Raw genomic sequence first — 115,343 nt, 5'->3', positions numbered from 1 at the left:
GAACGCCGAGCTTGCCGGCGAGTTCGGCCGGGGTCAGCACACCTGGCCCCCGTTGTCGTTGACCGGGCAGCTGGCCCTGGCCGCGCAGGTGCGGCAGCCGTCGTTGACCTTCGCCTGGAAGAACGGCCCCGACATGCCGATCGCCACCGTGTCGACCAGGTCTTTGGCCCAGCCCGGGTCCTTGTCGTCGGCCAGCGCCCCCTGTTTCTGCTCCAGGGCGTCGTTCTTACCCGCCGCCTTGCCGAGCTGGAGCAGCGCCGCCCCGCCGGGCTCGGTCATGCCGTGCCTGGCGAACGCGCCCAGCAGCGCGGCCAGCTGGTAGACGCCGAGCTGCGGGTGCCGGTCGAGGTCGCCCGCCTTGGGCTTGGCGCCGCCCGTCTTGAGGTCGATGATCACCGCCCGGTTCTCCGAGTCGCGCTCGACACGGTCGACGCGGCCCTTGATCTGCACGCCCTCCGACACCATCGCCGTGAACGCCTCCTCCAGGGCCACCAGCTCGCGCGGATTCTCCTTGTGCCAGCGCAGGAACTTGCCGATCATCTGCTCGGCCACCTGACGCTGCTTGCGGTTGTACCAGACGCCGCCGAAGTCGAGCTCGTTCCAGATCTGGTCGAGACGGTCGCCCAGCAGGTCTTCGCTGGGCAGGTCGGTGGCCGCCAGCACGGCCAGGGCGTGGATGATGTTGCCCAGGCCCTGCGCGGTGCTCGTGCCGGCCGCCCCCACCGCCGTCTCCAGGAGCCAGCGCAGGCCGCACTTGGTGAAGCTCTCGACCGCCGACGGTGAGATGTTCACGATGTCGCCGGGCCAGCTCAGCGGGCGGTCGTCGGAGATGGGGGTCAGGGCGTACCAGTCGTTGGGGTGGGCGCCCTGGACCCCGGCGGCGGCCAGGCGGGCCAGTTGCCGCGCCGCCCGCCGGCGCACCCTGGCCGGTTTGGTGGGGTCGGTCACCGCGCTGCGCAGGTCGGCCACCAGCGCGGACATGGTGAGCCAGCGGGCCCGGTCGTCGACCGTGGCCGACTCGACCGCGCCCGGCATCAGCTCCGACAGGAACCTGGACGGCCGCTCGTCGGTGTCTTCCCCGCCCACGGCGGTGACCACGAGCCTGCGCCTGGCCCTGGTGGCGGCCACGTAGAACAGCCTGCGCTCCTCGGCCAGCAGCTTGGAGGCCAGCGAGGCGGCGTTGGGCTTGGCGCCCTCGACCACCTCCACCAGGTCTTCGACGCCCAGCATCGAGCCGCGCAGGCGCAGGTCGGGCCAGACGCCCTCCTGCACGCCCGCCACCACCACGACGTCCCACTCCAGTCCCTTGGAGCGGTGGGCGGTCAGCACGCGCACGGCGTCGCCGTCGGGGGCGCGGTCGGCCAGCGTGTCGCCGGGGATCTCCTGGGCGGCCAGGTCGTCGATGAACACCTCGGGGCCGGCCATGGGCATGCGGTCGACGAACTTGGCCGCGTGGTCGAACAGCGCCACGACGGCGTCGAGGTCGCGATCGGCCTGGGCGCCTCTGGCGCCGCCCGACAGGCTCAGCTCGCCCCACCGCCCGGCCAGGCCGCTGCCGTCCCAGACGGCCCACAGGAGGTCTTCGGCGGTGCCCTGCTGCCTGGCGGCCTCGCGGGCGGTGGCCAGCAGCTTGGCCACCCGCTCGGCCGGCAGCGCCACGTGGGGCTCGATCCGGGTCAGCTCGCGCACGTCCTTGATGGCGGCCACGAGCAACTCACCCGAGGAACGCGCCCCAGCCCGCGACGGCACCTCAGCCTCGTCGTCACCGTTCGCCTCGTCGTCACCGTTCGCCTCGTCGTCACCGTTCGCCTCGCCGTCGGCGTCGGGCTCGGCGTCGCCCGTGTCGCCCGCCTGTACGGCCTCGTTCTCGGCGATCTTGAGGGCGCGGCGCAGGCGGCGTACGCCGATCATGTCGGTGCCGCCGAGCGGGCCCGTCAGCAGTTCCTCGGCCACCCCCTCGTCGAGCTCGGCCGGATCCAGCGCCACCCGGAGCATCGTGAGCAACGGCCGCACGCCGGGCTCCTGCGCGATCGGCACCTCGTCGCCGGCGATCATCGTCGGCACCCCGGCGTTGACCAGCGCCCGCCGCAGCAGCGGCACCTGCCGGCGAGCCGAGCGGACCAGCACCGCCATCCGGTGCCACGGCACCCCGTCGATCAGGTGGGCGCGGCGCAGCGTGTCGGCCACGATCGCGGCCTCCTGGCTGACGCTGTCGGCCAGCAGCACCCGCACGTCGCCCATGTCGGCGTCGGGCAGCGGCACCAGGTCGCGGTGGCCGTGGCGCTGGTCGTGCTCGGGCGCGGGCGCGACCGGCAGCCTGGCCGCCACCCGGCGCGACGCCTCCAGCAGGTCGGCCCCGCTCCTGCGGCACACCCGCAGCGCCAGCACCGGCGCCTCGCGCCCGTCGCGGGTCTTGAACCGCTCGGGGAACTTGAGTATGCCCTGCACGTCGGCGCCTCTGAACCCGTAGATCGACTGGTCGGGGTCGCCCACCGCGACCAGGTCGCGGCCGTCGCCGGCGAGGTGGGCCAGCAGCAGCTCCTGGGCGGGGTCGGTGTCCTGGTATTCGTCGACGAACACCACGTCGTGCGCGGCCCGTTCGCGCTCGCGCACCTCCGGGTCGGCCAGCAGCGCGGAGGCCGCCCCGACCAGCTCGGCGTAGTCGTAGGTCTCCTCGGGGGCCAGGTCGAAGCGGTCCTGGTAGCGCTCGGCGAAGCGCCCGGCCGCCGCCCAGTCGGCGCGCCCGTGCAGCCGGCCGAGCGCCACCAGCCGCTCGGCGTCCAGGCCGCGCTCGTTGGCCCTGGACAGGAAGTCGCGCAGCTCCTCGGCGAAGCCGCGCGTCTTGAGCGCCTCGCGCAGCGAGGCGGGCCAGTCGGGCGCGCCCCGCTCCAGCTCGCCGTGGAGCAGCCGGCGGATCTCCAGCAGCTGCTCGGGGCCGGTGAGCAGGCGCGGCGGCGCCTTGCCCGCCAGCACGCACTCACGGCGCAGCAGCGCGTAGGCGTAGGAGTGGAAGGTCAGGGCCAGCGGGGAGCGGGTGGTGCGGCGCAGGCGGCCGGTGACGCGCCGGCGCAGCTCCTCCGCGGCCTTGCGGCTGAAGGTGAGGATGAGCACGCGCTCGGGGTCGACGCCGCGCCGCTCGATCCGCTCGACCACGCTCTCGACGATCGTGGTGGTCTTGCCGGTGCCTGGACCTGCGAGAACGAGGAGCGGGCCGCCCTGGTGGGCCACCACGGCACGCTGGTGCTCATCCAGCACAGGAGGCGCAGCGGGCCCCCCGCCCCCTCGTCGCACCAACCGCCAGGTCTGAGCACTCACAGCACTAGATTCCACCAGACCACAGGGGTAGATCGTGCCGACTTGCCCGGTCTCCCTGGGAGATCCGCCTACGTTATCGAGGGAGATGCCGGATTTCTCGTGACACGCCGGTGGCTTTGTTCGCCCGCAGCGTCACGATGGGACGGCGGCACCGGCGATTTGCGCCCTCTCACGGAGAGTGAAGACCTGTAGCGTACAGTCAAAATTCGCCTTTGTGCGGGGGGTTGAGCGCATGCGCTGGCAGGTCCACTCGGAGAAGTCGCTCTATCGCGATCCATGGATGGACGTCCGCGTGGCGGATGTGGAGCTGCCCGACGGAAGCCGGCTCGACCACCGGCTGCTGCGCACGGCGCCGGCCGCCGGAGCCGTGGTGACCGACGACCGCGATCGGGTGCTGCTCATCTGGCGCCACCGCTTCATCACCGACAGCTGGGCGTGGGAGATCCCGCTCGGGCAGGTCGAGGAGGGCGAATCGCCGATGGCCGCGGCCGCGCGCGAGTTCGAGGAGGAGACCGGCTGGCGTCCTGGGCCGCTGCGTCCGCTGATGGGCGTCCAGCCGAGCAACGGCGTCTCCGACAGCCTGCACCACGTCTACCGGGGCGATTCGGCCACCCACATCGGGCCCCCGTCGGATCCGTGGGAGGCCGAGCGGGTGGAGTGGGTGCGGCTCGCGCGGATCCGCAAGCTGATCGACAGCGGTGAGATCGTCTGCGCCACCAGCATCTCGGCGCTGCTGTACGTACTCGTCGAGCACCTGCCGGCCGGCGGCGCGAAGCCCGGGGCCTACGGCATGGACCACGACCCTGGCCGGCGATACGTGCTGCCCGACGACCTGCCCGAGCTCTTCTGACCGCCACAGGCCCCGCCCTCGCCGGGCGGGGCCTGTTCAGGCGTCAGGAGAAGAGGTGGTCCACCACCCGGGCCGTGGCCTTGCCGTCGTCGCGGGGCGCGAACGTGGCGCGGAAGGCGTCGTAGCGGTCGGCGTGGGCCGCCGCCACCTCGTCGATCGAGCGCAGCGCGTCGACCACGTCGGCCGACGTCGAGAGCAGCGGCCCCGGCGCCTGCTCGGGCAGGTCGATGTAGAGGCCGCGCTTGGAGGAGTATTTCGCCAGGTCGTAGCCGTACAGCACGATCGGCTTGCCGGTGGCGGCGAAGTCGAACATGACCGAGGAGTAGTCGGTCACGAGCACGTCGGCCACCAGCAGCAGATCCGCGATATCCGGATATGTGGTGACGTCGCGGGCGATGTCGGGTACGGCGGGCGCGGCCTGCATCGGATGGGCGCGGACCAGGATCTCGTGGTCGGCGCCCAGGGCCTCGCGGGCCTTGGCCAGGTCGAGCTTGACCATCGCGTTCTTGCGGTCGTAGTCGCGCCACGTCGGCGCGTACAGCACCACGCGCTTGCCCTCGGCCAGGCCCAGCCGCTCGCGCACGGCCGCGGCCAGCGCGTCCCTGTCGGGCGAGTTGAGCACGTCGTTGCGGGGCAGGCCGCTCTCCAGGATCTCGCCCTTGTAGCCGAACGCCTTGCGCAGCACCGGCGTGGCCCACGGCGACTGCGACAGCAGCAGGTCCCAGCCGCGTACCTCGGCCACCTGGCGGTGCCAGATCGGCGGCCTCGGGTCGCGCTTCATGTGGGGCTGGTCGCCGCCGATGAGCTTGGCCGGGGTGCCGTTCCACGTCTGCACCACCACCTGGTCCTCGCGGGCGCGGAACCAGACGGGCAGGAACGAGTTGGTGATGATGTGGCGGGACCTGGCCAGCGCCTCGTGGTGCTCGCGGCTGCCGGCGCGGATGACGGTCGCGCCGCCGGGCGGCACGAACGCGCCGTCCTTGACCACCCACAGGTGCTCGCGGTCGTCGCCCCTGCGCAGCCGCTCCTCGTAGATGGCGCGGACGCTGTCGGCGTAGAGCCGGCCGTCGTTGACCACGTACACGGTGGCGTCGCGCAGCGGCTCGGTGCGCTGGGCCGGGTAGAAGACGCGGCGCAGGACGTGGGTGCCCGCGACGCCGCGCTCCTGCGCGGGACGGTCCTCCTCGACGGTGATCACCGGGACGTCGAAGCGGGTGGAGACCATCCGGTAGAGGTGGCCGCCGAGCGTGCGCGGCTCCTCGTCCAGGCCGCCCAGGGCCGCGTGGTCCATCCGCAGCGGGACGATCTCGCCCGACGGGTGGCGCAGCGACATGTTCCAGGTGCCCGAGGAGAGCGGGACGGCCTCGCCGAAGCGATCCATCGAGGCCGGCTCCACCCGTACGGTGAATTCCTGGCCGGAGCGCTCCATCGGCAGCCAGTACGACAGCCCCGACCGGTGCCGCAGCGTGAGCGTGCGGGGCCCGGGCGCGTCGGGATAGTCACCGCGCAGCACGAGCGCGGAGCCCTCCCAGGTCGCCGAGGTGATCACCGGGCGGATGCGGTGGGCGGAGACCACGACCCGGTCACGGCGGTCGCCGAGCACGGTGATCTCGCGGTCGCCCACCGGCGTGCGGGTCTCCACCAGGTCGGCCAGCATGACGGAGGCCGCCGGGTCGCCCTTGGGCTCGACCCAGAGCCGCCGCCCGTCCTTCTCCTGCAGCAGCGCGGGCACGGCCAGCCCGACCTTGACCTCGGTGCCGTCGCCCGACGGGGTGAAGTCGGCGGCGATGCGGTGGCCGCCCAGCCTGGCGTGGCCCTTGGTGACCTGACGGCCGGGCAGGGAGATCTTCAGTTCGAGGTGCTCGCCGTCGAGCGTCACGCCGGTCAGCTCGGCCCTGTTGGGCTGGAGCACGACCTGCAGCGCCCGGTCGGAGGTCCAGACCGGCCTGACCCACCAGCCGGGCTTCAGCTTGAGCCCGGCCGGCCGCTCGGGACGGCCGATCGAGGAGCCGCGCAGCAGGCCCGTGGCCCGCGCGCCCCGGCTCCAGAACACGATCTCGGCCCGCCACGTCGTGGCGTCCGGCACGGACGGACGGTGCCGCATGCGGCGGCGCACGCCCGAGACCACGCTGCGCACGGCGCCGCGCCAGCGCAGCGGCCACATGCTCACCTCGGCGTTGAAGCCGGACCAGTCGTAGTTGCAGCCCGGCTCGCGCGCTCCGTGGGTGGCCTCGGGGGCCAGCACCCGGCGGGTACGCATCCGGATGGGCGGCAGCCAGCGCGGCCCGCGCAACACCACGGTCGCCCGGTTGAACCTGCGGCTGCGGACCGAGAGCCCCGCCAGGTAGGCGAAGCCGGTCACGCGCAGCTTGCCGTCGACCCAGACGATGTCGTCGATGTGGGTGACGGGCACCAGGTCGGCGCGCCGCAGGCGGTAGAGGTCGGGCGGCAGTTCGTCGCGGAAGGGCAGGTCGGCGTACCAGCGCAGGCCCTTGCGGATGCGCTTGGACGGCTCTGCCGCCGCGGTCACCACCTTGGTGAGCGTCTCGCCGTCGACGAGTTCCTCGTCGGGGCGGGTCTCGATCAGGTGGCACAGGACGCGGCGCGCGACCGGCAGGTCGCGCTTGACGCCGACGTCCACGCCCGCGAGGTACGGGCGGATGAGGTCGAGCATCTCGCGCCGCCGCGCGGGGCCGCGTTTGACCGCCAGCTCGATGCGCGCGCCGAGGTGGTTGCTGAGCACCTCGGTGTCGAATGCCGCGTCGCGGCCGCCTGGGCCGACGGCTCGCATGACCGCTTCAAAAGGCTCGCCACGATCACAGAGATCCTGGACAGCCTTCAGGCGGTCGGCGAGCGAATCGCCGCCCTGGCTTTGGGCTGTGACGCCGGTGGCCATAGGGGTGGCACCGCCTTTCGGGCCGCCATCAGTGTTTTGCCCATGGTAATGGGAGTCACATGTCACAGAATCGCCGTATTGGAGAAAGTGCTGGTCAACTGGGTTACTGAAAATCGGCTGAACGCCCGTCCCAGCGCGCGAGGCGCATGTCCACCCGCTCGCCGCGCAGCGGAGTGCCCTCTTCGCGCCAGTGGTCCAAGCAGCGTCGCAGGTGGTCAGGGGCCGCGGCGGTGCCGTCCGCGTGGACGACGCGCCACCACGGCACGCCGCCGCCCCACGTGGACATGACCTTGCCCACCTGACGGGGGCCGCCCTCGCCGAGATATTCGGCGATGTCGCCGTACGCCATGACCTTGCCGGGCGGAATCCGCTCGACCACGTCGAGCACGCGCTCGGCGAAGGGGTTCACGGGCTCCATGCGGACGGGCCCGCGTCGATGATCTCCTCGAACTTGCCGATCTCCACCACGCTGCCGCCCGTCGAGACCTCGATGACGCCGTCGCGCAGCGCGTAGACCTCGCCGTCCTCGCCCATGAGCCGGGCTCCGAGCGCGGTCGCCAGCCTCAGGAGCTGGGCCACCTGCCAGTCGGAGCCGGGCTCGCCGACCAGCTGACCGTGCCAGCGGGCGACGGCGTGCGTGCCGCCCCCGTGCCCGGCCACGATCTCCTCAGATCCGCGCAGCTCGAAACCGGCCGGCGCGATGGCCTTCGCGAGCTCCGCGAAGGCGAGTGGCGACTCGCGCACCACCCGCAGCTCGTATCCCATGACGCGCGACCATAGCGGATCTTCCCACCAACGAGAAACCTGTTCACCTCATGCCGTTATGCCTGGTCGAGCATGTCGTTGCGGCTGGCCGATGCCTGTCATCGGGCCTGTCACTGCTCCTTGCGCTGGTTGAGCACGACGATCGCGCCGCAGAACGTGACCAGCGCCACGAGCAGGCCGCCCCCGTACAGCCACAGCCGCAAGGGGTCGGGGCCGGGCCTGGTGGGCGCCGGAGAGTCCTCGCCCTGACCGAAGTGCTCCATCCCGGGCGTGATGCTGCGCTGCGCGCCCGTGAGCCGCTCGGCGGCGTTCAGCGCGGCGGCGGCGTCCACCACGCCGAACCCGGTCTTGTCGTCGTAACCGGCCGCCGGCCGGCCCCTGGCGCTGGCCGCCAGCGCCTGCGCGACCTGCTCGGGCGGCAACGTCGGATGACGCGACTTGATCAGCGCCGCCACCCCGGCCACCAGCGCGGCGGCCGAACTGGTGCCCTCGGACAGCTCGTAACCCTTCTTGCGCTTGGCCACCGGCACCTGCACGCCGGGCGCGGAGACCAGCACGGACAGGTTGTCGCTGCTGAACGTGGCCCGACGGCCCTGCTTGTCGGTGGCGGCCACGCCGATGACGCCGGGGTAACCGGCCGGGAAGCTCCAGTAGGAGGTGCCCTTGTCCTTGGCGTATTGGGTCACTCCGTCGTTGCCCACGGCCGCGACCAGCACGACGCCCTTGCTGAGCGCGTACGAGACCGCCTCGCGCTCGGACCTGAGCGGGCCGTACGAGCCGATCGACATGCTGACCACCTGGGCGCCGTGGTTGGCGGCGTAGCGGAGGGCGCGGGCCAGCGGGCTCTCCGCCGACGCCTCGCTCTCCAGCGGCGGGATGAGCGCGGGCTCGTCGTCGATGACCATGGGCAGCGACAGGATGCGGGCGGCCGGCGCGGTGCCGATGAGCCCGTCGTCCTTGCCCGAGCCCGCGATCAGGGCGGCCATGGCGGTGCCGTGCCGTCCAGGCGGCAGCTCGCGGGTGACCGAGCCCGAGGTCATGTCGGGGCCGGCGGCGACGCGGCCCTTCAGCTCCTTGATCTCGCCGTCGACGGCGCTGTCGACGACGGCGACGGTGACGTTCTCCCCCTTGGTGACCTGCCACGCCTGCTCGATGTTGAGCGCGTCGAGCACCCACTGCTGCTGCTCCCTGACGGGATCGGCGGCGGGTGCGGAGAAGGCGAGCAGCGCGGCGGTGACGACGCGTACGGCGGTCAGCACACGTTCCCCTGGGTGCAGGGCGGCACCTTGGGCGGGTCCGCCAGGAAGTAGGCGATCTGGTTGCCGATCGACTTGGCGGCCGGCCACAGCTCGCTGTGCAGGATCTCCTCGGGCGGGATCGCGGCCCTGGTGCGCCCGTCGGCGTAGCCCGCCGTCGAGAACACGAGGTAGGGGCCGGCGCCCACCCATCCGGTGCGCTGGCGCTGGTCGGGCCCGAAGCGCTCGCTCACCGTGCCGGGGAAGGCGACGGGCAGCACGCCGACGCGGTCGTCCTGGGTGAGCTCCTCGGCGGCCGAGATCCTGGACGCCTCGTCCTTCAGCACGGCCACGCCGACCGTGATGACGAAGGAGGCCGTCTGGTCGATGTAGGTGGCCCGCAGCATGGTGAGGCAGCCGTGGCTCTGCAGCACGCCGGCCACGGAGGCGTCCACACCCTTGGCGCACTCGGTCTCGGGGGCGATGCCGACCCTTCTGGCGTACTGCTGGGCGCGGTCGAGCCCGAGGTATCTCACCTCTTCTGGGAAGACCCCGCTGGCGGGCCACGCCTGCCAGCGCCTGGCGATCTCCTCCTGCTTGTACTGGTTCTGCTCGGCGGGCGTCAGCGGACGCGAGCGTGTCTCGGCGACCATGCCGACCGTGCCGAGCAGCACGACGACCGCCGACACGGCGATGATGACGCCGAGCAGCGTCACGAAGACGCGGCGGTTGCGGATGCCCTGCTGGAGGAGGGCCAGCTCGGCCCGCTCCTTGGCCTCCGTACGCCGGCGCGAGCCCGCCGCCGGCCATGAACGCACGCGCGACCGCCGGCCGGTGGTGGCGCCGAGCGGGTTCCTGTGCTCCTGCGTGGCCTCTCCCTCGGCACGCGGGAGCCCTGTGACCGACCTACGTCCCTTCACCACCGCCTCGTTCCCGCATTCGCTTCGTGTCTATTTCGTCCCCCTTGGTGGGCGGATCATGCGTCCTGTGCCATGGTGGCCCGGCGTACCCGTCTGACCAGGATGAATATGACGGCCAGGGACGCGAGCGCGCCGGCGCCGGCCGCGGCGGCGACCGCCGCGTAGACCGTGACGCGCCGTTCGTCCCTGACGATGACCTTGACCGGGCCCGCCTGCCCGCCGGCCAGCGGCCGGGCCGGGTCCTGGGCCTGCGCGCCCGCGGCGGTCTCGGTGTGCCCGGCCAGCCGGGCCGCCTCGGCCAGGGCCTTGGCGGCGTTGACCACGCCGAAGCCGGTCGCGGTGTCGTAGCCGCCTGGAGGCCGGTCGGTGGCGCTGTCGGCCATGGCCCGCGCCACCAGCGGCGGCGACATGCGCGGATGACGCGCCTTGATCAGCGCGGCCACGCCCGACACCAGCGCGCTGGCCTGCGACGTGCCCCGGCCGACCCAGTATTCGTCGCCGGGGCCCGCGCCCATGATGTCCACGCCGGGCGCGGCCACCAGCACCGAGGAGTTCCAGTTGGAGAACGTGGCCCGCCGCAGCTCTCCGTCGGTCGCGCCGACGGAGACGACGCCGGGGAAGGCCGCCGGGTAGGAGTAGGGGGCGAAGTCGCCTTCGACCTTCCTGTCGCCCCGGTTGCCCGCGGCGGCGACGAGCACGACGCCCTTGGAGATGGCGTAGCGGATGGCCGCGCGCTCCTCCCTGGTCGCCAGCTCCTTGGAGATCGACATGTTGATGATGTCTGCCCCCTCGTCCACCGCGTAGCGGATGCCCTTGGCCACCACGTTCTCGAAGCGCTCGGCCGAGTTGAACTCCCGGAAGCCCGGCTCCTCGTCTTCGAGAATGACCCTTACCGACAGTACGTCCGCTTCGGGCGCGACGCCGATGATCCCCCGTTTTCCCTGGGGTCCGTGGCCGTGCCCGGCGATCAGGGAGGCCATGTACGTGCCGTGCAGCCTGCTGGGCTTGGTGCCGGGCGGGTTTGCGCCCTCGGTGAAATCTTTGCCCACGCGGACCGAGCCGGAAAGGTCGCGATGGCCCGGATCGACGCCGGAGTCGAGCACCGCCACAAGCACGCCCGCGCCCTTGCTGGTCCGCCACGCCTGCGGCAGTTTCAGCGTCTCGATGACGGCCTGCTGGCCTCCGCGCACGTCGTCGGCGTGGGCGGGGTGGAGCAGGGTCCCAGCGACGGCGGGGGCGGCGGCGGCGAGCAGCAACACCCCCACCACGGCGCCAACGCCGCGCCCTCTGCCCCCGGTCAGCACCGCCACTCCTTGGCGGCGCAGTCGGGCATCTTCGGGGTGCTCAGCTCGCTCAGCACGCGCTCGGCGATGTCGGTGGCGAAGGCGAAGATCGCGGGCCGGGGCTCGCCGGCCGCGTCGGCCGGCCGCCCGTCGACCTGGCCGGCCGTGGTCAGCACCAGGTACGGGCCCGCCTGGCGGACCGACCCCGACTGGCGCACGGCCGGCGTGAACCGGTCGGAGACCGTGCCGGTGAAGGCCAGCGGACGCAGCCCGGGTGCCGGCTTGCCGTTGTCGGCGAAGGCCGACCTGGCGTGTACGGCCCCCGGCTCGTCGCGCAGCGCCACCACGCCGATCGTGACGAGCACGCCGCGCAACGCGTCCACGTACGTGGCCCGCAGGACGCCCTTGCAGCCCGCCGCCCGCAGCGTCGCGACCGCCTTGGCGTCCACGGCGTCCTTCCCGCACGTCGCGTGCGGCGAGATGCCGACCCGGTGGGCCCGCTCGCGCCCGCCCTGTTCGGCGGAGTAGGGCAGCGTCGCGGGGAAGATGCGGCCCGTGGGCCAAGTACGCCAGCGCTCGGCCACCTCCAGCGCGGCCGCCGTGCGCAACTCGGCCGTGCTGGGCCCCCTGGTGAGCTCCGTGCCCGCCGCGCTGCCCGCCACTCCGGCGGTCACCGCGCAGAACAGGGTCAGCGCGGAGGCCACCACGAGTGTGGGCCAGGGGCGGGCGGAGTTCACACCTTCGACCTTAAAGCGGGTGTCGGGGGAACATCCCCAGAAACCCTCAGTAGCTGGGCAGGCTCGGGTCCACGGTCTTGACCCAGCTCAGCACGCCACCGCCCACGTGGACGGCGTCGGAGAAGCCGGCGTTCTTGACGACCGCGAGCGCCTCGGCCGAGCGCGCGCCCGACTTGCAGTGGAGCACGATCTTCTTGTCCTGGGGCAGCTTCTCCAGGGCCGAGCCGTTGAGGAACTCGCCCTTGGGGATCAGCGTGGCGCCGGGGATGGAGACGATCTCGTACTCGTTGGGCTCGCGGACGTCGACGACGTAGATGTTCTCGCCGCGGTCCATCATGCCCTTGAGCTCGACCGCCGTGATCGTGGAGCCGCTGGCGGCCTCGGCGGCCTCGTCGGAGACCGCGCCGCAGAACGCCTCGTAGTCGTCGAGCAGCTGGGTGACCGACGGGTCCTTGCCGCACAGCACGCACTCGGGGTCCTTGCGGACCTTGACATCGCGGTACTTCATCTCCAGGGCGTCATAGATCATCAGCCGGCCGACCAGCGGGTCGCCGATGCCGGTCAGCAGCTTGATGGCCTCGTTGACCTGGATGGAGCCGATGGAGGCGCACAGCACGCCGAGCACGCCGCCCTCGGCGCACGACGGCACCATGCCGGGAGGCGGGGGCTCCGGGTAGAGGCAGCGGTAGCAGGGCCCGTGCTCGGCCCAGAAGACGCTGGCCTGGCCGTCGAAGCGGTAGATCGAGCCCCAGACGTACGGCTTGCCGAGCAGCACGGCGGCGTCGTTCACCATGTAGCGGGTGGCGAAGTTGTCGGTGCCGTCGACGATGAGGTCGTAGCCGGCGAAGATCTCCATGACGTTCTCGGTCGTCAGCGCCGTGTTGTGGATCACGACGTCGACCAGCGGGTTGATCTCGCGGATCGAGGCGGCGGCGCTCTCGGCCTTCGGCCGGCCCACGTCGGACTGGCCGTGGATGACCTGGCGCTGCAGGTTGGACTCATCGACCACGTCGAAGTCGATGATGCCCAGGGTGCCGACACCCGCCGCCGCGAGATACAACAGCGCGGGGGAGCCCAGGCCACCGGCGCCCACACACAGCACCTTGGCGTTCTTCAGCCGCTTCTGCCCCGCCATGCCCACATCGGGAATGATCAGGTGGCGCGAGTAGCGGCGCACTTCGTCGACGGTCAGCTCTGCGGCCGGCTCGACCAGCGGTGGCAACGACACGTTCTACGCTCCCGTTTCAGGGGTCTTATCTCAACTGTGAAACCTAGCTGGGCAGTGGGGCATTCCCCAATCGAGTCTCACTGATCAGACGGCGTGCCTCGGCCGCCACCACCTTCGGCGTCTCCATCATCGCCACGTGCCCCGCCGTCGGCAGCAGCACCAGCCTGACCTGCCGGAACGCACGGTACGCCTTCCTCGCCATGGCCGGGCGGACCAGGCGGTCGTGGCGGCCGTGAATGATCAGGGTGCGGGCCATGACCTTCTCCGCCTGGCGCCACAGCGTGTCCTCGCCCCTGCGGAAGTACTCGGCGACGATGCCCCGCGCGGAGCGGATCATGGCCTCGCCCGCGTGCGGCAGGTCGTCGCGCCTGCGCTGCTCGTCGATGGCGTCGCGCAGGCGTACGGGGTGCACGGCGCCCGCGTCGGCCCACACCAAGGACATGGACGCGGTGATGCGCTGCTCGACCGGGATCATGCGCAGCCTGTCGGCCACCCACTCGCCCAGTCTGGGCACCGCCGCCGCGGCGATGCGGACGGGGCCGTACCTCGGGAGCAGGTCGGGCAGGGCCGGCGAGACGAGCGTGAGCGAGCGGACCAGGTCGGGGCGGGAGGCGGCCACCCTGACCGCGATCGCGCCGCCGAGCGAGTTGCCGAACAGGTGGGCCGGGCCCGTGTGCTCCAGCAGGCCGACCACGGCGCCCGCGTGGGCGGCGACCGAGTAGTCGCCGTCGGGCGGCACGGGCGAGAACCCCGCGCCCGGCAGGTCGATGGCGTGGCCGGTGACGGTGTCCTTGAGTTCGTCCATCAGATCGGTCCAGTTGGTCGCCGCCCCCGCCAGGCCGTGCACGAACACCGCCTGCTCGGCGGGGCCCTTCGGCGTGGATCGGACGTGCACCGAGCCGATCATGCGTCCCGGCCAGTGTGGGACCGGCTCCGCGGCCATGATCTCTCCTCCTCGTTTCCTTCGAACGCCTCATCCCGTCTTTCCACGATAACCATCGGCCCTTGGTGGGGTCCGGACTCCGTGCGGAGGGGTACGCGCATGATCGGTGGAGGGCTCGCCGTCCTGCGTGGTGCCCGCTCTCCCATGGCCGCCGGCCCGGGGCCCGACTCGGGCGTTTCTGGATTTTTCGCTGGATAGATGTCTAAGCGATCTCATGACGCACCAAGGCTGTGGCAAAAGCTGGCGTAAGCCGTTTATGGCCATCCCTGCCGGAAAGCATGACGATACCTAGCGTGACGACCGAGGCACGTACCGTGAACAGACGGAACGGGCCGGCGAGCGTCATGACCGGGATCCACGCACAGCGGCGGACATCTCCCGGGACGGCTCGATCGCCGCTTCCCGCTCGACGATGACCGCCGCTCGCGCCGGACGACGCACATCGGTTTTTGGTACGCATCCCCATTGCGGCGAAAACGGCCAAGCCTGTTCGTGCGTTTGTCATGGCCGGCGTCGCGCCATTGTTCGCTCGCGGACTTTTGTTTCCGTGAGCGGCCCGCGCATGCGCATCATCGGCGCCGAAAAGGGTCCGGCGTCATTCGACGTCCGGACGACGGCCGTTGCCGCCCATACTTGGCCGGGCCAAATGCGGAAGATTCGGACATATCCACTCTTTTCAGTGGATAAATCTTTAATCCGAGCAATAAGATTGTTAATGCAGAGCAAAATGGAGTCGTGACTGTTTGCCCGTCCACCGGCCCGGAAATGACATTCCGTGGATGAGCCTTCAGCAGCCGTCCAAGATCTGTTTCCCGGCAATCCGGAAAACGCCGAGAACGGGGCAACCGATCCTTTAGGGGGAAAACGCAATGCCCAAGCTCAAGAGTGTTATCGCAGGCCTCGCCTTCAGCACGGCGCTGACCGGCGGCATGGTCAGCGCGGGCGCGGCGACGACCGCGGCCAACGCCGCCACCCAGGTCACCAGCGGCACGTCCGTCCTCGCGTCGGACGGCTGGGGCTGGGGCCGTCACCACCGCCACCACGGTCGTCACCACCAGCGCTGCAACAGGGGCCACCATGGTGGCGGCGGCTGGGGCTGGGGCTGGGGCGGCCACCGGCGGCACCACCGTAGCGGCAACATCTGCATCGTCATCCGCAACGACAACCACAACATCAACGACCACGAGCACGAGCACCACCACCAGCGCCGTGACGGGCAGAACTGGTAACAAAGTCCGTGCGTTGATGGCGCAGGGATGAGTGCCCGCCATTAGTGCGGGTTCTCGGGAGCGGTCCGCTTTTCCTCGCGGTTCGGCCTGAGGCTTTCATTTCTCCTCGTCTCCACGGCAACTCGGTGAGGGCTCCCTCGGCAACAGCCGGGGAGCCCTCGCTGCGTCGTTTTCGGGCCATTGTCACTGCCGCCGGGAATCGCCGTTCCCGGCTTTTTCGCCGTGGTGCCGTGCTGTCGCATGCCCCATGGGCTGTCGCATGCCCCATGAAAATGCCTCGTGTCGGGCAAAACCCGGTAAGTCCGGTTTGTCGCGCTTTCTGCAGGAAATATGCCCCGTACGGATGAAATGCAAGTCGTCATCCGAGTCGCTGTACGAACCATTCGCTTTGACGCGGACAGCTCTGCAGCGGCTGAACGGGGCAATCGATCCTTTAGGGGGAAAGCGCAATGCCCAAGCTCAAGAGTGTCATCGCAGGACTCGCCATCAGCACCGCTCTGACCGGAGGCGTGGTGAGCGCGGGAGCGGCCACCACCGCGGCGAGCGCCGACGCGGCCACCCAGGTCAGCACCGGCACGTCAGTCCTGACCGGACACGGTTGCGGCTGGCGCCGCTGCGGCGGCTGGGGCTGGGGGTGGAACCGCGGCAAGCGCTGGGGTCGCCACCACCACGGCTCGGGCCGCATCAGGATCGTCATCATCAACAGGAACCACAACCACAACGACAACGGTTTCGATCGCCACAGGTGGTAGCACCTCCGGCACTGCCTGAACCCGCCGCACGCCTGACGCGCCGGCGAGGAGTCCGCCCAGGGCGATGAACCGCCCGGGCGATGAGCTCAGGCACACCACCGAGTGCCCGCATTCACCGGCGAACGGCACCGGCCCTCCTCACCGAGGACCCGGAAGCCCACCCGCCGAATGCGGGCACTCACCACGTCCGCCCCCTCCCACCGAGCACCCGCCCGGCCGGTCCGGGCACTCAACGCGTCCATCCGGATCGCGACCACCGCGACCGTCTTCCCCTGCGTGTCCATCCGTTCACGCCTGCCCGACCTGCGGCGGGCACTCGGCGCATCAATCCCTCAAGGCCGGGCACCCACTCGGTGTGTGCCGGCACTCGGCACACGCACCCCCTCATGCCGAACCTCCACCCATCCTGCGCGAACGCCCAGCACGTCCGCCCCCTCACGCCGAAGACCCGTGTGGCCGATGCGAGCGTTCGGCGCGTCCCCCTTCGTCGGATGTCCGCCCGGTGACTAAGGGCACCTGGCCGGTCCGCTGCTCATGCGGACCCGCCGCCCTCCACACAGGGGCGGGGTCTGCGTGCGACGGTGGCCGGCGGCGCGGGGATCGGCCGTCGTGAGGGCCGGGTCGCGAGCCGGTCAGGCCCGCCGCCCCCCTGCGACCTCGCCGGGCGACTCCCCGCCGCGCACGCGCGTCACCCCCTCACAGCGACGTCCTCACCGCCATGAGGTGCCGGACGCGTCTTCCGGGCGGACGCTCCCCCGCGTCCGTACGCGGGCACGTCCGAGCCGCCCTCACCCACAAAGGCGACCGCTCTTTTCACGGGCGCGCGAATAACAGGATGAGGACCCCCCGGCAAACGCCGGAGAGCCCTCACCTGAATACCGCTAGGAGAAAGGAATAACGTTCCGTATAAAGCTACGGACCCCACTCCCGAACGGCCACCGATTAACGAGTGGTGTCCTCGTGCCGCTCGTGCCTCGGGAAGACGTTGCGGTTGTAGTTGCGGTTGTGGATCTTAACCCGGACGCGGAGCTTGTGGTTGTGGTGACGGCGCCATCCCCAGCCGCCGCGGTTCCAGCCCCAGCCGCCGCAGCGGCGCCAGGCCCAGCCACCGCCGCAGCCGTTGGTGAGGACGGACGTGCCGGTGCTGACCTGAGTGGCGGCGTCGGCGGTGGCAGCGGTTGTCGCCGCTCCCGCGCTCACCACGCCGCCGGCCAGCGCGGTGCTGACGGCGAGGCCTGCGAGTACGCTCTTGAGCTTGGGCATTGCGTATTCCCCCTAAAGGATCGATTGCCCCGTTCTCGACGTTTCCGGATAACCAGAAACAAATCTTGGACGCCCGCTGAAGAGTCATCCACAAGCTGTCATTTCCGGCAGATTGCCTAGCAAACAGGCACGACTCCATTTTGCTCTGCATTAACAATCTTATTGCTTGTATTAAAGGGCTATACAATGAAGTAACACGAATTATCCTGATATGTCCCATTTGGTGATCGACACAGCAGCGCCGCCGGGGCGATGGCGGTCGGCTTGCCGTGGCCGATCCCAGGCCGATCCCAGGCCGATCCGCCGATCCCCTGGCCGGTCCGCCCACCGGGTCGCATCGACCTCCGGGCACAGCAGCTCAGCGACGCGTCACACGGCGACAAGGCGGCCTACACAGCCGTACAGACGCGGCCGTACAGACGAAGCGGCCTACGCGGCCGTACAGACGAAGCGGCCTACGCGGCCGTACAAGGATGGAAAGCAGGCCCGCGGCACAGCAGGGCTCAGTGAGACAGGCCGGCAGCACGACCGGCCCTTCGAGCAACTCCTACGCGGACTTGCGGGTCTTGCGCTTGGCGGGAGTCTTCTCCTCGCTCTTGGCCTTCCCGGCCGCCGCCTTCTTCGGCTTGGCCGGCGCCCCTTCGCGCTCGCGCTTGGCGGCCTCCACGCTCGCCCGCAGCGCCGCCATGAGGTCCACCGCGGGCCCGGCCTCCTCTTCCTCCTGGGCCGGGACGACCTCCTTGCCCGCCACCTTGGCCTCGATCACCTGCTGCAGCGCCTCGCGGTAGGTGTCGTGGTATTCGCTGGGGTCGAAGTCCGACTCCATGGTGGTGATGAGGGACTCGGCCATCTTGAGCTCCTGGGCGCGTACCTCGATGTCCTCTTCCAGGAAGCCGAAGTCGGGCGTGCGGATCTCGTCCGGCCAGAGCATGGTCTCCAGGACGAACACGCCGTCCCTGACCCGCAGCGTCGCCAGCGACTCGCGCTGGCGCAGCGCCACCTTGACCACCGCGACCTGGCCCGAGCTCTCCAGGGCGTTGCGCAGCAGCACGTACGGCTTCGCCCCCTGCGCGTCGGGCTCCAGGTAGTACGACTTGGCGAAGTAGATGGGGTCGATCTGCTCAGCGGGGGCGAACTGGAGCACGTCGATGCGGCGCGACGTGCTCAGGGGCAGGCCCTCGAAGTCCTCGTCGGTGAGCACGACCATCTCGCCGGAGGCCAGTTCGTACCCCTTCGCGATGTCGGCGTACGGGACCTCCTCGCCGTCCAGCGTGCACACGCGCTTGTAGCGGATCCTGCCGCCGTCCTCGCGGTGCACCTGGTGGAAGGAGACGTCCTTCTGTTCTGTCGCGGAGTAGAGCTTGACCGGGATCGTCACCAGTCCGAAGGAGATCGCACCTTTCCAGATGCTGCGCATGGACACTCCTCAGCTCTCATCAGCTCACCTTTGGGCACATACCCGTCATGGGGCAACCAATGCCATACCCAGTCGAACCGATGCTGGCCGTACCTGGGGAACTACCCTCCGACCGCGATCTGTACGGTCTGGAGGTCAAGTGGGACGGCATCCGGGCCCTGCTGCACCTCGACGGCGGTGTGCGGCTGACGGGCAGGCACGGGGTGGAGTACACCCGTCGTTATCCGGAAATATACGGCTTCGGGATCAAGAACGCGGTCATCGACGGGGAACTCGTGGCGCTGGACCCCCGGGGCCGGCCCAGTTTCGTCCGGCTCCAGCACCGCATGCACCTGACCGACCCGGAGCCGGCCGTGCTGCGGCTGTACCCGATCACGTACATGCCGTTCGACCTGCTCTATCTCGACGGGATGCCGCTCTTCGACCTCACCTACCGCGACCGCCGCGCACTGCTCGACGAGCTGGACATCGGCGCGGCCCCCTACTTCCCCGGCGACTCCGACCTGCTGAGCGCCACGTACGAGCAGGGGCTCGAAGGCGTGGTCGCCAAGCGGCTCGACTCGCCCTACCGGGCGGGCACCCGGTCACCCTGGTGGATCAAGGTGAAGAACCTGACCGTCCGCGAGGTCGTGATCGGCGGCTGGAAGCCGGGCAAGGGACGCCGCGCGGGAGGCATCGGGTCGCTGCTCATGGGCGTGTTCACGGACGAGGGGCTGACGTACGTCGGGCACGTCGGCACGGGGTTCACCGACGCCGTCCTCGACGATCTGTACCGGATGCTGCGGCCGCTGGAGATCCCGCGCAGCCCGTTCAGCAACGAGGTTCCGTGGAGAAATCGGTGGGTTAGGCCAGATCTGGTCGGGGAGGTGGCCTACACGATGTGGACCGACGAGCGGCGGCTGCGCCACCCCGTGTGGCGCGGTCTGCGCCCCGACAAGCTCCCCGCGGAGGTCACGCCATGAAGGTGCCGGTCAAGGTGGACGGCCGCGAGCTGACGCTGAGCAACCTGGACAAGGTCCTCTATCCCGAGTACGGCTTCACCAAGGCCGAGATCATCGACTACTACAGCCGCGTCGCGCCCGTCCTGCTGCCGCACCTCCAAGGCCGGCCGCTGACCGTCAAGCGTTACCCCAACGGCGTCACCGGCCAGTCCTTCTTCGAGAAGAACGCCCCCGACCACACCCCCGGCTGGGTCAGGCGGGCGAACCTGCCCGTGCCCGGCAGCACCAAGAACCGCGAGACCATCGACTTCGCGATCGTGGACGATCTGCCCACGCTCGTCTATTACGCCAACCTCGCCGCACTCGAACTGCACGTCCCCCAGTGGCGCGTGGACGATGACGGCCAGGCGCTGCCGCCCGACACGCTCGTCTTCGACCTCGACCCCGGCCCGCCCGCGACGATCGTCGAGTGCACGCGCGTGGCGCTCATGCTGCGCGAGGCGCTGAAGGAGGAGGGCCTCACGGCCGTGCCCAAGACCAGCGGCAACAAGGGCATGCAGCTGTACGCGGACTGGGACTGCCGCGAGGAGCCCTCCGCGTACGCCAAGAGGCTGGCCCAGCTCCTGGCCAAGGAGCATCCCGGCGAGATCGTCAGCGTGATGGCCAGGAAGCTGCGCCCGGGGAAGGTGTTCATCGACTGGAGCCAGAACAACCCGGCCAAGACCACCGTCGCGCCCTACTCCCTGCGGGCCAGGGAACGGCCCACGGTGTCGACGCCGCTCACGTGGAAAGAGGTGGAGAGCTGCGAAGACCCCCATGACTTGGATTTCACCGCACCCGACGTACTCGCCAGAGTGGAGAAGCGCGGCGACCTTTTCCGCCGGGCGTAGGCTGGGTGCGTCCACACCGAGAGGGGACCGAGATGTCGGAGATGGACATTCGCGGGGATGAGCGGGCCTACATCGAGGAGGAAGAGGCAGAGGTGCCGATCGACGAGGGGGAACTGTCCATCGAGACGCCGGAGGCGGACGCCGCCGAGCAGCAGCGAGAGCTGGGCGCACAGACCGGCAGGCTGCGCCGTGAGCTGCCGCTCGACGTCGATCCCGCCGACGCGGCCGACCAGGACCGCGAGGTGGATCTCGACGACGACGACTACCGCTGAGCTGGGCTGATGCCGGCGATGTGCGTGACGGGCCACCGGCGATGAGCGTTGTCACCGGGCCGCGGCCGGCGCGCACGTAGGATGTCCGCACAGTCCGCTGAGAGCAATGGAGACCCGCGTGACCGCAACCCCGGATGCCAAACCCCGGGGCACCCGGCTGCCCCGTCTGGCCCGCCGCCGGCAACTCCTGAGCGCTGCGCAGGAAGTGTTCGTGGAGAACGGCTATCACGCGGCCGCCATGGACGAGATCGCCGATCGGGCCGGGGTGAGCAAGCCGGTGCTCTACCAGCACTTCCCCGGCAAGCTGGAGCTCTATCTGGCGCTGCTCGACCTGCACGTCGAGGACATGGTCAACCGGTGCAGGGAGGCGCTGGCCTCCACACAGGAGAACAAACTGCGCGTGCAGGCCACGTTCAGCGCGTTCTTCGACTTCGTCTCCAGCCAGGGTGAGGCGTTCCGCCTGGTCTTCGAATCCGACCTGCGCAACGTCGCGCCCGTACGCCAGCGGGTCGAGCGCTCGCTCAGCCAGTGCGCGGAGATGGTCAGCGAGCTCATCCAGGAGGACACCGGCTGCACCAGCGACGAGGCGCACCTGCTCGGGGTCGGGCTGGTCGGCATGGCCGAGGTGAGCGCCCGCTACTGGGTCACCACCCAGGGCTCGATTCCGAAGGACGCGGCCGAGCAGCTCATGGCCCGGCTGGCCTGGCGCGGCATCAGCGGTTTTCCGCGTACGGCATAACCCGTTCGCTGGCCGCGATCATTCACCCTTTTCACCGGCCTGAGCGGTCACGATGGGATTGCCAGCCCGTCGACTAGGGAGCCATTAATGGAAGTCAAGATCGGCGTACGGTCCGTACACCGCGAACTCGTTGTCGAGACCGACCTCACCTCCGAGCAGGTCGAGGAGGAGATCAGAAACGCGCTGGCCGTCGATCGCGGCGGTATCTTCTCGATCACCGACGTGAAGGGCAGGCGAGTGCTGGTGCCAGTGGCCTCGCTGGGGTTCATCGAGATCGGCGAGGACGAATCCCGGCCGGTCGGCTTCGGCGGCACGCTTTAACGACTTGTCGGCAGGGGTGCGGCCCGACCGCCGTACCCCTGCGTCCGTGTCATGCCAGTTGCGACGCGTCCTTCGACGCACGCCGGCCCGAGTTCGGCCTCTGCCTTGAGACGGCCGGACGGCCGGACCCGCCACAGTGAGCGGACGACCGGGCCGCATCGGCTTCGCCGTTGGTGAGCCGGGCCGTGGGGTGAGCCGGGCCGCACGTGAGCGCAGCCGCACGTCAGCCGGGGGCCATAGGTAAGCCGCGCCGTAAAGGAGCCGGCCGCGCGGCGTTGCCGTGGGCGGGGTGGGTCAGTGGTGGGTGGTGGGTCGGGCGAGTTCGCAGGCGCGGGGCCATCGGCGCCGGGGGACGCACGCCCGTCCCGATTCGGTCGCCGGGCATCCCGCGCTCCCCCTCCGCAACACCGCGCGCGAGGTCCAGCGATTCGGCCCACATCTGGTCAAGGAACTGCCGTAGCGGCGCGAGGCCCTCATGTCTGCACGCTACAGCCGTTGCGTACCCTCGCGCCGCCCGATGACCAGACCCGCCGCAGAACAAACCACACAACAGCCGCACAACCCCCGCAGGACAACCCACGCAACAGCCACACGACCCTCACCCAACAGCCGCAGCCACAGCCTGACCCGGGCCGGGCCGGCCCGTGCGACCATCACCGCGACCGCACACAGCCACCCGTGCGAGCTTCACCGCGACCGCACACAGCCGCCCATGCGTCCATCACCGCGACCGCCACCGCGACCGCATGCAGCCACCCGTGCGACCCGCGAGCCGGTACGGCTAGCGGTACGACCTCCCCCGACCGGCGGGGAGCAATCAGAGGCCCATGGCGGTCATGCGTTTGTTGTGGGCCTCGGTCAGCCTTGCGAAAAGCCGGGAAAGGTCGGTCTGCCCCTCCCCCAGCGACTCCATCAGCAGCAGGGCCAGCTCCGGCCGCGCGGAGGCCACCTGCTGCCCCTGGCTGAGCGCCTCCCCGACGAGCCGCCGTGCCCACAGCGCCAGCCGCCCGGCCGCCGTCGGCTCGGCCTCGATGCCCGCCCTGACCCGCTCGACCGCGAACTGCGAGCGCTCCTCGTCCACCAGCACCTCGTCCACCAGCTTGGCGATCGAAGGATCGAGGTGCCTGGCCGCCTCCCGGTAGAAGTCGAGCGCGATGCCGTCTCCCACGTACGTCTTGACCAACGCCTGCAGCCAGTCGGCCGGCCTCGTCTGCGCGTGCCAGGCGTCCAGCGCGGCCACGAACGGCGCCATCGCCGCGTCGGGATCGGCGCCGAGCTCGCCCAGCCGGTCGCGCAGGAGGCGGAAGTGGGCGTACTCGGTCACGGCCAGCTCACTCAGCGCGGCCCGGTCGGCCAGCGAGGGCGCCAGGGTGGCGGCGTCCTCGGTCATCCGCTCGTAGGCGCTGAGCTCCGCATAGGCCAGCACGCCGAGCAAATCGACGACTCCAGGAGACTCCTTCATGGAAGGCAGCGTACTTCGGTGAATCTACGGGAACATACGCAAGCTCGGCCAGCGTTGTGGTATCGAGTACACTGCTCTGTGAAAGTGCGACCGCACTGTGTTAATTCGGGGGAATCCCCCGATAATAACCCCCCATTCCCCGGGTGCGCGGTCGCGATGACGCGAGAGGGCTGGCTCTACCGCGAGGACCCACGACACGGGGGCTGTTTTCCGCCCGTCGGTCCCGGCAGGCCCGCCTTCATTTGAGACTGAGGCAGGCCACGCTGACGACTTTCCGAGACCTCGGAGTCACACCAGAGATCGCCGATGCCCTCGAGACCGAGGGCATCGTCACACCGTTCCCCATCCAAGAGATGGCGCTCCCGCTCGCTCTGAGCGGCCAGGACCTGATCGGCCAGGCCCGTACAGGCACGGGAAAAACCCTCGCGTTCGGCATCGCGATGCTCCAGAGCATCGGCAAGCCACGCAAAAACCGCAAGAAGCCCCGCGGGCTGGTCATCGTGCCGACCCGCGAGCTGGCCGTGCAGGTCAGCGAGGACCTCGTGACCGCGGCCGGCAAGCTCGGCTCCCGGGTCCTGACCGTGTACGGCGGCCGTGCGTACGAGCCGCAGATCGAGGCGCTCAAGGCCGGGGTCGACGTCATCGTCGGCACCCCCGGCCGCCTGCTCGACCTGGTCAAGCAGAAGCACCTCGACCTGAGTCAGGTCACCGCCCTCGTGCTCGACGAGGCCGACCGCATGCTCGACCTGGGCTTCCTGCCTGACATCGAGCGGATCTTCAAGCTGATCCCGGCGCAGCGGCAGACGATGTTGTTCTCGGCGACCATGCCGGGCGAGATCGTCTCGCTGTCGCGCAAATACCTCAACCGTCCGACGCACGTACGCGCCGAGATGGAGAGCGGCGAGGGCGAGACCACGCCGCAGGTGCGCCAGATCGTGTGGCGCGCCCATCGGATGGACAAGATCGAGATCGTCGCGCGGCTGCTGCAGGCCGAGGGCCGCGGGCTCACCATGGTCTTCTGTGAGACCAAGCGGGCCTGCGACATGGTCGCCGAGCAGCTCGACACGCGCGGCTTCGCGGTCGCGGCCGTCCACGGCGACCTCGGCCAGGGCCAGCGCGAGCAGGCCCTGCGGGCGTTCCGCAACGGCAAGATCGACGTGCTCGTGGCCACCGACGTGGCGGCCCGCGGCATCGACATCGACGACGTCACCCACGTGGTCAACTACGACTGCCCCACCGACGACAAGACCTACGTGCACCGCATCGGCCGCACCGGCCGGGCCGGGCGCACGGGCATCTCGGTCACGTTCGTGGAGTGGGAGGAGCTGACCCGCTGGAAGATGATCAACCAGATGCTCGGCCTGGAGTTCGCCGAGCCCGAGGAGACCTACTCCACCTCGCCGCACGTCTATTCCGAGCTGAACATCCCCAAGGGCACCAAGGGCGTCCTGCCGCATGCCAGCCGGTCACGCGCCGGTCTGTCCGCGGAGCGCATCGAGGACCTCGGTGAGACCGGCCGGATCCGCACCCGTGGCGGACGCCGCCGGGAAGAGCGCGAGGAGCGCCCTGCCCGCACGCCGCGCCAGCGCCGCCGCACCCGCGGCGGACGGGAACTGGCGGAGAACGCACCCCTCGAGAGGCCGGAGGTCGAACCTGTGAATGCCAAGACGGACGAGACTCCGGCGATCTTCACGGCGGACGAGGTCCAGGCCGCGGCCGAGCCGAAGCGCACCCGCTCCCGCAGGGGCGCCGCTTCTTCGGCCATCGAGCAGGCTCTCGCCGAGGCCCCCGAGTCGCCGGTGGCGGACACCCGTTCGCAGCCGGCCGACGCCGAGGAGGTCACGGAGGCGCCCGCCAGGCGGACCCGTACCCGCAGGACGGCCGCGGACGTTCCCGCCGATGCGGTCACGGAGGCTCCGGCCAGGCGCACCCGCGCCCGTGCCGCCGCCCCCGAGCCGGAGGCGGCCGAGCCGGCCGAGCCGGTGACCGAGCGCCGGGCCGCCGCGCCGGTGATCGAGCGTGAGGCCGCACCCGCGGCTGAGCGCCGGTCCGAGCCGGTGGCGGCGCGTCAGGCCGAGCCGGTGGCGCGTCAGCCCGAGCCCGTGGCTGCGCGTCAGCCCGAGCCTGTCGCACAGCAGGTGCCCGAGACGAGCTTCTCGACGCCGCCCCCACCGGTACGCCAGGAGCCGGAGCGCATCATCCCGCCCAGCCCGTTCGCGGTGATCTTCCAGTCACCGGACCTGGCCACGGACGAGGACGACATCGCGCCGTCCGCCGCGACCGAGCGCAAGCAGCAGCGCCGCCAGGCCCGTGGCGGTGGCGGTGGCGGCAACCGCCGCCGCGCCGGCTGACCGAGGCGACACCGGTACGCGCCTGACACAGGCGCATACGCGACGAAAGGCGCGCACCCGACCCAGGGTGCGCGCCTTCCGCGCATCCAGAACCCCCTTGCGCGCGGGCAGGTCCTTTGCGTGGGACGGTCCTTTGCGCGGGCAGGTCCTTTGCGCGGACGGTCCCTCGCATGGGACGGGCCCTCGCGCGGAACGGGTCCTCTCGCGCGGGCCGCCCAGGCTCAGAGGCGCCGGGACGGGCGCCAGACGCTCGTGGACGGCCCTGAGCGCGCGTCTGGGTGGTCGGCCGCCAGGAAGCACCCCGATGGGGCGGCGATGCGCCCTGGCGTCGTCTGAGGAGCGCCTACGGCTCGTTCCACGCTCTCACGGCTCTCACGGCTCCGCGATGGGCCTCCGGTGCCCTGCGTGCCCGGCTGTCCGGACGGCCTCACCCGGCCGATCGCACGCCCGGGGCGGGCCGGAGCGGCAGGGGTCGTATACCTCGCAACTCCCCCGAACTCGCACCGGCGTCGCGGGCATGCCGGTGTCGAGGCGCTGACCTCTGGGTATTGTTGCCCCACGTGAGTACGCCGCGATTCCTCGACCTGCCTCCTGGCGTTGCACCACAGAAGATCGAGACGCCACAGGGCACGTTCGCGGCCCTGGAGGCGTTGCCGGTCAGTGGTGTGGTCGAGCGATGGCCCGCGCTCCTGGTCCCCGGCCTGACGGGCAGCAAGGAGGACTTCATCGCGGTCCTGATGACCCTCGCCCAGTCCGGGCGCCGGGTCGTCGCCATCGATCTGCGCGGCCAGTACGAGACCCCCGGCCCCGAGACCCCCGACGCCTACACCTGCCCCGCGCTCGGCGCGGACGTCGACCTGCTCGCCCAGGTGGTCGGCGGCGGCGATCCCGTCCATCTGGTCGGCCACTCGTTCGGCGGGCTAGTGGCCAGGGAGGCGGTCATCGACGGGCGGACGAAGTTCGCGTCGTTCACGCTGATGGGCTCAGGGCCCGGCGCGATCGAGGGCAGGCGGGCCCGCAACGGCAAGAAGATCATGGAAGAGATCCCCGCGCTGGGGCTCGAACACGTCTGGCACCACCGGCTGGAACCCGAAGCGCTGGCCGCCGACGTCTCCGACGAGATCCTCGTGTTCCTGCGCAAGCGCCTGCTCACCAATTCGCCGACCGGGCTGTCCCGGATGGCCGAGGAGGTGCTGACCATGCGCGACCGTACCGACGAGTTGCGTCAGGTCGAGATCCCGACGCTGGTGCTCTACGGCGAGCACGACGACGGCTGGCCGCCCGACGCGCAGTCGGAGATGGCCGCCAGGCTCGGCGCCGAGTGCGTGGTGGTGCCGGGGGCCGTGCACTCCCCCGCCGTCGAGGCGCCGGAGACGACGGCGGCGGCGCTGGTCAGGTTCTGGAACGCCGCCGAAAAGCACTACTTGGACACAAGGTCCAACACCATGTAATTCTGTACTTACTATGACGGCCATCGAAGACATCGTCGTCCAGCCGCCCCAGAGCGCCACCTGGCAGGTGCACCTCGACCGCTCGATGTGGGTGGCCGGCGTGCGCGGTCTCATGCTGCAGGCGCTGCATCCGCTGGCCATGCTGGGCGTCTGGCAGAACTCCAACTTCCAGGAGGACCCGTTCGGACGGCTGCGCCGCACGGCGGACTTCGTCGGGCGGGTGACGTTCGGCAGCCCGGAGGAAGCCGACGAGATCGGCAGGCGGGTGCGGAGCATCCACAAGGTGCTGCGCATCCACGACCCCGCCACCGGCAGGACGCATCGGGTGGACGATCCCGAGCTGCTGCTGTGGGTGCACTGCGCGGAGGTGTCGTCGTACCTGGAGGTGACCAGGCGCGGCGGGCTGGGCCTCAGTGAGCGCCAGGCCGACCGCTACCTGCGCGAGCAGCGCAAGAGCGCCACGTACGTGGGACTGCACCCGGAGGACGTGCCCGGCTCGTGCGCGGAGATGGACGCCTACTTCAAGCGGGTGCGCCCCCGCCTGCGCGTGACGCCGGAGGCGGCGGCGACCGTGCGGTTCCTGCTCTGGCCGCGGCTGCCGAAGGAACTGCGGCTGCTCTCGCCCGGCAAGCCGGCCTACTTCCCGTTCGGCGCCCTCTGCTACTACACGCTGCCCGGCTGGGCCAGGCGCATGTACGGCGCGCTGCCCGAGGTCCCGAGGGCGAGCGTCACAGCGGCGCTGGCGGCGTTCAGGCTGGCCGCGAACTCGCTGCCCGAGCCCGTGCACGACCACGCCTTCATGCCGGCCACCCGCGACATGCTGCACGCGTCGGCGGCGCGGCTGGGGGCGGCCGGCTACGACGTGCGCAAGGGCCTCAAGGGGCTGACCGATCCCCGCCGCTGGCCGCAGGCACGCTCCGCCGCCTGACACGCGGCAGCACAACGCTCGCCACCGGCACCGTGCGCGGTCCAAGGCGGGCGGACGGCACGACTTCGTCGCGCCGGTCTACTCCGCCAAGCCGTCCCACGGCTGGCGGTCAGGACCTGCGACCTGGCCCTCGGGGCAGTGGCGGCGGAAGTCGCACCAGGAGCAGATCGGCCCAGGGCTGGGCGCGAACAGCTCGTCGACCTCGGCGGGCACCTCCGGCGGCCCGACCGTCTCGCGACGGCCCTGGGGCGCGCGGCGCGTGGTGCCGGGCGGAGCCTGCACGGCCGCCCGGTAGCGCTCGTCGGCCTCGGCGGCCTCACTGGCCAGGTCTTCCGCGCGGTGCAGGTGGCGGGCCAGCGACTCGTCGGTGTGGCGCCACTCGACGATCTCGCCGGTGGGCAGATGGTGCAGCTCGACCTGGTGGCACGGGGTGCGCATCATCGTCGAGGCGGCGACGGCGTAGATCGCCAGGGCGAGCGAGGAGCGGGCGTCGTCCTGGGTGAGCGGGCGGCGGCCCGTCTTGTAGTCGACCACGACCAGCTCGTCGCCACGCCGGTCGAGCCGGTCGATGCGGCCGGACACGGCGATGACCTTGGTACGGGTGGCGACCGTGCGTTCGACGCCCACCGGATCGTCCGTCGGATCCAGAGTCGCGACATATCCGGACACGAGGTCGCGGGCGCGGCCCAGCCAGCGCCCCGACTGCTCGACGTCCTTGAACCCCTCGTTGATCCACCCGTTGGTGAGCAGGTTGGCCGCCGTCAGCGGGGTGCGCCGTTCGTACGGCTCGCGCCACCAGCCCGCCAGCGCGTTGTGCACGCTCGCGCCGACGCTGTTGTGGGCCCAGGCGGGCCCCTTGGAGGGCTGCGGCCGGTCCAGGTAGGTGAACCGGTAACGCCGGCGGCAGTCGAGCCAGGTGTTCAACCGCGACGGCGTACAGGAATAGAGCCGCCGCGGCATCCCTTCGAGCGGAAGCTGCCCCGCGACGGAACTCATCCGGCCTCACCCCGCGAGGCCGGCGCCGTCGCCGGACGCCGCCTGCTCACTCCGGTCGCGCCCGCACCCACCTAGTCGTCGCTCGGGTCGAGCTTGATGCCGGAGAGCTTGGTGCCGTCGGTCAGCGGCCCCTCGGCCTCGGCGGCGGTGTCGGTACGGGTCAGCGAACCGGACACCCAGTCGTCGAAGTGGGGCTCCAGGTCGCCGATCGTCACCTCGTCGCCGTGGGAGGCCAGCACCCGCGTCTCGCCGGGCAGCGTGAACAGCCGCCCGCCGATCGAGGTGAGCTGGTCGGCCAGGGCCGGGTATTCGCCGCCCAGCTTGCCGGGGCCGTCGGCCTGGAGCGCCTTGCCGGTGAAGACGGCTCCGAGCGCCTCGCAGTAGAGCGACACGCCGCCGGGCGAGACCCCGGGCGTCTCCATGACGTCGAGCTGGACGTCGGCGACACCGAAGATGCCGTCGTCCTCCATGTCGATGTCGGGCCAGGTCTCCCGCCAGGTCTCCCGCCACAGGGGCTTGTCCTTGGGGTGCAGGGCGACCACGGCCTCGTCGCGGCTGGCCACCTCGATGGCCGCTCCGACGTGGTCGGGCAGGCCCGCCGTGCAGATGACGGCCAGCACCTCCCGCTCGCCCACCTGCTCAAGGATCTTCTCGGCGTCACGCGCCGCGTCGATGACGATGACCTCGTCGTCGTCACCCACGATCCAGGTGTTGTTCTCGACCTTGTGCTCGGTGCCGTCGATGTCGACGACGCCCTCGGTCACCACTCGCTCGATACGCGCTGTCACGCCTCCGAACTCTAGCCCGTTCGCCGGACAGCGCGAATCGCGTTCGCCCGTCCTAATCTTCGAGTCTCGGTGAGAACGCGCCGAACGGCACGTCCAGATCGTGGTCACGGGCGTCGAGCAGCGACAGTTCGCCGAGCGCGATCACGCATCCGGCGTCGGCGGGCCAGGCGACGGCCCACAACCAGTTGCCCAGCGCCTCGCCGGCGTAGACGGCCCGGTCGTCCTCGCCGTCGACGCACCACAGCGGGGCCGGATGGCCGAGCACCGAGAGCTTCGCGTTCGGCGGCCCCGCATCGAACCCCTCGCCGGGATCGGGCCCGTCGAGCCCCGCGAACGCCGCCCCCAGCCCGATTCCGGGCTCCTCCGCGATGATGAGCAGATCGGCCGGCCCTTCCATCAGCGACGGCCCGGTCAGCGCGACCAGGCTGGCTCTGGCACCGGTGCGCTGGTCACCCACTTCGCCGAAGCCGGTCACCAGCCATCCGGCGGGCAGCGGCCACGGCAGCCACACTGGTACGACGGACGTCTTGCGTATCGCCTCTAGCGCGGTGCCGGTCGGCGGCAACGGCGGCTGGTAGGGCAGCACGTCGCCGTGCGCATCACATCGAAACGCACTCGACCAGGTATTCGGCCCGTGAAGCGGGCCAAAACACCGCGGGCAGGTTGGAGCCGCTCTCACAACTACCCACGGTGCTTTCTCGGGGACGGCCGCGTCAAGACCGCTATCCGTTATCTCGTCGTAATCTTGGTCAGGTGCGCGTAAATTGTGTGGGTGCGATCATCATCGACGCTTCTGACCGGCTTCTCCTGATCAAGCGCGGCCGTCCGCCCGGCGCGGGGCTCTGGTCGATCCCGGGCGGGAGGCTGGAGCCGGGCGAGACGGACGAGGCCGGCGTGCGCCGTGAGGTCCTGGAGGAGACGGGGCTGCGGGTCGAGGTGGGCCGGCTGGCCGGCGTGGTGGACCGCCCGGGGCCCGGCGGGGCCACGTACGCGATCCGCGACTACCTCGCCACCGTGGCGGGGGGCGAGCTCGTGGCCGGCGACGACGCGGCCGACGCGCGCTGGTGCGGGCGGGACGAGCTGCTGCGGCTGCCGCTGTCGGAGGGCCTGCTGGAGTCGCTGCGGGAATGGGACGTCCTCCCCTGGCCGCCCTCGACGACCTCCTCCTGAGCTCCCCTGGCCCCCTGGCCTCCTCCTTGAGAGGCGGCCAGGGGCTGATGTGCGCCGGCCCATAGGCCGGCTCCGAGCAGCGGGGCTATCGGTTCGAGGTCAGGCTGGACGTCCACAGGATCAGGTGGTCGGCGCTGTACGTGGTGGACCGCCCGAGCGCCACCACCTCCGCCCCCTCCACCGCCACGGCCGACAGCCACTGGCTCCCCTGGCCCGCCAGCCGGTCCTGGGTGAGCTCCATGCGGTTCCACGAGAGCCCGTCCTGCGAGGTCCAGGCCGCGCTGTCGCCCTCGCCGGGCACGCCGTGCCAGCCGACCGCGACCAGGCCCTCGTCCGCCGCGGCCAGGTCGTACACCGCCGCCGCCCGATCGGCCGGCAGCCAGGCCGTCTGCCAGCTCTCGCCCTCGTCGTCCGAGACGGCGGCGAACGCGCGCCGCGCCCCGTCCGCCATGGCCGTGCCGATGGCCACGAGCTGGTCGCGGTAGGCGGTGATCCGGCGCAGCCCGGCCGAGGTCGAGCCGGGAGGGGCCACGCGCTCGCGCGCGCGCCAGTTCACGCCGTCCGCCGAGTGCCACACCACGCTGGTCTCCTGGTCGGCGCCGCCCGAGCCGCCGACCGCCAGGTAGCCGTCTCCGACGGAGACGACGTCGTGGACGCGTACGCCGGCGCCGCCCTGCGGCAGCTTCTCCGACCGGGTGTATTTCCGCATGTCGGGCGTGAACCACAGAGCGGCGCTGGCCCTGCCCGCCTGGTCCCTGGACTCGCCCGCCACCACGTACCCCTTCTTGCCCGCCGTCACCGCGTGCGTGCGCAGGTAGGGGTGGTCGGCCTGGCGGGCCAGGTCGCCGGTGACGTTCACCCGCTTCCAGTTCTCGCCGTCGCCCGAGGTGACGAGCAGGGGGTCGGTGACCGAGACGTTCGTCTCGGTGCCGCCGACGGCCAGCCAGCCGCGCGTGCCGTACGCCACGTCCTCCAGCGTCTGCCTGCCGGGGCCGCCCAGGCTCATGGACTTCCAGCTCTGCCAGTTCCTGATCGTCCACAGGCCGGCGTCGCCCGAGGCCGAGCCGACGGCGACGTAGCGGCCGGCGTGGCTGGTCAGCGCGTTCGTCTCGCGGGCGATCCTGGTCAGGCCCTCCACCTCGCCGAGCGGCACCCGCGAGGCCGAGCCGCGCGGCGGCGCGCTCATGAGCAGGAGCTGGTTGTCCACGTCGGAGGCCGCCTGGTCGCCGCCGGCGAACAGGGTGCCGCCGTCGGAGATCGTGAACCCGCGCAGCGTCGCTCCCGGCGGGTTGCCGAGGTCGGTCCGCTTGTTCCATGAACGGCCGTCGGTGGTGGTCAGCACGGAGTACTTGCCCAGGCCGGCCTGGGCTATCGCGGCGACGCCCGACGGGTAGGAGATCAGCGACTCGACGCCGACGCTCTGCGCGGCCAGGCCGCCGATGGAGCCGCACTGCGACCACTGCGCCCCGGTCGGCGAGCAGTAGACGCGTACGTCCCCGTCGATCGTCCGCCGCCGCGTCGGCACCAGCACGAACCGCTTGGGCAGCACCGCCACCATCCCGGCGCGCAGGTCGGTCGCCTCGGGGAGCTGGAAGCCGGTCGCCTGCCAGGTACGGCCGCCGTCGGCCGATCGGAGCACCCGCGATCCCTCGCCGTCCGCGGGGGCTCCGATGGCCACGACCGTGTCACCCTTGGCGACCACGGCCTTGATCGCCCGTACTTCCAGCTCCCTCGTCTCCACGCGCTCCCACGACCTGCCGTCGCCGGAGCGCCAGATCGCCGGCACAGATCCGCCGCCGTCCGCCGCGGTGCTGCCGACCGCGACGAATCCCGAGCCGGTGCGCGCGATGTCCTCGATGTGGTCGCCGTTCCTGAACGCGGCCAGCCCTGACGCCTCCACCGCCGTCCAGCTGAACCCGTCGGCGCTGGTCCACAGGCCGCGCTCGCCGGTGACGTCGTCGCCGCCGCTGGCCAGCCAGCGGCCGTTCCCGCCGACCACGCGGCGCACCGTGGGCGTGGAGGCTCCGCTCACCTGGCCGAGCTGCCAGTTCTTGCCGCCGTCCGGTGAGAACAGGAACAGCGGGCGCGGTGTCGGGCTCGTCGTGTCGCTGCCGACCGCCACCACGGCGCGGCCGACCGCGATGATGTCGTTGAGCTTCTGGTCGGTGCCGTCGGCGGCGGCCTGGACGGTGAACAGGTCGTCGCCGGAACGACCGGTGCCCGCCTCCAGGCGCAGGCCGCCGGCCTCCTCGTCGGGCCACTGCCACACGAGCACGCCGGTCGCCACCAGGACGGCCACCGCCACGCTCAGGACGACCGGGACGGCCCTGCTGCCTCTGCGTACGGGGCTGGACCTGCGGTAGGCGGCCGGCGCGGGGCCCCTGTGGTGGCGGCCGGCGGGGCCCTGGGGGCGCGGCGCACCGGTCGCGACCAGCAGGTCGGGCCTGGTGGGACGGCCCGCGGGCGGCCGTCCGACCCGCCGCACTTCAGGCTCGTCCTCGTCGTCGTCTCCGGTGTCCTCTCCGGCGTCGTCACCGGTGTGGTCACTGACGGTGGGCTCGTCGCCCGCCTGCTCCTCGTCGTACGGGTCGGGCTCGCGGGTCAGATCCGCCTCTGGCCGGGGCTGAGGCACCTGGAGAACGGGCTCGAACCATCCGGGCACCTCGGCCCCGCCGTCCGGCTCCCGCCCGGCAGAATCACCGGCCGAGTCGCGGGCCGAATCACTGGCGGGGTCGTCGGCGGCGGGCGACGGCCGCTCGGGCCCGTCAGACGCGAACGCACGCCCCTCCGGAACGGAGGCGGCGGATTCGGGAGCGCGTTCCCCGGGCGGAGGCGACCCGGGCGGGGGGCTCTCCGGGGAGAGGGGCCCGCCGGCGACGAGTTTGTCGGGGCGGTTGACGATGCGGCGGGGCCGCCGGCGGGACTCGGTCTCCGGCTCGGCCGTCGGCGAGGCGTACGGCCGGCGCCCCCTGGGCGGCTCAGGCGGCTCCTCGTCCGGGATCGGCGCGGCGAACGGCGGCATGCCCCAGGGAGAGGTCAGCGGCAGCCCTCTGGCCCGGTCGTCGGTCGGACCGGGCGGTGAGTGGCTGATCCTGGGCTCGGCCGGAGCCTGCGGCTCTGATGTGCTCCCGGAACGTGGTTCGTCGTCTTCCGGCGGTCGCCGTGGCGGTTCGCTGGGGCCGGAGGCCACGCGCCGCACCTCCTAGTCGAACTAGTCGTACGGGTCGTACAGGTCGTTCCCGGCCGCTTCGCGCGGACCGTTCCAGGGCGGTCAGGGAAATCCCGCGCCGTCCCGACAGCATCCAGACCAGCATGCCTGAGCCGGAATAGCGAGACCTCTCTAGTGAGATTCCCCGCACCTCTTGCCGGATTTATTCCGAAACAGTGCTAACTGACCGCTTTTTAGCTAGATACATCACACCAAACGCATACACCCCGAGCTGCACCACGGTTCCCGCCAATGCCTGCCACGGCACCGGCACCTTCCCTTGGTCGAGCGCGTCGTCGAGGTTGCCCGCCGCGGCGCTCACCCCGAAGGCCACCACGTTGTTGACCACGTGCAGCGCGATCGGCGCCTCCAGGCCCCCGGTCCGCACCGCCAGCCAGGCCATGACGGCACCGAAGGCGAACACGTCCACCAGCCCCGCCCACGAGTACGCGTGCAGCGAGGCGAACAACGCCGACCCGATGACGATCGCCCAAAGGGGATTGCGCACGTGCGCCCCCATGGCCTGCATGAACCAGCCGCGGAACATGTACTCCTCGGCCGCCGCCTGGAACGGCACCAGCAGCAGGATCACGATGATCAGGGGCAGGAAGACCTCCCACCCGGCCCAGCCGAACATCTCGCTGTCCAGACCGGCCGCCGACAGCGCGAGCCACTGCGCCGTCTGCCCGAGCGCCAGCGCCAGCACGGCCAGCGCCGCGCAGCGCAGCAGCCACGACCAGCGCAGCCGCCCGGCCACCGAGGAGAGCGTCCCCGGCCTGCGCCGCTGGATGAGCGCCGCCGTGCCGAGCACGAGCAGGATCGCGGGCGCGATCGACACCAGCGTCATGGCCAGGCCGAAGGGCGTGCCCGCGGGCGCCCCGGTCGCGGGGTCGAACGGCGAGGGCAGCCCGAGGGCCGCCGCCAGGATCGCGAACGCGAAGACGACCAGGATGCCGATCGCGAAGAACCCGACGCCGATGATGAGCGTGCCCACGATCGAGCGCCACGGCCGCGCGACGGCGTTCCTGGCGAGGTGGTCGAATCTGGCGCCGCTGGGCACCGGCAGGAACCAGGAGGGCGGTTGGTGCCCGTAGGGATATCCGGCCTGCTGCGCGCCGTACGGAAATGGTGACCCTGGATTTTCCTGCATGACTCCATTCTGTCCGCTTGATGCGCAATAGTTCACAGACGGTCCACCGTTTTAGGCGGATGCTCGGAGGCGTAGACATTTCGACCCTGGGAGCAGTCCATGTCAAGGCTGGGACCTGTCATCACGCTCGCGGCGGGCGCAGTGCTCGCCGTGGGGCTGGGTGTCGCCAGCATCACGGCGACACCGGCCGCCGACAACGCGGCCGCGGACAACGCCGCACAACCGCCCTCGGCCGACGAGGCCACACAGGAGGGAACGCAGGAGGGCACGGGAGCGGACGCCTCGGCCGCGCCGTCCCCCTCACCCACGCGAACGGAGCCCAAGAAGATCGCCAAGGCCGACTACGGCGGCCGGGTGCAGGGCAACGGTGCTCTGATCGCCATCTCGATCAGGAACGGCAAGGCCGTCGCCTACTTCTGCGACGGCAGGACGGAAGCCTGGTTCAAGGGCAACGAGTCCTCCGGCGAGCTCCAGCTCACCGGCCTGGCGAGCGCCAAGTCCAAGGTCACGGCCGAACTGGGCGGCGGCCGAGCCAAGGGCTGGGTGTCGGTCGCCGGCAAGCGGTGGAACTTCACCGCGCCCACCGTGGTCAAGCCGTCGGGCCTGTACCGGGCCACCGCCATCGTCAGGGGCGCCAAGTTCCGCGCCGGCTGGATCATGATCAAGGACGCCAACGGCCGCTACTACCAGGTGGGCGCGGCCTTCGCCGGGGAGGAGCAGTTCGACGTCCCGCAGCTGAACAGCGAGCAGCCGACCGCCCCCGTGACGGTCGAGGACACCACGGTCTACCCGAAGGACGTGGACGGCTTCATCGAGGAGATGCAATGACCGCCATCCATCAGCAGCCCTCCCGCAGCCTGACCCCGCTCCTGGTGCCGGTGCTGATCGGCGGGCTCGTGATGCTCGCACTCGGCGTGTACGGCCGCGCGCACACGCCGACCGGTTTCGCGGTCGGCGTGGCCGGCTTCTCCGCCGCGCTGCCGATGAAGGTGTGGCTGACGACGGGTGCGTTCGTGCTGGCGATCGTGCAGGTCGTCTCGGCCATGTCGATGTGGGGCAAGCTGGGCGTCACGATCCCGCCCGGCGTGCACCGCTGGTCGGGACGGCTGGCGTTCATTCTCACGATCCCCGTCGCCTTCCACTGCCTGTACGCGCTCGGCCTGCAGTACGACGTGCCCCGCGTGCTCGCGCACTCGCTGCTCGGCTGCTTCTTCTACGGCCTGTTCACCGCGAAGATGCTGGCCCTGCCCAAGCAGGGGACGCCGGGCTGGACGCTGCCGGTGCTCGGCGGGCTGTCGTTCACGGTGCTCGTGGGGCTCTGGCTGACGTCGTCGTTCTGGTTCTTCACCGCGGTGGGCTTCAAGGTGTGAAGCTCTTCGTACGGGTGAGCCCGGCCGCCCGCCCCTTGGCGGCCACGACGAGCGCCATCTTCCTGGAGGCCTCGTCGATCATCTCGTCGCCCAGCATGACCGCGCCGCGCTTCTCCACGGAGGTGTAGTACTCGTACGCCTCCAGGATGAGCTCGGCGTGGTCATAGTCCTCCTGCGTCGGCGAGAACACCTCGTTGGCCGCGTCGACCTGCCCCGGATGCAGCACCCATTTGCCGTCGAACCCCAGCGCCGCGGCCCTGCGCGCGACCCTGGTGAACCCCTCGACGTCCTTGATCTGCAGGTAGGGCCCGTCGATCACCTGGAGGTCGTGCATCCTGGCGGCCATCAGCAGGCGCATGAGGATGTAGTGGTAGGCGTCGCCCTCGTCGTAGCCGGGCGGCTGCTCGCCGACCACGAGCGTGCGCATGTTGACCGAGGCCATGAAGTCGGCGGGGCCGAAGACGAGCGTCTCCAGCCGCTTGGACGATCCGGCGATGGCGTCGGCGTTGACCAGGCCGCGGGCGTTCTCGATCTGCGCCTCGATGCCGATCCTGCCGACGTCGTACCCCATGGTCTTCTCGATCTGGGTGAGCAGGGTGTCGAGCCAGACGACCTCGGTCGGGTCCTGCACCTTGGGCAGCATGACGCAGTCGACGAACTCCCCCGCCCCCTCGACGACCTCGATCACGTCGCGGTACGTCCACTGGGTGGTCAGGTCGTTGACCCGGACCACGCGCGTCTTGCCCGACCAGTCGCCCTCGCGCAGCGCGGCGACGATGTTGCCGCGCGCCTCCTCCTTCGCCAGCGGCGCGACGGAGTCCTCCAGGTCGAGGAAGACCTCGTCCACGGGCAGGGTCTGGGCCTTCTCCAGGAACCGGGGGTTGCTGCCTGGCACGGCGAGCACCGAACGTCGTGAGCGCATGCGCACACGCTACTGCCCCATGTGACCTTCGACCGGCGGCCCGTTCGCCGTTACAGTCTGAGCTGTGAGCGACAACAGCGCGGCCGGCACCGGCGCGGCCATCGAGGAGGGCGCGAAGAAGTCCGGCATCCTCTGGCTCACCCTCGACCGCCCCCGCCTGGCCTGGCACGCCTGGCACGACGGCGCCATCTACCTGGTGTCGGGGGGCGAGGAGCAGGAGTTGCCCGGGCTCGACGCCCTCGACCGCGTCCACGTCACGCTGCGCAGCAAGGACAACGGCGCCAGGCTGGTGGAGTTCGAGGCGGCGGTCTCGCCCGTCGACCAGGCCGCGGCGGCCGACGTCGTGGCGGTGCTGGCCAAGGAGCGGCTCAACGCCCGCGACAGCGAGCACCTGCCCGAGCGCTGGGCCCGCGACTCCAAGGTCTGGCGCCTCACCCCCGAACGGTGAGCGCCCCCCGCTTCACACAGACGCGCCCTGAGCGGCTTCGGCCGCCGGCGGCTCACCTCGCGCGCTGAGCGGCCCGGGCTCGGGCTCGGGGTGGGCGCTCGCGGTGGCGGTCTGGGCGAGCAGCGCGCCGGAGAGCACGAGCACGCCGCCCACGATCTGGAACACGCCCAGCGTCTCCCCGAGCACCCCCCACGCCACCACGGCGCCGCCGATGAGCTCCAGCGTGGCCACGGTGGCCCCCACCGCGGCCGACAGCCGCCGCACGGCGTAGATGCCCAGGATGTACGCGATCACGGTGGCGATCAGCACCATCCACAGGTACGCGCCCAGCACGGGCAGCGTCAGCCCGCCCTCCGGCGTTACGGAGAGGGTGAACGCCTCCCACGGGAGGTCCCACGGCCGGGCGAACGGGATCAGCACGACGGCCGCCCCCGTCATGCCCCAGGCGATCAGGCCGAGCGGGTCGATGTCGTCGCCGAAGCTATCGTTCATCAGGAAATATCCGGCGCAGCACGCTCCGGCCAGCAGGCCGAGCAGCACGCCCAGCGCGTCGAGCCGCATCCCCTGCCACGCCTCGACCACGATCGCCAGGCCGACCACGGCCACGACCGCGCCGACGTACGCGGCCCTGGCCAGGCGGATCCGGCGCACGGCCCGCACCCACGCCACCACCATCACCGGCGCCATGAACTCCAGCAGCAGGGCGATCCCGACCGGCAGCCGCGTGATCGCCACGAAGTAGAGCGTCTGCACGCCCGCCACCGCCATGACGACGTAGAGGGCCAGGAACGGCAGCCTGGACGCGGGAATCCGCAGCGCCCGCGGGCGCACCAGGACCAGCACCGCCAGGAGCAGCAGCCCCGCGCCCGCCATCCTCGTCCAGACCGCCTCGATCGGCGTCATGCCGGCCTCGATGAGGTATTTGGCCATGGGACCAGAGAACCCGAAACAACAGGAGGACACGAAAGCCAGCGCGAGCCCCGCATACCTCATCGCACACCTCACCCGTAATTACCGTTAAGCGGGTTTGATACTGACACGCCGGGCGTCCCGGGCGCAATGGGGCGGCACTGTTAGCCTGACCACGTGAAGATCTTCGTGGCCCGGCTACCGGGCACCCCGGTCTTCGACCCCGCGGGCGACCAGATCGGCCGCGTGAGAGACGTCGTGGTCGGGCTGCGGATCGGCCGCCGGCCCAACGTCCACGGCTTCGTGGTGGAGGTGCAGCCGCGCCGCCCCGTCTTCCTGCCCATCACCCGGGTCCGCCGCATCGAGGCGGGCGCTCTGGTCTTCACCGGGCGGCTCAACATGCGCAGGTTCGAGCAGCGCGCCGCCGAGACACTGGTCATCGGCGAGATGCTCGACCTGAGCGTGCGCCTCGGCGAGCAGCCCATGACGGTCTACGACGTGGCCATGGAGGAGGTCAGGCCGTCCACCTGGGAGATCACCAAGGTCGCCGTCTACAAGGGCAGGCGGCGCGAGCCGCGGATCGTGGACTGGGAGGAGGTCTCCGGGTTCGACACGCTGCAGAAGGACCAGGGGGCCAGCAGGCTGATCGCCGCGTTCGAGTCGCTGCGGGCCGCCGACATGGCCAGTGCGCTGCACGACCTGCCGAGCAAGCGCCGCGTCGAGATCGCCCGCGCGCTCAACGACATCCGGCTCGCCGACGTGCTGGAGGAGCTGCCGCCCGACGACCAGATCGGCATCCTGGAGACGCTGGAGCCGGAGCGGGCGGCCGACGTGCTGGAGGAGATGGGGCCCGACGACGCCGCCGACCTGCTGCACGACCTGCCGGCCGAGCGGGCGGCCGAGCTGCTGGCGCTGATGGAGCCGGGCGAGGCCGAGCCGGTGCGGCGGTTGCTGACGTACCCGGAGACCAGCGCGGGCGGCGTGATGACCAGCGAGCCGGTGATCCTCCCGCCCACCGCCACCGTCGCCGAGGCGCTGGCGCACATCAGGCAGCAGGACCTCCCACCCGCCGTGGCCGCCCAGGTCTACGTGACCAGGTCGCCGAACGAGACGCCGACGGGCAAGTACCTGGGCGTCTCGCACTTCCAGCGGCTGCTGCGCGAGCCTCCGTCCACGCTGCTCGGCGGCGTGCTCGACCCCTCGATCGACCCGATCAGGCCGGACTTCACGCTGCGCGAGGTCACGTACTACATGGCCAACTACAACCTGGTCGCGGCGCCCGTCGTGGACGAGCTGGGCCGGCTCGTCGGCGCGGTGACCGTGGACGACGTGCTGGACCACATGCTGCCCGAGGGCTGGCGCGAAAGGGCCGACGACCGTGACGAGTGACCGCCTCGACCAGCCTCGCGCGCTACGGCGCTCGCTGCGTCCCCATTACGACCCCGAGGCGTTCGGGCGGCTGTCCGAGCAGATCGCCCGGTTCCTCGGCACCGCCAGGTTCATCGTCTACATGACCGTCTTCGTGATCCTCTGGGTGATCTGGAACGTGGCCGCGCCGCCGAGCCTCACGTTCGACCCCTACCCGTTCATCTTCCTCACGCTGATGCTGTCGTTGCAGGCCAGCTACGCGGCGCCGCTGATCCTGCTGGCCCAGAACCGCCAGGACGACCGCGACCGCGTCCAGTACGAGCAGGATCGCGAGAGCGCCGAGCGCAACCAGGCCGAGATCGAGTACCTGACCCGCGAGATCGCGGGGCTGCGCATCGCGCTGAACGAGGTGGCCACCCGCGACTACCTCCGCGCTGAGCTGAACCGGCTGCTGGAGGAGCTCAAGGAGGGCGCTCAGGAGCGCCGGTGAGCCCTGCCCCTTAGGCGGTGGAAGCGACACCGAGTAACCTGATGACGACGTCAGCGCACACAGACTTCAGCGCAGACAGCTTCAGCACAGACAGCTTCAGCGCACACCGACTTCGCACGGACATCTGACAGCCCGGATTAACCCGGCGGGGGCTCCGGTTCATACCATGGAGGGGCATCCTCGCTGGGCGTCCCGCGCCTGCCACACATATATCGACTAAGGAGGGACGGCACTCCCTCGTGCCGAGACTTCGATGGCACCTACCCAGGAACTGGTGACGGCGGCGCTCTCCACCGTCATCGACCCCGAGATCCGCCGCCCGATCACGGACCTCGACATGGTCAAGAGCATCGAGATCGCTCCCGACGGGGCGGTGCGCGTCGGCGTCTACCTCACCGTGGCCGGCTGTCCGATGAAGGACACCATCACCCGCGACGTCACCACCGCCGTCGGCAAGGTCGAAGGCGTGACGGGCGTCCAGATCGAGCTCGACGTCATGAGCACCGAGCAGCGCAAGGTCCTGCAGACCAAGCTGCGCGGCGACCGCGGCCCGGAGAAGGAGATCCCGTTCAACCAGCCCGGCTCGCTGACCCGCGTCTTCGCGGTGGCCAGCGGCAAGGGCGGGGTGGGCAAGTCCTCCGTCACGGTCAACCTCGCCGCCGCCATGACCGCGAGCGGCCTCAAGGTCGGCATCGTCGACGCCGACATCTACGGCCACAGCATTCCTCGCATGCTGGGCGCCGCCGAGCGGCCCACCAAGGTCGAGGACATGATCATGCCGCCGGTGGCGCATGACATCAAGGTCATCTCGGTCGGCATGTTCAAGCCCCCGGGCAACACGCCGGTGGTCTGGCGCGGGCCCATGCTCGACCGGGCGCTGCACCAGTTCCTCGCCGACGTCTACTGGGGCGACCTCGACGTGCTCCTGCTCGACCTGCCGCCCGGCACCGGCGACATCGCCATCTCCGTCGCGCAGCGGCTGCCCGGCGCCGAGATCCTGGTCGTGACGACGCCGCAGCAGGCCGCCGCCGAGGTGGCCGAGCGGGCCGGCTCCATCGCCGCCCAGACCCACCAGCAGATCGCCGGCGTCATCGAGAACATGGCCTGGCTGCCCTGCCCCCACTGCGACGAGCGCATCGCCGTGTTCGGGGAGGGCGGCGGCCAGACCGTCGCCGACGCGCTGACCCGCACGCTAGGCTCCCGGGTGCCGCTGCTCGGCCAGGTGCCGATCGACCTGCGGCTGCGCGAGGGCGGCGACGAGGGCAAGCCGCTGGTGCTGACCGACCCCGACGCCCCGGCCGCCGCCGAGCTGCGGAAGATCGCGGCCGGCCTGAGCAAGCGCTCCTCCAGCTTGAAGGGCCTCCAGCTGGGCCTGTCCCCGAACCGCTGACCCGAAGAACGGACAAGGGCCCGCTCACCGCGTACGCGGGGGCGGGCTCTTCCGCATGTGCGGGACGCTCACGCGGTCTTCGCGTACGCGGGGGCGGGCTCTTCGGGTGTGCGGGACGCTCAGGTGGCCTCGGCGTCGTAGGGCGGGATCTCACCGAACCCGAGCTCGTCGACCGGCTCAGGCTCGTAGGGGGCCGCGGCGACCGGCTCCAGCGTCTGCTGCTTGCCGTTGTTGTTCCAGTCGTCCTCGATGTCGTCGAGGAGGTGCTTGCGGACGAAGTTTCGCGGGTTGAGGTCGGCGGGGTCGAAGTTCTGGAACTCCGGGCCCAGACCGGCGCGAAGGTCGTCACGCGCGTTGTTCGCCATCCGCCGCAGGTTGCGTAGCGTCTTGCCCGCCTGTGAGGCGGCCTGAGGCAGTTTGTCGGGACCGAAGACGAGGAGCGCGATCACGATCAGCGCTCCGATCTCCGCCCACCCAAGTCCGAACACCGTGAGCTCCTACCGCAGTCCAACCACTCCGAGGACAACCCCGGCCTATCCACAGACTACGGGCTCCTGGGGGTAGGTCGGTCGTCCACCTAGGTCATATCACCGGCGGGAACGGCTTCGCCCAGGAGGGTTCGTTCCCGGACGAACAGGGCTCCGGGAGACGGTGGTGTCTCCCGGAGCCGTGAGCGAGGTGTCCTGGTCAAGCCGCCGGAGTCCCGGAGCCGTGAGCCCAGAGCCGTGAGCCTGGTGCCGTGTTCAGGGCCGCGATCAGGACGGTGTCGGCTTGGGCTCCTCGTCCGCCGTCACGACGAGCGTGGCGGAGCGTTCCTTGCCGTCGCGCTGGTACTTCACGTTGATCTTGGCGCCCGGAGCCTTGCTGCGGATGAGGGCGATCAGCTCGTTCCCGTCCTGCAGCGCGAGCCCGTCGATCTCCAGGATCACGTCACCCGCCTTCAGCCCCGCCTTCCCGGCCGGACCGTCGGCGTCCACCGGCTGCTGGCCGCCGGCGGGCTCGGTGGCGATCTTCACGCCGACCCCGCGGTAGTCCTTCTCCAGCACGATGCCGATCTTGGGGCGCTTGGCCTTGCCGGTCGTGATCAGTTCTTCCGCCACCCGGCGGGTCTGGTTCACCGGGATCGCGAAGCCCAGGCCGATGCTGCCGCTCTGGCTGCTCATCGAGCGCCCGAGCGTGGCGATGGCCGAGTTGACGCCGACGACCTCGCCCCGGCCGTTCACCAGCGGCCCGCCCGAGTTGCCCGGGTTGATGGCCGCGTCGGTCTGGATCGCGCTGATGTACGCGGGCTCCTCGGCGCTGGTGCCGGTGTCGTCACCCGCGATGACCGGGCGGTTGAGCGAGCTGACGATGCCGGTCGTCACCGTGCCGGTCAGGCCCAGGGGCGAGCCGATGGCGATGACGGGGTCGCCCACCACGACCTGGTCGGAGTTGCCGAGCGTGATCTCCGGCGTCCCGAACGTCTCCTCCGGCTTGACCACGGCCAGGTCGGAGCCAGGGTCGCGGCCGACGATGCGGGCCGAGGTGGTCTTGCGGTTGTTGAACATGATCCGGATCTCGCCGCCCTTGGCGGCCAGCGAGACCACGTGGTTGTTGGTGACCACGTAGCCGTTCTTGATCAGGAAGCCGGAGCCTGAGGCGCCCTCGGTGTTGGTGCCGTTGCCGACCTCCAGCGAGACCACGCTGGGCAGCACCCGCGAGGCCACGCCGGCGACCGAGTCGGGCGCGCGGTTGGTGGCGCCGGTCGGGAGCGGGCCGAGGCTGTAGGAGGGGTCGTTGCCGCTGGTCGGCTTGGTGAGCAGGTAGGTGCCGACGCTGCCGAGCATCGAGGCCGCCAGGGCGATCACCACGGCCAGCACGACGAGCAGCCCGGTGGAGGGGCCGCGCCTGGCGGTGCCCACGCCCTGGGGGCCGGGGGGCGGTGGCGCCCAGCCCGTTCCCATGCCGAGCGCCTGGTGCGGGGGCGGCGGCGGCGCGGATCCGCCGTAGGGGCGGGAACCGCCGTAGGACTGCTCGCCCGAGGATCCGAACGGCGGGCCCTCGTAGGAGCGCGCGCCGCTGTCGGAGGAGCCGAAGAACGGGCTGTCGTAGGCGCGGGTGCCGTTGTCGGGCGTACCGGACGAGCCCGCGCCGGACGAGCCTCCGCCGGGTGAGCCGTAGGACGGCCCGGAGCCCGAGCCGTCGGGAGGACCGAACGTGGGGGCGCCGAACTGGGGGCCGGTCTGGGGGCCGGTCCGGTAACCGGCCTGGGGGTCGGTGCGGGGGTCGGTGCGGGGGTCGTGGGAGGACGCGCCGGATGGGGAGCCGCTGGAGGATGAGGCGTCGTACGAGCGGTACTCGTACGGCGGCGAGCCGTAGCCCTCGGAGCGGCCCGACGGGTCGCCCCACGACGAGCCGAACGAGGCGGGCGGCTCGGGCCGCCTGCCGTCGTAGTCGGACCTGTCGTCCGCGGGCAGGAAGTCCGGCCGCCCCTGTGGCTCGGGGTAGTCCGACGGCGTGCGTCCTTCTCTGGGGCGCTCGTCGGTCATCTAAGTCTCACCACTCCTTGGCTCGGCCACCGCAATCCTCGCTACTGCGGCATACGAGGGTCATAAAGCTTTAGTCAGGACTTGCTTGTGACAATTCCCGAACCCAGATCGTATGCCCCGCTCGCCGCCGACTACGCCAACCGTCTGTTCCCGGCATACCGGGGGTCAAGGCGTGGCGGTGGAAGGAGCGTTCGTAGGCGTAGTACGAGCCTGCTGCTGGAACAGTTCAACGGGCGGAGCCGGATTGCCCTGTCCGACGCCCGAGGCGGCGAAGAAGGTGCCCAGCGCCACGGCCGCGGAGACCACCCCGACCGCCACGTACGTCGTGCGCCTCCTAGAACCGCGGCCAGGGCCCGAGCCCCCACCGATGGCGTCCCTGCGCGGGCGGTTGTCCAGGGGGGCGATGCTGTGGGGACCGGGGATGGGCACACCGCCGAACGTGCGGGAAGGGAAAGGGCGCTCCCTCGGCGGCAGCGGGCCACCCGGCTCAGCCATCCGGAGCAGCGACATGGTCAGGTCGGCCGGCATCGCCGGAGTCTCCAGCGACCGCAGGCGCGTCTTCAGCGCCCGCATCGACTCGACCTCGCGCCTGCAGTCAGCACAGAAAGTCAGATGGGCGAGCGCGCGCTCGCGTTCGGTGTGATTGAGTTCGCCGTCGACGAGCGCGGATACACGTTCTCCAAGATGAGCCATATCAGACTTCCTCCCCACGGATCACGGTCGGGGGGAGTTGAGAATTACGGGGGGCCCGATGGTCGAGCGCCTCCCGCAACTGCGCCCGGCCACGGTGAATACGGCTTCGGACCGTACCCAGCTTGACGCCGAGCGTGGCCGCGATCTCCTCGTAAGACAGACCCTCGATGTCACACAGCACGATCGCGGCCCGGAACTCGGGGGCGAGCGCGTCGAGGGCGGCCTGGATGTCGGGCTCCAAGTGAGCGTCGTCGAGCGCCTGCGCCGGCGACGGCTCGCGGCCGCGCAGCCGCTCGGCGGCGTCGTCGGCCAGACCTTCGAACCTGATGCGCTGCTTGCGCCGCGCCATGTCGAGGAACAGGTTCGTCGTGATCCGGTGCAACCACCCCTCGAACGTGCCGGGGGTGTAACTCGACAGCGACCTGAAAACCCGGACGAAGACCTCCTGTGTCAGGTCTTCGGCATCGTGAACGTTGCCGGTCAGCCGGTAGGCCAGCCGATACACGCGTGCGGAGTGAGTCCGCACCACTTCCTCCCAGGTGGGAGGCGTCCAGTCAGACGACACGGGAGTATCCGTCTGGTGGTCGCTTTCGTCCACCAGAACTCCTCTCTTTGGGACCACCGCTACCGCCATAGTGCCTGGTTTCGTCCCTTCGTGCGTACTGCCTGCCTTCCGGACCGGCAAAGCCCGTTTAAACCTGCAACGCCTTAGGTCCCTCCTGAGTTCCCGTCCCGGCGTGTCTCCCCTAGGCTGCGATCGGTGCCAATCTCGCGGACCAATCGCACGAAAGTGGGGGGAGGAGGCCGATGACCAGTCCGGTGGAGGCCACTCTGGCCTATGCGGAGCAGTTCCATCACGAAGATGAGATCCTGCACGCGGCGCGGCAGCGCGGGCTTGAGATGGGGGCCATGCCCATCCTTCCCGGCGGAGGGGCGGCCCTGTGCTTCCTCGCCACCGCCGTGAACGCCAAGTCCGTCGTCGAGGTCGGCACGGGCTGCGGGGTGTCGGGGCTGTGGCTGCTGCGCGGCATGCGCGCGGACGGCACGCTGACCAGCGTCGACGTCGAGCCCGAGCATCAGCGGCTGGCCAGGCAGGCGTTCGCGGAGGCCGGCTTCTCCGGCGGCCGGGTGCGGCTCATCTCGGGGCGGGCGCTCGACGTGCTGCCGCGGCTGTCCGACGGCGGCTACGACATGGTGTTCGCCGACGCCGCGAAGTACGAGTACGCCGACTATCTCGCCGAGGCCGTCCGGCTGCTGCGCGTGGGCGGCATCGTGGCCTTCGACAACATGTTGTGGCACAACCGGGTGGCCGACCCCGCGCAGCGCGACACCGAGACGGTGACGCTGCGCGAGGTGGGCAAGCTGGTGCAGTCGGACGAGCGCCTGCGTTCGGTGCTCATGCCGCTGGGCGACGGCCTCCTCGCCGCCGTCAAGATCGCCGACTAGCCCGCGCCGAGCCGCCCGGCGGGCCGGACCTCGGCTGAGCCCGTCCGGCGGGCCGCCGATCGGGCTCGGTCCGCTCAGCCGTTCGGGCTCGGTCGTTCGGGCTCGGTCGTTCGGGCTCGGTCGTACCAGCCGGTCAGGCTCGGGTGAGCCACTCCAGCAGGACGCGTACGCCGAAGCCGGTGGCGCCCTTGCTGAGCGTGCCCTCGTCGACCGTGCTGCGCCCGACACCGGCGATGTCGAGGTGCGCCCACGGCCGCCGGCCCGCGAACTCGCGCAGGAACAGCGCCGCCGTGATGGACCCCGCGCCGTACGTGGACCCGGTCTCGACGTTGGCCAGGTCGGCGATCGACGACTCCAGCGCGGGCGTGTAGTCCTCGATCAGCGGCATCCGCCACAGCCGGTCGTCGGCGGCCTGCCCGGCCTCCACGAGCTCCTTGGCGAGGACGTCGTCAGAGGAGTAGACGGCGCCGACGTGACGGCCGAGCGCCACCGTGATCGCCCCGGTGAGCGTGGCGATGTCGACCACCGCGTCGGGGTCGAGCACGGCGTCGGCGTAGGCGAGCGCGTCGGCCAGCACCAGCCGCCCCTCGGCGTCGGTGTTGAGCACCTCGACCGTGCGCCCGCCGTAGGGGGTGATGACGTCGCTGGGCCGCTGGGCGGTGCCGGACGGCATGTTCTCGGCGGCGGCGACGAGCCCGGTCACGCGTACGGGAGCCTTGAGCGCGGCCAGCGCGCCGAGCACGGCGATGACGACCGCGCCGCCCGCCATGTCGGTCTTCTGGGTCTTCATGTTCTCGGTGGGCTTGAGCGACAGCCCGCCCGAGTCGAACGTGATGCCCTTGCCCACGAGCACCACGTGGCGCTCGGCCGGCTCGGCGGGCGTGTAGGAGAGCTTGATCAGCCGGGGCGGCCTGACCGAGCCCTTCCCGACGGCGAGAAGGCCGCCGAACCCGTCGGCCCGCAGCCGCTCCTCGTCCCACACCTCGACCGGCACGCCCACCTCGGCGGCCCGCTCGGCGAGCCAGGACGGGTCCTTGACGGACGCGGGCGTGTTGGCCAGGTCACGGGCGAGCGCCACGGCCCCCGCCACACCGGCGGCGCGGCGCACCGCCGCCTCGTCGGCGCCGGCGAACACCAGGGCCCGCACGGGCTGCTTGCCCACGGCACCGGTCTTGGAGGAGCCGATCTTGAAGGAGTAGGCGGCCAGCAGCGCCGCCTCGGCGAACACGGCCACGTCGCCATCAGGCACCACCACGGTCAGCGTGTCGCGGCCCTTGACCTTCCTGGTCAGCGCCGCGGCGGCCTTGCGCAGGGCGCGGGGTGAGCCGTCGCCGACGCCGTACAGCAGGACCCGTCCCACGCCACCGGCCCGTGCCACCGGGACCTCGACGATCTCCCCCGCCTCTCCCTTGGCCTCGTAGTGCGCCAGCAGGTCGGGCACCGGCAGGTGCAACTCGACCGCGGGAGCGAGGTCGGAGGCGTAAGGTACGGCCAGGAGCTCGGCATCGCCGGGAACCTCGGCGATCACCGACGCCGTGGTCTCAATGGGCACGGGAACATCTCCTCAAACGTCAGCGACCCTGGCGCCGGGCCACGCCAGGGTCGTCAATCAAGTGGTCTCTCGGGAGCTCTCAGCCGACGACGTTCTTCAACGCCTCGCCGAGAGCCTTCGCCTCGTCGGCGGAGATCTCCACGACGAGCCGGCCGCCACCCTCCAGGGGGACCCGCATGACAATGCCGCGCCCTTCCTTGGTGACCTCGAGCGGACCATCGCCGGTCCGCGGCTTCATCGCCGCCATGCGTGCATCCCTTCCTGCCTTGGGCTCCCGCGGCCCGCGATTTCCGACCTCCCGAGGGGGTGGTCGGCGCATTCACGTCTTCTGTGATGTCCTATTCTCCCGCATCGAGAGCGCTCATGGGTAACGATCTCCTCCCAGAATGCGTTGTCGAGGCGTGCGATGACGTCCAAACTGGACCTCGTGCACGCTCGCGCCGCTCTGTTCGACCTCTATGGGGACCACTTACGCTCACGCGGTGGACAGGCATCCGTCGCCGCACTCGTCCGGCTGATGAAACCCCTGGACATCGCCGCTCCCGCCGTACGAACGGCGGTTTCACGCATGGTGCGGCAGGGGTGGCTGCGGCCACTGAGACTGCCTCAGGGCGCCGGCTACGGCCTGACGCCGAAATGCGTCAGACGGCTGGATGAGGCCGCACTGAGAATTTACCGAGCGGGAACGCTGACCTGGCACGGCCGCTGGCATCTGATCGTCTTCGAGCCGGTCAAGGAGCGTCCGCGAAGAGAGCGGCTCAAAGCAGACCTGACCTTCCTGGGCTACGCGTCGCTGTCGGAGACCACCTGGATCGGCCCGCGCTCCTCGATCGAGCTGGACAACCTGCTCGAAGGCGAGGGGGTGCGGGCCGACAGGTTCGACGCCGGGCTGGAGGGCGACCCGCGCGAGCTGGTGGCCAGGGCCTGGGATCTGACCTCCATCGGCGAGGCGTACGAGAGCTGGCACGCCGAAGCTGTCACGCTGATCAGCACGCTGCCCGAACAGGCCCCGGCCGACCTGGTGTTCGCCACGAGGAGCAGACTCGTGCACGGGTGGCGCAACTTCCTGTTCCGCGACCCCGGCCTGCCGCCCGAGCTGCTGCCAGCGGGCTGGCCGGGCGAGAAGGCCAGGGCCTACTTCGAGCAGGAAGCCGCCCGGCTGCTGCCCGCAGCCGCCGCGTTCGTCGACAGGGAGTTGATGTGATCCGCTACGAGACGGCCGACGCCGTCGCCACCGTCACCCTCGACCGTCCCGAGGCGATGAACTCGCTGACCGCCGAGACCAAGCAGGAGCTCCTCGCCGCCCTGCGCCGCGCCGCGGAAGACCGCGGGGTCAGGGCCGTGCTGCTGACCGGCTCGGGCCGGGCCTTCTGCGCCGGGCAGGACCTGCGTGAGCACGCCGCGAACCTGGAGGCGGGCCGCGGCCTGGCCGACACCGTGCGCGCGCACTACAACCCGATCGTGGAGCTGATCGCCACCATGGCCAAGCCGGTGGTGGCCGCCGTCAACGGAGTGGCCGCGGGCGCGGGCGCGTCCCTGGCCTTCGCCTGCGACCTGCGGGTGGCCTCGGAGAAGGCGAAGTTCGCGCTGGCGTTCGCGGGCATCGGCCTGGCGCCCGACACGGGCGCGTCGTGGACGCTGCAGCGCCTGGTCGGCCCCGGCAGGGCCGCCGAGCTGATGCTGCTCGGCGAGCCGCTCGACGCGGCCCGCGCGCTGGAGCTGGGCCTGGTCACCCGGGTGGTCCCGCCGGGCGAGGTGCTGAAGAGCGCCCAGGAGCTCGCGGTACGCCTGGCGCAGGGCCCCACGCTGGCCTACGCCGCCACCAAGCGGGCGCTGGCCTACGCCGCCACGCACTCGCTGCCCGACGCGCTGGCCCTGGAGGCCGAGCTTCAGGACGAATGCGTCGCGACCCGCGACCATCTCGACGCCACCCGGGCCTTCCTCGCCAAAGAAGTGCCGGTCTTCAACGCGGAGTGACCGAGCCGTCACGGCCGCTTGGGTAAGGCTTGCGCCATGCGCTCTTCCGGATCCGATCGCCCGCCCGCTCCGCACGACGTCAAGGGCCCGCGCTCTCCGCACGACGCCGAGCGCCCGCGCGCTCCGTACTACGTCGAGCGCCCGCGCTCTCCCTATGGCGTCGAGGGCCTGCGCGCGAGCGCCGTGCGCCTGCTCACGGGCGGCGCGTTCGACGCGTCCGACCCGGTCTACGAGCGCCCGCTGGCCACGCTGAGCGAGCGCGCCGCCCGCCGGCTGGCCGAGATGACGCCCGGTCTCCTCTGGCCGGACCTGCCGCTCGGGGACCGGCCAGGCCGCGTGACGGGCAGCTACGGCCGGCTGCGGCTGATCGCCACCGCGTGGGCCACGCCCGGCACCGCCCAGTACGGCGACGACGCCGTGGCGGCCCAGGTGATCGAGGCGCTTGACCTGCTGCACGAGGGCCACTACAACGAGCGGCTCCCGGAGACGGGCAACTGGTGGTTCTGGGAGATCGGCACGCCCGCAGAACTGGCCCGGGTGTGCGTGCTGCTCGGCGACCGGCTCGACGCGGGCCGGACGGAGGCGTACCTGAGGGCGATCGACCGGTTCTGCCCCGACGCCGACCGGCGCGCGGGCTGGCCGGACGCCTCCGAGAGCGGCTCCAACCGGGCCGACAAGGCCTCCATCGTGGCCTTCCGCGGCGTGGCCGGGCGCGACCCCGGCCGGCTGGCGCTGGCCCGCGACGGGCTCTCCGACGTGCGTGACGGCGGGCGGCACAGCGTGTTCCGCTACACCGAGAGCGGCGACGGCTTCTACCGCGACGGCTCGTTCATCCAGCACGGCAGCGTGGCCTACACGGGCTCCTACGGCCTGTCCCTGCTCATCGCGGTCTCCGAGAGCGTGGCGCTGCTGCACGGCTCGCCCTGGGAGGTGAGCGACCCGGGGCTGCGGGTGGTGCTGGACGCGGTCGAGCACTCCTTCGCGCCCTTCGTGCACGACGGGCTGCTCATGGACACCGTCAGGGGGCGGGCGGCGACGCGGCAGGCGTTCTCCGACCGGGTGGCGGGCCATGGCGTGATCTCGGCCGTGCTGCTGCTGGCGGAGAGCGCGCCGGAGCCGTACCGGAGCCGGTTCATGGCGCTGGCCAAGGGGTGGATCGAGCGTGGCGGGAGCCGGGCCTACCTGCGGCACGCGAACGTGCCGGAGACCAGGCGGGCGGTCGCGGTGCTCGACGACAAGAGCGTGGAGGCCGCGCCGGGCCCCTCGGGGCACTTCGTGTTCCCCTCGATGGACCGGGTCGTGCACCGGCGGCCCGGCTGGTCGGTCGCGATCAGCATGTCGTCGCGGCGGGTCGCCGCCTACGAGGCGATCAACGGGGAGAACCCGCACGGCTGGTACACCGGCGACGGCATGACCTACCTCTACACCGGCGACCTCGGCCATTACGGGCACGACTTCTGGCCGACCGTGGACCCGTACCGGCTGCCCGGCACCACCGTGGACACCCGCGAGCGGACCGGCCTCGACTTCAGCGCCTACCGGCCGGCCAATGAGCAGGCGGGCGGGGTGGCGCTGGAGGGGCGCTACGGCGTCGCGGCCATGGAGCTGATCGGCGACGGCGTCACGCTGCGGGCGCGCAAGTCGTGGTTCTGCCTCGACTCGGCCGTGGTGGCGCTGGGCAGCGGCATCAGCAGTGGCGACGGCCGCAGGATCGAGACCGTGGTGGACAACCGCGCCACGGATGTGGAGCCGTACGTGGGCGACGGCTGGATCCACCTGCCCGGGGCGGGCGGTTACGTCGTCGACGGGGCCTCGATGCTGGTGGAGACGCGCTCGGGCCGCTGGCGCGACATCAACGCGGGCGACGACACCGAGGGCGCCGCCGACCTCGTCTCCCGGCGTTACGTGACGATCTGGTACGACCACGGCATCGACCCGCAGGACGCCACGTACGCCTACGTGCTGTTGCCGAACGCCACCCGCGAGCGGACCAGGTCCTTTCGCGGCGCCCGGCCCGCGCGGGTGCTGGCCAACACGCGGGACGTGCAGGCCGTACGGACACGCTCGCTGCTCGGGGCGACCTTCTGGACGCCGGGGACAGCGGGGATCGTCAGCGTGGATCAGCCCTGCGTGGTGATGCTGCGCCGGACCCGCGAACGGCTCATCCTGGCCGTGGCCGACCCGAGCAGGACCGTGGACGTCGTGACGATCACGCTCGACCGCCCCGCCCGCGGGGTCGTCAGGGCCGACGAGAGCGTCAGCGTGCGCACGGGCAGGACCCCCGTGATCACCGTGGCGGTCGGCGGGTCGCTGGGGCGCGGCCACGGCGTGGAGCTCAGCGACTCCGGGCCAGGCAGTCCTTGATGTGGTCGTTGACCAGGCCGATCGCCTGCATCAGCGCGTACGCCGTGGTCGGGCCGACGAACCTGAAGCCGTGTTTCTTCAGCTCCTTGGCCAGCGCCTTCGAGCCGGGGGTGACGGCGGGCACGTCGGCCATCGTCGCGGGCACGGGAGCGTCGGGGTCGGCGTGCCGCCACACCAGCTCCGACAGGCCGCCGGGCAGGTCGTAGGCGGCCCTGGCGTTGCCGATGACGGCCTCGATCTTGGCCCGGTTGCGGACGATGCCCGCGTCGCCGAGCAGGCGCTCGACGTCCTGCTCCGTGTACGCGGCGACCTTCGGGATCGAGAAGCGGTCGAAGGCGGCGCGGAAGTTCTCCCGTTTGCGCAGGATCGTCAGCCACGACAGGCCCGACTGGAACGCCTCCAGCGAGACGCGCTCGAAGACCTCGTCGTCGCCCCTGAGCGGGCGGCCCCACTCGTCGTCGTGGTAGGCGAGGTACATCGGGTCGGCCATGCCCGCCCAGGCGCAGCGGATGGGCTCGCTCACGGGCGCTCGTCACCGTCCTTGCCCCGGCCGGCGCGCTGAGGCTCGTCCACCTGCTCGCCCGAAGGATCGGCCGGCTGGGCGAGGTGCTCATCCCCGGCCTCCGCCACGGGCTCGTCGTCCGGCTTCTCGGCGGTCTCCTCCCCGGCCGGAACCTCGGAGGCCGGGGCGTCGGAGGCGGTGGCGTCGTGCGGGGCGTCGGAGGCGGTGGCGTCGTGCGGGGCGTCGCCGGGCCGGTCGTGGGCCTCGCCGTTGCTGGCGGCGGTGTCGCCCGGCTGGGCGACTCTCCACTCCGGCGGGCGCTTGAGCTGCGCGGCGTGCTCCCACGTCGCCGTGGCCCCGCCCGCCCCCACCGGATCGCCGGACTCGGGCAGTTCGCGCGGCGTGGCCGGCGCCTCGGGCTCGTGCTCGGTACGCGGCCCCGCCCCCGGCGCGGCGTAGACCTCCTGCCGCGCGTACAGCCGGCTCGACAGCAGCTCGGAGACCCGCTGCTCCAGCACCGCGATCCGGGTGTCGCGGGCGCTGATCGCGCCGGCGGCCCTGCGCAGGGTCTCGTCGACGCTCTGCGTGTGGTAGCCGACCAGGTTGACCGGCAGTTGGAGCGCCATGAAGTCGACCGCGGTGAGCTGCCCCGCCTCGGGCAGGTCGAGCGGCGGCACGTCGGGCGGGAACTCGGTCAGCTCACCGCCCCTGCCGAGGGAGACCAGCACCACGCAGGCCAAGATGGCGATGGCGGCGATGGCGAGTATGACCAGCACATTGGCATCGTACTCACACCATCGGGGCACGAGGTCCCGCACTTGCCGCGCCCGCCCCCGGAAGCGAGCGAAGCCGCGCAGGTCAGCCTGCGGCCTCGCCGAGTTCGGCGACGCTCGGCCGCACCGGCTGGGTGCGCGATTCGAGCGCGGCGAACGCCTCCGCCACGGTCGAGGTCCAGGAGATCGCGTCGAAGACGTCGGGCCGGGTGAAGCCCTGCTCGTACATGCCGTCCACCAGGTGCTTGAGCGGGTCGTACAGGCCGAACGGGTCGAGGATGACCAGCGGGCGATCGTGCAGGCCGAGCACGCGGGCGGTCCAGATCTCGAACAGCTCCTCCAGCGTGCCGATGCCGCCGGGCAGCACCAGGAACGCGTCGGAGCGGGCGTCCATGATGCCCTTGCGCTCGCGCATGTCGGCCGTGACGATCAGCTCGTCGGACTCCTCGTCCGCCACCTCCATGTCCACCAGCGCCTGCGGGATCACCCCGACCGTCCGGCCCCCGGCGGCCCTGGCGGCGGCGGTGACGGCGCCCATGCAGGACACCGACCCACCGCCGCTCACCAGGGTGTGGCCCCGCCGGGCGAGCTCGGTGCCGACGGCGGCGGCCAGCTCGATGTACTTCTTGTCGATGTTGAGGCTTGAGGCGCAGTAGACGCAGATGTTCACGTCGCAAGAGCTTATTCGGAGCCTATTGGGGCTCCGCGGTCTGGACCGCGGCGGCCTTCAGCTCCTCCTGGCGCTGATGGGAGCGGGCCCGGTCGGCGTCGACGATGATCCGCACGGCCTCGTCCACGTCGTCGGTCATGGTGATCAGGTCGAGGTCCTGCGGCGCGATCTTGCCGGTGCCGAGCAGCGTGCTCTTGATCCAGTCGAGCAGCCCGCCCCAGAACTCCGAGCCCATGAGCACCACGGGGAAGGAGGTGACCTTGCCCGTCTGCACCAGCGTGAGCGCCTCGAACAGCTCGTCGAGGGTGCCGAAGCCGCCGGGCAGGGCGATGAAGCCGCAGGAGTATTTGACGAACATCGTCTTGCGCACGAAGAAGTAGCGGAACTCGATGCCGAGGTCGACGTAGTCGTTCATGCGCTGCTCGAAGGGCAGCTCGATGCCGAGCCCGACCGACACCGCGCCGTCGACGTCGAGCGCGCCCCGGTTGGCCGACTCCATGACGCCGGGCCCGCCGCCCGTGATCACGGCGTAGCCGGTCTCGGCCAGCTTCCTGCCGAGCGCGCGACCCATCGCGTAGTCGGGCGTGTCGGGGGCGGTGCGGGCCGAGCCGAAGACGGTGACCGCCGGCGGCAACTCGGCGAGCTGTCCGAAGCCCTCCACGAACTCCGCCTGGATGCGCAGCACCCGCCACGGGTCCATGTGGACCCAGTCGGAGGGTCCCTGGCGGGCCAGCAGCCGCTGGTCGTGGGTGGAGCTGGGGACGAGGTCGCCACGGACGACGGCTTGTCCCTGGCGGCGCTCTCGGCGAATCTTTTCCATGGGGATGACGCTAGCCCTTCTCACGCGCGGCCGGTTCCGTCGTCCGAGTCTGTCGGCTGAAGGCGAAATCGCTGGTCGGACGGACGGAACATTGTCTGAAAAAATCTGGACGAAGCCGGGAACCGGATTTCCACTCCCCCGCGTCTAACTGCCGAGGGTGCTGCTCGGGACTGAAAGTGGTCTTCCCCGCCAAATGGCCGGCGAGGAAGGCCACTTTCACATGTGGAGCCAGTTCCGCATCGCCCGCTCGCTCTCCACGATCTTGGGCAGCGACACGTACTCGCCCTGCTGGTGTGCCAGGTTCGGGTCACCGGGGCCGTAGTTGACGGCGGGCACCCCCAGCGCGGAGAAGCGGGCCACGTCCGTCCAGCCCAGCTTGGCGCGCGGAGTGCCGCCGACGGCCGCGGTGAAGGCCGCCGCCACCGGATGCGTCAGCCCCGGCCTGGCCGCGGGCGCGCCGTCGGTGAAGCTCACCGCGAAGCCGTCGAACACCTCGCGTACGTGCTCCTGCGCCGCCTCCAGCGACAGGTCCGGAGCGAACCGGTAGTTGACCGTCACCACGCACACGTCGGGGATGACGTTGCCGGCCACCCCGCCGCGCACGCCGACCGCGTTCAGCCCTTCGTGGTATTCCAGCCCGTCGACCACCGGCCGGCGCGCCTCGTACGCGTTGAGCCTGGCCAGCACCGGCTCGATCCCGTGAATGGCGTTGACCCCGAACCACGACCTGGCGCTGTGGGAGCGCCGGCCGGTGACCGTGACCTCGGCCCGCAGGGTGCCCTGGCAGCCGCCCTCGATCACGCCGTCGGTGGGCTCCATCAGCACCGCGAAGTCGGCCTCCAGCCAGTCGGGGTGCTCCCTGGCGACCCTGGTGAGGCCGTTGCGCTCGGCCTCGATCTCCTCGCAGTCGTAGAAGACGTAGGTCACGTCCCTGACGGGCGCGGGCCCAGTGGCGGGCACGGTGGCGGCCAGCCTGAGCGCGACCGCCACGCCGGCCTTCATGTCGGAGGTGCCGCACCCGTACAGCAGGTCGCCCTCCACCCGGCTGGGCAGGTTGCCCGCGAGGGGGACGGTGTCGAGGTGGCCGGCGATCAGCACGCGCTCGGCGTGCCCCTGCTCCGTGCGGGCCACGACGGTCTCGCCCGACCTGGTCACCTTCAGGTGCGGCAGCGCCGTCAGCGCCCGTTCGACCTCGTCGGCCAGCGCCTTCTCGGCGCCGCTCACCGACTCGATGTCCACGATCGCGGCGGTCAGGTCGCGTACGTCCTGGGTCAGGTCAAGCATCAGGTGTTCACTCCGTGTTCGCGCAGCACCTCGTTGAGCGCCGCCTTGTCGTGCCTGCGCCCCGGCTCCAGGCGCTTGATCACCAGCACGCAGGGCAGACCGAACGTGCCGCCGGGGAACTCCTTCTGCCGCGTGCCGCTCACCGCCACGCACCACGCGGGGATCGCGCCGCGGGCCAGCTCCGCGCCGCTCTCGACGTCGATGACGGGCATCGAGGCGGACAGGATCGTTCCAGCGCCGACGACCGCGCCCTCGCCGACCCTGGCGCCCTCCACGATCATCGACCGGCTGCCGATCAGCGCGTCGTCCTCGACCACGACCGGCACCGCGCCTGGTGGCTCCAGCACGCCGCCGATGCCCACGCCCCCGGACAGGTGCACGTTCTTGCCGATCTGGGCGCAGGATCCGACCGTGGCCCAGGTGTCGACCATCGTGCCGGCATCGACGTACGCGCCGATGTTCGTGAACGACGGCATCAGCACCACGCCGGGCGCCAGGTACGAGCCCCAGCGCGCGATGGCCCCCGGCACCACGCGGACGCCGTCGAGGGAGCTCTTGAGCGGATGCCGGTCGTGCTGGTGGAAGTCGCCCACCTGCGAGCGGACCAGGCCGAGCACCTTGAAGCTGAGCAGGATCGCCCGCTTGGCCCGCTCGTCCACGACGACTTCGCCGCCGACCAGGTGAGCCGCGCGGGCCTCTCCCCGGTCGAGCAGATCGATCGCGCCGGTCACCAGGTGACGTGCCTCGGCGTCGGCCGGCGACAGCTCCGCGCGGCGCTCCCACAGCTCGTCCACCACCGGGGGTATCGGTGACGAGGTGCTCACGTGACTCATGGCCACGGAGCTTATCCGGCCGGGTAGGTTCTTCAGGGTGCGCGTGCGCTTCTCTCGTGGGGTCATCACCATCGTGGTCGTGGTCGTCGTGCTCGCGGTGGGCGTGTCGGTGGGCCTCTACCACCTGCTGAAGCGGGCTCCGCGGCTGGCGGTCCAGCCCGAGGCCTACTGCACCGCCGTCACGCCCGACGGCACTCTCGGCCTCGACATCGAGCAGGCCCGCATCTCGGCCACCATCGCGGCCGTGGCGGCGCGCCGCCGGCTGCCCGAGCGGGCCGTGGTGATCGCGTACGCCACGGCGCTGCAGGAGTCGAAGCTGTCCAACCTCGACTACGGCGACCGCGACTCGGTCGGGGTGTTCCAGCAGCGCGAGTCGCAGGGCTGGGGCAGGAAGAAACAGCTCATGGACCCCGTCTACGCCACGAACAAGTTCTTCGCCGCGCTGGTCAAGGTGAAGAACTACCGCAAGCTCCCGCTGGCCGAGGCGGCGCAGGCCGTGCAGCGTTCGGCGGGCGGCTACGCGTACGCGCCGCACGAGGGCGACGCGAAGATCCTTGCCGCCGCCTTCACCGGGCGGGTCCCGAAGTCGGTCCACTGCTGGTATCCCTCGGCCAAGACCCCGCCGCCGCAGCCGAAGACCGCCGAGGCGCGCAAGCAGCTGGCCAGGGCGCTGGGCAGCACGGCGATCACGTCGAAGAAGCGCGGGTGGCTGGTGGCCGCCTGGTCGGTGGCCCACGCCGAGCAGTACGCCATCAGCCGGGTCGGCTACAGCGGCGTGACCTGGTCCAACGACGTGGAGCTCGAGGGCTGGCAGGCGGGCGGCAAGGCCGGCGACCGCCAGGTCGAGCTGTCCTGAAAAGGGAAGCGCTGCTCAGGAGGCGCGGCGGATGATGGAGATCGAACCGGGCGGGAGCGGCTGGGCGTAGCCGGCCGTCCACGAGCCGCCCTGGATGCGTTCGAACGACAACAGCCGCCCGTCGGCGGCCCGGTAGTCGGCGAAGTCGAGCAGGCCCCGCTCGGGGTAGCCGGTGTCGCCCTCGGTCCTGAACGCGGCCGTGCCGCGCTCGATCGGGAAGAACTCCACGCCCTCCATGATCAGCATGCTCTTGGCCGGGACCATGCCCTGCGTCGGCACGTCGTTCCAGAGCTGGACCTCGAGGTGCGGCGGGTCACCGTCGAGCACCTCGACCGAGAGCCACTGGTAGCGCCTGGAGGAGTCGCGGAGGAAGAACTCCGTCCACTCGTGGCCCTGCCACGAGATGTACATCGCTCCGAGCACGCGGGCGCGTGAGCCGTGCACCTGGATCCGGTCCCCGATCCGGAGGGTGCGAGGGTCGGTGTAGTCGGTGCCGACATGCGCAGGGACGCTCACCGGCGCCGCCAGCGGGGTCTCGAAGGACGCGACCTGCGCGGGCGGCGCGCTCGTGCGGCCTCTCCTGTCCTGCCGCATGGTAGCCAAGAAGGCGCCCAGCAGCAGCAGGACAGTGGCGATGCTCAGCCCGAGTACGACCATGGAGGTCATGCTCATCGATCAGCTCGCTCCACTCGCGGTCTGCCTCGGCATAAGCCCTTATCAATTTATGCATGCTCAAGCCAGTTGGGATGGCTATGACGCGCGATCCTACTGGAGGCGGCGCACCGCCGCACCGATCCGCTCATCAGTCGCGGTCATCGCGATGCGGATGTGGCGCCCACCTGCTGATCCATAGAATTCGCCCGGCGCGACCAAAATGCCGATTTCGGAAAGCTTGGCTACCTGATCCCAGGCGTTCTGCCCGTTGGACGCCCAGAAGTACAGCCCTGCCGTCGAATGGTCGATTTCCCAGCCGGCCTTCTCCAGCGCGGGCCGCAGCATCGCGCGGCGCGCGGCGTAGAGCTCGCGCTGGTGCTCGGCGTGCTCGTCGTCGCCGAGCGCGGCCGCCATCGCGGCCTGCACGGGCTGCGGCATGATCATGCCGGCGTGCTTGCGCGTCTCCAGCAGCCGCTTGACCAGGACGGGATCGCCCGTCACGAACCCGGCGCGGTAGCCGGCCAGGTTGGAGCGCTTGGAGAGCGAGTGGACGGCGAGCAGCCCCTCGTGGGAGCCGCCGCAGACGTCGGGGTGGAGGATCGAGATCGGCTGCTCTTCCCAGCCGAGCTCGATGTAGCACTCGTCGGAGGCCACGACGGCGCCGCGTTCGCGGGCCCAGGCCACGACCTTGCGCAGGTGTTCCGCGGGCAGCACGCGCCCCGTGGGGTTGCCGGGGCTGTTGACCCAGATGAGGTCGACGGGCTCGGGTCCGAGCGCGAGCGTGCTGTCGGACGCGGTGCCGACCGCGCCGGCGAGTCTGGCGCCCACGTCGTAGGTGGGGTAGGCCAGCTCGGGGAAGACCACCCGCTTGGCGCCCAGGTAGGTGGGCAGCCAGGCGACGAACTCCTTGGAGCCGATCAGCGGGAGCACGTCGCGCGGCCCGACCGTGACGCCGTGCCTGCGCCTCAGCCAGCCGGCCGCGGCCTCGCGCAGCGCCACGCTGCCGTGGGTCAGCGGGTAGCCGGGGCTGTCGGACGCTCCGGCCAGGGCGTCCTGGACGACCCGCGGCACCGAGTCGACGGGCGTGCCGACCGACAGGTCGACGATGCCGTCGGGATGTGCCAGCGCACGCTCTTTGTACGGCTCCAGCCGGTCCCAGGGGAAGTCAGGCAGCTTGTTCACGATTCTTCTCCTCGGCGTACTGGGGCGCGGCGACTCAGCGGAGCCGCGTCACGGGCGCACGGCGCGAACGGGGCACATCCCTGCGGATGCCCCCGTGCACGACGTCGGGACTCGTCAGTGGTCCTCGCCCTGCGGCGGCAGGGCGGCCACCACCGGATGGTCCTTCTCGATCTTGCCCACCTTCGAGGCGCCACCGGGCGAGCCGAGGTCCTCGAAGAAGTCCACGTTCGCCTTGTAGAAGTCCTTCCACTGCTCGGGAAGGTCGTCCTCGTAGAAAATGGCCTCGACGGGGCACACTGGTTCGCACGCGCCGCAGTCCACGCACTCGTCGGGGTGGATGTAAAGCATGCGCTCGCCCTCGTAGATGCAATCAACGGGGCATTCCTCGATGCACGCCTTGTCCAGGACGTCCACGCAAGGCTGCGCGATGACGTAGGTCACCTCGAGCTCCTTCTTCTCCGCACCATGGCATGACTTCGACCGCGGTTTGCTACGCCCTAGTATTGCCGTGCTTGCACGCTGGCCGAAACGGAGGGTGCCAAACTCATGGCCGCGCGCCTCGTCATCGCCATCACAAGTCAGGATATTGGCGCACGGATCACCACCCGCAGACGCGTCCCGGGCGGGTTCCGCGACGCGGTGGGCGTGCTCGTGTCGTGGTCGGACGGACTTCTCAAAGTTCGCAAAAGGGATGGCACCGTGGTGGAGATCCCCGAAGAGACACTCGTGGCCGCCAAGGTCGTTCCGGCCGCGCCTCCTCGACCTGGGCGGATGTAACAGTAAGTATTCAATACGTGACTGTACGTACCTGCGCCGCCGCAGCAGCCATCCTCGCCAGCGCCGGATGCGGCGCGTCGTCCACGGACACCGCCTCCACCGAGGCCAGGAACCTGCCGCCGATCAACACCGGAGCCACCTCGTTGAAGGCCGGTTTCGGCACCATGGACCGCCTGGCCGAGGCCGCCAAGCGCGAGGGCGAGCTCAACGTGATCGCCCTGCCCCGCGAATGGGTCAACTACGGCGAGGTCATCGACACCTTCGCCGACAAGTACGACATCAAGGTCAACGAGCTGGAGCCCACCGCGAGCAGCAAGCGCGAACTGGACGCCGCCGCTCAGCTCAAGCCCGACGTGTTCGACCTGACGATGGACGTGGCCGTCTCCGCGGCCGACCGGTTCGCCCGCTACCAGGTCCAGGGCTGGCAGGACCTGCCCGACCACGTGAAGGAGCCGTCCGGCGCCTGGTACGCCGCGTACGGCGGCTACATGTCCATCGGCTACGACCCCCGCGCGGTCAAGCCGCCCGCCTCCTTCGCCGACCTGCTCGGGCCCGGCTACAAGGTCGCCCTCGACGGCGACCCGCTGCGCTCGGCGTCGGCGTTCGGCGGCGTCATGGCGGCGTCCATGCGCTCGGGGACGCCGCAGCCGCAGCAGGGCGTCGAGCTGTTCGCCAAGCTCAAGCAGGCGGGCAGGCTGACCGACCTGGCCAAGGCCAACGTGGTCATCGCCTGGGACCACCTCAACGCCGCGCGCAGCGCCGAGCACGGCGACGCCTGGAGGGTGACGATCCCCCGGGACGCGGCGCTCGGCGGCTACCACGTGCAGGCGATCAACAAGAACGCCCCGCACCCGGCCGCGGCCCGGCTCTGGCAGGAGTTCCTGTTCTCCGACGAGGGCCAGAACCTGCTCCAGAAGGGGTACGCCCGGCCGGTGCGCGGCGAGGCGATGCTCATGAAGGGCACGCTCGACAGGGAGCAGGCCGGGAAATTGCCCAAGGCGCCCGGCCCGCCGGTGCTCATGACGATTCCGCAGGCAGACGCGGCGAAGGCGTACCTGAGGAAGGAGTGGGGCAAGAAGGTGGGATGAGTCCTATGTGACTTGATATGTGGTAGCGACAATCAGCCTCTAAAGTGAACAGACAGCACGGCCACGGGGGCCCGATGTCTGATCGATTGTGAGCTGATCGTCTTGCGATACGACACACCGAGTTTGGAGCGGTGGAACAGTCGCGCCTACGACAGCAGCTTCGGCTACGTATCGACCCAAGGCGCGCCACTGGTCGACCTGCTCGACCCCCGGGCCGGCGAGCGAGTGCTCGACCTCGGCTGCGGCACCGGGGTGCTGACGGCGCAGATCGCCTTCAGGGGCGCCGACGTCCTCGGCATCGACGGCTCGTCCGCCATGATCGAGAAGGCGCTGGCGCAGTATCCCGGCATCGACTTCATCATCGGCGACGGGCACGACTTCACGGTGGTGGACCCGTACGACGCGGTCTTCTCCAACGCGGCGCTGCACTGGATGAGCCGCGACCCCGCCGCCGTGATCGCCAGCGTCCGCGAGGCACTCAAGCCTGGCGGACGCTTCGTCGCGGAGATGGGCGGCGCGGGCAACTGCGCCGAGCTGACCACCGCGATGCTGACCGCGTGGCGCGAATACGGCCTGCGCGAACCCGAGCTCCCGTGGTACTTTCCCACGCCTGCCGAGTACGCCCGCCGCCTCGAGCAGGAGGGGTTCGTCGTCAGGTTGCTCGAATACTTCGACCGGCCGACCCCCCTTGACGAGTGCCCCGGCGGGGCCGCCGACTGGGTGCGCGTGTTCGCCGCATCGGTGCTCGAAGGGCTTCCCCCGGAGATCGTGGAGCCCCTGCTCCGTCGCGTCAACGAACTGGCCGCGCCCGCACTTCGCAGGGAGACTGGCTGGATGGCCGACTACGTGCGTCTACGCTTTGCCGCTGTTCGGCGTTGATGCGTCGTGCATGATGCGTAGGGCTGTTTTGCCGGACTATGGTCTGTTCCGTGGGCGGCGAGATTTGGGCTGCACCGCTGCGGCGGCGTGAGGGGCTGGTGAACGGAACGGGATGAACTTCTGCCTGAGCGACCTCGTACCACCGTTGAGGTGGAGCGACGCGTCGACGATCACGCTACTCACCGGGCAGCCGGACCTGCCGGATGCGTGGTGGCGCAGCCTGCCCATGCCCCGCGTCCTGGCCGCGATCGGCCCCGAGTCGCTGGGCGAGCTGCTGACGGAGATCGCCCTGGAACACTGGCCGGCCGCCTCGATCGGCGACGTCCTGCCCGCGCTGCACGTGCTGGACCCGGACGAGGCCGACGAGCCCGCGGTCGCCATCGCGCTCGACCGCACCGGGTCGTGGGCCGGTCTGCTGGCGCTGACCAGCCGGGAGCTGGTGGACCAGCCCTTCATCCAGGCGCGGCCGGTGCTGAACACGCTGTTCTCCGCCGTCCTGGTGCACCTCGCGCAGCCGCTCGCGTACGCCGCTCCGGCCCTGGGCGGAAGGCAGGAGCCGCCGCTCGCCACGCCCGCCGGCCTGCCGCAGGCCGCACCCGTGGCCGCCGAGCCCGTCGCCCCGCCAGTGGACCAGCCAGTGGACCAGCCCGCGGACCAGCCCGCCGAGCTGGTGGCCGCCCAGCCCGCCGAGCCGGTGGCCGCGCGCGAGGCTGAGCCCGCCGCTGCGGCGCCGGAGCCGGAGCACGAGGCCGAAGAGGCCCACGCGGGGCCGGTCGCGGCGGAGAACGCCGCTGGGGACGCCGCCGGCGCTGAGAATGGCCCTGAAACCGGTGCCGAGGCTGGGGACGCCGCCCGGCACGACGCCGAGGTGGCCGCCGCCCAGCACGCGGCCGAGGTCGCCGTCGCGGAACAGGCCGAGGAGGCCGTCGCGCGGGAAGCCGAGCCGGAGAGCGCGCCCGGGAGCGAGCCCGAGAGCGAGCAGGTCGTGGCGGCACACCACGGCGACGCCCTTGAGGAGCACCACGAGCACCACGGAGACGCGCTGGAGGTCCAGCACGGAGACGCGCTGGAGGCGCCGCACGGGGACGCACTGGAGGCGCCGCACGGCGACGCGCTCGCGGTGCACCACGGGGACGCGCTCGATACCGCCGACGAGCCCGTGCCCGACGCCCAGGAGGCCGAGCCGGCCGGGGACGTCCTCGATGAGCAGATCCCAGAAAACGTTCACGAAAACGGTCACGCAGACGTTCACGAAAATATTCACGCCGAGCAGGTCCCGGTCGAGCAGTTCCCCTTGGAGCCCGCTGAGCAGCACGGCGAGCAGGCCGGTGCCGAGGGCGGTCGCGAGCAGGAGCTGCCTGAGCTGATCGAGGCCGCGTTCGCCGGTCTGGACGACAAGAGCTGGGCCGTGGCCCAGAACCGGGTCTTCACCGACGAGCCCTCCGCCGTGGACCAGCTCGCCAAGCTCTTCGCCGTCCCGCCCGCCGAGATCGCCGCCACCGAGGACGAGCTGCGCGCCCGCCTCGACCACTGGCTGTCCAGCGACGAGGCGGCCCCGTACCGCGCTCATCTGGACGAGCTGGTCGCGACGATCGGCCCCGAGGCGCCCAAGGAGCGGATCATCGGCGCGGCCGACTGGCACAACGTCGAGATCCGCGCGCTGGAGGTCCCCGCCTGGCAGTTCGTGCTGACCACGCTGGCCCCGCCGCCCGTGCGGGAGCAGCAGTACGAGCAGCCCCAGGAGCCCGAGGCCCAGCCCGAGCGGATCCCGGACCAGCAGGTTCACGATCAGCCTGACCAGTACGGCCCCGACCAGCAGGCCGCCATGCGCCAGGAGCCGGTGGAGCTGCTGCAGTCGGCGTTCGGCCCCGCCCAGACGCCGCCGCCTCCCCCGGGCCCGCCACAGTTCCAGGCGTTCAGCCCGGTGGCCCCGCCCGCGAGCGAGACGAACGGCGGCGCGCCCGAGCCGGACAAGCCGTACCAGCCGCTGAAGGACGTCTCTCAGACCAGGCGCTGCTTCAGGCAGCCGGACGGCCGCTGGTGGCTGCGCGTGGACGTGACCGGCGAGCAGCTGGCGGGCGGCGAGTGCGCGCTGCCGACGGGCTTCGCCTCGTACCTGGGGCTGAACCCGGGTGAGAGCAGGACGGTCAGGAGCGCCGCGGGCGAGCTGACCATGACCTGGCACGGCTCGCCGGTGCTGCAGTCCATCGAGCACCTGCTGGTGGACGTGGGCGCCCGCGAGGGCGGCCACCTGTTCCTGACGCTGTCGGACGAGGGCGTGCTGAGGGCCAGGCACCTGCCGGTCGCCGCGCAGGGCGCCGAGAAGATCACCAAGGCGTTGCGCCTGGTCGGGTACACGGCCCCTGGAGGCACACGAGATCAGGCGGCCAGGGTGATCGCGACCAGGATCGGCATGACGGGCCCCGTCGCCCTGCCCGACCTGCTCAACAGGCTCCGCGAACGCGGTGACCGCGACCTGCTCGAACTATTGGACTGAGCCTGTGCCGCGGCTCGCGATCGGCCCGGAGTTCCCCAGGGAGCTCAGCGCACTGGCCCCGCCGGTGCGCAGGGACGCCGTGGTCGCACTGCGCCGGTTCCTGCTGAACGTGGCCGGCGCCCCGCACGCCGAGAGGGTGCGGGGCGCGCGCGATCCGCGGGTCGCGACCCTGCGCCTGGCGGCCGGCCACCGCGGGGTGGTGGTGCGGCAGCGGGACGTCTACTGGCTGCGCGACGTGCTGCCGGAGGCCGAGGCCTGGTCGTACGCGCGCCGCCACCGCTACGGCGTCAACCCGGTGATCGGCGTCGTCGAGGAGTGGGACGCGGAGTCCCTGGAGCGGGTGGAGCCCGCATTACGCCGATCGGCGGGGTCGTCCGGGCTGTTCGACCCGATCTGCGACGGCGACCTGCTGGGCCTCGGCCTCGACCTGCACGCGCTGCCGCTGTTCCGGCTGATCACGACCGAGGCCGACGTGGCCGCGCTCGAACCGCTGCTGCCGCCCACCCAGTACGCCCCGCTGGCCGTGCTGGCGCGCGGCGGCACCCTGGCGGAGGCGTGGCGCGAGCTGGACGCCTGGCGGGCCGCAGACCCGGAGAGCGGCCCGATCGACACCGACGACCTGTACGCGGCGCTGCGGCGCAGCCCCGACCGCGCGGCGTTCGTCCAGGACAAGGTGGCGCTGGAGCGGGTGCTGGACGCGCCGGACTGGTGCACGTTCCTCGACCCGCCGCAGCACCGGCTGGCCAGGGCCGCCAGGTACGAGCACCCGGTGCTGGTCATCGGCGGGGCGGGCACCGGCAAGACCGTCCTGGCGCTGCACCGGGCGGCCCATCTGGCGGCGCGCGGCGCGGGGCCCGTGCTGCTGGTGACGTTCTCGCAGAGCCTGGCCGACGAGCTGTCGGCCAAGCTGGACCTGCTGATCGAGGACGAGGTGGTGCGCAAGCGGGTCGAGGTGGACAACGTCGAACGCCTGGCCCTGCGCATCGTGGCCGACGCGGAGGGCCGCCGCCCGGCGCTGGTCGGCCCGGGGGCGCGCTCGCTGGCCGAGCTGACCGACGAGGCGTTGCGGTTGCTGTCGATCTCGACGGGTGATCTGCTCGACGATGTGGATCCCGGGCTGAAGCCGTACCGTCACATCGTCGTGGACGAGGCGCAGGACATCAGCGCGGCGCAGTGGCGGCTGCTGCGGGCGGCGGCGCCGCGGGCGCGTGACGACCTGTTCATCGTGGGCGATCCGCACCAGCGCGTCACCGACGCTCGGGTGGCGCTCGGCGCGCTCGGCATCCCCGCCGTCCAGCACGCGCTCAAGCTCTCCTACCGCCTGCCGCAGGAGGTGCTGTCGTTCGTCGTCCGGCTGCGCGGCGGCGGCCTGTCCTCCGGGCTCGTCGCGGGGGTCACCGACATGTACGGCCTCAGCGCGACGCGCAACGGCGATCGGCCGCTCGTGCGGGCGTACGACACGCTGGAGGCGGAGCTGGCGGGCCTGCGCGCCACGGTCGAGGGCTGGCTGGCCGACGGCGTGCCGGCCGGCGAGATCGCCGTCGGCGCCCGTCACCAGCGGCTCGCGCGCCGGGCCGGCCGCGCGCTCGACGGCCTGGACGTGCGGGTGGCGAGCTTCCCGCAACTCAAGGGGTTCGAATTCGAACGCGTGGCGCTCGTCGGCGTCGCCGAAGACGTGGTGCCAGGGCCGCTGCCGGAGGAACCGCAAGCACGCGCGCACGCTCTGCAACGCGAACGGAGCATACTGTTCGTCGCCTGCACCCGTGCTCGCTCGATGCTCTATATCTCCCATTCTGGAAGAGGCAGCCCGTTTCTACCGCTCTGATCACATAGTCTGAACTGCGGATATCTTCCCTTTGCCGGTTGGACCTCAATGAACCTCAGCCTGAGCGACCTCACGCCACCACTGCGCTGGACCTCTCCTGGTCAGATCGCGCCGATCGTGGAGGAGCCACAGCTGCCCGAGGCCTGGTGGCAGGCGATTCCTCTCGACCGCGCGTGCGCCATCGTCGGCACACAGACCGTGGCGGGCCGTCTGGCCGACCTGGCCGTGGCCTGCTGGGGGCATCTGACGCTCGGCGACATTTTGCCGCTGCTGCGGTTCTCCGACCCCGCCGAGGCCGAGCGGACGCCGGAGACGCTGGGCAAGGACGTGGTGCAGAAACTGTTCAGCGGCGTCTTCGAGCGGCTGCTCGAACCCGCGCCCGAGGCCGGGCCAGGCCCGGCAAGGACGGACAAGCCGCTGCCCGAGCTGATCGACGAGCTGTTCGCGGCGCTGGACGACCGGCAGCGGGCCATCGCGCGCGACCGGCTGTACGCCGAGCAGCGGGCCACCCTGGACGAGCTGGCGCAGCGCTTCTCCGTCACCAGGGAGCGGATCAGGCAGATCGAGCGCGACCTGCGCGAGCAGATCGACGCCTGGCTCGCCAAGCCCGAGGCGGGCGGCCTGGTCGCCCACGTGACGTGGCTGCGCGGGCGGCTGGGCGTGGCCGTGCCGGCCGAGGACCTGCAGACCGTCGTGCCGTGGCACGCGGGCGACCTGCGCGCGCTGGGGATCCCGGCGTGGCGGTTCGTGCGTACGCTGATGACCGGCTACGAGCAGTCGGACGGCTGGCTGGTGGCCGGCGGGGCCGACGACCTGCGGGAGAAGACGCGCCAGCTCTTCACCGACGGGCCCCGCCCGCTGCCCGAGGCCGTGTCCATGGTGTCTCAGCTCGGCGTGCACGAGGACGTGGCCGAGCGGTGGATCCTGGCCGTGCCGCAGCTTCGCGTGCTGGGCCAGCACGTGGTGCCGTGGCCGCGCAGCATCAACGAGAAGGCCGAGGCGGTGCTGGCGGTGGCGGGCACACCTCTGTCGCCCGAGGAGATCCAGGAGCGCATCGGCGAGGACTACAGCCTGGTCGGCATCCGCAACCAGCTCACCGCCGACGAGCGCTTCCGCCGGCTCGACCGCAACAAGTACGGGCTGACCAGGTGGGGCGGCGACGAATACCTGGGGATCAGGGAGATGATCGCCAGGGAGATCGAGCGGGCCGGCGGCGAGGCGTCGGTGAGCACGATCGTGGCCAACCTCACCTCGCGCTACGACGTGAGCGAGAGCTCCGTGCGGGCGTACTCGGGCGGGCCGGGGTTCGAGCGCACGCAGCGGGGCTGGATCCGGGTGGCGGGCACTTCGCCGGGCGGGGAGGCGGAGCCGTACCAGCCGCGCAAGGACGTCTCGGAGACCCGGCGCAGCTTCCGCTCCCGCGACGGGCGCTGGTGGCACCGGGTGGACATCAACGCCGAGCACCTGCGCGGTTCCGGCTCGCCGCTGCCGACGGGGTTCGCGGCGTACCTGGGGATGGCGCCCGGCGGGCAACTGACCGCCTCCGCGCCGTCCGGCGACGTGGTGATCAGCTGGCACAACCAGCCCACCATGGGGTCGATCCGCAACATCCTGGTCGAGTACAAGGCCAACGAGGGCGACCACGTCTTCCTCACCGTGTCCGACGGCGGCGAGCTGCTGACGCGCTACCTGCCCGCCGCGCCCCTGGCGATGCCGCCGGTGAACCGGGCGCTCTACCTGCTCGGCTACACCGCTCCCGTCAGCTCGGAGATGGAGGGTCTGCGCCTGATCGGGGCCAGGATCGGGCTGCCCGACACGGCCGGCCGCGAAGAGGTGATCGCCAGGCTGCGCGAGCGCGGTGACCGGGACATACTCGGTTTCCTGGGCGGATGACGCCGAGCTAAGCTCGGGAGATGTTGCGGATCTACGACACGCGCGCCAGGCAGGTCGAGCGGATCGACGCCGGGCGGGCGCTGCGGATGTACACGTGCGGGCCGACGGTCTACCGCCCCGCGCACGTGGGCAACCTGCGCACCTACGTGCTCTCCGACCTGGTCAGACGGGTCCTGGAGCGGCGGCGGGTGCGGGTCGTGGCCTGCCAGAACATCACCGACGTCGGCCACCTCGCCGACTCCTCCGCCGGTGAGGGCGAGGACAAGGTTCTGGCCCAGGCGCAGGCCGAGGGGCGCTCGCCGCTGGAGCTGGCCCGCTTCCACGAGGAGTCGTTCGTGGCCGACGCCTCCGCGCTCAACCTGCGCCCGCCCGAGCACATGCCGCGCGCCAGCGAGAGCGTCGAGCTGATGGTGGAGCTGATCGCCAAGCTGATCGAGCAGGGGCACGCCTACACCGTGCCCGACGGGTCGGTCTTCTTCGATGTCCGTACGTTCCCCTCATATGGCGATATATCCGGCAACCGGCTCGACGAGCTCAGGCCCGCCCACCGCATCGAGGCCGTCGATCCCCGCAAGCGGTTCCACGCCGACTGGGCCCTGTGGAAGCCCGCCGAGGGCGAGCTGACCTGGGACACGCCCTGGGGCAGGGGCTTTCCCGGCTGGCACGTGGAGTGCTCGGCCATGTCGCTGCGTTTCCTCGGCTCGCGCATCGACCTCCACCTCGGCGGGATCGACCTGCGCTTCCCGCACCACGAGGACGAGCGGGCCCAGTCCGACGCGGCGGCCGGGCACGAGGTGGTGCGTCACTGGGTGCACGGCGAGCACCTGCTGTTCGACGGGCGCAAGATGGCCAAGTCGACGGGCAACGTGGTGCTGCTGTCCGACGTGGTCGCCGAGGGGCTGGACCCGCTGGCCGTGCGGCTGGCGTTCCTGGAGCACCGCTACCGCCAGCAGCTCAACCTGACCTGGGACACGCTGCGGGCCGCCGACCGTACGGTGCGCAGGTGGCGGGCCCGGGTGGCCGAGTGGTCCGAGTCGGTCAGCGCTCCCCTGTCCAGGGACTACGCCGACCGGGTCGAGGCGGCCTTCGACGACGACCTCGACACTCCGGCGGCGCTGCGGATCCTGCGCGAGCTGGAGCGGGACGAATCGGTGGCGCCAGGGACGAAGTTCGAGACGTTCCTCCATCTGGACCAGGTGCTGGCGCTCGATCTGTCCACCGAGATCGGCAAGGCCAAGGTGCTGCCGCCCGGGGCCGGTGAGCTGCTGGAGGCGCGGGAGCGGGCGCGCGAGGCGAAGGACTGGCCGGCCTCCGACCGGCTCCGCGACAAGCTCGCCGACCTGGGCGTACGGGTGTCCGACACCTCCGAAGGCCAGACCTGGGAGTGATCGTCGCGGCCTGAAGGACGTGGGGCCGAGCGCCCGCGGTCGGCGCCGTCGCGGCCGGGAACGCGTCCGGAGGAGTGATCGCGAACTGCCAGACTTGATGCCAGTTCGGCATGAAGGAGGTGGCGGTGAGGCCCTATGCGTGGATGCCGTGGCCGTTGCGGTGGGCCGCCCGGTCGTTGACCGTCGCGCTCGCGCTGGTCCTCGTGCTGGCGGGCGTGCTGGTCTACACGGTGCGGAAGTCGTTCCCCCAGGTGGACGGGTCGCTGCGGCTGCCCGGCTTGACGGGAAGTGTGGAGATTTATCGCGATAAATCTGGAATTCCACACATCTACGCTGACAGCGCCAAGGACCTGTTCATGGCCCAGGGCTTCGTGCACGCCCAGGACCGCTTCTACGAGATGGACTTCCGCCGTCACACGACCGCAGGGCGCCTGTCCGAGCTGTTCGGCGCCGCCACGCTCGCCAACGACAAGGCGCTGCGGACCATGGGCTGGCGCCGGGTGGCCGAGCAGGAGCTGCCCGAGCTGGCCCAGGAGACGAAGGACTACCTCGACGCGTACGCGGCGGGCGTCAACGCCTGGCTCAGCGCCAACCCCCACGCCTCCGACCGCAGCCTCGAATACTCCGTGCTCAAGCTCCAGGGCGGGGGCGGCACGCCGGAGAAGTGGACCGCGGTCGACTCCCTGGCCTGGCTGAAGGCCATGGCGTGGGACCTGCGCTCCAACATGGAGGACGAGATCGACCGCGCGCTCGCCCTGACCAAGCTGCCCAGAGAGCGCGTCGACCAGCTCTATCCCGGCTACCCCTACGACCGCCATCTGCCGATCGTCAACGAGGGCGGCATCGCCCAGAGCCGCTTCGACCAGCGGGCCCAGCCACGGGTGCGGGCCGGGCGGGCGCTCACCGACGCGGCCGGGACGCTGCGGAACGTGCCGAGCACCATGAGCACCGCGGACCGGGAGGGCGTCGGGTCGAACTCGTGGGTGGTCTCCGGCGCCAACACCCTCAGCGGCAAGCCGCTCCTGGCCAACGATCCCCACCTGTCGGCGCAGATGCCGTCGGTCTGGTATCAGGCGGGGCTGCACTGCCGCGCGATCACCGAGGCGTGCCCGTACGACGTGACCGGGTTCACCTTCGCCGGGCTGCCCGGCGTGGTCATCGGGCACACGGACAAGATCGCCTGGGGCTTCACGAACCTCGGGCCCGACGTGGCCGACCTGTTCCTTGAGCAGGTGACCGGCGACACGTACCTGTACCAGGGCGAGCAGGTCAAGCTGGAGACCCGCGAAGAGGTGATCAAGGTGGCCGGCGGGTCGCCCGTCACGATCACCGTCAAGAGCACCCGGCACGGCCCGCTGATCAACGAGGTGATGCCCAACGCGCGGCCCAGCGGCGAGGCCAACGCGGTGGCGCTGCAGTGGACCGCGCTGACGCCGGGCCGCACGGCCGACGCGATCTTCGCGCTGAACAAGGCCACCGACTGGAACGAGTTCAAGGCGGCGGCCTCGCTGTTCGATGTCCCTTCCCAGAACCTCATTTACGCCGACACGACAGGCAAGATCGGATATCAGGCCCCCGGGCGCGTCCCCGTACGGGAGAAGGGCGACGGCACCTGGCCCGTTCCCGGCTGGACCGGCGAGTACGAGTGGCGGCCCGCGCCCATCCCGTACGACCAGCTGCCCACCGTCGAGGACCCCGAGGACGGCTACATCGTCACCGCCAACAACGCCGTCATCGACCCCGCCCGCTACCAGCCGCTGCTGACCAAGGACTGGGCCTACGGCTACCGCTCGGAACGCATCCGCACCCTGCTCAGGGAGGCGCTCCAGAAGGGCCCGATCGACACGGAGACGATGCTGCGGATCCAGCGCGACTCCGCCAACGGCTTCGCCGAGACGCTGGTGCCCGCCCTGATGAAGGTGGACCTGGCCGGGCCCGCCGTACAGGCGAGGGAGTTACTGAAGTCGTGGGACCGCACGCAGGAATCCGGCTCGGCCGCCGCGGCCTACTTCAACGCCGTCTGGCGGCACCTGCTCACGCTGACGTTCGACGACGACCTACCGGAGGCGGCCCGGCCCACGGGAGGCGACCGCTGGTACGAGGTCGTCAGGCGGCTTCTGGAGGCCCCTGACGACCCGTTCTGGGACGACGTGGGCACCAAGGAGCTCAAGGAGAGCCGCGACGACGTCCTGCGCCAGGCGCTGGCGTCGGCGTACCAGGAGCTCGCCGACCGGCTCGGGACGGACGTCAAGGCGTGGCGCTGGGGCGACCTGCACCAGCTCGAACTGGTCAACGGCTCGCTCGGCGTGTCGGGCGTCGCGCCGGTCGAGGCGCTGTTCAACCGGGGGCCACTGGCGGTGTCCGGGAGCAAGGACGCGGTCAACGCCACGGGGTGGAACGTCCAGGAGGGGTACGCGGTGACCGCCGTGCCGTCGATGCGCATGGTCGTCGATCTGTCGGACCTGGACAAGTCCCGCTGGATCAACCTGACCGGCGCCTCGGGGCACGCCTTCCACGACAACTACTGGGACCAGGCGAAGGTGTGGGCGAAGGGGGAGCTGCTGCCGATGTACTCCTCGCCCGAGGCGGTCAAGAAGGCGGCGGTCCACACACTGCGGCTCACGCCGTGAGCACGCGGGGTGGCGTCCTCTCGGCGGAGAGCAAGCCCTGACCGGAGCGCCTTTCTTTACACGATCGCGTCAACCCGCGCTGCCGGTGCCGCGCCGCCACCGCGCCGGCCTGCGCGGGTAACCGCCGTCGTCCAGCCCGGCCAGCCGTTCGAACATGTTGTACGAGGCCTGGTGCCCGCAGACGATCACCGACACGAGCATGGACAGCAGGTAGAGCGGCAGCATCGGCAGCCCGACGCACCAGGCCCACTGCGTGGCGTGGCGCCCCTCGTGCAGGATGAGCTGCTCACTCAGTGAGTCCTGCCTGGTCAGGACTACATTCCCGACGGTGAACGCCCCCGCGATGGGGAACCTGTAGCGGTAACCGAAGGCCAGGATGAGGCCGTTGGGACCGGGCGTCCTGGACGCCCCGCCGACGAAAGCGATCAGTAGACCGAGCGGCGTGGAGAGGTTGACGTAGTTCGCCGCCCGCCGGAACCGGAAGCGCCTGTTCATGCGTCTGAGTCTTGACCAATCTTGACAAGTCGGAATAATGATCCCCGTCCTGAAATCTCCCAAAGAGCAGGATTATGAGATTCTCCATCCTGGGCGCGCTGCTCGGCACCGTTGCACTGGCAGGAGCCGGCGGAGTCGCGATCACCCAGACGTCAGCGACCGATTCCCTACGATTCACTGACACCCCTTCCAACGCGCGGCTGGCGTTAGCCGCCGAACCCTCCACGTCGCCGCCGTCCGAGACGCCCCCGTCCCAGACGCCCCCGTCCCAGACACCTGGTGCGACGCCGCCTACCGAGACGCCGCCCCCGGCCGAGACCTTGACCCCGGCCCCCACTCCCACGGAGAGCCCCACGACCGGGGAATACACCGCCGAGACGAAGGTGGTCAAGAGGCGGGGCGTTTCCTATCTGAACGTCTCGGTCACCTACGAAGGCGCGGGCTTCTTCGCCGTCGAGCAGCGGGTGTGCAAGAGAAGATCGTGCAAGACCGCGAGCGTGGAGTTCACCGTGCTCGGCGGTGAAGGGAACACCCGGGCCCGGCTGGGGCGCGGCACGTACAAGAAGCAAGGCGAGGCCGACGTCGCCATGGCGCCGCTGCCGACCGTCACCATCAAGGAGACGGTCACGGTGACCGAACCGGGTCCCACGGTCACCGTCACGGAGCCGGGGCCGACGGTGACGTTCACCTGTCAGCCGTCCGTCGAACCCACTGATCCGCCCAGCGAGCCGCCTGCCGATCCCACGGACACGGCGCCTCCCGCGGACACGACCTCACCGTCCGCGAGCGTTCCCCCCACCGTGACGCCGACGCCCAGCGAGACGCCTACGCCTACGCCTACGCCTACGCCTACGCCCACGGTGACCGATCCCCCGTCCGATCCGCCGACCGTACCGCCGTCAGAAACGCCGAGCGACCCGCCCGCGGACACCGCTCCGCCGAGCGCGACCCCGACGGCTGAGATCCCGACCTGCCCGCCGCCGTCCGAACCTCCGGCCGAGGACCCCTCGGAGACCCCGACGCCGGGCGAGACACCGACCCCCACCCCGACGCCGACGCCGACGGACACGAGCGTCCCGACCGACACCCCGACCGACACCCCCACCGACACCCCCACCGACACCCCCACCGACACCACGACCGACACCAAGGCCGACGCCACGACCGCCGCGCATCACGAGTAGGTCACCGTCCCCGACCAGTAGCACGAGCACACGACCGGGCCAGGCCGAAGCGCCTGGCCCGGTCCATGCCCGGCCTCGTTCCCCGCTCCCGACCCGGCGGACATTAGCCTCAGAAGGTCTTGTAACGCCCCTCGTGGTACAGGAGCGGCGCGGCGTCCGCCGGAGTGTCCAGCGCGCTCACCTCGCCCACCACGATCGAGTGGTCCCCGCTGTCGTGCACCGCAGTCGTCGCGCACTCGACGGTGGCGATGGCCCCGTCGAACAGCGCCACCCCCGACGACTCCCCCCGATGATGCGGCCACCTGGTGAGCTGGCCGTTCAGCGGCCGCCCCCGGTGGGCGAAGAAGCGCGAGGCGTCCTCCATGGAGGCCGGTAACACCGACACGCCCCACGTCCCGGTCTCCAGCACCGCGTCGTGGAACCGGGCCACCTTCTCCGCGCAGAACAGCACGAGCAGCGGATCGAGCGAGACGGAGGTGAAGGAGTTGACGGTCATCGCATGATCGACGTCACCGAGTCTGGTCGTGACGATCGCGACTCCTGTGGCGAAGCGGCCGACGACTTTACGGTAGGTTGCCGGGTCCACGTGCCGCTCGATGGAATGCACTTAGCCACTTTATGCCTCTACATCGGATTCTTCGGAGGGTACCCACGCAAGAGCCACGAACCCCCTCCTGACGAGGGCGAAAGTAGATAGCCCGCCACGAGAGCGACCAATCCCCCGTAAAGGTAGACAAAGCCTGGCGCCCCGCTCGCGATCACCAGATCCCCGGCGCTCAGCTCCAGCGTGAACGGCATCGTCACCAGCAGCCACCCGAGCCCGGCCGTCGTGGCGCCGAGCCTCGCCCGCATCAGCCGGCCCGCCCCCACGCACACCCCGAACAACGCCAGCACCCAGCCGATCGCCGACACCGGGATCAGGCCGGGCTGCCACACGGGATGCGTGAACCCTCCCACGATCGCCATGACGACCCCGAGCACGAACAGCATCCCGTACGCCGCCCCGCCCAGCGCCGACTCGGCCTGGCTGCGATGTTCCATATCGCACGAGGTTAGTGGATGCCCGCGAAGAGATCGTTCTCGCGGTTGTACGGCTCTCCGAGACCCCCCGCCTCGACGGGCGGACCAGGCACCGGAGGGCCGGGCACGCCGATGGCCAGCGTGTAGTGCTCGACGCCCAGGAGCTCCTGGCCGATGTTGTTGGACAGCGCGAACCAGGGCGGCTCGACGGTGATCTGCGTGGCGTGCGCCCGCATGGCCTCGATCTTGTTGCCGATCCAGGGACGCGCGTCGATCTCGGTGGTGATGTCCTCGTCCTGACAGCCGAAGGGCATGTCGTCGACCTCCTCCAGGAGGAAGCCGGTCCCGGACTCGCGCATCGCCTCCGCCCCGCGCCGCATGACGGACCTGGCCATGGCCGTGTGGTAGAACTTCGCGATCTGCCAGGGCTCGCCCTCGCCGAAGCCGGGTTTCGCCGCCAGCTCGAACGCCCTGCGCGAAACCCGGTGCGCCTGGATGTGGTCGGGGTGGCCGTAGAAGCCGTTGGCGTCGTACGTGACGAGGACCTGCGGGCGTACCTCACGGATGACCTTGACCAGCTCGCCCGCCGCCTCGTCGAGGTCGGCGCTCCAGAACGCCTTCGGGTGGTCGTTGGTGGCCGCGCCCATCATGCCCGAGTCGCGGTAACGGCCCGGCTCGCCCAGGAATCGGTGGTCCTCGACGCCGAGCGCCTGGCAGGCGGCGGCGAGCTCACCGACCCGGTAGGGGCCGAGCGCGTCGTCCCGGTCGGAGGCGAGCTGCGCGAGGTCGTGGGGGATGATCTCCCCCTCCTCGCCGAGCGTGCAGGTCACGAGCGTGACGTGGGCGCCTTCCGCGACGTATTTGGCGATGGTCGCGCCGGTGCCGATCGACTCGTCGTCCGGGTGGGCGTGCACGAGCAGCAGCCGTCGATCAGTCATGCCCACGAGCGTAGCAATGGCAGGATTGAGGCCATGAGCGAGAGCTTCCCGCGCCTGTCTGCCAGGACCCGCCGTTTCACCCTGGGCGTGCCCAGGGGCTTCACGATCTCCCCCGACGGCGGCCGGGTGGTGTTCCTGCGCACCAGGTCGGGCACCGATCCGGTGACCTGTATGTGGGAGCTCGACACCGGCACCCACGTCGAGCGCCTGGTGGTCGATCCGCGCACCCTCCACGCGGACGACGAGGACCTGCCACCGGAGGAGCGGGCCAGGCGCGAGCGCAGCCGCGAGTCGGCGGGCGGCGTGGTGGCCTACGCCCCCGACGCCGACCTGACCAGGGCCTGCTTCGCCCTGTCCGGCACGCTCTACGTGGTGGAGCTGGCCGACGGGCAGGTGCGCGAGCTCGACACGCCGGGCGCGGTCATCGACCCCCGCCTGTCCCCTGACGGGCGACATGTCGCCTACGTCACCGGGGGTGCCCTGCGCGTCCAGGACCTGTCCTCCGGCGCCGATCGCGCGCTGGCCGAGCCGGAGACCGAGACGGTGTCCTACGGGCTGGCCGAGTTCATCGCCGCCGAGGAGATGGACAGGATGCGGGGCTACTGGTGGGCCCCTTCGAGTGACGCGCTCCTGGTCGAGCGGGCCGACGAGGCCCCCGTCCACGTGTGGCACATCGCCGACCCGGCCAACCCCGACCGTCCGGCCGTGGCCCAGCGCTATCCGGCCGCCGGCACGCCCAACGCGGTGACCGGGCTGTTCGTGCTGGGGCTCGACGGGTCGCGGGTGGCGGTGCCGTACGACGAGGAATACCTCACCACCGCGGCCTGGGACTCCCACGCGCTGTCCATCGTCACCCTCACCCGTGACCAGCGGACGATGCGGCTGTTCACGGTCGATCCGGCGACGGGCGCGTCCACGCTGGTGCGCGAGGACACCGACCCCGCCTGGGTCGACATCGTCGGCGGCGTGCCCGCCCACCTCGACGACGGCTCGCTCGTGTGGGTGGCCAACTCCGAGGGCGGCCACCGGCTGTTCGTCGGCGACCGCGCCGTCACGCCCCCGACGCTGCAGGTGCGCGCCGTGCTCGACGTCGATCACGACAGCGTGCTGTTCAGCGCGAGCGGCGACCCGACCGAGATCCAGCTGTGGACGTGGGACGGCCACTCGCTGCTGCCCGTCTCGACCCGTTCCGGGGTGTTCTCCGGGCGCATGTCCGGCGGGGTCGGCGTGCTGACCGAGCAGAGCCTCGACGCCGAGGGCGTCTCCACCACGGTCGTCCGCCGCGACGGCATGGCGGTGCCGATCCCGTCGTTCGCCGAGCGTCCCGGCCTCGACCTGCGGGTCTCACTCGGCCGTTCCGGCCGCCGCGAGCTGGCCACCGCCGTGGTGCTGCCCTCGTGGCACGAGCAGGGCTCCGGCAGGCTGCCGGTGCTGATGGACCCGTACGGCGGGCCGCACGCGCAGCGGGTGCTCAACCGGCGGGGCGCGTTCCTGGAGAGCCAGTGGTTCGCCGAGCAGGGCTTCGCCGTCATCGTGGCCGACGGCCGCGGCACCCCTGGCCGGGGCACCGACTTCGAGCGCGCGGTCCGCGGCGACCTGGCGAGCCCCGCGCTCGACGACCAGATCGACGCGCTGCAGGGCGTGGCCGAGCAATACCCCGACGACCTCGACCTGAGCAGGGTGGCCATCCGCGGCTGGTCCTTCGGCGGCTTCCTGGCCGCGCTCGCGGTCCTGCGCCGTCCCGACGTCTTCCACGCCGCCGTCGCGGGCGCGCCGGTGACCGACTGGCGGCTCTACGACACCTGCTACACCGAGCGCTACCTGGGCCATCCCGAGCAGCATCCGGAGGCGTACGACAACTCGTCGCTGTTCGCCGACGCGGCCAAGCTCGAACGCCCGCTCCTGCTCATCCACGGCCTCGCCGACGACAACGTCGTGGCCGCCCACACCCTCCGCCTCTCCTCCGCCCTCCTCGCCGCCGGCCGCCAGCACAGCGTGCTGCCGCTGTCGGGGGTGACTCACATGACGCCGCAGGAGGTGGTGGCGGAAAACCTGCTGCTGCTCCAGGTGGAGTTCCTCAAGCGCTCCCTGGGCCCGGCGACCTGACGCACGCACGCGGCGCGGGCCCTTCCGACAACCCGCGCCGCTCGGCCCCTCACCTCCACCAGACCTGGCCGCCCGACCCACGCCACCAGCCCGGCCGGACAAAACACCTGCCCTGGCGCGGCTGACCACCCCATCCGCTCCCCGCCGGCCATCGGGATCGACCATCCACGCATCCACCACGCCATCACACCCACCCACACCACCGGGACGAGCCACCCACCCATCACGGGCGCACTCCAACGGGACCGAGCCGAGCCACCCGCCTCCACACGCACCGACGGGACCGGGCCGCCCACCCCTTTCCCACCACGTCGGGACAGTGTGTTACCCGCGCCACCACACCACCTCCGGCCAACAGACAACCCACCCCACAGCACCTGGTCGGTCCTCGACGATCAACCCACGGTCTGACAACTCCTGGTCGTACTTTCCTCCCCCATAAACCAAACCCCCGTCCGACGCGATCTCACCGCCCCCTCCGGCATCGTGAACGCCATGCCCAACCCACACCCCTCCCCCTGCACACGCCACCTCGCCCTCTCCACAACCGTTCCCCTGGCTCTGACCCTCACCCTGACCCTGCTCAACGCAGGCATGGCACCCACACCAGCAGCCGCACGGGCAGAGCCCAGTCCGACGAGCACGACCACGAGCCCAGCCGCCACAAGCCCAGCCACCAAGAGCCCGGCCATCAAAAGCCCAGCTACCAAGACCCCGACCGTTAGGACCCCGGCCAAGTCCGGGGGTGCGCTGAAGTGGGAGCCCTGCCCCAGCGACAAGATCGGCATGGACTGCGCCGACCTCCAGGTCCCAGCCGACTGGCGGAAACCGGACGGCCGCAAGATCACCCTCAAGCTGGGCCGCCTCAAGGCCACCGGCCCCTCGGAAGGCTCCGTCCTGGTGGCCTACGGCGGCCCGGGCGGCCCCGGCATCGCCCTGACCCAGTCCTCCCCCGACTGGTGGGCCGAGCTGCGCCAACGCATGGACATAGTGACGTGGGACACCCGCGGCTACGGCATGGACCAGTTCCAGGGCCTCAGCACGGGCCTGCCGTGCGCCTGGACCCGCGTCCCCATCGCCGACGTACCGAAGGACGACGCCGACTTCGGCCGCCTCGCCGACACCAACCGCGGCTACGCCGAAGCCTGCCGGCTCAAGGATCCCGAGCTGTTCGCCAACATGAGCTCGGCCGACCATGCCAGAGACATGGAAGCGATCAGAAAGGCACTCGGCGACGACAAGCTCAACTACTACGGTGCCTCATACGCGGGCTTCTACGGCCAGGACTACGCCCGCCTCTTCCCCGGCCGCGTCCGCACGATGGTCCTGGACGGCACCTGGAGCCACAGCGCCCCCGACTGGCAGCGCGAGCTTGAGGCGATGGCCAAGACCAACGAGCAGTTCATGCGGCGCTTCTTCACCTGGTGCGCCGCCAACGACTGCAAGGACGTCCCGGCGCTCTGGCGCGCCCTCATCGCCAGAGCCGACCGCACCCCCATCCCCACCACGACGCCCAACGTCGCCTACAAGACCCGCGACCTGCAGACCTTCGCCCTGGCCCTCGCCCGCCAAGGCTCCGCGGCCTGGCCCAAGCTGGCCACGGCGATCCGCAAGGCGAGCAAGGGCGACGCCTCCGACTTCGTACCGACAAGGGGCGCCCGCTATCCCGACCAGGCGACCGGCGTCACCGAATGCACCGACTGGCCCCGGGTCGCCAACCGCAAGGAGATGAACTCCATCTTCGCCCGCCTCCGCAAGATCGCCCCCAACACGGGCATCTCCGGCAGCAACGCCTCCGCCACCCTCAACTGCGTCGGCTGGCCCGTACCCGTCACCAACCCACCCGTCGCCCTCCCCAAGAACCTCCCGCCCATCCTGGGAGCCGGCGCGTGGGGCGAGTCCGACGCGGTCGAACGGGTCCTGACCCAGGTCCCCGGCAGCGCCACCATCCACCACGACGGCCCCGGCCACACCCTGTACGGCTTCAACCCCTGCGCCCGCGACCACATCAACCGCTACTTCACCGACCGCACCCTCCCCACCCCAAAAACCACATGCTGACCAACCACATTTACTAACCGCCCCTCACCGACCCCGACCACCCGCTCACCAGCCATCGCCATGGGATACGAACCCCACGACGTCCTGATCCCGCGAAGCTACGCGCGACCGCCGCCATGCCCTCTGCCCGACCCACAACCCCGCCCAACTGCTGCCATATCTCTGCCGCCCCACAACCCCGCCCGACCCCTGCCCCGCTCCCTGACCGACCTGCGCGGGCACGTCGCGCTCATCATCCAGGAACACCACGTGTTCAAAGGACCATGCGCGACAACCTGCTCGTCGTCCGCCCGTCCCCTGACCGACCCACAGCTCCGCCCGACCCCTGCCCCGTCCCCTGGCCGACCATGCCGCCGGCCGACTCGCCGCACCGATCCGGTGACCTGCCCAGGTTGGTGATGCGCGATGAGTCCACTGATGCACCAATTGGCGGGCCACCACCCACCCACCTACCGCAGGTTCCCGGTCGGTGGTGACACGCCGAAATGTCAGGAAGGAGAGACAGTCGTGGTGGAAGTCGGGGTGCCGTGCCAACTGCTCCACAGGGCCGCGTACGAGCCGCCCTCCGCCACCAACTCATCGTGCGATCCCAGCTCGATGATCCGCCCGTCCTCCACCACGGCCACCCGGTCGGCGTCGTGGGCCGTGTAGAGGCGGTGGGCGATGGCGATCACCGTGCGGCCGTCCAGGACGGCGGCCAGCGAGCGTTCGAGGTTTCTGGCCGCCCGCGGGTCGATGAGGGAGGTCGCCTCGTCCAGGACGAGGGTGTGGGGGTCGGCGAGAACGAGGCGGGCGAGGGCGAGTTGCTGGGCCTGGGCGGCCGAGACGGTGGCGGCGCCGCCGGAGCCGACCTCGGTGTCCAGGCCGGACGGCAGCGCGAGCACCCAGTCGAGGGCGTCAACCGCCTCCAGGGCCTTGAGCACGGCGGCGTCGGTGGCGTCGGGGCGGGCGATGAGCAGGTTGTCGCGCATGGTCCCCTTGAACACGTGGTGTTCCTGGGTGACCAGGGCGACGTGCCCGCGCAGGTCGTCCAGGGGCAGCTCGACGAGCGGCACCCCGCCCACGGTGACCGACCCGGTACGCGGCCCGTGGATGCCGGCCAGCAACCGGCCGAGGGTGGACTTGCCGGCCCCGGACGGTCCCACCATGGCCAGCCGTTCGCCGGGCTGAACGGTCAGGGAGACGTCGTGCAGCACGTCGCGGCCCGCGCGGTAGGCGTACCGGACGGAGGAGGCCTCAAGCAGTTCGCCGGCAGGCCGGGCCGAGGAGGAGACACGGTCGTCGGGCACGTTGGCGACGCCCAGCAGGCGGGCCATCGAGGCACCGCCCACCTGCAGTTCGTCGATCCACATGAGGAACCGGTCGAGGGGGTCCACGAGTTGCTGGGCGTAGAGGGTGGCGGTGGTGACCTGGGCCAGGCTCACCCAGGAGTTGGTGTAGAACAGCCCGCCGACCAGCAGCGCCGCCACCACGGGGATGACGTAGCCGAGCTCCACTGCGGGATACCAGCGGGTACGCAGCCCCAGCGTGTACCGCTCAGCTGCGAACGACCGCCCGACGTCCCGGTCGGTGCGGACCCGCCGCCGCTCGCGCAGGCCGAGGGCCTCCACGGCGCGGGCGCCCTCGATGGTCTCGGCCAGGCCCTCGGTGATGTCGGCGTAGGCGGCGTTCTCGCGGAGATAGCCGTCGCGCGCCCGCCGCAGGTACCACCGGGTGGAGACGGCGATCACCGGGCCGGCGACCAGCATGGGCAGCATGAGCAGGGGGCTGGTCAGCAGCAGCGCGCCGATGGTGATCACGAACGTGACCATGGCGATCAGCGTCTCGGGCACGGCATGGCGCACGGTGCGCGAGAGCGAGTCGACATCGCGGGAAGTACGGGTGATGAGGTCGCCGGACCCGGCCCGTTCGACGGTGGACAGGGGCAGGGCGAGCACCCGGTCCACGAACTCCTCACGCAACTCGGCCAGCACCTTCTCGCCGAGCCTGGCGGAGGCCAGCACCGCATACCGGACGAGGAGGCCCTGGAGCAGCAGGAACGCCCCGATGGCGGCGGCCACGACGGCGACGTTCACCTCGTGGCCGTACTGAAGGTTCTGCACCAGCTCGCCCAGCTGCCACGGCACCAGCAGCCCGGCGACGGCGGCCAGACCGTGCAGGAGCAGGGCGAGGCCGAGCCGGCGCGGATATTTCAGGGTGAGCCGCCTGGCGTAGGCGCGCACCTGCTTACGGTCGGCGACCGGAAGGATCTCACGGGACATCGATCTCAGCCCTTCGCCGAAAGTGGGGATGTGCGGAGCGGAAGAGTCTCACCGGGCGTTGAGCTCGACCTTCCGCCGACAGTGGGCAGGTGCGGGGCATGGGTCAGTCCTCCCCGCGGGTCACGGTGGCCGCGTACTGCGGACAGGTGTCGAGGAGTTGCCGGTGGGTGCCCTCGGCCAGTACGCGCCCGTCCTCGACGTAGATGACGTGTTCGGCCCGGTCGAGGACCAGGGGGCTGGTCGTGCAGATCATGGTGGTGCGGCCGGCCCGCGCCTTGGCCAGGCGGTCGGCGATGCGGGCTTCGCTGTGGGCGTCGACGGCGCTGGTCGGCTCGACCAGGATGAGCACCTCGGGGTCCGACAGCAGCGCCCTGGCCAGCCGCAGCCGCTGCTGCTGCCCGCCGGAGAACTCGCGCCCGGCCTCGGCCACCTCCGCGTCGAGCCCTTCTGGCAGGGCGTCGACGATGTCGGTGGCGCAGGCGGTGTGCAGGGCCGAGCGCACCTCGTCGTCGTCGGCCCCGCCGCGTACGTCGAGCTCGTCGCGGAGCCGGCCGTTGAACAGCCGGGCGCCGTTGTCGGCGACCAGGATCCGGGAGCGGACCTGGTCGATGGGCAGGGTGCGCAGCTCGACCGCGCCGAACGTGACGTCGCCCTCGGCGTAGCGGCCGAGCCGGTCGGCGATGGCGGCGGCGTCGTCGGGGCTGGAGGCGGCGACGGCGGTGAGGGAGCCGGGTTGGAGCGTTACACCGCTGTAGGAGTCGCGCAGCACGCCGCCCTCGCTGCTGCCGGTGCCGCCGGTCATCTCGGGCTCGACGGACAGGATGCGGATCACCCGCCCGGCCGCGACGTGACCTTTGGTGATTTTGTCGGCCATTTCGGTGAACGTGCGCATGGGCCCGATGAGGAACACCGCGTACAGGTAGAACGCGACGAGTTGCCCGGTGGGGATCTCCCCGGCGACGGCGAACGTGGCGCCGATGCCGGTGACGATCGCGATGAGCAGCCCGGGCAGGATGATCTGGGCGCCTTCGAGCACCGACTCGATCCCGGCGACGCGTACGCCGGCGTGGCGCACCCGCTGCGACTCGGCGCGGTAGCGCTCGGCGAACACCTGCTCCCCGCCGATGCCGCGCAGCACCCGCAGCCCCGCCACGATGTCGGCGGCCCTGGTGGACAGCTCACCGGACAGCTCACGCTGCACCCGCTGGCGTTTGTGCATCGGGCGCAGCAGCGGCCCGACGGCCACGGCCATGAGCGGCACCCCGAACAGCACGAGCAGCCCCAGCGGCAGCGAGGTGGAGATGAGGATCACGGTGACGGTGATGACGGCCACGATCGAGCCGATGCCGCGCAGCAGGATGTCCATGGAGCTGCCGATGTGGGCGATGTCGGAGTTGCCGACGCTGACGACCTCACCGGTCGAGAGCCGCTTCGGCAGCGTGGCGCCGAGCCTGGCGGCCTGTCTGCTGGTCAGCTGGACGGTGCGGTAGGCGGCGGCGAGCCAGTTGTAGACGGCCATCCGGTGCCGCATGATCCCGGTGAACGCCTGCAGCAGGCCGAGCCCGAGCAGAATCGACGCCCACAGGAGCAGCGCACTGGTGTCCTTGGCCGTGACGGCCTCGATGCCCTTCCCGAGCACGGCCGGCATGAGCGCCTGCACCAGCCACCAGAGGGTGGCGAAGCCGATGCCCGCGAGCAGGGGTGGCATTTGCCGCCGCGCGTTCCACCACAGGTAGCGGAGCGGGCTGCGTAGATCGGGCACGCCGGGATCGGCCTCAGGAAGGGAGCGCATAGCCTGACCACATTGACAAGGTGTCCCCTCATCCGGCAAACCATTTTCGCAAACCGGAACGGCCTCCGCGATGAGCGCCGGAGGCCGAACTTTACGAAGCAGGACATGCACCCTGTGTAACAGAGAGTCACTTTCTGTGATGAAGTGGGGGTGTGAGCGCCGAAGATCTCCTGCTGAAGACGGGCCGCTTCCTGCGCCGTTCCGCCACCAGCCGCGACCTGCACACGCTCTTCGTCAAGGGCGGCACGGAAGGCGACACCTTCTACCGCGACCGCTGGAGCCACGACAAGGTGGTGCGCTCCACGCACGGCGTGAACTGCACGGGGTCGTGCTCATGGAAGGTCTACGTCAAGGACGGCATCATCACGTGGGAGACCCAGGAGACCGACTACCCCGGTGTCGGCCCCGACCGCCCCGAGTACGAGCCGCGCGGCTGCCCACGCGGCGCCGCCTTCTCCTGGTACACCTACTCGCCGACCCGGATCCGCTACCCGTACGCCCGGGGTGTCCTGGTCGAGATGTACGCGGAGGCGAAGGAACGCCTGGGCGACCCGGTGGCCGCCTGGGCTGAGATCACCACGAATCCGGAGAAACGGCGTCGCTACCAGTCCGCCCGGGGCAAGGGCGGCCTGGTGCGGATCAGCTGGGACGAGGCGTGCGAGATCATCGCGGCGGCCCACGTGCACACCATCAAGACCTACGGCCCCGACCGTGTGGCCGGCTTCTCCCCCATCCCGGCCATGTCGATGGTCTCCCAGGCCGTCGGCTCCCGGTTCGTGTCGCTGATCGGCGGCACCATGCTGTCCTTCTACGACTGGTACGCCGACCTGCCGGTGGCCTCGCCGCAGGTGTTCGGCGACCAGACGGACGTGCCGGAGTCGGCCGACTGGTGGGACGCGGCGTACCTGATGTTGTGGGGCTCGAACGTGCCGGTCACCCGCACGCCCGACGCCCACTGGATGGCCGAGGCGCGCTACCGGGGCCAGAAGGTCGTGGTGGTCTCGCCCGACTACAACGACGCGGCCAAGTTCGCCGACGAGTTCCTGGCCGTGCGGCCTGGCACGGACGGCGCGCTCGCGATGGCGATGGGTCACGTGCTGCTGAAGGAGTTCTTCGTCGAGCGGGAGACCCCGCGTTTCGCCGACTACGTCAAGCGTTTCACCGACCTACCGTTCCTGGTCACGCTGGAGCGGCGCGGCGACGCGTACGTGCCGGGCCGGTTCCTCACCGCCGAGGACCTCGGCTCGGACGAGGAGGCGGCCGGGTGGAAGACGGTGTTCCTGGCCGAGTCCGGCGAGCCGGTGGTGCCGAACGGCTCGGCCGGCTTCCGCTGGACCGACTCGGGCGAGGGCCGCTGGAACCTCGACCTCGACCACCAACCGAAACTGACGCTGTACGACCCGAAACCAGGCTCGAAACCGGGCCCGAAACCCGGCCCGAATCCCGCCTCGGACTCCGGCAAAGACTCCGCCTCAGAGCCGACCTCGGAACCCGTCTCGGAGCCGACCTCGGAACCCGGCTCGGAGCCGGCCTCGGAACCCGGCTCCGAGCCCGCCGAGGTCCTGCTGCCCCGCTTCGACGACGGCCCTCCGGTACGCAGGGGCGTCCCCACAACACAGGTGGCCGGTCGTACCGTCACCACCGTCTACGACCTGCTCCTCGCCCAGTACGGCGTCCACCGCCCGGGCCTCCCGGGCACCTGGCCGACCGGCTACGACGACGTAACCGAGCCCTACACCCCCGCCTGGCAGGAACAGATCACCGGCGTCCCGGCCGCGCGGGCGCAGAAGATCGTCAGGGAGTTCGCCAGGACGGCCGAGGCCACCGGCGGCAGATGCATGTTCATCCTGGGCGCGGGCACCACCCAGTGGTTCCACGGCGACACGATCTACCGCGCCTTCCTGTCGCTGCTGCTCCTGACCGGCTGCCAGGGCCGCAACGGCGGCGGCTGGGCCCATTACGTGGGCCAGGAGAAGTGCCGCCCGCAGGCCGGCTGGGCCCTGCTGGCGGGCGCGCTCGACTGGCAGCGCCCGCCGCGCCAGGTCCCCGGCGCCCTGTTCTGGTACCTGCACACCGATCAGTGGCGTTATGACCACTTCGACGCCGGTGAGCTGACCAGCCCGCTGGCCACGGGGCTGTTTCGCGGCAAGCGTACGTCCGACCTCGTGACGGAGGCCGTACGCAACGGCTGGATGCCGATGGCGCCCGCGTTCGACCGCAATCCGCTGGAGCTCGGCGACGCCGAGGATCCCGTCGCGTACACCCGGGCGGAGCTCGCGGCGGGCCGGCTGAGGCTCGCCGCCGAGACCCCCGACGACCCGCGCAACTGGCCCCGCGTGCTGACCCTCTGGCGCTCGAACCTCTTGGGCTCCTCCGCCAAGGGCAGCGAGTACTTCCTGCACCATCTCCTGGGCGCCACGTCCAACCTGGAAAATCCCGACCCGCGCGCCCCCGCGGGCAAGCTGGACCTGCTGCTGACCCTCGACTTCAGGATGACCTCCTCGACGATCTTCTCGGACGTGGTGCTGCCCGCCGCCACCTGGTACGAGAAGCACGATCTGTCCTCGACCGACATGCACCCGTTCGTGCACGCGTTCAACCCGGCCATCAGCCCGCCCTGGCAGACCCGCACCGACTTCGCCGCCTTCCACGCCATCGCCCGTTCTTTCAGCGACCTGGCCAAGGACCACCTGGGCGTGCGCAGGGACGTGGTGGCGCTCGCGCACCAGCACGACACTCCCGGCGAGCTGGCCGGACGCGGTCAGCCCGAGCTCGTGGTGGTCGAGCGCGACTACGGCGCGGTCGCGGAGAAGCTGGCCGCCCTGGGCCCGCTGACGGAGAAACTGGGCATCCCGGTCAAGGGCGTGACGTTCCGGCCCGACGAGGAGGTGACCTGGCTGGGCGAGCGCTGCGGCCTGGTGCCGCGCGGCGTGGCCAAGGGCCGGCCGGAGCTGGACACCGAGGCCAAGGCGTGCGAGGCGATCCTCGCCCTGTCGGGCGTGAGCAACGGCCGCCTGGCCGCGCAGGGCTTCCGCCAGCTCGCCCGGCGCACCGGGCGCAGCTTCGAGGGGCTGGCCGCCGAGGGGCACCGGATCGTCTTCGCCGACACCCAGGCCAGGCCGGTCCCGGTCGCCGCCAGCCCCGAGTGGTCGGGCAAGGAGTCGCACGACCGCCGCTACGCGCCGTTCACGATCAACGTCGAGAACGGCAAACCGTGGCACACGCTGACCGGGCGCATGCACTTCTTCCTCGATCACGAGTGGATGCACGAGTACGGCGAGGCGCTGCCGATCTATCGTCCGCCGCTGGATCTGGCCGCGCTGTACGGCGAGAGCGGAACCCTGCGTTACCTGACCCCGCACAGCAAGTGGTCGATCCACTCCGAATACCAGGACAACCTGCTCATGCTGTCGCTGTCCAGAGGCGGCCCGACGATCTGGATGTCCACCGAGGACGCCGCCGAGCTGGGGATCGCCGACAACGACTGGGTGGAGTCGGTCAACCGCAACGGCGTGGTGGTGGCCAGGGCGATCGTCTCGCACCGGATGCCGAAGGGCACGGTCTTCATGTACCACGCCCAGGACCGGCTGATCGACGTGCCGAAGTCGGAGGCCACGGGTCTGCGGGGCGGCGTGCACAACGCGCTGACGCGGGTGCTGATCAAGCCGACGCACCTGATCGGCGGCCACGCCCAGCTCTCGTACGGCTTCAACTACCTCGGCCCGACGGGCAACCAGCGCGACGAGATCACCACGATCCGGCGCAGATCACAGGAGGTGCGTTACCGGTGAAGGTGATGGCACAGATCGCCATGGTGATGAACCTCGACAAATGCATCGGCTGCCACACCTGCTCGGTCACCTGCAAGCAGACCTGGACCAACCGGCCGGGCGTCGAGTACGTCTGGTTCAACAACGTCGAGACCCGCCCCGGCCAGGGCTATCCGCGCCGGTACGAGGACCAGGAGCGCTGGCGCGGCGGCTGGGAGCTGACCCGAGGGGGCAGGCTCAAGCCGAAGGCCGGCGGCCGGCTGCGCAAGCTGCTGACCATCTTCGCCAATCCGCTCATGCCGTCCATCCAGGACTACTACCAGCCATGGACGTACGACTACCAGAACCTCACGAACGCCCCGCTCTCGGACGACGTCCCCGTGGCGCCGCCCAGGTCGCTGATCACGGGCGAGCCGATGAAGATCGAGTGGAGCGCCAACTGGGACGACGACCTGGGCGGCGACCCGAGCCCCGACCCGGTGCTGTCGAAGGTGTCGGAGCAGGTCAGGCTGTCGTTCGAGCAGGCGTACATGTTCTACCTGCCGCGCATCTGCGAGCACTGCCTGAACCCGTCGTGCGTGGCGTCCTGCCCGTCCGGCGCGCTCTACAAGCGGGCCGAGGACGGCATCGTGCTGGTGGACCAGGATCGGTGCCGGGGCTGGCGGATGTGCGTGACGGGATGTCCGTACAAGAAGGTGTATTTCAACCACAAGACCGGCAAGGCGGAGAAGTGCACGTTCTGCTACCCCCGCGTGGAGGTGGGGCTGCCCACGGTCTGCTCCGAGACGTGCGTGGGGCGGCTGCGCTACCTGGGCGTCCTGCTGTACGACGCCGACCGCGTCACGGAGGCGGCCTCGGTGGCGGACGAGCGTGATCTCTACGAGGCCCAGCTCGACCTGTTCGTGGACCCGTACGATCCGGCGGCCGAGCGCGCCGGGCTGCCCGCCGACTGGCTGGAGGCCGCCCGCAGGTCGCCGATCTACGACCTGATCAAGCGGTACCGGATAGCGCTGCCGCTGCATCCGGAGTACCGCACGCTGCCGATGGTCTGGTACGTCCCTCCGCTCTCCCCCGTCGTGGACGCCCTGTCCACCACGGGGCACGACGGCGAGGACGCGGGCAACCTGTTCGCCGCCATCGACTCGCTGCGCATCCCCGTCGAGTATCTGGCCGAGCTGTTCACCGCGGGGGACCCGGCGCCCGTGACGGCCGCGCTGCGCCGGCTGGCCGCGATGCGGTCGTACATGCGGGCGGTCAACCTCGGGGAGGAGCCGGTCCTGCCCGACGTCGGCCTGTCCGAGGAGGAGCTGAACGCGATGTACCGCCTGCTCGCCCTGGCCAAGTACGACGACCGCTACGTCATCCCGACCGCCTACGGCAACGTGCCCGGCGTCGTGGAGGAGGGCGGTTGCAGCCTCGACTACGACGGCGGGCCCGGCATGCAGGGGCCGTTCGGGGAGGCGTCGGGGCGCCCCGTGCCGGTCTCGATCGAGAGCTTCCACGGCCTGAAGGAGCGCCAGACCGGCGACGAGATCACCCACGACCGGGTCAACCTGCTCAACTGGGACGGCCGCGGCGCCCCGGCCGGACTTTTCCCGCGAAGGAAGGGCAAATCATGAATCCCGCCGTCGTCTGGCAGGCCGCCGCCCACCTGCTCGCCTATCCGGACGAACGCTTCTGGCGCCGCCTGCCGCTCATCAGGGAGGCCGCAGAGCCGCATTTCACCACGTTCCTGGCGCTCGCCGCGGAGCTGGGCCCCGGCGAGCTGGCCGCCCACTACGTGGAGACGTTCGACCTGCAGCGGCGCTGCTGCCTCTACCTGACCTACTACACCGACGGCGACACCCGCCGGCGCGGCGAGTCGCTGGCCGCGCTGAAGGAGCGTTACCGGATGGCCGGCTGGGAGCTGATGGAGGACGAACTGCCCGACTTCCTGCCGGTGCTGCTGGAGTTCGCCGCGCTGGACGACTCGGGGGCCGCGCTGCTCAACGAGCACCGGGCGGGGCTGGAGCTCCTGCTCACCGCCCTGCGCGAACGCGACTCGCCGTACCGGCACGTGCTCGGCGCGGTGTGCGCGGCGCTGCCGCCGATCGGCGCCGCCGACCGGGCGCGGGCCGCCCGGCTGGCCGCGTCCGGGCCACCCGCCGAGAGCGTGGGAGGCTACCGATGAGCCGGGGCGAGAGCAGGTCGTGGACGACGGGCTGGGGCGAGAGCAGATCGTGGACGACGGGCGGCCACCGATGAGCTGGGGCGAGGACATGTTGTGGACGGTCGCGCCGTACGTCACCCTGGTGATCTTCGTCGGCGGGCTGATCTGGCGGCACAAGTACGACAAGTTCGGCTGGACCACCCGCTCCTCCCAGCTCTACGAGAGCCCGCTGCTGCGCGTGGCCTCCCCGCTCTTCCACTACGGGCTGCTGTTCGTGATCGTCGGCCACGTGACCGGCCTGGTCATCCCGCTCGCCTGGACCGGCGCCGTCGGCGTGTCCAACGAGGCGTACCACGCCAACGCGGTCGTCTGGGGCGGCCTGGCGGGCCTGGCCACCCTGGCCGGGCTGGCCCTGCTGATCTACCGCCGCCGCACCAAGGGCCCCGTCTTCCTGGCGACCACGGTCAACGACAAGGTGATGTACGTGGTGCTGGCCGGCGCCATCGTCACGGGCACGGTGACCACGATCGCGGGGCTCGTACCCAGCGAGGTGAGCTATCGAACCACGGTCGCGCCCTGGTTTCGCGGCATCTTCACGCTACGTCCCGACGTGGTCGCGATGAGCCAGGCGAGCGGTCTTTACAAGGTGCACACCGTGGTGGGGATGATGCTGTTCCTCCTTTTCCCGTTCAGCCGCCTGGTGCACGCGCTTTCCGCCCCGTTGGGGTATTTGTTCCGTCCTTACATCGTGTATCGGAGCCGCTCGGATGGCGCGCCAAGGGGCCCGGGAGGCGTCCGGGTACGCCAGAATCGACCCTTGTGAAGCACGGGTACACCAACAGCACATTCGGCGACGGCGCCCTGGTCGTGAAGTGCTACCAGGGTCCCGAAGCGGCCTTTCGGCTGAGCACGGAGAGCCGCTATCTGCGCCGCCTGCGTGGCCGCCTGCCGGTCCCCCGCGTCCACCAGGTCACCTCGACCAGCCTGACCACCCGGTTCGTCGACGGCTCCCACGGTCAGGATCTCATCGACGAGGGGCGGGCGGCCGAGGTGTTCGCCGAGTGCGGACGGATGCTGGCCCGCATCCACCGGCTCGGCATCGTCCACGGCGACTACGGCCCGCAGAACATGCTGTTCCACCCGGCCACGATCGAGACGGCCGCGATCCTCGACTGGGAGTGGGCCCATCCCGGCCGGCCGGTCGAGGACCTGGCCTGGCTGGAGTGGATCGTCCGCAGCCACCATCCGGAGCAGGTGCCGCTGCTCTCCCACTTCTTCGCCGCGTACGGGGACGACGTTCCCGGCTGGCCGGAGCGCCAGGCGGCCATGGTGGCGCGCTGCCGCGACCTGCTCGACTTCTGCGCCCGCTGGGAGCCTGGGGGCGGCGGGGAGAAGCTGTGGCGCGAACGCCTCGACGCCACGGCGGCCTGGACGGAGTAACCCGAGCCTTCACCTTCCGGACCGAGCAGCCGGCAGCCCTCGACGCGTCCTGCCGGCGACCTTCCGGACCGAGCGGACCGCAGCCCTTGACCGATTCTGTCGGTGGCCTTTGCTTGACTACGGGCATGGCTCGCCAAGTGATTCTCGTGCTAGGCGCCACCGGCACCACCGGCCGCCGCGTGGCGGGGCAACTGCGGGCCGCAGGTCATCGCGTGCGGGCCGCCTCCAGGAGCGCTGAGACCCGGTTCGACTGGACCGACCCCGCCACTTGGCAGGCCGCCGTGTCCGGCGCGTCGGCGCTCTACCTGATGGCCCCCGACGGCACCCCGATCGATCCCGCGTTCGTGTCGCTGGCCGTCGAGCAGGGCGTCGAGCGCATCGTGCTGCTGTCCAGCGGCGGCATCGAGACCATGGGCGACGAGCGGCTGCTGTCCGCCGAGCGCACCGTCCGCGACAGCCCGGCCGCGTGGACGATCCTGCGGCCGAGCTGGTTCGACCAGAACTTCGACGAGGGCTTCCTGCGGCCCGCGATCATGGCGGGCGAGCTGGTGCTGCCGCTCGGCGACGTCGGGCAGGGCTTCGTCGACGCGGGCGACATCGCCGCCGTCGCCGCCACGGCCCTCACCGAGGACGGCCACGCCGGGCAGACCTACGAGCTCACCGGGCCGCGCTCACTGCCGTTCGAGGAGGCCGTGCAGATCATCGGCCGGGCCAGCGGCCGCGAGGTGCGCTACAAGGGCGGCGACGAAGACTACATCGCGGCCAACGGATTCTCGGGAGAGTCGATCCAGGCGACCAAGGCGTTCGCCGCCCTGCGCGCCCTCGGCGACCAGCCGGTGACCGAAACGGTGGCCCAGGTGACAGGACACCCACCCAAATCCTTCGAAACCTACGCCAAACAAGCCGCCACCAACGGCGCCTGGCGCTGACCAAGACCCGCATCCTGACCACCGCATGCGGCGCCGCCGGAACCTCGCGCGGCTGCGAACGTCTGGCGCTGACCAAGCCAGGACGGATCAGGAGGCCAGTTCACGCACCAGCGCCACCGCCTCGTCCAGGAGGCCGTGCTCCCGGTCGCTGAGCGTGCGGTTGGCGTCCCGGATCGCCTTCGCCTCGTCCAGGGGATCGCCCACGTCCAGGTCGTCCCCCAGCTCGGCCACCAGCGCGGCCAGCGCCGCGAGGGCCTCCTCCGGCCGGCCGAGCTCCTCGTCCACGGCCACCTGCGCGATGATCAGCGCCGACAGGGCACAGTCGAGCGCGGGCGGCCCAGACCGGGAGTTGGCCCAGTCGATCACCACCGGTCCCTGCGGGGCGAGCATCACGTTGTCGGGATGCAGGTCAAGATGCAGGACTCGATCACCCGGGTCGCCCGGCTCCATGGGCGGGATCTCGTGCAGCCGCCGCAGTAAGCCCGCCAGGATCCGGCCCACCTCCCCCGCGTCGGCCTTCCCCTCGGTGAACGCCTGCAGCAGGGTCGGCCCCCGTACCAGGCCCATCACCAGGTCGGTCGCGCGGCCCTCGCCGGGAAAGACCTCGGGGACGGGATAGCCGTGCGCGGCCACGTACACCATGACCGCCGACTCCCGACTGGCGTCGAGGTCGTACCGGTAGCGGCGCAGCACCCGGCCGCCGCCGATCGCGTACACGTCGGCACTGCGTCCGACCCCCAGCAGTTCCCCGATCCGCATACGGCCAACCTACGCGCCGACCCCGGCCACGCGCGGCCGAGCCAGACCGAAGCACCACGACCGAGCCAGGCTGACGCACCGCGGCGACCCGTCACGAAAGGGGCTCTGATCACCCGGCGACCCGGTCCAGCTCGGCCAGTTCGGTCGTGTGCACGCCTGCCATCGTCTTCGCCAGCTCACGCACCCGCGCCGAGCCACCGGCGTCACGCTCGCCGTTCGCCACCAGCACAAGCTGATTCAGGTACGCCCGCAGCAGCGAGGTGAAGCGCCGCTCGAAGGCGTCGCCACGCAGCCCGTCCAAGGCACGCAGCTCGTCGGCGGTGGGCATACCGGGCATGTCGTGCAGAGCATGAGGATTGTCCCCGGTAACCCCGGCCTCGGCGAGCAGCGCCCGCAACCGCCCGCGCCCCTTCTCATGCGCGGTGCCAAGCCGACCGGCCAGCCTGGTGAGCGGCTTCCCGGCCCGATCGGGAGCCAGTTCGAGCAGCGGCACGACCCGCCCGTGCAACGCCTCGGCAAGCTGCAACCAGGCCAGATCCGTCGGGCTGAACCCAGCGGCAGCACTCGCACCCGACCCCGCGGCGGCCGACCCCCCGGAGCCGGCCCCGTGCGAGCCGCGACCGTGAGAACCGGACGCCTGAGAACCGGACACAGCAGGAGCAGCAGGCACCGCAGCAGCCGGGCCCCGAGTTGGAGCAGAGCACCCCACGAGGGCAAAGCACGCAACCGCAACCACCACGAACGACATCAACCCACATCTCAGCACCGGAACCATCCCCAGGCGAAAGGCCCGGGCGAGCGGGAAGGGACGCCCGCCCGGGCAAGATCTACGACGGCCACACATCGGCGCCGACACGTGACGACCGGCCCTACGGCAGCCGCATGCCGACACCAGCTTGATGACCGGCCCTAGGACGGCCGCCCGTCAGCGCCACACTTGATGACCGGCCTGATGCAGTCACGCACCCGCCGCTCCATCTCCTCGACCGGCCAGGCGTTGAAGAAGTCGCCGTGCATCGTGAACCCGCCCCCGGACGCCAGCCGCAGCCGCGAAGGATCGCCGGTCACGGGGTAACGGATCACCTGCCGCAGCTTCGGCACCGGTACCGGATGGCTGCTCGGGCACTGCAGGCCCACCGGATAGGCCATGTGGCTCTTGTGGTCGGCCGAATCCAGGTCCCGGCCGTTCCAGCACTGCGGGAAGTCCAGGTACGACTCCAGCATCGTCCCGGACGGGCAGTTCACGAAATCCTTGGAAGGGGGCACGTGCCCGGCGTGCAGGCAGGACCACCGGGAGATCGTCGTGTTGTCGGGCCCGGTCGCCCTGGCGTTCCCGGCCACGATCCGCAGCCCGAGCGGCAGCGGCTGGGTCCTGGCGACGATGTCGTCACGCACGCCCTCGCCGAGGTAGTAGAACGTGATGATGGCCGGCTCCACGGGAGCGTTGTCGCGGTAGAGGGTCGGCACCCAGTACGACGACTTGTCCACGGCCGGGTTGCAGTTGGTCGCGCCCCGCTGCAGGTCGGCGAGCTGGGTGTGGGCGTTGGTGACCCGGCTGCCGAAGAAGCTGTGCATGTGCGAGGCCCCGGGCAGCCCGGGGAAGACGATCGGGTCGTCGGGCAGCCGGTGGCTGAACGGGCAGTCGGCGAGGAACTCCGCCACCCGTACGGGCTCGGCCGAGGCCGGCCCAGGCGCCACGGCGAACGTGGCGAACAGCACGGACAGCAGGGCGATCAGTCGTGAGACGGGTAACATGGCGGCTCCCTTGATCATCGGTGGACCCGTACGCGGTCGACGAACATCCGAAGCGGTGAAGGCGGACTCGCTCTGGCCGAGCAGGACGGCGCAGGCGGACAACGCGAACGTGCCGACGATCTGGCATTCGCCACGACAGCCAGGCAGCGCAGGGGTGAGCTCACGAGGTCTCCGTCAAACTGGGGGGGCTGGTTCGAGGGAGCGCTCCCTGAGAAGGAGCGTGCTCGCCTCCCCACCCGCTGTCAAGACGTCGGTTAACCCCGCCGAAACCTCCCGGAAGCGATCGAGCGCAGTCGCTCACCGCCAAACATCCGTACCACCAGCGATAACTCACCCTGGACGACGCGAACCCGCCTCACCCAGCCACCGCCAAGAAAACCTCGGAATCCGCCCGGCCTTGACTCCCCACTCGACCGCACCATCCCACCTCAGGGAGCGCTCTCTCATCTGAGTGGTCTCCCGCCACGGAGAAACCGATCAGGGGCCGGTCCGACGCTGTCGGACCGGCCCCCGCGAAGCTGGCGACCCCGGTCAGCCCTTGATGCAGATCACCTGGCGCAGGTGCGCGACCACCTGGACCAGGTCCGTCTGGGCCGCCATCACCGACTCCAGGTCCTTGTAGGCCCCCGGGATCTCGTCGATCACCCCGGAGTCCTTACGGCACTCCACCCCGGCCGTCTGCTCCTGCAGGTCCTTGACGGTGAACGTCTTCTTCGCCTTGTTCCTGCTCATCTTCCGCCCCGCCCCGTGCGAGGCGGAGTTGAAGGCCGCGCTGTTACCGAGGCCCTTGACGATGTAGGTGCCGGTGGCCATCGAGCCAGGGATGATGCCCAGGTCGCCGGAGCCGGCCCGGATCGCGCCCTTTCTGGTGACCAGCACGTCCACCCCGTCGTAGCGCTCCTCGGCGACGTAGTTGTGGTGGCAGGAGATCGTCTGCTCGAACGCGATGTTCGGCAGGTGGCGGCGCAGCACGTCGCAGACCAGGCCCATCATGACCGCACGGTTGCGCCGCGCGTAGTCCTGGGCCCAGAACAGGTCGCGCCGGTAGGCGTCCATCTCCGGCGTGCGGCCGAGGAAGACGGCCAGGTCGCGGTCCACCAGGCCCTTGTTGTGGGAGAGGCCGCGGGCCACCCCGATGTGGTGCTCCGCGAGCTCCTTGCCGATGTTGCGCGAGCCCGAGTGCAGCACGACCCACACCCAGCCCTCGTCGTCGGCGCACACCTCCAGGAAGTGGTTGCCGCCCCCGAGCGTGCCCATCTGCACCTCGGCGCGCTCGCGCCGCGCGTGGACGGCCGGCGCGAGGTCGTCGAAGTCCTTCCAGAACTCCGTCCACCCGGCCGTCTTCATCCCGTGCACGTTGCCCGGGTCGACCGGCCGCTTGTGGTGGCCGAACCCGACCGGCACCGCCTGCTCCAGCTTCCCGCGCAGGTAGGCCAGGTTGTCGGGGAGCTGCGAAGCCTTGTACGAGGTCTTCACCGCGGTCATCCCGCACCCGATGTCCACGCCGACCGCCGCCGGCGAGACCGCGTCCTTCATCGCGATGACCGAGCCCACCGTCGCGCCCTTGCCGTGGTGCACGTCCGGCATGACGGCGACACCGTGGACCCACTCGAGGTTCGCCACGTTACGCAGTTGCTGCATCGCCTGCGGATCGACCGTCTCGGGCTCCGCCCACATGCGCAGCGGCCGCCTGGTCCCGGTCACCTCGTTGTACGTCATCTTCGTATCGCCTCCTTCCGGTCGCGTCTGGAACATGATCTATCAGGCCAGAGTTCCTCTACCCTCCGCAAGCGAATTAGCGTGGTACGTCCGCTCGTTCCAGATCCGAAGGTACGGGCGCCGGCGCCACGGTCGTCCTGCCCGGGAGCAGCGGGACGAGGGCCAGGACTATCACCGTGGAGACGACGCCGACCCAGAAGACGCCACGCAGCCCGCTCATCGTGTCGGCCGCGCTCTGGACGACGAGGGTCACCAGGGCGACGCCGAGCGCCGCGCCGAGCTGGTTGAGCATGTAGAGGACGGAACTGCCCTGCGCCACCATGGGACCGGGCAGCGTACGGTACAGCGACCCCATGGTCGGCGCGCTGAAGCAACCACTGCCCAGGCCGAGCGTGAGCGCCGCCAGCGCCGGCCAGACCTCAGGCGTTCCCGGCCCGATCAGGGTCAGGGCGAACATGCTCAGGATCGCGACGACCGCCCCGCCGGCGGCCAGGCCGCGCGCGCCGATCCGGTCGGAGAGGCGTCCCGCCAGGGGCATGGCGATGGAGCCGCCGAGCCCGAGCGGAGCCATGAGCAGCCCGGCCGCCAGCACGCCGTGCCCGTGTGCCTGCTGGTAGTAGAGCGGCAGCGCGAACAGGCCGGAGAACAGGCCCATGCCGCCGAGCCCCATGATCGCGACGCTGCCGCTGAACCCCCGGTTGCGGAACAGCCGCAGGTCGATCAGCGGCGTCCGGCGCCGGCCCAGGGCGTGCACGGCGTACCCGGCGAGCAGGGCGATGCCCAGCCCCAGGGGCGTGAGCGCCTGCCAGACCGCGATCGTGCCCTGCTCGGCCGTCTGCGACAGCCCCAGCACCACGGCCGCGAACCCGGGGCCGAGCAGCGCCAGGCCCAGGACGTCCAGCCTGGACGGTCCCCGCGAGCCCGGCTCGTCGGCGGGGATCACCCGTACGGCGAGCACCAGCGCCACCACCCCGACGACCACGCTGATCGGGAACATCGCCCGCCACGTGAACGCCCCCAGGATCGCCCCGCCCGCGATCGGCCCGAGCACCGGCCCCAGCGACAGGACCACACCCATCAGCCCCATCACCCGCCCGGCCCGCCGCGGCCCCGCGGCCCTGGCCAGCAGGATGAGCACGAGCGGATCGAGCAGCCCGGCCCCGAGCCCCTGCACGGCGCGGAAGGCGATCAGGCTGCCTGCGTTCCAGGCCAGCCCCGCGGCCAGCGAACCGGCCAGGAACACCAGCAGCCCCGCGATCCACAGCCGCTTGCCGCCGAACCGGTCGACGGCCCAGGTGGTGAACGGGATGGTGGCGGTCACGGCCAGCAGGAACCCGGTGGAGGCCCAGCCGACCGTGCTCAGCGACGTGTCGAACGCCAGCACCAGGGTGTCGGTGGCGACGGCGGCCATCGTGCTGTTGAGGATGCCGAGCAGCCCACCGAGCAGGACCACGGCGATGATCCCCACCAGCCGACGACCCAGTCGGTCATCATTTATTGAACTCATTGGTTCAAGATAAGTACCTCGTGCGTTCGATCGCAACCCGGCGCGTCCATCTAGCTGAACCGGTGAGTACAATCGATGACGTGAGCAGCACCACCCGCGGACGGATCGACAAGCGCCAGGCGATCCTGGACGGCGCCTTCACCGTGTTCGCCAAGCAGGGGTATGCGCAGGCCGGCGTGCAGGACATCGCGCTTGAGGCGGGGGTGGCCAAGCCGACGGTCTACAACCACATGACCGATAAAGCCACCCTGTTCAGGCACGCCGTGGAGGCCGCCGCGATCGCCGCGCTCGACCAGCGCGTGGCCGCCCTGGCGCCACTGAGCGACCCGGGCGATGACCTGCCCGCCGCGCTGGAGGGCGTCGCGCTCGCGCTGCTCCGCCTGCACACCGACAGCCGATACTGCGCCCTGCGCCGCCTGCTCTACTCGGAGATCACCCACTTTCCCGACATCCTCGACATCGTCAAGGAGTACGGCCTCGACCGCCTCAACCACGCGCTGGCCGACCGCCTGGCCCGGCTCGCGCTGGCCGGCCGCCTGCGCACCACGGATCCCGATCTGGCGGCCGAGCAGTTCCTGGCTCTGATCCTGGGCCCCCTTGAGGCCCGCTCGCAGATGGGCACCCGGCAGTTGGAGGAGGCGGAGCTGGCGACGATCGCCCGTACGGCCGTGGAGACGTTCGCGCGCGCCTGGCTCACGACCTAGACCAAAAGCGCGCCCTAACCAACACGTATGGGAAATATCGCCGACAAGACCCCTTGTCGCTGTTAGTCAAGGGATATAGTCTGCCGCGTGTGGTGGAACGAGATGATTACGCGGCCATCCGCGACCGCATCATCGGCCTCTCCCGCCTCCACGGCCTGCGCCCCGACTGGGTGGAGACGACGAGGCGGCAGCGCTTCCTGCTGCTGTGGGACATCGGGGGCCGGGTCGCGGCCCGCGCGATCGTCCCGCTCTACCCAGGGGAGACGCCACAGCTCGTGGACTCACTCGAAGAAGGGCTGGCACACCTTTTCGGCGACGGCTGGCTGAAGGACTGAGCTGAAGGACTGACTGGAGCACCGATGACCGCAGACCGCGTGGACGTCCACGTCACCATGGCCGGCAGCCTGTGGCTGGCCCAGGTGGACGGCGTGGCCGGCGGCATGTCCGCCCGTACGCTCAAGGAGCTGCACGCCGACGTCGCCGAGGGGCTGCCGTTCCTGTTCGCCGACCGTCCTAGGCCGCCGGCCCCGGTCTACCACTACGCCCTGCCCGGCCTGTCGGAGCAGGACCTCGACGACTTCGCCGCCCTCCAGCGCCAGGCCGCCGCCATCGCCGAGGACTACACGCGGACGCTGAAGAAGCGGGTCAAACACATGCACGAGCTGGGGCTGTCGGACGGGGACATAGGCGAGCTGCTCGGGCTGACCAAGCAACGCATCCAGCAGATCCGTACGAACGCCAACGACGCGGCCCGCCAGAGCGGCTGACCACCCGGCCCACCGGGCGGCCTGCCAAGAGCGGACGCCCGCCCGGCAAGCCGCGCGATCGGGACGACGAGCCTCGCGGCCAGGGACGACGAGGTCAGGAGCCCTTCGGCGCCGCGTCCGTCCAGCCGGACCCGATCAGCACCTCCGACGTCCACACCGTGCCCGGCGCCAGCCCGGCCTGGAACGTGCCCGCCTTCACCACCACGTTCTCCCTGGCCAGCGCCCGCCCGGTCGCCTCGTCGAAGACCAGCCGCTTCTCGTCGATCCCGCCTCCGTGCGTCGGCTCCTCCACCGACACGGCCGTTCCCTGCCGCCCCTCGGCGTCGGTCACGTTCGCGGTCACCTTCGCCTCGTCGAGCTCGGCCAGCATGCGGAAGGCCGCGCCCCGGACCTCGGGCGTCACCGGCATGTCCATGATCAGCCCCATGCTGACCGTGAACAGCCACACGTCGCCCGACATCTCCTGGCTCTCCGCCTCGGTCCCGTGGCCCTCGTACGAGGCCATCAGCCACTTCTTCAGCCCGTCCGGATCGCTCGGCAGCCCGCGCAGGTCCTTCATGGTGACGTTCTTGCCGAGCCAGAACACCTTGTCACCGTCGGTCAGCGGGCTGCGTTCCGTCCTCGCCGGACGCGGGGAGGTGGACAGCGGGATGGCGCCGTACTTCTCCTTGCCCTGCCCCTTGCCCGGGATGACGGCCTGGAACGCGGACGGCGACCCCGCCCGCTCCCACGCCTGCCTGTCCTGCTCGGTGGCGGGCTCCGCGCCGAGCGACCGGCTGCGCGACCACTGCTCGCCGCCGACGGCACTGGGTGTCCAGCCCTCGGAACGGGTACGGTCCACGACCAGGTAGCCGCCGTCCTCGACCCGGTAGAGGTTCCGGCTCACCGACTCCCTGTGCCAGTAGGCGCCGCTGCCCTCGTCCTGCCGCGCCGCGTTCTCCGCCGCCGCCAGCAGCACCTCCTTGGCCGGCAACGCCACCCGGGGCGCGCTCGTCCGGGTGACACTCGCCGCGACGCCCGGGGTGCCCGGCGCGGGGGACGGGCTCGTGGGCACCGCGCCGTTCCCCGACACGACCACCACGGCCGCCGTCACGGCCGCCGCGGCCCCCGCCAGCCCCAGCCCCCAAGCCGGCCGTACGATTCTGCGCCTACGAGGCGCCTGACGGGGTCCCGACATCGCACGGGCCAGCTCCACGGCCCTGGTCGGCTCGTCCACCTGGCCGCCGTCCAGGTGCGCGGGCCTGGCCGCCCGAAGTTCGTCGATGGGGTTCATGACCACTCCTCGCTGAGGTTCCGCACGTGGGGCGTGGGCGATTCGCGCCGGACCGGCTCGCCGGCGTACGGCGCGCTCGAAGACGGCCCTCCGGAGTGCGGCTCGCCCGCCGCCGCCTCCCCCGAACCCGCCGACGACGCGGACTCCACGAGCTCCGCGGACTCCACCGCCTCGATGGCCTGTTTGAGCCGTTTGCGAGCCCGATGCAGCCGCACCCGGTACGCCGCCGTCGAGCACCCGATCACCCGCGCGGCCTCCTTGGGCGACAACCCGTGCCAGGCGACCAGGACGAGGATCTCCCGATCGTCCTCCCGCAGCGCGGCCAGCGCCCGCAGGACCGCCATCCGCTCGGTCACCTGGTCGGCCACGTCCCCCTCGGTCCACGCCTGGAGCTCGGCGGCCATGGCCTGCCTGCGCACCTCCGCGCGTACGTTGTCGCGCAGGACGTTGCGGGCGACGCCGAGCAGCCAGGGCAGCGCCGGGTCGGGCACGTCGTCAAGCCGCCGCCAGGCGATCGCGAACGTCTCACTGACCACCTCGTCCGCGACCTGCCGCCCGGCCCGACTGACGACGTAGGCCCAGACCCGTTGCCGGCATTCGTCGTACATGCCGGTGAACCGGTGCGCATCATCCGTCACCGCCCAGCCCCTTCGTTCGGAATGCGTTCTTCTGACACCAGGAAGTGGTCACATCCCGCCCGTTGTTACCGCCCGCCTCAGAAGAATCGGCGCGGCACCACCACGGGGTCCGCACCTTCGACCAGCGTAGGCACTCCCACCAGCAGCACGTCTCCTCTGCGCCGCGCCGCTTCGACGAGATCCGGCTGGAAACCCTCCAGGGAGAACAGCGCCAGGACGGCCGGCTCGGTGTCGTGCCCATGCCCGGCCAGCACCGTCTTCAGCCCGTCCAGGCGTTCCAGATCGGCCATGGTCCGCCGCGTGACGGTCGCCTTGGCCTCGCCGACGACCGTGATCTTCGCCCGCCCCGCCCTCTTGTCCAGCGCGACGACGTCGATCTCGTGCTTGGCCCGCCCCTTCTGGTCGTTGACGACGGTGGCCGCCACCAGACCGGCCTCTCCCCTGAACTCGGCCTGACCGCGCAGCCAGTCTCTGGCGCACTGCTCGAAGTGGGGCCCTAGGACGCGGGCCACGAAGGTCGGCCTCGACCGCTGCCAGGCTTGCGCCGACCGCCCCGTATCGACCAGATCGCGCTGCGGCACGGTGATGAGATTGTGGAAACGCACGATGGGATCCACGACGGTGATCACCGGGCGTCTCTCCCACAGGGGGTCGGTGTCGTACCGGAGGAATCCGGCGCTCGTCAGGGCCTCCAGCGGCCGGGCCAGCGCGGTGCGCGGCCGCTCCAGCAGCCCGCCGATCTTCGCCGGGCTGCTGGCCCCGCCGGCGACCGCGTTGATGATCGCGTAGTGCAGCGCGCTGCCGGTGAACTTGGGATCCTCGCGCAGCAGGTACTCGGCCTCGCTGCCGGAGAACAGCGCCTGCCGCGGATCGAGCACGGTGGCGGGCACCCACTCGTCCAGGTCCGCGACCGTACGAGGAGCGGGAACGCCGGCCAGGTTCCGGTAGCCGGGAGATCCCCCGAGGATCGCGTGCACCCGCACGGCGGCGGCCGGATCGCCGATGCCCCAGTGGCGGGCCGTCGTACCGAGATCGAACGGCGCCAGCCGCAGGTCGAGCGCTGCCCGGCCGCGCAGGGCCTTGGTCCCGGACAGCAGCTCGTTCATCACCGACATGGCAGACCCGCAGACGATCACGCGCCCGCCCGGCGCGCCCTCCCCCGCCTGGGACCGGTCGTAGAGCAGCTGCAACAGCCCCGGCAGCTCGGGAGAGTGGCCCATCCAGTACGGCAACTCGTCGATGACGAGCACCCCCGGCCGGCGGGAGGTGAGCTCGATCGCCGTCGTGAGCAGCTCCTCCCAGCTCGCATCGGCGATCATCCCCGACCCGACGCCCGCGTGTCGGGCGATGTCCCCCGCGAGCCGCCGTCGCGACGCCACGACCCCTTCCTCGGCGACGGCGGTCACGTAGAGACCACCGCTCGCCTCGGCGAGGGCACGCAGCACGAAACTCTTGCCCACCCTGCGCCGCCCGGACACGACACCCAGGCGGAGGTGCGGATCGGGATGCCGGACGAACTGCTCCAGCGCCTTCCACTCGGCATCCCTGGAGAGCACCCGCTGCGGCTTCTGCATCGACGTCACCTAATTAGTATGCTGCACAACATACTAATTAGGCCACATGAGTGCTCACTCCCCCGAGTACAGGCGCGACAGGTCGATCAGCTCCACATCCGCACGTGATCGCGCCACCTCCGTCAACCCTTCGGTGAACCCCGAGCGGGCGAACAGCAGCAGCTTGGGCGGCTGGGTCACCTGGGCGTCCGGCAACAGTTCACGCAGATGTTCCAGCCGCTGGAGCTGCGGGAGGTCCATGGGCGCAAGAGTGCCCTTGGCCTCTCCGATCGCCGTGATGCGGTCAGGAGCGGATGGACGGACCTCCGTCACCACCAGGTCGAGCTCATGTCCGCGTTTGTGGGTCCGGCACGAGACCTCGCTGGGCCGGACGGCACTCGCGATTCCGCCCAGCGTGTCGTCGGAAGCGTGCAGGAAGCTCCACTCACGGGCCAGGTCCTCGAAATGGGGGCCGTAGATCTTGGAGGCGACTGTGTCGGCGTTCGCCCGCCAGACCCGCGCCCCCCGCCCGGCCACCAGCTCGGGTTCTCGCCGCTGAGTGATGAGCTGATGGAGCCGGACGATCGGCTCGGCGATCTTGAACACGCTTCGTTTCTGCCGCAGCGCGTCGTCCACCTGCTCGATGAGCCCGATGCTCTGCAGGCCGGCGAACAGATGCGCCAGCGCGCCGACAGGCCGCCCGAGGGCGGCGGCGATCTCCGAGCGGCGGTGGCTTCCCGCGCTGATGGCCGCCAGCACTGCGGAGTAGGAGCTGGGATCGGAGATCGACGGCTCCTCGCGCAGCAGCAGCCCGCCTTCTCTGAACATCGCGGAGGCGGGGTTCAGCAGTCGCCTCTCGACCCATCGATCGAAGCCCTTGAGCGTGGCGGGCCCCGATCCGCCGCTCATCTCCAAGTACGCGGGCGTACCCCCGACCAGCGCGTTGACCCGGAAGGCCAGCTCGGGATCGTCGGTCAGCCCCCAGAAGGCGCTCGCGTCACGAAAGCCGAAAGGCCGCACGACCAGCTCCAGAACCGCCCGGCCTCGCAACGGAGCGCCACCGCCGAGAAGTTGCGTCATCGTCGTCAGAGCGCTTCCGCAGAGGATCATGCGGGTACGCGTGTGCTCCTTCGCGTGCCCGGTCGGGCTGAGCGCCTGTTGCAGGTACGACGGAAGCGCAGGCGTGGCCGACACGAGGTAGGGGAACTCGTCGATGATCACCGGCACGGCGCGCTCTTCACCCAGGCGGAGCAGTTCGTCGAGTGCCTCCCGCCAGTCGCGGAAGGGGACCGGCTGACGCATGCGGCGATGGGCGGCGAAGGCCGCGCCGAGATCGGCGAGGTTCTGCGCCTCTGTCTGCTGGGTCGCGGCGAAGATGAAGCCGCCGGTTTCCTGCGCCAGAAGTTCGAGCATGAGGGTCTTCCCCTGCCGGCGACGACCGTAGACGAGCCCCAAGGTGGCACCCGGCGTGGACGCCGTGCCGAACTCGGTGAGTTCCTCCCATTCGGTGTCGCGGCCGTACAGTCGCTCCGGTTTGCTGACCATCTGATCACCTGCGTTCAATAATGATGGGCGCAACTATGATAGTTGCGCCCATCATTCTGAACCGGCTCCTACTTGGCGTTGGCCTTCAGATAATCGCTGTTCATCTGGGCGATCGCGTCCAGCGGGATGCCCTTCGGGCACACCGCCGTGCACTCGCCCGTGTTGGTGCAGCCGCCGAAGCCCTCCGCGTCCATCTGGTCCACCATGGCCTTCGCGCGGGTGAGGCGTTCGGGCTGGCCCTGCGGGAGCAGGCTCAGGTGGGTGATCTTGGCGGCGGTGAAGAGGGATGCCGAGCCGTTCGGGCAGGCCGCCACGCAGGCGCCGCAGCCGATGCAGGTGGCCGCGTCGAAGGCCGCGTCCGCGTCCTCCTTGCGGACCGGGATGCTGTGGGCGTCGGGCGCGGAGCCGGCCGGGACCGAGACGAAGCCGCCCGCCTGGATGATCCGGTCGAACGCGCTGCGGTCCACCACCAGGTCCTTGACGACCGGGAACGGCGCCGCGCGCCACGGCTCGATGGTGATCTCGGCGCCGTCCTCGAAGTGGCGCATGTGGAGCTGGCACGTCGTGGTGGCGCGCTGCTCGCCGTGGGCCACGCCGTTGATGACCATGCCGCACATGCCGCAGATACCCTCGCGGCAGTCGTGGTCGAACGCGATCGGGTCGTCGCCCTCCAGGATGAGGCGCTCGTTGAGGACGTCGAGCATCTCCAGGAAGGACATGTCCGGGGAGACGTCCTCCACCTTGTACGTCACCATGCGTCCGGCGTCCGAGGGGCCGCTCTGCCGCCATACGCGCAGGGTCAGGTTCACTTGTAGCTCCGCTGGGTCATCTTGACGTACTCGTACTCGAGCGCTTCCTTGTGCAGCACCGGCCCGTCCTCGCCGCCGAACTCCCAGGCCGAGACGTGCGCGAAGTTCTCGTCGTCACGCAGGGCCTCGCCGTCGGCGTCCTGCGACTCGGCGCGGAAGTGGCCGCCGCAGGACTCGGTGCGGATGAGGGCGTCCAGGCACATGAGCTCGGCCAGGTCGAAGAAGTCGGCGACGCGGCCGGCCTTCTCCAGCACCTGGTTGAGCTCCTCGGCGGTGCCGCTCACCTTGACGTTCTGCCAGAACTCCTCGCGCAGCTCGGGGATGCGCTCCAGCGCCTTGCGCAGCGACTCCTCGGTGCGCTCCATGCCGCAGTAGTCCCACATGAGCTTGCCCAGCTCACGGTGGAAGGAGTCGGGCGTGCGGGTGCCGTTCACGGACAAAAGGCGGTCGATCTTGGTGCGGACCTTGATCTCGGCCTGCGCGACGGCCTCCTCGTCCACGTCGCCGAACGGGCCCGCGGCCAGGTAGTCGCCGATGGTGGTCGGAAGCACGAAATATCCGTCGGCCAGGCCCTGCATCAGCGCCGACGCGCCGAGCCGGTTGGCGCCGTGGTCGGAGAAGTTGGCCTCGCCGACGACGAACAGGCCGGGGATCGTGGACTGCAGGTCGTAGTCGACCCACAGCCCGCCCATCGTGTAGTGGACGGCGGGGTAGATGCGCATCGGCACGTCGTACGGGTTCTCGCCCGTGATGCGCTCGTACATCTCGAACAGGTTGCCGTACTTCTTCTCGACCGCGTCCCGGCCGAGGCGGTTGATGGCGTCCCTGAAGTCGAGGTAGACCCCGAGCCCGCCGGGGCCGACGCCGCGGCCCTCGTCGCAGACGTTCTTGGCGGCGCGGGAGGCGATGTCGCGCGGCACCAGGTTGCCGAAGGCCGGGTAGATGCGCTCCAGGTAGTAGTCGCGCTCCTCCTCCGGGATGTCGCCGGGGGCGCGCTCGTCGTTCTTGCGCAGCGGCACCCACACCCGGCCGTCGTTGCGCAGCGACTCGGACATGAGCGTGAGCTTGGACTGGTACTCGCCCGAGACGGGGATGCAGGTCGGGTGGATCTGCGTGTAGCAGGGGTTGGCGAAGTACGCGCCGCGCTCGTGGGCCCGCCAGATGGCGGTGGTGTTGCAGCCTTTGGCGTTCGTGGACAGGAAGAACACGTTCCCGTAGCCGCCGGTGGCCAGCACCACGGCGTCGGCCAGGTGGCGCTCGATCTCGCCGGTGACCATGTCGCGCACGATGATGCCGCGCGCCCGCCCGTCGGCCACGATCAGGTCGAGCATCTCGTGCCGCGTGTGCATCTCGACGGTCCCGGCCGCGATCTGCCGCTCCAGCGCCTGGTACGCGCCCAGCAGCAGCTGCTGCCCCGTCTGGCCGCGGGCGTAGAACGTACGGGAGACCTGGGCGCCGCCGAAGGAGCGGGTGTCGAGCAGGCCGCCGTACTCGCGGGCGAACGGCACGCCCTGCGCCACGGCCTGGTCGATGATGTTCACCGAGACCTGGGCCAGGCGGTAGACGTTCGACTCGCGGGCGCGGAAGTCGCCGCCCTTCACGGTGTCGTAGAACAGGCGGTAGATGCTGTCGCCGTCGCCGCGGTAGTTCTTGGCGGCGTTGATGCCGCCCTGCGCGGCGATGGAGTGGGCGCGGCGCGGCGTGTCCTGGTAGCAGAACGACTTGACGTTGTAGCCCAGCTCGCCCAGGGTCGCCGCGGCCGAGCCGCCCGCCAGGCCGGTGCCGACGACGATCACGTTGAGCTTGCGCTTGTTGGCCGGGTTGACCAGCTTGGCGCTGAACTTGCGCTTCTCCCAGCGCTCCTCGATGGGCCCGGCGGGAGCCTTGGTGTCCCTGATCTCGGAGCCTTCGGTGTACTTCACTTGACAACTCCGAACGTGATCGCGAGGGGCGGGGCCAGGAAGCCGATGACCAGGACCGCGGAGACCAGGGCGGCCGACACGCGGAGCAGGCGGTAGCGGCCGTGGCCGGCCCAGCCGAGGGTCTGGAAGGCGCTCCAGAGGCCGTGCCGCAGGTGCAGGCCGACCATGACGACGGCGACGACGTAGATGAGCGTCACCCACCACCGGGAAGCGTCGAAGCCGGCGATCATCCGGTCGGCGGGGGCCGAGTCGAAGCCCTTCGGGTTCACCACGCCGAAGGTCAGGTCGAGCAGGTGCCAGACCAGGAACAGCACGATCGTCACGCCGCCCCAGCGCATGATGTGCGTGGTGTAGCCGCCGGCCTGCGACTTCTTGGCCACGTACTTGACCGGCCTGGCCTTGCCCGCGCGGCGGGACAGCGAGATCGCGGCCCATATGTGAAGAACGACCGACACCACGAGAACGATCTCCACGAGCGTCAGCAGCGTGCGGTACGGAGCCAGCGGCTCAAGCAGCGTGCGCAGCGCGTGGGCGTAGTCGTTGAAGGACTCGCGGCCGAAGAAGATCTTGAGGTTGCCGAGCATGTGGCCGAGAAGAAAGAGCACCATCACGGCGCCCGTGACGGCCATGACGACTTTCTTGCCGTTCGAGGAGCCCAGGAACCCGCCCGGCTTCTTCCTCTTCGGGGCCTTGGCCGGGGCCTTATGGGAGGGGGTAACAGACGCGGTGGCGGCACCGCGCTCTATCGTGGCAGTCACGTCTTCGACGCTAGGTATCCAGCATTGATCCGTCCAAGTCATGACGGATCTGGTTTCGATAGCCACGGGCTATGATGAGGCAAGGCGCGGCTTTTATCGCCGGCTTACACCGGGCTGGTGCGAGGAAAATCACATGCAGTTTCAGCAGCTCGCGTACTTCGTCGCGGTGGCGGAGGCCAGGCACTTCACCCAGGCGGCCGAGCGCATGCGGGTCGCGCAGCCGTCGCTGAGCAAGCAGATCAAGGCGCTGGAGGCCGATCTCGGCGCGCCCCTGTTCTCGCGGGCGCGCGGCAACGTGACGCTGACCGCGGCCGGCGAGGCGCTGCTGCCGCTGGCCCGCCGGATCCTGGCCGACGCCGACACCGCCAGGCAGGAGGTGGCCGAGCTGGCGGGGCTGCGCCGGGGCCGGGTGCGGCTGGGGGCCACGCCCTCGCTGTGCGCGGGGCTGCTGGCCGACGCGCTGGCCCGCTTCCATCGCGCGTACCCCGGGATCGAGCTGCTGGTGGAGGAGGGCGGCTCGCGCGACCTGATCAGGGCGCTGGCCAGGGGGCAGCTCGACCTGTCGCTGATCATCATGCCGCTGCAGAGCGACGATCCCTCGCTGGTGACCGAGGAGATCCTGCGCGAGAACCTCGTCGTCGTCTCCCCGTCCCACGCGCAGATCAAGGGCCCCTACGTGCGGATCGAGGACCTGCGCGGCCGGGCGATGGTGATGTTCAGGCGCGGCTACGACGTGCGCGAGGCGACACTGGCGGCCTGCCGGCAGGCGGGCTTCGAGCCCCGGTTCGCGGTGCAGGGCGGGGAGATGGACGCCGTGCTGCGGTTCGTGGAGGCTGGCCTGGGCGTGGCCGTGGTGCCGTCGATGGTGCTCGACGGCCGGCCCGGCCTGCTGGGCACGCCGCTCGCGCCGCCGGGGCTCAGCCGGACGATCGCGCTGGCCCACCGCAAGGACGTCGAGCCGACCAGGGCGGCGCAGGCGTTCAGGGAGACCCTGCTCTCCTTCGTCCTGGAAGCCGATCACGAGGGGACGCTTCCGCAGGGAGTCGAACTCATCGCGCAAGCCGGTCACGAGAGCACGCTTCCACAACGGACCGAAATCATCGCAGAATGAGCACCAGGCGGTTCTACCCGGAGAGGCTTTTTGACGGCGAACCTTTCTCAGACGCTCACACTGCTCCTCATCGAGGACGACGACGGCGACGCCTTCCTCGTCGAGGAGCTGCTCAACCAGGTCCTGGCACCGCCGCGCATCTTCAGGGCACGCAGTCTGCGCGAGGCCAAGGAGCTGCTGACCCCCCAGATCCAGTGCGTGCTCGTCGACCTCTCCCTGCCCGACGCCAGCCGGCTGGAGGCGCTGGAGGAGGTGCTGGCGCTGGCGCCGCACACGGCGGTGCTGGTGCTCACCGGGCTGAGGGACGTGCACGTCGGCGTCTCGGCGGTGCAGTCGGGAGCCCAGGACTACCTGGTCAAGGGCGACGTGGACGCCCGGCTGCTGGCCAGGTCCATCCGGTACGCGATGGAGCGCAAGCGCGCCGACCTGGCCCAGCTCAAACTCGTCCAGGCCGAGCTGACAGCCCAGGAGAACGCGCGGCTGGAGAGCGCCCTGCTGCCCAGCCCGCTGCTGCGCTCGGCCGCCATCGAACACGTCACCCGCTACCTGCCGGGCAGCGGCGGCACGCTGGCCGGCGACTTCTTCGACACCGTGCAGACGCCGGACGGCTCGGTGCACCTGGTGATCGGCGACGTGTGCGGCCACGGCCCCGACGAGGCCGCGCTCGGCGTGGCGCTGCGCATCGCCTGGCGCACGCTGGTCCTGGCCGGGCAGCCGGACGACACGCTGCTGCGTACGCTCGACACCCTGCTGCGGGCCGAGCGCAAGGCCCCCGAGATCTTCACCACGCTGTGCACGGCCACGATCAGCCCCGACCTGAGCCACGCCACGATGCGCGTGGTCGGCCATCCGCCGCCGCTGCTGGTGCGCGACGGTGAGGTGCGGGTGGTGACCGAGGCGCCTTCCGGCCCGCCGCTCGGCATCTTCGCCGACGCGGAGTGGGCGGTCATCGACGTCCCGCTGGGCGCGGAGTGGTCGATGATGCTCTACACCGACGGCCTGATCGAGGCCGCCGTGGGCGAGCCCAGCCGGCTGCTCGGCGTGGAGGGCCTGCTCGACCTGGTACGCGACCACGGCGCCATCGACCTCGACCGGCTCATCACCCACGTGGGCCGGCTGAGCGACGACCTGGCCGTGGTCATGGTGCGGAGGAGGAGAACATGACGATCCATCCCCTTCCTCCTCCCAAGGAGCCGATCGGCCTGGGCCGGGTGCCGGTCGCCCGCTGGTTCCTGGCCACCGGGACGGTGGCCGGCCTCACGTTCGCCGCCGGGGTCGTCATCGTCATGACGATGACCGCGAGGACCGCCGAGCTGAACCCGCGCCCCGAGGCGGCCGCGCAGGTCGAGCGGCTGACCGTGGCGCTGATCGTAGTCTTCGCGCTCCTGCTGGCCTGCGGCGCTGGGCTGGCCGTGATCGTGCGCTACGCCGTGCTCAAACCCATCGACCAGCTCACCGAGCAGGTCCGTACGGTCGCCGCCGGCGACTTCGACCACGACCTGCACGTGGACAGGCCCCTTGAGCTGGCCGAGCTGTCCAGCCACATCGACTCCATGCGCGCCCGCGTCGTCTCGGCCTGGCGGACGGCCGCCGACCAGACCGAGGAGCTGCGCCGGTCCAACAGCGAGCTGGAGCAGTTCGCGTACGTGGCCAGCCACGACCTCCAGGAGCCGCTGCGCAAGGTGGCGAGCTTCACGCAGATGCTGGAGCAGCGTTACGGCGACCAGCTCGACGAGCGGGCCAGGCAGTACATCCACTACGCGGTGGACGGCGCCAAGCGCATGCAGCTGCTGATCAACGACCTGCTCGACTTCTCCCGCGTCGGCCGGGTCACCGGCGAGAAGACCGAGACCGACACGGGCGCGGCGCTGGACCGGGCGCTGGACAACCTGTCCGCCACGATCGAGGACACCGGCGCCGTCGTCACGCGCGACGAGCTGCCCCGCGTCCTCGGCAACCAGCTGCAGCTCACGCAGCTCTTCCAGAACCTCATCGAGAACGCCGTCAAGTTCCGCGCCGACGACCCGCCACGCGTGCACATCGGGGTCAGGCGCGACGGCGACCAGTGGGAGTTCAGCTGCTCCGACAACGGCATCGGGGTCGAGCCCAAGTACGCCGACCGCATCTTCCTCATCTTCCAGCGGCTGCATCCGCGAGACGTCTATCCGGGAACCGGCATCGGGCTGGCGCTCTGCCGCAAGATCGTCGAGTATCACGGGGGAACGCTGTGGCTGGACGGGAACGACGGCGGGGGCGGCGCGACGTTCCGGTGGACGCTGCCCGCCACGGGAGCCGAGCGATGAAGGGCTGGCGGCCGATCGAGGTGCTCCTGGTGGAGGACGACCAGGGCGACATCCTGCTCACCAGGGAGGCCTTCGACCTCAACAAGGTGCACAACCGGCTCAACGTGGTCAACGACGGCGAGCAGGCGATGGCCTACCTGCGCCGCGAGGGCGAGTTCGCCGGCGCGCCGCGCCCCGACCTGGTGCTGCTCGACCTCAATCTGCCCAGGATGAGCGGCATGGAGGTGCTGGAGGAGGTGAAGGCCGACGCCGAGTTACGTACGATCCCGGTGGTGATCCTGACGACGTCCGAGGCGGAGGAGGACATCCTCCGCAGCTACCGGTTACACGCGAACGCATATGTCGCGAAACCCGTCGACTTCGAGCAATTTATTCGCGTTGTCCGGCAAATCGATAACTTTTTCGTGACAGTGGTGAAGTTACCGCCCCTCGAACAGCCCCTCTGACGGGCTACGTGACAGGAATCACAGCTAGTCATCGAAAAAGTGAGTGACCCCGCTCACAAATGTCGATCCTGTCGTCGTAACGTATCCCCCACCAACGCGCGCGCCCGAGCGGATCCCGCCCTGAGAGCGCGCCCAGTGAATCGAAACCACGGACCCCCTGCGCTAAGGGTCCGCGGGAGGTGGAGAGGTCCGCGATGACCCAGACGACGCCCGAAGCCCCGGTCCGCCGGCAGCGTGCGCAAGTCAAGGTGCGCACCCTGCGTACGGACAGATGGTGGCTGGTCCCGCTCGTGACGTTCCTCGGGCTCAGCTCATTTCTTGTCTACGGTGTATGGGCGATCATCGACAACAGCATCTTCGTCGATCCCTACATCGCCCCGTTCGCCTCGCCCTGTCTGGCCGCGGTCACGTGTCCCGAAGGGGCGCAACTGTTCGGCTGGGCGCCGATCGGCGACTGGTACACGCTCTCGCCGGGGCTGCTCATCCTGGCCCTGCCCGGCGGGTTCCGGCTGACCTGCTACTACTACCGCAAGTCCTACTACCGCTCCTTCTGGCTCTCGCCGCCGGCCTGCGCCGTGCAGGAGCCGCACGGGAAGTACACCGGTGAGCGGCGCTTCCCGCTGATCATCCAGAACATCCACAGGTACTTCTTCTACGCGGCCATCGTGATCGGCCTCATCCTGGCCTACGACGCCGTCCTGGCGGTCGTGCACAAGCCGCTCGGCCTGGGCAGCTGGATCCTGATCGCCAACGCCGTCCTCATCAACGCCTACACGCTGTCGTGCCACTCCTGCCGGCACATCACCGCGGGCAGGCTCAACCACTTCTCCCGTCACCCGCTGCGGTACCGGGCCTGGACGTTCGTGTCCAAGCTCAACGCCAAGCACCAACCCCTCGCGTGGGCCTCGATGTTCTCGGTCATGGGCGCCGACCTGTACGTGCGCCTGGTGGCCAAGGGCATCATCGCCTTCCCGTACGCGTAAGGACAGCTTTCAGTGGAAAACACGCACAACATAGAGCGCCACGAGTACGACGTCGTCGTCATCGGCGCGGGCGGGGCCGGCCTGCGGGCCGCGATCGAGGCCCGCCAGCAGGGCAAGCGGACCGCGATCATCTGCAAGTCGCTGTTCGGCAAGGCCCACACGGTCATGGCCGAGGGCGGCGCGGCCGCCGCGATGGGGAACGTCAACCCCGACGACAACTGGATGGTGCACTTCCGTGACACCATGCGGGGCGGCAAGTTCCTCAACAACTGGCGGATGGCCGAGCTGCACGCCAAGGAGGCGCCCGACCGCGTGTGGGAGCTGGAGGCCTGGGGCGCGCTGTTCGACCGCACCAAGGACGGCAAGATCAGCCAGCGGAACTTCGGCGGGCACGAGTACCCACGGCTCGCACACGTGGGCGACCGTACCGGCCTGGAGCTCATCCGCACCCTGCAGCAGCGCGTCGTGGCCCTCCAGCAGGAGGACTACGAGGCCCACGGCGACTACGAGGCCTACATCAAGGTCTTCGCCGAGTGCACCGTCACCCGGCTGCTCAAGGACGGCGACGCGATCTCCGGCGCGTTCGGCTACTGGCGCGAGACGGGCAACTTCGTCCTCTTCGACGCCCCCGCCGTGGTCCTGGCCACCGGCGGCATCGGCAAGTCGTACGTCGTCACGTCCAACTCCTGGGAGTACACCGGCGACGGCCACGCCCTGGCCCTGCTCGCCGGCGCGAACCTGATCAACATGGAGTTCATCCAGTTCCACCCCACGGGGATGGTCTGGCCTCCGTCGGTGCGCGGCATCCTGGTCACCGAGTCCGTCCGCGGTGACGGCGGCGTGCTGCGCAACTCCGAGGGCAAGCGCTTCATGTTCGACTACATCCCCGAGGTGTTCAAGGACAAGTACGCCACCACGGAGGAAGAGGGCGACCGCTGGTACACCGACCAGGCCAACAACCGGCGCCCGCCGGAGCTGCTGCCGCGTGACGAGGTGGCCCGCGCGATCAACGCCGAGGTGAAGGCCGGTCGCGGCTCACCCCAGGGCGGCGTCTTCCTCGACGTCTCCACCCGCCTGCCCGCCGAGGAGATCAAGCGGCGGCTGCCGTCGATGCACCACCAGTTCAAGGAGCTGGCCG

The 115,343-nt window shown here is 70.7% G+C and carries 103 protein-coding genes (2 of these 103 only partly in view); 49 read left to right on the top strand and 54 right to left on the bottom strand.

The window, feature by feature from the left end:
• A protein-coding gene (locus AB0C28_RS36410; RefSeq protein WP_358080165.1) for an ATP-dependent DNA helicase crosses the window boundary here: on the bottom strand, positions 1-40 show its beginning. The gene continues 3,242 nt to the left of window position 1, outside the view; only the first 40 of its 3,282 coding nucleotides appear in the window; it begins with the start codon at positions 38-40; its stop codon lies beyond the left edge, outside the window.
• On the bottom strand, positions 34-3,255 hold the full coding sequence (locus tag AB0C28_RS36405) for an ATP-dependent DNA helicase (protein WP_358080164.1): 3,222 nt from the start codon (positions 3,253-3,255) through the stop codon (positions 34-36). Before AB0C28_RS36405 ends, AB0C28_RS36410 begins: the two co-directional genes overlap by 7 nt.
• A 292-nt stretch (positions 3,256-3,547) precedes the next feature.
• Here AB0C28_RS36405 and AB0C28_RS36400 point away from each other — a divergent pair, with 292 nt between their 5' ends.
• Entirely contained in the window at positions 3,548-4,165 is a 618-nt protein-coding gene (locus AB0C28_RS36400) for an NUDIX hydrolase (protein ID WP_358080163.1), read from the top strand.
• 43 nt (positions 4,166-4,208) lie between these two features.
• On the opposite strand, the gene AB0C28_RS36395 is transcribed toward AB0C28_RS36400, so the two are convergent.
• The 9 genes from AB0C28_RS36395 to AB0C28_RS36355 form a co-directional block, all read right to left on the bottom strand.
• Positions 4,209-6,956, bottom strand: a complete 2,748-nt coding sequence (locus tag AB0C28_RS36395; RefSeq protein WP_358080162.1) for a CDP-glycerol glycerophosphotransferase family protein — start codon at positions 6,954-6,956, stop codon at positions 4,209-4,211.
• A gap of 208 nt (positions 6,957-7,164) precedes the next feature.
• Complete coding sequence (locus tag AB0C28_RS36390; protein ID WP_346111410.1) at positions 7,165-7,479, bottom strand: MGMT family protein; 315 nt, start codon at positions 7,477-7,479, stop codon at positions 7,165-7,167.
• On the bottom strand, positions 7,467-7,826 hold the full coding sequence (locus AB0C28_RS36385; protein ID WP_346111412.1) for a hypothetical protein: 360 nt from the start codon (positions 7,824-7,826) through the stop codon (positions 7,467-7,469). The genes AB0C28_RS36390 and AB0C28_RS36385 overlap by 13 nt, the downstream gene beginning before the upstream one ends.
• A 110-nt stretch (positions 7,827-7,936) precedes the next feature.
• Entirely contained in the window at positions 7,937-9,085 is a 1,149-nt protein-coding gene (locus AB0C28_RS36380; protein ID WP_357854628.1) for a S8 family serine peptidase, read from the bottom strand.
• On the bottom strand, positions 9,079-9,981 hold the full coding sequence (locus AB0C28_RS36375; protein ID WP_357854631.1) for a hypothetical protein: 903 nt from the start codon (positions 9,979-9,981) through the stop codon (positions 9,079-9,081). Before AB0C28_RS36375 ends, AB0C28_RS36380 begins: the two co-directional genes overlap by 7 nt.
• Before the next feature lie 56 nt (positions 9,982-10,037).
• Positions 10,038-11,285, bottom strand: coding sequence for a S8 family serine peptidase (locus tag AB0C28_RS36370; RefSeq protein WP_358080161.1), 1,248 nt, complete (start codon positions 11,283-11,285; stop codon positions 10,038-10,040).
• Positions 11,279-12,001: a hypothetical protein gene (locus AB0C28_RS36365; protein WP_357854637.1), complete on the bottom strand. Its 723-nt coding sequence runs from the start codon at positions 11,999-12,001 to the stop codon at positions 11,279-11,281. Before AB0C28_RS36365 ends, AB0C28_RS36370 begins: the two co-directional genes overlap by 7 nt.
• Before the next feature lie 46 nt (positions 12,002-12,047).
• Positions 12,048-13,229, bottom strand: coding sequence for an adenylyltransferase/sulfurtransferase MoeZ (gene moeZ, locus AB0C28_RS36360; protein ID WP_357854640.1), 1,182 nt, complete (start codon positions 13,227-13,229; stop codon positions 12,048-12,050).
• Between the two features lie 43 nt (positions 13,230-13,272).
• Positions 13,273-14,172 carry an alpha/beta hydrolase gene (locus AB0C28_RS36355; protein ID WP_358080160.1) on the bottom strand — a complete coding sequence of 300 codons (900 nt, stop codon included), beginning with the start codon at positions 14,170-14,172 and terminating at the stop codon, positions 13,273-13,275.
• An 869-nt stretch (positions 14,173-15,041) separates the two neighbouring features.
• Here AB0C28_RS36355 and AB0C28_RS36350 point away from each other — a divergent pair.
• Positions 15,042-15,401 carry a hypothetical protein gene (locus AB0C28_RS36350; protein ID WP_357854645.1) on the top strand — a complete coding sequence of 120 codons (360 nt, stop codon included), beginning with the start codon at positions 15,042-15,044 and terminating at the stop codon, positions 15,399-15,401.
• Between the two features lie 449 nt (positions 15,402-15,850).
• Complete coding sequence (locus AB0C28_RS36345) at positions 15,851-16,153, top strand: hypothetical protein (RefSeq protein WP_358080159.1); 303 nt, start codon at positions 15,851-15,853, stop codon at positions 16,151-16,153.
• Positions 16,154-17,095: 942 nt separating this feature from the next.
• Here the strand turns inward: AB0C28_RS36345 and AB0C28_RS36340 are convergent.
• Together AB0C28_RS36340 and AB0C28_RS36335 are read right to left on the bottom strand one after the other, a co-directional pair.
• On the bottom strand, positions 17,096-17,416 hold the full coding sequence (locus tag AB0C28_RS36340; protein WP_357854650.1) for a hypothetical protein: 321 nt from the start codon (positions 17,414-17,416) through the stop codon (positions 17,096-17,098).
• A 547-nt stretch (positions 17,417-17,963) separates the two neighbouring features.
• Positions 17,964-18,833 (bottom strand): Ku protein, encoded by an 870-nt coding sequence (locus AB0C28_RS36335; RefSeq protein WP_357854652.1) that lies wholly within the window; start codon positions 18,831-18,833, stop codon positions 17,964-17,966.
• A 59-nt stretch (positions 18,834-18,892) separates the two neighbouring features.
• Between AB0C28_RS36335 and ligD (AB0C28_RS36330) the strand changes: the two genes are divergently transcribed.
• The 5 genes from ligD (AB0C28_RS36330) to AB0C28_RS36310 all read left to right on the top strand — a co-directional run bounded on the left by ligD (AB0C28_RS36330) (position 18,893) and on the right by AB0C28_RS36310 (position 21,996).
• Entirely contained in the window at positions 18,893-19,795 is a 903-nt protein-coding gene (gene ligD / locus AB0C28_RS36330; protein WP_358080158.1) for a non-homologous end-joining DNA ligase, read from the top strand.
• Positions 19,792-20,664 (top strand): non-homologous end-joining DNA ligase, encoded by an 873-nt coding sequence (ligD, locus tag AB0C28_RS36325; protein ID WP_358080157.1) that lies wholly within the window; start codon positions 19,792-19,794, stop codon positions 20,662-20,664. The genes ligD (AB0C28_RS36330) and ligD (AB0C28_RS36325) overlap by 4 nt, the downstream gene beginning before the upstream one ends.
• A 41-nt stretch (positions 20,665-20,705) precedes the next feature.
• Positions 20,706-20,936 carry a hypothetical protein gene (locus tag AB0C28_RS36320; protein WP_346111425.1) on the top strand — a complete coding sequence of 77 codons (231 nt, stop codon included), beginning with the start codon at positions 20,706-20,708 and terminating at the stop codon, positions 20,934-20,936.
• A 118-nt stretch (positions 20,937-21,054) separates the two neighbouring features.
• Positions 21,055-21,675, top strand: coding sequence for a TetR/AcrR family transcriptional regulator (locus AB0C28_RS36315; RefSeq protein WP_346111426.1), 621 nt, complete (start codon positions 21,055-21,057; stop codon positions 21,673-21,675).
• Positions 21,676-21,762: 87 nt separating this feature from the next.
• Positions 21,763-21,996, top strand: a complete 234-nt coding sequence (locus tag AB0C28_RS36310; protein ID WP_357854664.1) for a DUF3107 domain-containing protein — start codon at positions 21,763-21,765, stop codon at positions 21,994-21,996.
• Positions 21,997-22,813: 817 nt separating this feature from the next.
• On the opposite strand, the gene AB0C28_RS36305 is transcribed toward AB0C28_RS36310, so the two are convergent.
• The gene (locus AB0C28_RS36305) at positions 22,814-23,458 is read right to left on the bottom strand and encodes a ferritin-like fold-containing protein (RefSeq protein ID WP_357854667.1); all 645 of its coding nucleotides are present in this window, start codon (positions 23,456-23,458) and stop codon (positions 22,814-22,816) included.
• Positions 23,459-23,811: 353 nt separating this feature from the next.
• On the opposite strand from AB0C28_RS36305, the gene AB0C28_RS36300 reads away from it, so the two are divergent.
• From AB0C28_RS36300 to AB0C28_RS36290, 3 genes are all read left to right on the top strand, one after another.
• The gene (locus tag AB0C28_RS36300) at positions 23,812-25,809 is read left to right on the top strand and encodes a DEAD/DEAH box helicase (protein ID WP_357854670.1); all 1,998 of its coding nucleotides are present in this window, start codon (positions 23,812-23,814) and stop codon (positions 25,807-25,809) included.
• Positions 25,810-26,369: 560 nt separating this feature from the next.
• On the top strand, positions 26,370-27,260 hold the full coding sequence (locus AB0C28_RS36295; RefSeq protein WP_358080156.1) for an alpha/beta hydrolase: 891 nt from the start codon (positions 26,370-26,372) through the stop codon (positions 27,258-27,260).
• A 13-nt stretch (positions 27,261-27,273) separates the two neighbouring features.
• Positions 27,274-28,188 (top strand): oxygenase MpaB family protein, encoded by a 915-nt coding sequence (locus AB0C28_RS36290; RefSeq protein WP_357854676.1) that lies wholly within the window; start codon positions 27,274-27,276, stop codon positions 28,186-28,188.
• 78 nt (positions 28,189-28,266) lie between these two features.
• On the opposite strand, the gene AB0C28_RS36285 is transcribed toward AB0C28_RS36290, so the two are convergent.
• From AB0C28_RS36285 to AB0C28_RS36275, 3 genes are all read right to left on the bottom strand, one after another.
• Entirely contained in the window at positions 28,267-29,184 is a 918-nt protein-coding gene (locus tag AB0C28_RS36285; RefSeq protein ID WP_357854679.1) for a PD-(D/E)XK nuclease family protein, read from the bottom strand.
• A 71-nt stretch (positions 29,185-29,255) separates the two neighbouring features.
• On the bottom strand, positions 29,256-29,972 hold the full coding sequence (locus AB0C28_RS36280; RefSeq protein ID WP_346110958.1) for an MBL fold metallo-hydrolase: 717 nt from the start codon (positions 29,970-29,972) through the stop codon (positions 29,256-29,258).
• 52 nt (positions 29,973-30,024) lie between these two features.
• Positions 30,025-30,651 carry a DUF6758 family protein gene (locus AB0C28_RS36275; protein ID WP_357854682.1) on the bottom strand — a complete coding sequence of 209 codons (627 nt, stop codon included), beginning with the start codon at positions 30,649-30,651 and terminating at the stop codon, positions 30,025-30,027.
• Between the two features lie 89 nt (positions 30,652-30,740).
• Between AB0C28_RS36275 and AB0C28_RS36270 the strand changes: the two genes are divergently transcribed.
• On the top strand, positions 30,741-31,142 hold the full coding sequence (locus AB0C28_RS36270; protein ID WP_357854685.1) for an NUDIX hydrolase: 402 nt from the start codon (positions 30,741-30,743) through the stop codon (positions 31,140-31,142).
• 85 nt (positions 31,143-31,227) lie between these two features.
• On the opposite strand, the gene AB0C28_RS36265 is transcribed toward AB0C28_RS36270, so the two are convergent.
• Positions 31,228-34,332 (bottom strand): hypothetical protein, encoded by a 3,105-nt coding sequence (locus tag AB0C28_RS36265; protein WP_358080155.1) that lies wholly within the window; start codon positions 34,330-34,332, stop codon positions 31,228-31,230.
• A gap of 181 nt (positions 34,333-34,513) precedes the next feature.
• Positions 34,514-35,500, bottom strand: a complete 987-nt coding sequence (locus AB0C28_RS36260; RefSeq protein WP_357854691.1) for a CPBP family intramembrane glutamic endopeptidase — start codon at positions 35,498-35,500, stop codon at positions 34,514-34,516.
• A gap of 99 nt (positions 35,501-35,599) precedes the next feature.
• Between AB0C28_RS36260 and AB0C28_RS36255 the strand changes: the two genes are divergently transcribed.
• Positions 35,600-36,328 carry a hypothetical protein gene (locus AB0C28_RS36255; RefSeq protein WP_357854694.1) on the top strand — a complete coding sequence of 243 codons (729 nt, stop codon included), beginning with the start codon at positions 35,600-35,602 and terminating at the stop codon, positions 36,326-36,328.
• Complete coding sequence (locus tag AB0C28_RS36250) at positions 36,325-36,870, top strand: DUF6529 family protein (protein WP_357854697.1); 546 nt, start codon at positions 36,325-36,327, stop codon at positions 36,868-36,870. Before AB0C28_RS36255 ends, AB0C28_RS36250 begins: the two co-directional genes overlap by 4 nt.
• On the opposite strand, the gene AB0C28_RS36245 is transcribed toward AB0C28_RS36250, so the two are convergent.
• The gene (locus AB0C28_RS36245) at positions 36,860-37,792 is read right to left on the bottom strand and encodes a CoA ester lyase (protein ID WP_357854700.1); all 933 of its coding nucleotides are present in this window, start codon (positions 37,790-37,792) and stop codon (positions 36,860-36,862) included. The two genes, AB0C28_RS36250 and AB0C28_RS36245, sit on opposite strands and share 11 nt — an antisense overlap.
• A 64-nt stretch (positions 37,793-37,856) precedes the next feature.
• On the opposite strand from AB0C28_RS36245, the gene AB0C28_RS36240 reads away from it, so the two are divergent.
• Positions 37,857-38,240 carry a hypothetical protein gene (locus tag AB0C28_RS36240; RefSeq protein WP_357854703.1) on the top strand — a complete coding sequence of 128 codons (384 nt, stop codon included), beginning with the start codon at positions 37,857-37,859 and terminating at the stop codon, positions 38,238-38,240.
• A 12-nt stretch (positions 38,241-38,252) separates the two neighbouring features.
• Here AB0C28_RS36240 and AB0C28_RS36235 read toward each other — a convergent pair whose 3' ends face one another.
• On the bottom strand, positions 38,253-39,233 hold the full coding sequence (locus tag AB0C28_RS36235) for an EamA family transporter (protein ID WP_357854706.1): 981 nt from the start codon (positions 39,231-39,233) through the stop codon (positions 38,253-38,255).
• Between the two features lie 93 nt (positions 39,234-39,326).
• Between AB0C28_RS36235 and AB0C28_RS36230 the strand changes: the two genes are divergently transcribed.
• The 3 genes from AB0C28_RS36230 to AB0C28_RS36220 all read left to right on the top strand — a co-directional run bounded on the left by AB0C28_RS36230 (position 39,327) and on the right by AB0C28_RS36220 (position 42,397).
• Positions 39,327-40,538, top strand: a complete 1,212-nt coding sequence (locus AB0C28_RS36230) for a CBS domain-containing protein (RefSeq protein ID WP_357854709.1) — start codon at positions 39,327-39,329, stop codon at positions 40,536-40,538.
• Positions 40,528-41,007 (top strand): DUF1003 domain-containing protein, encoded by a 480-nt coding sequence (locus tag AB0C28_RS36225; protein ID WP_357854712.1) that lies wholly within the window; start codon positions 40,528-40,530, stop codon positions 41,005-41,007. The genes AB0C28_RS36230 and AB0C28_RS36225 overlap by 11 nt, the downstream gene beginning before the upstream one ends.
• 253 nt (positions 41,008-41,260) lie before the next feature.
• The gene (locus AB0C28_RS36220) at positions 41,261-42,397 is read left to right on the top strand and encodes a P-loop NTPase (protein WP_357854715.1); all 1,137 of its coding nucleotides are present in this window, start codon (positions 41,261-41,263) and stop codon (positions 42,395-42,397) included.
• A 119-nt stretch (positions 42,398-42,516) separates the two neighbouring features.
• On the opposite strand, the gene AB0C28_RS36215 is transcribed toward AB0C28_RS36220, so the two are convergent.
• From AB0C28_RS36215 to sigE, 4 genes are all read right to left on the bottom strand, one after another.
• Positions 42,517-42,885 carry a sec-independent translocase gene (locus AB0C28_RS36215; RefSeq protein ID WP_357854718.1) on the bottom strand — a complete coding sequence of 123 codons (369 nt, stop codon included), beginning with the start codon at positions 42,883-42,885 and terminating at the stop codon, positions 42,517-42,519.
• 267 nt (positions 42,886-43,152) lie between these two features.
• Complete coding sequence (locus tag AB0C28_RS36210) at positions 43,153-44,925, bottom strand: trypsin-like peptidase domain-containing protein (RefSeq protein ID WP_358080154.1); 1,773 nt, start codon at positions 44,923-44,925, stop codon at positions 43,153-43,155.
• 165 nt (positions 44,926-45,090) lie between these two features.
• Entirely contained in the window at positions 45,091-45,618 is a 528-nt protein-coding gene (locus AB0C28_RS36205) for a zf-HC2 domain-containing protein (RefSeq protein ID WP_357854723.1), read from the bottom strand.
• Position 45,619: 1 nt separating this feature from the next.
• The gene (gene sigE / locus AB0C28_RS36200; RefSeq protein WP_357854726.1) at positions 45,620-46,252 is read right to left on the bottom strand and encodes an RNA polymerase sigma factor SigE; all 633 of its coding nucleotides are present in this window, start codon (positions 46,250-46,252) and stop codon (positions 45,620-45,622) included.
• Positions 46,253-46,425: 173 nt separating this feature from the next.
• Between sigE and AB0C28_RS36195 the strand changes: the two genes are divergently transcribed.
• Positions 46,426-47,064: an O-methyltransferase gene (locus AB0C28_RS36195; RefSeq protein WP_346110978.1), complete on the top strand. Its 639-nt coding sequence runs from the start codon at positions 46,426-46,428 to the stop codon at positions 47,062-47,064.
• 133 nt (positions 47,065-47,197) lie between these two features.
• Here the strand turns inward: AB0C28_RS36195 and AB0C28_RS36190 are convergent, their stop codons facing one another.
• Both AB0C28_RS36190 and AB0C28_RS36185 read right to left on the bottom strand, forming a co-directional pair.
• Positions 47,198-48,616 (bottom strand): leucyl aminopeptidase, encoded by a 1,419-nt coding sequence (locus AB0C28_RS36190; protein ID WP_358080153.1) that lies wholly within the window; start codon positions 48,614-48,616, stop codon positions 47,198-47,200.
• A 79-nt stretch (positions 48,617-48,695) separates the two neighbouring features.
• Complete coding sequence (locus AB0C28_RS36185) at positions 48,696-48,863, bottom strand: DUF3117 domain-containing protein (RefSeq protein WP_020545024.1); 168 nt, start codon at positions 48,861-48,863, stop codon at positions 48,696-48,698.
• A 159-nt stretch (positions 48,864-49,022) separates the two neighbouring features.
• Here AB0C28_RS36185 and AB0C28_RS36180 point away from each other — a divergent pair, with 159 nt between their 5' ends.
• The 3 genes from AB0C28_RS36180 to AB0C28_RS36170 are packed head-to-tail and all read left to right on the top strand — an operon-like array spanning position 49,023 to position 52,957.
• On the top strand, positions 49,023-49,820 hold the full coding sequence (locus AB0C28_RS36180) for a PaaX family transcriptional regulator C-terminal domain-containing protein (RefSeq protein ID WP_346110980.1): 798 nt from the start codon (positions 49,023-49,025) through the stop codon (positions 49,818-49,820).
• A complete protein-coding gene (locus tag AB0C28_RS36175) occupies positions 49,817-50,593 on the top strand; it encodes an enoyl-CoA hydratase-related protein (protein WP_358080152.1) in 777 nt (258 codons plus the stop codon). Before AB0C28_RS36180 ends, AB0C28_RS36175 begins: the two co-directional genes overlap by 4 nt.
• Positions 50,594-50,629: 36 nt before the next feature.
• Positions 50,630-52,957, top strand: a complete 2,328-nt coding sequence (locus AB0C28_RS36170) for a polysaccharide lyase 8 family protein (protein WP_358080151.1) — start codon at positions 50,630-50,632, stop codon at positions 52,955-52,957.
• On the opposite strand, the gene AB0C28_RS36165 is transcribed toward AB0C28_RS36170, so the two are convergent.
• The 6 genes from AB0C28_RS36165 to AB0C28_RS36140 form a co-directional block, all read right to left on the bottom strand.
• Entirely contained in the window at positions 52,929-53,447 is a 519-nt protein-coding gene (locus AB0C28_RS36165) for a DNA-3-methyladenine glycosylase I (RefSeq protein WP_357855519.1), read from the bottom strand. The two genes, AB0C28_RS36170 and AB0C28_RS36165, sit on opposite strands and share 29 nt — an antisense overlap.
• Before the next feature lie 29 nt (positions 53,448-53,476).
• The gene (locus AB0C28_RS36160) at positions 53,477-54,235 is read right to left on the bottom strand and encodes a hypothetical protein (protein ID WP_358080150.1); all 759 of its coding nucleotides are present in this window, start codon (positions 54,233-54,235) and stop codon (positions 53,477-53,479) included.
• Positions 54,236-54,317: 82 nt separating this feature from the next.
• Positions 54,318-54,902: a TIGR00730 family Rossman fold protein gene (locus AB0C28_RS36155; protein WP_358080149.1), complete on the bottom strand. Its 585-nt coding sequence runs from the start codon at positions 54,900-54,902 to the stop codon at positions 54,318-54,320.
• A 22-nt stretch (positions 54,903-54,924) separates the two neighbouring features.
• Positions 54,925-55,722 (bottom strand): TIGR00730 family Rossman fold protein, encoded by a 798-nt coding sequence (locus tag AB0C28_RS36150; protein ID WP_357854744.1) that lies wholly within the window; start codon positions 55,720-55,722, stop codon positions 54,925-54,927.
• Between the two features lie 216 nt (positions 55,723-55,938).
• A complete protein-coding gene (gene dapE, locus AB0C28_RS36145; protein ID WP_358080148.1) occupies positions 55,939-57,006 on the bottom strand; it encodes a succinyl-diaminopimelate desuccinylase in 1,068 nt (355 codons plus the stop codon).
• Positions 57,006-57,839 carry a 2,3,4,5-tetrahydropyridine-2,6-dicarboxylate N-succinyltransferase gene (locus AB0C28_RS36140; RefSeq protein ID WP_357854750.1) on the bottom strand — a complete coding sequence of 278 codons (834 nt, stop codon included), beginning with the start codon at positions 57,837-57,839 and terminating at the stop codon, positions 57,006-57,008. The genes dapE and AB0C28_RS36140 overlap by 1 nt, the downstream gene beginning before the upstream one ends.
• Positions 57,840-57,882: 43 nt before the next feature.
• On the opposite strand from AB0C28_RS36140, the gene AB0C28_RS36135 reads away from it, so the two are divergent.
• A complete protein-coding gene (locus tag AB0C28_RS36135) occupies positions 57,883-58,695 on the top strand; it encodes a hypothetical protein (RefSeq protein WP_358080147.1) in 813 nt (270 codons plus the stop codon).
• Positions 58,696-58,710: 15 nt separating this feature from the next.
• Here AB0C28_RS36135 and AB0C28_RS36130 read toward each other — a convergent pair whose 3' ends face one another.
• The 3 genes from AB0C28_RS36130 to fdxA form a co-directional block, all read right to left on the bottom strand.
• Positions 58,711-59,367 (bottom strand): DUF4178 domain-containing protein, encoded by a 657-nt coding sequence (locus tag AB0C28_RS36130; RefSeq protein WP_357854756.1) that lies wholly within the window; start codon positions 59,365-59,367, stop codon positions 58,711-58,713.
• Positions 59,368-59,460: 93 nt separating this feature from the next.
• Positions 59,461-60,531, bottom strand: a complete 1,071-nt coding sequence (dapC, locus tag AB0C28_RS36125) for a succinyldiaminopimelate transaminase (protein ID WP_358080146.1) — start codon at positions 60,529-60,531, stop codon at positions 59,461-59,463.
• Between the two features lie 114 nt (positions 60,532-60,645).
• A complete protein-coding gene (gene fdxA / locus AB0C28_RS36120; protein WP_106240826.1) occupies positions 60,646-60,972 on the bottom strand; it encodes a ferredoxin in 327 nt (108 codons plus the stop codon).
• Positions 60,973-61,077: 105 nt separating this feature from the next.
• Between fdxA and AB0C28_RS36115 the strand changes: the two genes are divergently transcribed.
• The 8 genes from AB0C28_RS36115 to AB0C28_RS36080 all read left to right on the top strand — a co-directional run bounded on the left by AB0C28_RS36115 (position 61,078) and on the right by AB0C28_RS36080 (position 73,508).
• The gene (locus AB0C28_RS36115) at positions 61,078-61,308 is read left to right on the top strand and encodes a hypothetical protein (protein ID WP_357854762.1); all 231 of its coding nucleotides are present in this window, start codon (positions 61,078-61,080) and stop codon (positions 61,306-61,308) included.
• Between the two features lie 17 nt (positions 61,309-61,325).
• Complete coding sequence (locus AB0C28_RS36110; RefSeq protein WP_358080145.1) at positions 61,326-62,396, top strand: extracellular solute-binding protein; 1,071 nt, start codon at positions 61,326-61,328, stop codon at positions 62,394-62,396.
• Positions 62,397-62,498: 102 nt separating this feature from the next.
• Entirely contained in the window at positions 62,499-63,275 is a 777-nt protein-coding gene (locus tag AB0C28_RS36105; protein ID WP_106240821.1) for a class I SAM-dependent methyltransferase, read from the top strand.
• A 112-nt stretch (positions 63,276-63,387) separates the two neighbouring features.
• Positions 63,388-65,772, top strand: coding sequence for a hypothetical protein (locus tag AB0C28_RS36100; RefSeq protein ID WP_358080144.1), 2,385 nt, complete (start codon positions 63,388-63,390; stop codon positions 65,770-65,772).
• Between the two features lie 4 nt (positions 65,773-65,776).
• Positions 65,777-67,597 (top strand): UvrD-helicase domain-containing protein, encoded by a 1,821-nt coding sequence (locus AB0C28_RS36095; protein ID WP_357854773.1) that lies wholly within the window; start codon positions 65,777-65,779, stop codon positions 67,595-67,597.
• 48 nt (positions 67,598-67,645) lie between these two features.
• Positions 67,646-69,490, top strand: a complete 1,845-nt coding sequence (locus AB0C28_RS36090) for a sigma factor-like helix-turn-helix DNA-binding protein (protein ID WP_357854776.1) — start codon at positions 67,646-67,648, stop codon at positions 69,488-69,490.
• Positions 69,491-69,510: 20 nt separating this feature from the next.
• Entirely contained in the window at positions 69,511-70,878 is a 1,368-nt protein-coding gene (cysS, locus tag AB0C28_RS36085; protein WP_357854779.1) for a cysteine--tRNA ligase, read from the top strand.
• A gap of 143 nt (positions 70,879-71,021) precedes the next feature.
• Positions 71,022-73,508: a penicillin acylase family protein gene (locus AB0C28_RS36080; protein WP_358080184.1), complete on the top strand. Its 2,487-nt coding sequence runs from the start codon at positions 71,022-71,024 to the stop codon at positions 73,506-73,508.
• Positions 73,509-73,577: 69 nt separating this feature from the next.
• Here the strand turns inward: AB0C28_RS36080 and AB0C28_RS36075 are convergent, their stop codons facing one another.
• Positions 73,578-74,003 carry a hypothetical protein gene (locus AB0C28_RS36075; protein ID WP_358080143.1) on the bottom strand — a complete coding sequence of 142 codons (426 nt, stop codon included), beginning with the start codon at positions 74,001-74,003 and terminating at the stop codon, positions 73,578-73,580.
• A 74-nt stretch (positions 74,004-74,077) separates the two neighbouring features.
• Between AB0C28_RS36075 and AB0C28_RS36070 the strand changes: the two genes are divergently transcribed.
• Positions 74,078-75,187 carry a hypothetical protein gene (locus AB0C28_RS36070; RefSeq protein ID WP_358080142.1) on the top strand — a complete coding sequence of 370 codons (1,110 nt, stop codon included), beginning with the start codon at positions 74,078-74,080 and terminating at the stop codon, positions 75,185-75,187.
• A 109-nt stretch (positions 75,188-75,296) separates the two neighbouring features.
• Here AB0C28_RS36070 and AB0C28_RS36065 read toward each other — a convergent pair whose 3' ends face one another.
• Genes AB0C28_RS36065 through mshB form a run of 3 tightly spaced genes read right to left on the bottom strand, consistent with a single transcriptional unit; the run spans position 75,297 to position 77,145 of the window.
• Positions 75,297-75,794, bottom strand: a complete 498-nt coding sequence (locus tag AB0C28_RS36065) for a flavin reductase family protein (protein WP_358080141.1) — start codon at positions 75,792-75,794, stop codon at positions 75,297-75,299.
• A gap of 17 nt (positions 75,795-75,811) precedes the next feature.
• A complete protein-coding gene (locus AB0C28_RS36060; RefSeq protein WP_357854791.1) occupies positions 75,812-76,228 on the bottom strand; it encodes a DUF6113 family protein in 417 nt (138 codons plus the stop codon).
• A gap of 11 nt (positions 76,229-76,239) precedes the next feature.
• Positions 76,240-77,145: an N-acetyl-1-D-myo-inositol-2-amino-2-deoxy-alpha-D-glucopyranoside deacetylase gene (mshB, locus tag AB0C28_RS36055; protein WP_357854794.1), complete on the bottom strand. Its 906-nt coding sequence runs from the start codon at positions 77,143-77,145 to the stop codon at positions 76,240-76,242.
• A gap of 33 nt (positions 77,146-77,178) precedes the next feature.
• Between mshB and AB0C28_RS36050 the strand changes: the two genes are divergently transcribed.
• Together AB0C28_RS36050 and AB0C28_RS36045 are read left to right on the top strand one after the other, a co-directional pair.
• Positions 77,179-79,251, top strand: coding sequence for a prolyl oligopeptidase family serine peptidase (locus AB0C28_RS36050; RefSeq protein WP_358080140.1), 2,073 nt, complete (start codon positions 77,179-77,181; stop codon positions 79,249-79,251).
• A gap of 786 nt (positions 79,252-80,037) precedes the next feature.
• Positions 80,038-81,312: an alpha/beta fold hydrolase gene (locus tag AB0C28_RS36045; RefSeq protein ID WP_358080139.1), complete on the top strand. Its 1,275-nt coding sequence runs from the start codon at positions 80,038-80,040 to the stop codon at positions 81,310-81,312.
• Positions 81,313-81,800: 488 nt separating this feature from the next.
• Here AB0C28_RS36045 and AB0C28_RS36040 read toward each other — a convergent pair whose 3' ends face one another.
• Positions 81,801-83,573, bottom strand: a complete 1,773-nt coding sequence (locus tag AB0C28_RS36040) for an ABC transporter ATP-binding protein (protein ID WP_358080138.1) — start codon at positions 83,571-83,573, stop codon at positions 81,801-81,803.
• Positions 83,574-83,676: 103 nt separating this feature from the next.
• Complete coding sequence (locus tag AB0C28_RS36035) at positions 83,677-85,365, bottom strand: ABC transporter ATP-binding protein (RefSeq protein WP_357854806.1); 1,689 nt, start codon at positions 85,363-85,365, stop codon at positions 83,677-83,679.
• 152 nt (positions 85,366-85,517) lie between these two features.
• Here AB0C28_RS36035 and AB0C28_RS36030 point away from each other — a divergent pair, with 152 nt between their 5' ends.
• From AB0C28_RS36030 to AB0C28_RS36005, 6 genes are all read left to right on the top strand, one after another.
• Positions 85,518-89,156 (top strand): nitrate reductase subunit alpha, encoded by a 3,639-nt coding sequence (locus AB0C28_RS36030; protein WP_358080137.1) that lies wholly within the window; start codon positions 85,518-85,520, stop codon positions 89,154-89,156.
• A gap of 5 nt (positions 89,157-89,161) precedes the next feature.
• Positions 89,162-90,754, top strand: a complete 1,593-nt coding sequence (gene narH / locus AB0C28_RS36025; protein WP_357855525.1) for a nitrate reductase subunit beta — start codon at positions 89,162-89,164, stop codon at positions 90,752-90,754.
• Positions 90,751-91,305 carry a nitrate reductase molybdenum cofactor assembly chaperone gene (gene narJ / locus AB0C28_RS36020; protein ID WP_357854812.1) on the top strand — a complete coding sequence of 185 codons (555 nt, stop codon included), beginning with the start codon at positions 90,751-90,753 and terminating at the stop codon, positions 91,303-91,305. Before narH ends, narJ begins: the two co-directional genes overlap by 4 nt.
• A gap of 70 nt (positions 91,306-91,375) precedes the next feature.
• On the top strand, positions 91,376-92,107 hold the full coding sequence (gene narI, locus AB0C28_RS36015) for a respiratory nitrate reductase subunit gamma (RefSeq protein ID WP_357855528.1): 732 nt from the start codon (positions 91,376-91,378) through the stop codon (positions 92,105-92,107).
• Complete coding sequence (locus tag AB0C28_RS36010; protein WP_346113261.1) at positions 92,104-92,724, top strand: phosphotransferase; 621 nt, start codon at positions 92,104-92,106, stop codon at positions 92,722-92,724. Before narI ends, AB0C28_RS36010 begins: the two co-directional genes overlap by 4 nt.
• Positions 92,725-92,849: 125 nt before the next feature.
• Positions 92,850-93,653: an NAD(P)H-binding protein gene (locus tag AB0C28_RS36005; RefSeq protein ID WP_357854818.1), complete on the top strand. Its 804-nt coding sequence runs from the start codon at positions 92,850-92,852 to the stop codon at positions 93,651-93,653.
• An 87-nt stretch (positions 93,654-93,740) separates the two neighbouring features.
• Here AB0C28_RS36005 and AB0C28_RS36000 read toward each other — a convergent pair whose 3' ends face one another.
• The 5 genes from AB0C28_RS36000 to AB0C28_RS35980 all read right to left on the bottom strand — a co-directional run bounded on the left by AB0C28_RS36000 (position 93,741) and on the right by AB0C28_RS35980 (position 99,354).
• Positions 93,741-94,412 (bottom strand): phosphotransferase, encoded by a 672-nt coding sequence (locus AB0C28_RS36000; protein WP_358080136.1) that lies wholly within the window; start codon positions 94,410-94,412, stop codon positions 93,741-93,743.
• A 109-nt stretch (positions 94,413-94,521) separates the two neighbouring features.
• The gene (locus AB0C28_RS35995; protein WP_357854824.1) at positions 94,522-94,938 is read right to left on the bottom strand and encodes a DUF305 domain-containing protein; all 417 of its coding nucleotides are present in this window, start codon (positions 94,936-94,938) and stop codon (positions 94,522-94,524) included.
• Positions 94,939-95,321: 383 nt separating this feature from the next.
• Positions 95,322-96,167, bottom strand: coding sequence for a DUF1996 domain-containing protein (locus AB0C28_RS35990; protein ID WP_357854827.1), 846 nt, complete (start codon positions 96,165-96,167; stop codon positions 95,322-95,324).
• Positions 96,168-96,698: 531 nt separating this feature from the next.
• A complete protein-coding gene (locus tag AB0C28_RS35985) occupies positions 96,699-97,886 on the bottom strand; it encodes an RtcB family protein (RefSeq protein ID WP_358080135.1) in 1,188 nt (395 codons plus the stop codon).
• 76 nt (positions 97,887-97,962) lie between these two features.
• Positions 97,963-99,354: a DHA2 family efflux MFS transporter permease subunit gene (locus tag AB0C28_RS35980; protein ID WP_358080134.1), complete on the bottom strand. Its 1,392-nt coding sequence runs from the start codon at positions 99,352-99,354 to the stop codon at positions 97,963-97,965.
• 119 nt (positions 99,355-99,473) lie between these two features.
• Between AB0C28_RS35980 and AB0C28_RS35975 the strand changes: the two genes are divergently transcribed.
• From AB0C28_RS35975 to AB0C28_RS35965, 3 genes are all read left to right on the top strand, one after another.
• On the top strand, positions 99,474-100,097 hold the full coding sequence (locus AB0C28_RS35975; protein ID WP_358080133.1) for a TetR/AcrR family transcriptional regulator: 624 nt from the start codon (positions 99,474-99,476) through the stop codon (positions 100,095-100,097).
• 92 nt (positions 100,098-100,189) lie between these two features.
• On the top strand, positions 100,190-100,432 hold the full coding sequence (locus AB0C28_RS35970) for a hypothetical protein (protein WP_357854838.1): 243 nt from the start codon (positions 100,190-100,192) through the stop codon (positions 100,430-100,432).
• Positions 100,433-100,456: 24 nt separating this feature from the next.
• Positions 100,457-100,864 carry a hypothetical protein gene (locus AB0C28_RS35965; RefSeq protein WP_346113273.1) on the top strand — a complete coding sequence of 136 codons (408 nt, stop codon included), beginning with the start codon at positions 100,457-100,459 and terminating at the stop codon, positions 100,862-100,864.
• A gap of 94 nt (positions 100,865-100,958) precedes the next feature.
• On the opposite strand, the gene AB0C28_RS35960 is transcribed toward AB0C28_RS35965, so the two are convergent.
• From AB0C28_RS35960 to AB0C28_RS35930, 7 genes are all read right to left on the bottom strand, one after another.
• Positions 100,959-102,137 (bottom strand): CU044_5270 family protein, encoded by a 1,179-nt coding sequence (locus tag AB0C28_RS35960; RefSeq protein ID WP_358080132.1) that lies wholly within the window; start codon positions 102,135-102,137, stop codon positions 100,959-100,961.
• Complete coding sequence (locus AB0C28_RS35955; RefSeq protein WP_357854844.1) at positions 102,134-102,775, bottom strand: RNA polymerase sigma factor; 642 nt, start codon at positions 102,773-102,775, stop codon at positions 102,134-102,136. The genes AB0C28_RS35960 and AB0C28_RS35955 overlap by 4 nt, the downstream gene beginning before the upstream one ends.
• Before the next feature lie 77 nt (positions 102,776-102,852).
• The gene (locus AB0C28_RS35950; RefSeq protein WP_358080183.1) at positions 102,853-104,349 is read right to left on the bottom strand and encodes an ATP-binding protein; all 1,497 of its coding nucleotides are present in this window, start codon (positions 104,347-104,349) and stop codon (positions 102,853-102,855) included.
• 54 nt (positions 104,350-104,403) lie between these two features.
• Positions 104,404-105,873 (bottom strand): ATP-binding protein, encoded by a 1,470-nt coding sequence (locus tag AB0C28_RS35945; RefSeq protein WP_357854847.1) that lies wholly within the window; start codon positions 105,871-105,873, stop codon positions 104,404-104,406.
• Positions 105,874-105,941: 68 nt separating this feature from the next.
• On the bottom strand, positions 105,942-106,682 hold the full coding sequence (locus AB0C28_RS35940) for a succinate dehydrogenase/fumarate reductase iron-sulfur subunit (RefSeq protein WP_357854851.1): 741 nt from the start codon (positions 106,680-106,682) through the stop codon (positions 105,942-105,944).
• Positions 106,679-108,604: a fumarate reductase/succinate dehydrogenase flavoprotein subunit gene (locus AB0C28_RS35935; RefSeq protein WP_357854854.1), complete on the bottom strand. Its 1,926-nt coding sequence runs from the start codon at positions 108,602-108,604 to the stop codon at positions 106,679-106,681. Before AB0C28_RS35935 ends, AB0C28_RS35940 begins: the two co-directional genes overlap by 4 nt.
• Entirely contained in the window at positions 108,601-109,362 is a 762-nt protein-coding gene (locus AB0C28_RS35930) for a succinate dehydrogenase cytochrome b subunit (RefSeq protein ID WP_357854856.1), read from the bottom strand. Before AB0C28_RS35930 ends, AB0C28_RS35935 begins: the two co-directional genes overlap by 4 nt.
• Before the next feature lie 133 nt (positions 109,363-109,495).
• On the opposite strand from AB0C28_RS35930, the gene AB0C28_RS35925 reads away from it, so the two are divergent.
• The 6 genes from AB0C28_RS35925 to AB0C28_RS35900 form a co-directional block, all read left to right on the top strand.
• Positions 109,496-110,473, top strand: a complete 978-nt coding sequence (locus AB0C28_RS35925) for a LysR substrate-binding domain-containing protein (RefSeq protein WP_358080131.1) — start codon at positions 109,496-109,498, stop codon at positions 110,471-110,473.
• Between the two features lie 30 nt (positions 110,474-110,503).
• Complete coding sequence (locus AB0C28_RS35920) at positions 110,504-111,637, top strand: fused response regulator/phosphatase (RefSeq protein WP_358080130.1); 1,134 nt, start codon at positions 110,504-110,506, stop codon at positions 111,635-111,637.
• The gene (locus tag AB0C28_RS35915) at positions 111,634-112,776 is read left to right on the top strand and encodes an ATP-binding protein (protein WP_358080129.1); all 1,143 of its coding nucleotides are present in this window, start codon (positions 111,634-111,636) and stop codon (positions 112,774-112,776) included. The genes AB0C28_RS35920 and AB0C28_RS35915 overlap by 4 nt, the downstream gene beginning before the upstream one ends.
• Positions 112,773-113,222, top strand: coding sequence for a response regulator (locus tag AB0C28_RS35910; protein ID WP_358080128.1), 450 nt, complete (start codon positions 112,773-112,775; stop codon positions 113,220-113,222). Before AB0C28_RS35915 ends, AB0C28_RS35910 begins: the two co-directional genes overlap by 4 nt.
• A gap of 194 nt (positions 113,223-113,416) precedes the next feature.
• Positions 113,417-114,205: a hypothetical protein gene (locus tag AB0C28_RS35905; RefSeq protein WP_346113286.1), complete on the top strand. Its 789-nt coding sequence runs from the start codon at positions 113,417-113,419 to the stop codon at positions 114,203-114,205.
• A gap of 12 nt (positions 114,206-114,217) precedes the next feature.
• A protein-coding gene (locus tag AB0C28_RS35900; protein ID WP_358080127.1) for a fumarate reductase/succinate dehydrogenase flavoprotein subunit crosses the window boundary here: on the top strand, positions 114,218-115,343 show its 5' portion. Its footprint extends 776 nt past the window's final position; only the first 1,126 of its 1,902 coding nucleotides appear in the window; the start codon lies at positions 114,218-114,220; its stop codon lies off the right edge, out of view.

The sequence above is a fragment of the Nonomuraea sp. NPDC048892 genome, from assembly GCF_040649735.1.
In the GTDB taxonomy this organism is placed as follows: domain Bacteria; phylum Actinomycetota; class Actinomycetes; order Streptosporangiales; family Streptosporangiaceae; genus Nonomuraea; species Nonomuraea maheshkhaliensis.
The sequence above is the reverse complement of the archived record's forward strand: the minus strand, read 5'-3'. Positions and strand labels throughout refer to the sequence as shown.

Coding starts and splice junctions, on each gene's coding strand:
- AB0C28_RS36400 (WP_358080163.1), top strand. CDS start 3,548: ATGCGCTGGCAGGTCCACTCGGAGAAGTCGCTCTATCGCGATCCATGG.
- AB0C28_RS36395 (WP_358080162.1), bottom strand. CDS start 6,956: ATGCGAGCCGTCGGCCCAGGCGGCCGCGACGCGGCATTCGACACCGAG.
- AB0C28_RS36390 (WP_346111410.1), bottom strand. CDS start 7,479: ATGGAGCCCGTGAACCCCTTCGCCGAGCGCGTGCTCGACGTGGTCGAG.
- AB0C28_RS36385 (WP_346111412.1), bottom strand. CDS start 7,826: ATGGGATACGAGCTGCGGGTGGTGCGCGAGTCGCCACTCGCCTTCGCG.
- AB0C28_RS36355 (WP_358080160.1), bottom strand. CDS start 14,172: ATGGCCGCGGAGCCGGTCCCACACTGGCCGGGACGCATGATCGGCTCG.
- AB0C28_RS36350 (WP_357854645.1), top strand. CDS start 15,042: ATGCCCAAGCTCAAGAGTGTTATCGCAGGCCTCGCCTTCAGCACGGCG.
- AB0C28_RS36345 (WP_358080159.1), top strand. CDS start 15,851: ATGCCCAAGCTCAAGAGTGTCATCGCAGGACTCGCCATCAGCACCGCT.
- AB0C28_RS36340 (WP_357854650.1), bottom strand. CDS start 17,416: ATGCCCAAGCTCAAGAGCGTACTCGCAGGCCTCGCCGTCAGCACCGCG.
- AB0C28_RS36335 (WP_357854652.1), bottom strand. CDS start 18,833: ATGCGCAGCATCTGGAAAGGTGCGATCTCCTTCGGACTGGTGACGATC.
- ligD (WP_358080158.1), top strand. CDS start 18,893: ATGCCATACCCAGTCGAACCGATGCTGGCCGTACCTGGGGAACTACCC.
- ligD (WP_358080157.1), top strand. CDS start 19,792: ATGAAGGTGCCGGTCAAGGTGGACGGCCGCGAGCTGACGCTGAGCAAC.
- AB0C28_RS36320 (WP_346111425.1), top strand. CDS start 20,706: ATGGACATTCGCGGGGATGAGCGGGCCTACATCGAGGAGGAAGAGGCA.
- AB0C28_RS36310 (WP_357854664.1), top strand. CDS start 21,763: ATGGAAGTCAAGATCGGCGTACGGTCCGTACACCGCGAACTCGTTGTC.
- AB0C28_RS36305 (WP_357854667.1), bottom strand. CDS start 23,458: ATGAAGGAGTCTCCTGGAGTCGTCGATTTGCTCGGCGTGCTGGCCTAT.
- AB0C28_RS36300 (WP_357854670.1), top strand. CDS start 23,812: ATGGCGCTCCCGCTCGCTCTGAGCGGCCAGGACCTGATCGGCCAGGCC.
- AB0C28_RS36290 (WP_357854676.1), top strand. CDS start 27,274: ATGACGGCCATCGAAGACATCGTCGTCCAGCCGCCCCAGAGCGCCACC.
- AB0C28_RS36285 (WP_357854679.1), bottom strand. CDS start 29,184: ATGAGTTCCGTCGCGGGGCAGCTTCCGCTCGAAGGGATGCCGCGGCGG.
- AB0C28_RS36260 (WP_357854691.1), bottom strand. CDS start 35,500: ATGCAGGAAAATCCAGGGTCACCATTTCCGTACGGCGCGCAGCAGGCC.
- AB0C28_RS36255 (WP_357854694.1), top strand. CDS start 35,600: ATGTCAAGGCTGGGACCTGTCATCACGCTCGCGGCGGGCGCAGTGCTC.
- AB0C28_RS36250 (WP_357854697.1), top strand. CDS start 36,325: ATGACCGCCATCCATCAGCAGCCCTCCCGCAGCCTGACCCCGCTCCTG.
- AB0C28_RS36245 (WP_357854700.1), bottom strand. CDS start 37,792: ATGCGCTCACGACGTTCGGTGCTCGCCGTGCCAGGCAGCAACCCCCGG.
- AB0C28_RS36235 (WP_357854706.1), bottom strand. CDS start 39,233: ATGAGGTATGCGGGGCTCGCGCTGGCTTTCGTGTCCTCCTGTTGTTTC.
- AB0C28_RS36220 (WP_357854715.1), top strand. CDS start 41,261: ATGGCACCTACCCAGGAACTGGTGACGGCGGCGCTCTCCACCGTCATC.
- AB0C28_RS36210 (WP_358080154.1), bottom strand. CDS start 44,925: ATGACCGACGAGCGCCCCAGAGAAGGACGCACGCCGTCGGACTACCCC.
- AB0C28_RS36205 (WP_357854723.1), bottom strand. CDS start 45,618: ATGGCTCATCTTGGAGAACGTGTATCCGCGCTCGTCGACGGCGAACTC.
- sigE (WP_357854726.1), bottom strand. CDS start 46,252: ATGGCGGTAGCGGTGGTCCCAAAGAGAGGAGTTCTGGTGGACGAAAGC.
- AB0C28_RS36195 (WP_346110978.1), top strand. CDS start 46,426: ATGACCAGTCCGGTGGAGGCCACTCTGGCCTATGCGGAGCAGTTCCAT.
- AB0C28_RS36185 (WP_020545024.1), bottom strand. CDS start 48,863: ATGGCGGCGATGAAGCCGCGGACCGGCGATGGTCCGCTCGAGGTCACC.
- AB0C28_RS36180 (WP_346110980.1), top strand. CDS start 49,023: ATGACGTCCAAACTGGACCTCGTGCACGCTCGCGCCGCTCTGTTCGAC.
- AB0C28_RS36170 (WP_358080151.1), top strand. CDS start 50,630: ATGCGCTCTTCCGGATCCGATCGCCCGCCCGCTCCGCACGACGTCAAG.
- AB0C28_RS36165 (WP_357855519.1), bottom strand. CDS start 53,447: ATGGCCGACCCGATGTACCTCGCCTACCACGACGACGAGTGGGGCCGC.
- AB0C28_RS36150 (WP_357854744.1), bottom strand. CDS start 55,722: ATGGAAAAGATTCGCCGAGAGCGCCGCCAGGGACAAGCCGTCGTCCGT.
- dapE (WP_358080148.1), bottom strand. CDS start 57,006: ATGCTTGACCTGACCCAGGACGTACGCGACCTGACCGCCGCGATCGTG.
- AB0C28_RS36140 (WP_357854750.1), bottom strand. CDS start 57,839: ATGAGTCACGTGAGCACCTCGTCACCGATACCCCCGGTGGTGGACGAG.
- AB0C28_RS36130 (WP_357854756.1), bottom strand. CDS start 59,367: ATGAGCATGACCTCCATGGTCGTACTCGGGCTGAGCATCGCCACTGTC.
- AB0C28_RS36115 (WP_357854762.1), top strand. CDS start 61,078: ATGGCCGCGCGCCTCGTCATCGCCATCACAAGTCAGGATATTGGCGCA.
- AB0C28_RS36100 (WP_358080144.1), top strand. CDS start 63,388: ATGAACTTCTGCCTGAGCGACCTCGTACCACCGTTGAGGTGGAGCGAC.
- AB0C28_RS36090 (WP_357854776.1), top strand. CDS start 67,646: ATGAACCTCAGCCTGAGCGACCTCACGCCACCACTGCGCTGGACCTCT.
- cysS (WP_357854779.1), top strand. CDS start 69,511: ATGTTGCGGATCTACGACACGCGCGCCAGGCAGGTCGAGCGGATCGAC.
- AB0C28_RS36080 (WP_358080184.1), top strand. CDS start 71,022: ATGCCGTGGCCGTTGCGGTGGGCCGCCCGGTCGTTGACCGTCGCGCTC.
- AB0C28_RS36075 (WP_358080143.1), bottom strand. CDS start 74,003: ATGAACAGGCGCTTCCGGTTCCGGCGGGCGGCGAACTACGTCAACCTC.
- AB0C28_RS36070 (WP_358080142.1), top strand. CDS start 74,078: ATGAGATTCTCCATCCTGGGCGCGCTGCTCGGCACCGTTGCACTGGCA.
- AB0C28_RS36060 (WP_357854791.1), bottom strand. CDS start 76,228: ATGGAACATCGCAGCCAGGCCGAGTCGGCGCTGGGCGGGGCGGCGTAC.
- mshB (WP_357854794.1), bottom strand. CDS start 77,145: ATGACTGATCGACGGCTGCTGCTCGTGCACGCCCACCCGGACGACGAG.
- AB0C28_RS36050 (WP_358080140.1), top strand. CDS start 77,179: ATGAGCGAGAGCTTCCCGCGCCTGTCTGCCAGGACCCGCCGTTTCACC.
- AB0C28_RS36045 (WP_358080139.1), top strand. CDS start 80,038: ATGGACTGCGCCGACCTCCAGGTCCCAGCCGACTGGCGGAAACCGGAC.
- AB0C28_RS36040 (WP_358080138.1), bottom strand. CDS start 83,573: ATGTCCCGTGAGATCCTTCCGGTCGCCGACCGTAAGCAGGTGCGCGCC.
- AB0C28_RS36035 (WP_357854806.1), bottom strand. CDS start 85,365: ATGCGCTCCCTTCCTGAGGCCGATCCCGGCGTGCCCGATCTACGCAGC.
- narH (WP_357855525.1), top strand. CDS start 89,162: ATGGCACAGATCGCCATGGTGATGAACCTCGACAAATGCATCGGCTGC.
- narJ (WP_357854812.1), top strand. CDS start 90,751: ATGAATCCCGCCGTCGTCTGGCAGGCCGCCGCCCACCTGCTCGCCTAT.
- narI (WP_357855528.1), top strand. CDS start 91,376: ATGAGCTGGGGCGAGGACATGTTGTGGACGGTCGCGCCGTACGTCACC.
- AB0C28_RS36005 (WP_357854818.1), top strand. CDS start 92,850: ATGGCTCGCCAAGTGATTCTCGTGCTAGGCGCCACCGGCACCACCGGC.
- AB0C28_RS36000 (WP_358080136.1), bottom strand. CDS start 94,412: ATGCGGATCGGGGAACTGCTGGGGGTCGGACGCAGTGCCGACGTGTAC.
- AB0C28_RS35990 (WP_357854827.1), bottom strand. CDS start 96,167: ATGTTACCCGTCTCACGACTGATCGCCCTGCTGTCCGTGCTGTTCGCC.
- AB0C28_RS35985 (WP_358080135.1), bottom strand. CDS start 97,886: ATGACGTACAACGAGGTGACCGGGACCAGGCGGCCGCTGCGCATGTGG.
- AB0C28_RS35965 (WP_346113273.1), top strand. CDS start 100,457: ATGACCGCAGACCGCGTGGACGTCCACGTCACCATGGCCGGCAGCCTG.
- AB0C28_RS35960 (WP_358080132.1), bottom strand. CDS start 102,137: ATGAACCCCATCGACGAACTTCGGGCGGCCAGGCCCGCGCACCTGGAC.
- AB0C28_RS35950 (WP_358080183.1), bottom strand. CDS start 104,349: ATGCAGAAGCCGCAGCGGGTGCTCTCCAGGGATGCCGAGTGGAAGGCG.
- AB0C28_RS35945 (WP_357854847.1), bottom strand. CDS start 105,873: ATGGTCAGCAAACCGGAGCGACTGTACGGCCGCGACACCGAATGGGAG.
- AB0C28_RS35925 (WP_358080131.1), top strand. CDS start 109,496: ATGCAGTTTCAGCAGCTCGCGTACTTCGTCGCGGTGGCGGAGGCCAGG.
- AB0C28_RS35915 (WP_358080129.1), top strand. CDS start 111,634: ATGACGATCCATCCCCTTCCTCCTCCCAAGGAGCCGATCGGCCTGGGC.
- AB0C28_RS35910 (WP_358080128.1), top strand. CDS start 112,773: ATGAAGGGCTGGCGGCCGATCGAGGTGCTCCTGGTGGAGGACGACCAG.
- AB0C28_RS35905 (WP_346113286.1), top strand. CDS start 113,417: ATGACCCAGACGACGCCCGAAGCCCCGGTCCGCCGGCAGCGTGCGCAA.